Here is a 114,659-nt window from a genome sequence, read left to right as displayed (position 1 = left end):
CCTCGTCGTTGTCTTCTCCACTCACCGAGCTCCAGAGCCGCCTGCCCGAGCTCATGCCACGCGACCAGCGGCGGCTTCGGCGCAGGCTCGACGGCGTGCGCCGGGTACGCTCGCGCGAGGCGCGGGACAAGATCACCGCGGAGATCCTCGCGGACGTGGAACGCGCCGAGCAGCGCCTGGCCCGCCGCCGCGAAGCCGTACCCGTGGTGCGCTATCCGCAAGAGCTGCCCGTCTCCCAGCGCAAGGACGACATCCTCGCGGCCATCCGCGACCACCAGGTCGTGATCATCGCGGGTGAGACCGGATCGGGAAAGACCACGCAGATCCCCAAGATCTGCCTCGAACTCGGGCGGGGCGTGCGCGGCCTCATCGGGCACACCCAGCCCCGCCGCATCGCCGCCCGCACCGTCGCCGAGCGCATCGCCGAGGAGCTCGGCACCGAACTCGGCCAGGCCGTCGGCTACAAGGTCCGCTTCACCGACCAGGGCGGCGACCGCACCCTGGTCAAGCTCATGACCGACGGCATCCTGCTGGCCGAGCTGCAGAACGACCGGCTGCTGGAGCAGTACGACACGCTGATCATCGACGAGGCCCACGAGCGCAGCCTCAACATCGACTTCATCCTCGGCTACCTCAAACAGCTGCTGCCCCAGCGACCCGACCTCAAGGTCATCATCACCAGCGCCACCATCGACCCCGAGCGCTTCTCCCGGCATTTCGGCGACGCCCCGATCGTCGAGGTCTCCGGCCGCACCTACCCCGTCGAGGTCCGCTACCGGCCGCTCAACGAGGACGACGACCAGACGCAGGGCATCGTGGACGCCTGCAAGGAACTGGTCCTGGAAGGGCCGGGCGACATCCTGGTCTTCCTCAGCGGCGAGAGGGAGATCCGCGACGCCGCCGACGCGCTGTCCAAGGCCGAGTTCCGCAACACCGAGATCCTCCCCCTGTACGCCCGGCTGAGCGCCGCCGAGCAGCACCGCGTCTTCCAGCGCCACACCGGGCGGCGCGTCGTGCTGGCCACCAACGTGGCCGAGACCTCGCTGACCGTGCCGGGCATCAAGTACGTCGTGGACCCGGGCTTCGCCCGCATCTCCCGCTACAGCCACCGCACCAAGGTGCAGCGCCTGCCCATCGAGGCCATCTCGCAGGCCAGCGCCAACCAGCGCAAGGGGCGGTCCGGGCGTACCTCCGACGGCATCTGCGTCCGGCTGTACGAGGAGGAGGACTTCCTCAACCGGCCCGAGTTCACCGACCCGGAGATCCTGCGCACCAACCTCGCCAGCGTCATCCTGCAGATGACCTCGATCGGGCTGGGCGACATCGAGGCGTTCCCGTTCGTCGAGCCGCCGGACAAGCGGCAGGTACGCGACGGCGTCAACCTGCTGGTCGAACTCGGCGCCTTCGACGCCCAGGGCAAGCTCACCGGCGTCGGCCGCAAGCTCGCCGGGCTGCCGGTCGACCCGCGCCTGGCGCGCATGGTGCTGGAGGCCGACAAGAACGGCTGCCTGCGCGAGGTCATGGTCATCGCCGCCGCGCTGTCGATCCAGGACCCGCGCGAGCGCCCCGCCGACAAGCAGCAGCAGGCCGACGAGAAGCACCGGCGCTTCGCCGACCCCGAGTCCGACTTCCTCACCTATCTCAACCTCTGGAACTACCTCAAGGACAAGCAGAAGGAGCTGTCCTCCAGCGCCTTCCGCCGCCTGTGCAAGTCCGAGTTCCTCAACTACCTGCGGGTACGCGAGTGGCAGGACATCTACAGCCAGATCCGGCAGACGCTCGGGGTCCAGCCGAACAGCGCGCCGGCCGCGCCGTACCAGATCCACTCCTCGCTCCTCGTCGGGCTGCTGTCGCACATCGGCGTCAAGGACGTCGTGGACAAGCAGCGCGGGCAGGACGGGCGGCGGCCGATCCAGGAGTACGTCGGCGCGCGCAACGCGCGCTTCGCGATCTTCCCCGGCTCGGCGCTGGCCAGGAAGCAGCCGCAGTGGCTGATGTCGGCCGAGCTCGTCGAGACCTCGCGCCTGTGGGCCCGGGTCAACGCCAAGATCGAACCCGACTGGGTGGAGCCGCTCGCGCAGCACCTCGTCAAGCGCAACTACTCCGAGCCGCACTGGGAGAAGAACCAGGGCGCGGTCATCGCGCTGGAGAAGGTCACGCTGTACGGCGTGCCGCTCGTCGTCGGCCGCAAGGTCAACTACGGGCGCATCGACCCGGAGCTGTCGCGGGAGCTGTTCATCCGGCACGCCCTGGTCGAGGGCGACTGGGACAGCCACCACGCGTTCCTGCGCGAGAACCGCAAGCTGCTCGGCGAGGTCGAGGAGCTGGAGGCGCGGGCCAGGCGGCGCGACATCATGGTCGACGACGAGGCGCTGTTCGACTTCTACGACCAGCGCGTGCCGGCGGACGTCGTCTCCGCGCGCCACTTCGACTCCTGGTGGAAGACGGTCTCCGACAAGAGCGTGCTGACGTTCACGCCGGAGATGCTGGTCAACGAGAACGCCGACGTCAGCGCCCAGGACTACCCCGACACCTGGCGGCAGCTGGGCCAGCGGATGAAGCTGACCTACCAGTTCGAGCCCGGCGCCGACGCCGACGGCGTCACCGTGCACGTGCCGCTGCAGGTGCTCAACCAGGTCAACGGCGACGGCTTCGACTGGCAGATCCCCGGGCTGCGCGAGGAGCTGATCACCGCGCTGATCCGCGTGCTGCCCAAGCACCTGCGCCGCAACTTCGTGCCCGCGCCCAACTACGCCAAGCAGGTGCTCGCGGGCGTCAAGCCGACCGGCGAGCCGCTGCTGGACGCGGTCGAGCGCGAACTGCTCCGGCTGACCGGGGTACGCGTCCCGCGCGACGCCTGGCAGCTCGACCAGGTGCCCGACCATCTGCGCGTCACCTACCGGGTGATCGACGAGCGCAAGCGCACGATCGCCGAGGGCAAGGACCTGGACGGGCTGAAGAAGCAGCTCGCCCCGCGCCTGCGCAAGACGCTCTCGGCCGCGGGCGACGACGTCGAGCGCACCGGGCTCCACACGTGGAGTTTCGGCACGCTGCCCAAGGTGTTCGAGCAGGGCCGGATGAAGGGCTATCCGGCGCTGGTGGACGAGGGCTCCAGCGTGGGCGTCAAGATCTACGAGACGCAGGCCGAGCAGCGCCGTTCCATGTGGACCGGCACCCGCCGCCTGCTGCTGCTCAACGTCACCAACCCGGCCAGGTCGCTGCTCGGCGGCCTGTCCAACCAGGCCAAGCTGGCGCTGTCACGCAGTCCGCACGGCGGCGCGGTGGCGTTGTTCGACGACGTGGTCAACGCGGCGGTGGACCAGCTGATGGCCGACGTGGGCGGGCCCGCCTGGGACCCGGTCTCCTTCGACCGCCTCTACCAGCACGTACGGGCCGACCTGTACGACACCGCCCGGGACGTGCTGGGCAAGGTGGAGCAGATCCTGAGCACCTGGCACACGATCGGCACCCAGCTGTCCGGCCTGCGCCGGAGCGCCTCTGCGGACGACGCCCGCGACCAGCTCGGCAAGCTCGTCTACGCGGGCTTCGTGACCGGGACCGGAGTGAAACGCCTCCCCGACATCTCCCGCTATCTCCGGGCCCTTGAGCGCCGCCTGACCAAGCTGCCCGAGGAACCGTGGCGGGATGAGGAGTGGATGGACCGGGTCCACAAGGTCGAGGACGACTACCAGGACCTGCTCGACCGGCTCGCCCCGGCCCGCCGTACCGACCCGGACGTGCGGGAGATCCGCTGGATGATCGAGGAACTCCGCGTCAGCTTCTTCGCCCAGACCCTGGGCACCCCCACCCCGGTCTCGGAGAAGCGCATCGCGAAGGCGATGGAGAAGCTCACTCCGTGAGTTCGGTGGTCTCCAGCTCGAAATTGATGGGCTCGGGCAGGTGCAGGGTCTCGCCGAGAGTCTGCGTGATCTTGGTCTTGTAAACCTCGTCGACGATGTCGCTGTACACGGTCGCGGTATTCGCGACCGGGTCGATCACGAGGCAGACGGGGATGCCGCCGATCGCGTAGAGCTTCGGCTTGACGACGCGGTCCTCGTGGACACTGCCAGGGGAGACCACCTCGGCGACCATGATCACGCCACGTGAGCGCAGCTCGTTCCCCCAGAGTGGGCAGTCCTTCGGGGCGAGCGCGTAGTCGGGCACGAGGGTATCGCGGGGGCCCTCGATGGAAATGTCCACTCCGGGATAGGCTTCCCAATCCTGTTTGTCCTGCACTGGCATGAGCAGGCGGAAGATCCGGCCAGCGAGGACTTGATGCTTGGGTGTGCCCAAGGGGCTCATTCGAATGTTTCCTTCGATGATCTCGACCCGGAGGCCGGGGAGGGGGGGTAGAGCATCGAACAGCTCCCGCACCCTGGTGGACGGAGCCTCGTCGGTCGTCTCATGCGGCATACGCGAAATGGTGACCATGAAACCTGTCCCTTCGTGTCTGGGCGGGTACGCTCAGTATCACATCATGCCCCGACATCCCGCCGGTAAAAGACCGCCAGCCCGGCGCCCACGGTCAGGGCGACGAAGGCGGTGTAGAGGGCGAAGCCGCCGAGGTGGCCGTCCGGCGACAGGACGGACAGGCCCGCGACCGTCGGCCAGATCTGGGCCACCCATTCCGGCAGCAGCCGGAGGATCGCGATCACCAGGACCGTGGCCGAGACGACGATGATGACGCCGCCCGCCGTCGAACGGACCAGGAACCCCATCGCCAGCCCGAACAACCCCAGCATGCCCAGGTACAGGCCCGCGCCGAGGACGGCGCGCAGCGCCCCCGGGTCGCCCAGGGCGGCGTGCGGCAGGCCCGAGACGGCGAAGACGCGCTGGCCGATCAGGAAGGAGGCCACGGCGGTCAGGAGTCCGGCGGCCGTGCCCAGCGACGCCACCACGGCGCACTTGGCGGCGAAGAGGCGGCTTCGGCCCGGGACGGCCATCACGCTGGTCCTGATGGTGCCGCCGGCGTACTCGGAGGTGACGGCCAGCACGCCCAGCACGCCGATCGCGACCTGGCCGAACAGCAGGCCGCCCTGGAGGCTGGCGGCCACCGGCTCCAGGCGCTCGCCCTCGTGCGCCGCCTCCGCCGCCGCACCGGCCATGATCACGCCGAGCCCCGCCGTGAGTACGGCGAGGGCGGCCAGGCACCACCAGGTCGAGTGGAGCGTCCGCAGCTTGATCCATTCCGCTCTCATGATCCGAACTCCACACTGTCGGCGGTCAGGGCGAGGTAGGCGTCCTCCAGGGAACCGGTCACACTGGTCATCGGCGTGTCGGCCAGCAGGCGGCCCCGGCCGATGACGATCAGGTGGTCGGCGGTCTGCTCCATCTCGGCGAGCAGGTGGCTGGAGACCAGAACCGTACGGCCCTCGGCGGCCAGCCCGCGCATCAGGCCGCGGATCCAGCGGATGCCGCCCGGATCCAGCCCGTTCACCGGCTCGTCGAAGATCAGCACGCCCGGGTCGCCCAGGAGCGCCGCCGCGATGCCGAGCCGCTGGGACATGCCCAGCGAGAACGTCCCGGCCCGCCGGTCGGCGACGCCGTCCAGGCCCACCTGCTCCAGGACGGCGGTGACGCGCGTGTCGCGGATGCGGTTGCTCGCGGCGAGCATGCGCAGGTGGTCGCGGGCGCTCCTGCGCGGGTGCGCGGCCCGCCCATCCAGCAGGGCACCGACCTCGCGCAGCGGCGCGGGCAGCTCGTGGTAGGGCCGCCCGCCGACGGCCGCCCGCCCCGAGCTGGGACGGTCGAGGCCGACGATCATGCGGATCGTCGTGCTCTTGCCCGCGCCGTTCGGGCCGAGGAAGCCGGTGACGACTCCGGGGCGGACGGCGCAGGTCAGGTCGTCCACGGCGGTGGCGCGGCCGTACCTCTTGGTGAGTCCTTCCAGGGTGATGGTCTGGTTCATGGGAGAGATTCCAGCGTCGCGGGGCCGTCGGGCAGAAGCTCGGAAAGTGGTGACACCTGCGACTTTCGTAGGGTCCGGTGCGGGCGGTGGCGGCCTAGGGTGAGGGCGTGCTGATGCGCGTCGTGATGGCCCTCGCCGCCCTGATGCTCTCGCTCCACGTCGTGGGCACGCTCGGCCCGCCGTGGCCGGTGGCCGTCGCGCTGGTCGCGTCCGGGCCGGTCCTGCTGATCCGCTCGCCTCTCGTGGTCGCCTGGGCGACGGTGGGGGCGGCCCTCGTCCACCTGTTCGCGCCGCCGGTGCACCTGGAGATGATCCTCTGGGCGCCGCCGGCCGCGCCGTTCGCCGCCTATCTGGCGCTGCGGCACGCGCCCCGCAGCCCGGCCGCGGTGGTGCCCGTCGCGCTGTTCACCGCGCTGGCGGCGTGGTGGGGGCCGACATCGGAGTTCGGGATCCGCACCGTGCTGCTGACCGCGGCCGCGGCCGTGCTCGGCCTGTACCTGTCCACGCGCGCCAACCTGCTCCGGGCGCTCACCGACCGCGCCGAGCGGGCCGAGCGCGAGCAGCACCTGCTCGCCGAGCAGGCCAGGGGAGAGGAGCGGGTACGGCTCGCCGCCGAGATCCACGACCTCGTCACCCACCGGGTCAGCCTCATGGTGCTCCAGGCGGGCGCCCTGGGCCTGACCGCCGCCGATCGCCCGGCCAGGGAGGCGGCCGAGACGCTGCGCGCCACCGGCTGCCAGGCGCTGGAGGAACTGCGCGAACTGGTCGGCGTGCTGCGCGCGCCGTCGGCGCCGGTGCGTGGCCAGCCCGAGGTGCCGCTCCTGCCCGCGCTGGCGGAACTGGTCGAGGGCTCGGGTCTGCGCGTCGGGTTCGAGGCCGACGACGCGCTGGTCTCGCCGGTCGTCCTGCGTACGGCGGAGCGGGCCCTGCAGGAGGCGCTGACGAACGTGCGCAAACACGCGCCCGGCGCCGAGACCACGGTACGGCTGCGCCGCAGCGGCGACCGGGTGCGCATCACGGTGGCCAACTCCGCCCCCGCCGGTCCCGGCGACCCTGAGCTCGCGGCGGCCGGCTCCGGAACCGGCCTGCTCGGCCTGCGCGAGCGCGTGGAACTGGTGGACGGGACGCTGGCGGCGGGCCCGTCGGAGGCGGGAGGCTTCGTGGTGGACCTCACCTTGCCGGTGGCGTCGTGATCAGCGTCGTGGTGGTGGACGACGAGCCGATGGTCTGCGCCCACCTGCGCGCGATCCTCGGATCGTCGGGCGAGATCACCGTGGTGGACGAGGCGCACGACGGCGCCGCCGGGGTCGAGGCGGTGGTGCGCCACCGGCCGGACCTGGTGCTCATGGACCTGCGGATGCCCGGTGTGGACGGGCTGGCGGCGATCGCGCGCATCGCCCGGCTGCCCGCGCCGCCGGTCGTGCTGGTGCTGACCACGTTCGACGCCGACCACTACGTGCTGCGCGCGCTCACCTCCGGGGCGGGCGGGTACCTGCTGAAGTCGACGCCGCCCGCCGACCTGATCAACCTGGTGAAGGCGGCGGCGGGCGGCCACACGGTGCTGTCGGGTCCCGCGGCGTCCCGGCTGCTGGACGGCGCGGTCCGCCGCCAGGCGGCCCGGCGCAGGCTGGAGGCGCTGACCGGGCGCGAACGGGACGTCCTGGCCGGTCTGGGCGCGGGGCGCAGCAACGCGGAGATCGCCGGAGAGCTGTTCCTGACCGAGGCCACGGTCAAGGGGCACGTCTCACGCATTCTGATCAAGCTCCGCTGCTCGAACCGGACCCAGGCGGGGCTGCTGGCGTTCGAGGCCGGCTTGCCCGATTGAAACTGTACCGGCTGACCGGTACAGTTTTGAGGCGTGCCCAGACCCAGTTCCAAAGAACGGCTGCTCGACGCCGCCGCCGACGTCCTGCTCACCGACGGGGCCGAGTCGCTCACGCTCGAAGCCGTCGCCAAGCGGGCCGGAGTCTCCAAAGGGGGGCTCTTCTACCACTTCCCGACCAAGCAGGCGCTGGTCGGCGGCATGGTCGAACGCCTGACCGCCGCCTTCGACGACGCCCTGGCCGAGGCCGGCGGGCGGCCCGGCGACTACCTGCGCGCCTACATCGAGGCCACCATCCCGGAACGGCCGGCCGCCGCGGCGCCCGCCGACCGGGTCACCGTCGCCCTGCTGGCCGGAGTGCTGGTCGATCCCGCCGGGCTGGAGCCGCTCAGGCAGCGCTACGCCGCCTGGCAGGAACGGCTGGCCGACGACGGAATCGACCCGGCGGCCGCGACGGCCGTACGCCTGGCCGTGGACGGATGGTGGGCGGCGCGGCTGCTCGGACTCGGCGAGCCAGGACCCGACCTGCACGAGAGCACCCGCCGCCACCTCCTGGAGATGATCGACCGTGCTGCGCGCGACTAAGGCCCTGATGCTCGGCACCGACGTCGGCTTCGTCGTCTACTTCAGCGTGACGGGCCTCGGGCTGATCCCGCCCGAGTGGGCCTTCGCCGACTACGCCAACCCGCTCATGGCCGACTGGAACTGGTCGTTCCTCTGGATCGACATGCTGGCCAGCGCGACCGGGCTGACGAGCCTGTGGCTGCTGCGCGGGAGCGTGCCCCGGCCGGGCGGCCCGCCGCTCATGCTGGTCTCGCTGGTGCTGACCATGGCCTCGGGGCTGATGGCGATCGCGTTCTGGACGCTGCGCGGCGACTTCTCCCCGGCCTGGTGGATTCCCAACCTCTACCTGATGCTCTTCCCGATCCCCGCCATCGCCTGCCTGATCACGGCACGTAGGATCGAGGCATGACGGAGCGCAAACCTGTTGGCATGCCCTTCGAGTCATGGATCGACCGGCAGATCCGCGAGGCCGCCGAGCGTGGCGAGTTCGACGACCTGCCGGGCACGGGCAAGCCGATCCCCGGCGCCGGCCGGCCCCAGGACGACAACTGGTGGATCAAGAACAAGCTCGCCGAAGAAGGCCTGTCGATGCCGCTGCCGCCCAGCCTCGCGCTGCGCAAGGAGGCCGACGAGGTGCTCGAACTGGCGTTGGACTCGGGCTCCGAGGGCGAGGTGCGCGACCTCGTCCAGGGGATCAACGAGAAGATCAACAAGGCGATCAAGCGGGGCGCGGGAGGGCCGCCGGTCGACCTGTTCCCGTTCAACGTCGAGCGCGTGGTGCAGCGCTGGCGCGAGGCCCGGCGGTAGGTCTCGTACCCTGGTGTGCGTGAAGAGGCAGATGATCAAGGCGCTGGTGTTCGACGTCGGTGAGACGCTCATCGACGAGACCCGCATCTGGAGCCGCTGGGCCGACCGGCTCGGGGTGACGCGGCTGACGTTCATGGGCGTGCTCGGGGGCGTGGCCGCCCTCGGCCGCTCGCACCGCGACGCCTTCCAGATCGTACGGCCCGGCCTCGACGTGGACGCCGAGATAGCCGCCTGGCGGCGCGACGACCCGGACGGACTGCGCAACAACTTCGACGCCGACGACCTCTACCCGGACGTACGGCCCGCGCTCCGCGCCCTGCGCGCGGCCGGCTACCAGGTGGTGATCGCCGGCAACCAGCCCGTCGAGGCCTACGACGCCCTCGTGGCCATGGACCTGCCCGCCGACTCCATCCACACCTCCGACGGGTGGGGCGTGGCCAAGCCGGCGCCCGAGTTCTTCGCGAAGGTCGCCTCCGTGGCCGGGCGCGAACCCGCCGAGATCCTGTACGTCGGCGACCGCCTCGACAACGACGTGCGCCCGGCGGGCGCGGCGGGCATGCGCACCGCCCTGCTGCGCCGCGGCCCATGGGGACACCTGCACGCCGACCGGCCCGAGGCGGCCGACGTGGCCGACCTCGTCGTGAACGATCTCCAGGCGCTGCTGCCCGCCCTCGCTCAGCGGTCGGGCTCGATGTGAACGGCACGCTCCTCGGCTGACAGATCCTCGCCGGCGTCGCCGCCCCAGTCCTCGCCCACCTCCTCGCCGTCGACGTCGGGCCCGAGCCCTTCGTCGGGCGCGGTGAGGCGGTGGTCGGCGCGCGGCTCGCGGCCGGGGCCGTCGGGCAACTCTCGCCGGAGCCGCTCGTCGAGCGTGTCACCACGCCCCGGGTCGTCCTCCCGGATCTCGTGGTTGCGGCCGAGGTCGTCGTTCCACTCCTCGACCTCTATGCCCTGCTCGTCGCTGTATCCGTAGCGGTCCGGTGTTTCGGTCATACGCGCTCCCTACCCACGCAACCCCCGAAAACCAGCGACTTGGCCCCCCAAAGCCCCTGGGACAACCCATCCTTGCCCATCCAGCACACCTTGGGCCGGACCGACCTGGGAGCTCGTGCGCGGCGCGCCTATCCAGGGCCGGCGTGGGAACCCGCCGTCGGGTCCCCACGGGGTGGCCGATGGGTGCGGCCGTGGACGGGCGGGGGTCAGCGGCCGATGGCGGCGCCGATGATCGAGCGGGGGTCGGCGGCGCCGGCGAGTACCCCGTCGGGCCGCACGTCGATCAGGTGCGCGTGGCCGAACCCGGTCCCGTACGGCCGTTCCACCACCGGGTGACCCAGGGCGGCCAGCCCGTCGCCCCACGCGGTGCCCGCCTCCACCTCCACCGCCATCTCGTCGGGCGCGTCCCACGTGTCGAACCCGGTGGTCCCGCCGAGCTTCCAGCGCGGTGCCGAGATGGCCGTGCCCGGCGCCTCGCCGTACCGGAGCAGGCGGGTGATGACCTGCAACAGGATCTGCGGCTGCGCGTCGCCGCCCATGGTGCCCACGACCGTGCGCAGCGACCCGTCGGGGCGGGTGATGAGGGCGGGCGTGAGGGTGTGGGGCGGGCGGCGGCCGGGCGCGTACTCGGCCGGATGCCCCGGCGTCAGCGAGAACCCGATGCCCCGGTTGTGGAGGTTGATCCGGGTACGCGGCTCGAAGACCATGCTGCCGAACCCCGAGGCGTTCGACTGGATGAGCGAGACGCCCATGCCGTCGCCGTCCACCGCGCACAGGTAGGTGGTGTCGCCGTCCGCGGCGGGGACGCGCACCTTGCGGCGCGCCGCCGGGTCCACCAGCGCCCGCCGGCGCGCGATCTCGTGCTCGCCGAGCAGGTCCTTGGCGTCCTCGTGCAGTACGGCGAGGCGGTCGTGACCGGCCGCCCGCGCCGCCTCCGCCAGCAGGTGCGCCCATGCCGAGCGGGCAGGTGCGGACGGCAGGTCCAGGCCGTCGGCGATGCCGAGGGCGAGCAGCAGCAGGTAGCCCTGGGAGTTGGGCGGGGCGGACCAGACGTCGTGCCCGAAGGCCCGCACGCGCAGGGGGTCCACCCAGTCGGCGTTGACCCGTTCGAAGTCGGCCGCGGTATATTCGCCCGCGCCCAGCTCCAGCAGGCCCTGGCCGAACTCGCCGAGGTAGAAGCCGTCCCTGCCCGAGCCGGCGATCGCCTCCAGCGCGCGGCCCACGCCGGGCCTGCGTACCAGGTCGCCCTCGGCGGTGACACCGGCGAAGTCGTCGCCGCCGAGACGCGTGGCCGCGGCCTTCGCCCCCTGCAGCATCAGCGGCGAGGCGGGGAAGCCGTCCTTGGCCAGCCGGATCGCCGGGGCGAGCACGTCGGCCGGCGGCAGCCTGCCGTACCTGCCGTGCAGGGCGATCCACCCGTCCACACAGCCCGGCACGGGCACGGACCTGATGTCGTGCAGGTGCGGCATCCTGGTGCGCCCCTCGGCGCGCAGCCGCCCGGCGTCGGCGCCGGATCCGGCGCGGCCGGAGGCGTTCAGCGCGCTCACCCGCCCGTCGTGGACGAGCGCGAACAGGTCGCCGCCCATGCCGCACATATGGGGCGCGGTGACGGTCAGGACGGCGTTGGTGGCGATGGCGGCGTCGGCCGCGGAGCCGCCCCGGTCGAGCATGGCGATCCCGGCCGCGGAGGCGAGGTGGTCCACGCTGCACACCATGCCGGTGCGGGCATATCTGGTGTTCTGCACGCCTAGAGGGTACGCCCGCGCGGGGTGCCGCCGGGGAAGGAGCTCCAGCTCATGGGCGGTCAGATGAGGGTGAGCGGGAGATCCCGGGCGACCAGGGCCGCGTAGTGGCCGTCGGCGGCGAGCAGTTCGTCGTGGGTGCCGAGTTCGGCGACGCGGCCGTGGTCGAGGACGGCGATCTGGTCGGCGTGGCGGACCGTGGAGAGGCGATGGGCGATGGTGATCGTGGTACGGCCCTCGGCCAGCGTGTCCAGGGCCTCCTGGACGGCGCGCTCGGTCTGGGTGTCGAGGGCGCTCGTGGCCTCGTCGAGGATGAGGACGGGCGGGTTGCGCAGCAGCGTGCGGGCGATGGCCAGGCGCTGCTTCTCGCCGCCGGAGAAGCGGTAGCCGCGCTCGCCGACGACCGTGTCGTACCCCTCGGGCAGGCCGGAGATGTGGTCGTGGATGCGGGCCGCGCGGGCGGCGGCGACCAGTTCCTCGTCCGTCGCGTCCGGCTTGGCGAAGCGCAGGTTGTCGGCGATGGAGGAGTGGAACAGGTAGGTCTCCTGGGACACCACGCCGACGGTGGCGGCCAGCGACTCGAAGGAGAGTTCGCGCACGTCCACGCCGTCGATGGTGACGCGGCCCGAGCTCACGTCGTACAGGCGCGGCAGCAGGTAGCTCAGCGTCGTCTTGCCCGAGCCGGTCTCGCCGACGACGGCCAGGCTGCCGCCCGCGGGGATGGTCAGGTCGATGCCGGTCAGGGTGGGGGCGTCGCCGTACGAGAAGGAGACGTGCTCGAGACGCACGTCGCCGCGCGGACGCTCCAGCGCGCGGGTGCCGGGGGTGATGTCGACAGGCAGGTCCAGGTACTCGAAGATGCGGCCGAACAGCGCGAGGGAGCTCTGCACCTCCACGCCCGTGCGCATCAGCGAGAGGGCGGGGCGGAACAGTCCCGCCTGAAGCGTGGTGAACGCCACGACGGTGCCGATGGAGACGGCTGACGTCATTCCGGACACCCAGTAGATGACCGCGGGCATCGCGGCCATGACGATCTGGATCGTGGACTGCCGCCAGCGCCCGGCCATGCTCGACTGCACGCCGAGGTCGGCCAGCTCGTCGGAGGCGCGGGTGAAGCGGCCGGTGAGCTCGGGCGACTGGCCCATGGTGCGGCCGAGCAGGATGCCGCTCACCGACAGCGACTCCTGCACCATCGACGACATCGTGGCGAGCTTGCGCTGGCGCTGGGCGGTGATGCGCTTGCGCTCCTCGCCGACCTTGCGGCTGATCCACACGAACAGCGGCAGCAGGACGAGCGAGGCGGCCGTCAGCCGCCAGTCGAGCACGAGCATCGCGACGAAGCTGGCCACGACGGTGGTGAGGTTGGAGACGATCGAGGTCGCGGTGCTGGTGACGACCGCCTGCATGCCGCCGATGTCGTTGGCCAGCCGCGACTGCACCTCGCCGGTGCGGGTGCGGGTGAAGAAGGCCAGCGACATGCGCTGCAGGTGGGAGTAGACGGTGGTGCGCAGATCGTGCATGACGCGCTGGCCGACGCGGGTGGAGATGAGCGTCTGCACCACGTCGAACATGCTCGTCGCGACCGCCACGGCCAGCATGCCCAGGACGAGCAGGGACAGCAGCCCGACCGCGCGCGAGGGGATCGCCACGTCGAGAACCTCGCGCAGCAGGAACGGCGAGGCCAGCGACACCAGCGAGGAAAGGAAGATGAGGCCGAGCACGACACCCAGCTGGCCCCGGTAGGGGCGGAAGAGTCGGATGATGCGCCGCAGGGGCGCGCGGGGTTCCTCTGTCATAGGGCTCCTTTTCAGATGTTCACTCAAACGGAGGTTACCTCATATTCATTCCAGCGAACAGTGAGATAAGCTCAGCGGGGTGAAGGACGCCACCGAACTGCTGGAACTCGTGCACCGGATCAGCCACCGCTTCCGCCGCGGCTACCGGACCGGCCTGGAGCCGCTCGGCCTGAGTCCCAGTCAGGCGCGCGCCCTGAAGGTCCTCATGGAGGCCGGGCAGCCGCTGAGGATGGTGCAACTCGCCGAGGCGCTGCGCATCGCGCCCCGCTCGGTCACGCCGGTCGTCGACGCGCTGGAGGAGGCCGGGCTGCTACGCCGCGAGGTCGACCCGGCCAACCGCCGCTCGACCCTGGTCGTCCTCACCGAGGAGGGCCGCGGGGCCTTCGTACGTGTGCAACTGGTGCGCTCCGAGGTCGCCGCCGACCTCTTCGCCCCCCTGTCAGCCGACCAACGAGAAACCCTCCGCGACCTGCTCACCCTCGTAGACGAACCCTAGCCACCCAACCCCACACCGCCACCCGCAACACCACCACCGGCAACACCACCGCCTGTAGTGCCACCGCCTGTAGTGCCGCGGACGTCAGTGCTGCCCGCAACACCATGGACGGCAGTGGCGCCGTTGGCAACGCCGCAGTCCGTGACGCCGTGGACGTCAGTGCTGCCGCCGACAAAGCGGGAGCCCGCAAGGTCGCCGCCGCTGTGGGTGCCTCGACGGCGTTGCCGTCGCGGTGCTTCTGAGCGGGTCACGTGCGCTGCGCATGGTGGGGACGCCGGGCATCTGGGTGGGTGGGGTCCATGCCGCCGTCCACGTCAGCCCGCGTGACGGCGGTGGGGTTAGCCCGGGTCGTGGTGGTGCCGGTAGCCCAGGTGGTGGTGTGGGGGAGGTGCGGGTTGCCCGGGTGGTGGTGTGGGTTGGCTTGGGTGGTGTGGGTTAGTTGGCTTTGCGGTGGTCCAGGAGGATTAGCGGGACCGTGGCTACGGCTAGGGCGGCGCCGATCCATACGACCGAGGTGAGTCCCGCTCCCGCGTTGAGTGCGACTCCGGCCAGTGCGGGGACCAGGCTGATGCCTAGCTGGAAGGCGGAGACCGTGGTGGCTCCGGCCAGTGTGGGGGCCTTGGCGGCCAGGGTGAACACGCGGCCGTAGATGGCGGGGTTCAGGATGAATCCGGCGATCCCGAGTACGAGGACGAGCGCCACCACGGCCACCACGTTGCGGGACAGGAGCGCGAGCAGGGCGGAGGCGGCGGCGATCCCCACCGCTCCGGCCAGCAAGGCCCGCGTGGGCTTGCGGTCGGCGATTCTGCCGCCCATCGACAGTCCGGCGAACGCGCCCACGCCGAACAGGGTGAGGATCGCCGGGACCCACACGGCCGGTACGCCGGTGATGCCGGTCAGGAACGCCGCCAGGTAGTTGAACGAGATCATGTAGGCGGCGGTGCTCAGCAGTGTGATGGCGAAGATCACCCACAGCTGGGGGCGGCGCATCGTGCGTAGTTCCGCCCGCACACTGGGTACGCCGCTCGCGCTCGTCGCCGGCAACGCCACCATGGTCAGGACCGCGGCCGCGATGGTCAGGGCGGCTACGGCCCAGAAGCCGCCCCGCCAACCGGTGAAGTAGCTGAGCAGCGCGCCCGCCGGGCCGCCGGCGATCATCGCGATGCTGAGCCCGCTGACCACGACGCCGGACGCGCGGGCGGTGCGGTCGGGCGTGACCAGGCTGATCGCCGTCACCGCCGCGACCGCCCAGTACCCGGCGTAGGCCAGCCCGCAGATGAAACGCGTCACCACGATCACCGCGTAGTCGTCGGTGACCAGCCCGATCGCCAGGCAGACGGCGAAGACCGCTTGGGTGGCCACCAGCGTGGTCCGGCGCGGCCAGCGCAGGGTCAGGATGGCCAGCGGCGGCCCGCCCACCACGACCCCGGCGGCGAACGCCGAGATCAGCCCGCCTGCCGCCGACAGCGAGATGCCGAGGTCGGCGGCGATCGCCGGCAGAACTCCCGCGAGCAGGAACTCCGCGCTGCCCATCGCGAACAGGCTGAGCGCCAGCAGGTACACCCCGAGCGGCAACCGTCCCCGGACGGGCGGCGCCTGGGTCTCGACGCTCATCGCGCGGGCCGTTCAACGGAAGCAGCGAGCGAGACAGGCGTGGTGAACGCGGATCGTTCGACGCAGGAAGTGAACGCGCGAGGGGGAGTGAACGCGCGAGGGGGAGTGAACGCGGGGTGCTCGACGGAGGGGGGGAACGCGGCAGACGCAGCGGGCTCGGGGCGTTCGGGAGGGGTGGTGGATGCGGGTCGTCCGGGAGGGGACGTGAATGTGGGCATGCGAAAGTTCTCCTTCGGGGTGGGAGGCGCCGGCCCGCGAAGAAGGCGGGCCGGGGATCGGCGTGGGATGGCCCGGTGGCGATCACCTCTGGCCCGATGGTGCGGCTCTCACCAGCCGCATGGCAACTTTCGTTGCTGTTTCCGGGACAGCCCCGCTCAGGCCGCGATGACGGTGGCCAGGCAGGGCGGGCCGGAAAGGAGGGCGGAGTACGGGTAGCGGCCGCGGGCGTCGAAGACGGCGAAGTCGGCGCGGGCGCCCGGGGCGAGGATGCCCAGGCGGCCGGGGCCCGTGTGCATGCCCATCGCCCGCGCGCCGCCCAGCGTGGCGGCCTCGACCAGGCGCTGGTCCAGGCCGGGCGGGCGCTGGCCGCGGCCGCGGACGTAGTCGCGGATGGCGCGGGCCTGGTCGAGCGGGGAGCCTTCGCCGCGGGTGCCCAGGGCGAGCAGGTTGCCCTCGTCGAGCAGGGCGAGTGCGTCCTCGGGGCGTTCGCGCAGCAGCGACGGGCAGACGGCGGCCACGCTTCTGCGCAGGCGCAGCAGTTTGCGTTCGCCGGGGTCGAGCGGTCCGGCGCAGGCGACGTGGCAGTGCGGGCCCAGGATGCCGGACTCGTCCAGCACGGCGGCGCTGTGGCGGTCGAGGTCGACGAGGACCCGCAGGCCGAAGGTCCTGGCGAGCACCGCGAGGTCCTCCAGGACCAGCGGGTCGCCGGTGTGCGCGGCCATCCCGACCGTGAAGGCCACCTCGCGGATCGCGGTGATGAGCGCGTCGCGGCCGGTGTCCTCCCAGGTCTCCTCCGACTCCGTCTTCACCGCGAGGTAGGTGACGCCGCGCAGCGCGGGTACGGCGGCCGGGTCGGCCAGGCCGGTGACGACGGTGGCGCGGGCGGTGACGCCGGGAGGCGGGGGGACGGCGGGGGAGCAGGCGTCCACGAGGCCGGGTGTGATCATGCCCTTCCAGCGGACCTCTTCGACGGCGGGGTGGGCGGCGAGCACCGACGTCCTCGGCCCCACCTGGAGCACCCGGTCGCGACGGACCGCGACGGCGCCGTCGCGGATCGGTTCCGCGCAGATGGGCAGCACCAGAGGTGCGGAATGCACGACCACAGGCGCGGGCGCGCGGCTGCGAAGGACTCTTGCGGCACGCGCTCCTGCCGGCATCAACTCTCCCGTCGGATCTTCTCCTTTTGGCATTAAACGGCAGCTTGGGCTGCGTATGCAATTAGACACGGGGGCGATATCTGCCAGATAGTCGGGCCAGTTTTAGGCCAAGATGCAGGGCGAGTCGTTCGCCGCCGTCCTTGAGGTCGGTTTGGGCGAGTTCCTCGACGCGCTGGAGCCGGTAGTACAGGGAGGTCCGGTGCAGCCGCAGGACGCGCGAGGTGGCCACGGCGCTGCCGGCCAGGTCCAGATAGGTCTCCAGCGTCTCCAGCAGCGGCAGGTGCTGGGGGTCGGCCAGCAGGTGTTCGAGGCCGGGGTGGAGCTCGTGGTCGGGTAAGCCGGTCAGCAGCCGGTAGACGCCCAGCCGCGCCCACTCGGCCGAGGGGCCCAGGCCGGGGACGCGGGCGGCGGTCTCGGCCGCGTGCAGGGCCTCGGTGTAGGAGCCCGCCGCGTCGGCGAGCGCGGGCCGCGTACGCCCGACCCCCACCACCACGGGTACGGCCAGCGCCGCGTGCACGTCCTCGGCCGGGACCGCGGGCCCGGCCACGAGCAGCACGCCGTGGTCGTAGCGGACCAGGTGCAGCGGATGGTGCCCGGACAGCCGGCGGCGCAGGGTCAGCAGCCCCTGCTCCAGCGCCATCCGCAGCGGTTCGTCGGGTTCGGCGGCCATGGGCCTGGCCACCAGCGCGGTCACCGGCTGTCCCTGCGGGAAGGCGCCCGCCTCGATGAGCTGGCGGGCCGCGTCGCGCTCGCCGAGCAGGACGCCGGTGACCGCCTCCAGCTCGCGGTGCGAGGCGAGCCCGGAGGCCAGGCTCTCGTGGAACAACGCCAGGGCCAGCAGGGGAGCCGAGGAGGCGGCCAGGGCGATGTCCGCCTCGGTCATCTCGGGCTCGGCGTCGATGAACCAGAGGAAGCCGAGCAGGGCGCTGCCGTGCCGTACCGGGACGCAGACGCGCGGCAGCAGGCCGAGCGGGGGCGCGCCCGGGGTGCGCAGCGGGGCGGCCGCGTCGTGGATGCCGGCGGCGCGCAGCCAGGAGCGGACCTCGGGGGTGGTGTGCCGGCGCAGGATGGAATCGCGGCGGATGTCGTCCATCGCGCCGCTCTGCTCGCTGTAGGCGACCACCCGCTGCAGGCGGTCCTCCAGGAGGAGGGGCCGGTCGAGGCGGGCGGCGAGGTCGTCCACGATGCGTTGAAGATCAGCCACCGGTCACCAGGCGATTTCGACATTTGTCGGATAGGAAGTGATGGCTCTTCCCTACAACTGATCGGTGATCTCCGTCAATAACGTATATACCGTCCAATCCGTGAATCTCCCGAAGAAGCTGCTTAAAGGCCTTTTAGCGGGCATCGTGCTCGTCCCGCTGGTCTGGACGGCCACCCCCGCTTCCGCAGCACCTCCCACCGACCCCGAGCACCCCTGGCGCCAGGACCACTGGCCGCAGACCCAGCCCTGGCAGCGCGACGAGCCGGAAGGGGCGCAGGCGCTCCGCTCGCGTCCCGGCGACGGCCCGCTCAAGCCGATCGACCCGCAGAACTGGGAGAACCCGGACCACATGACGTGGGCCGACTACAAGAAGCCTCCCGGCACCAAGTGGAACGACCCGAACGTCAAGGGCTCCAAGCGCACGTTCAAGGGCGCGCTGGTGCTGCTGGACTACCCCAACCAGCCGTTCGTGGTGACCCAGCCCAAGGGCTCGACGGTCTACAAGAACCCCAGCGCCGAGGCGCACGACGTGCCGCGCGGCCAGGTCGCCAAGTTCTACCAGGACTTCCTCAACACCCCGAACGCCCTCAACAAGGGGCACACCATCCACGAGTACTGGATGGAGGACTCCGGTGGCCGCATCGGGGTCGAGCTGACCGGTTTCGGCCCGTACACGCTGACCGGCAAGGACCACGAGTACGCCATGGAGTTCCAGGGCGGCACCGGCTGCCCGGCGGGCGACAGCTGCAACAAGAACCTGCGCACCGAGGGCAACGCGCTCTGGATCGGCGACATCGGGCCGGAGGAGGCCGCGAAGTTCGACTTCATCTTCTACCTGAGCGCCGGCCAGGACGAATCGGCCACCTGGCAAGAGTTCGGAATGATGAAATTTCCGACCAAGGAGGATGTGACCGAGGAGTTCGGGCCTGACGACCCCAGCCTCCCCAACTGGGTCAGGACCCGCTACGTCGAGTGGACCTCCTGGCAGGCCGGCTCCAACTTCTGGCCCAACGCCCGCTTCGGCGTCGACTCCGTCCAGGCCGAAAGCTCCGGCATGGCCGTCTACGCCCACGAGCTGAGCCACATCTTCGGCATCGCCGACAACTACAACAACCCGTACGGCGTGCCGCCCAGAAGGGCGTACACCGGCATCTGGGAGATGCTCAGCCGGGGCAGCTTCAACGGACCCGGCGGCCCGCACAGCCGCTGGCTGATCCCGCCGACCTCCGGCGCGTCCATGGGCGCCCAGCACATGCTCCGCAACAAGATCAAGCTGGAGATGGTCGACGAGGCCAACGTGCTGCGCCTGTCGCGCGAGGCGCTCGACGACTCCGGCCTGGTCACCGCGAAGATCACCGCCCGTACGGTCCAGCCGGGCCCGGCCGGCCTGTCGGGCGTCAACCTGCAGTTCGACACCGGCGACAAGTCGCCCGCCTGCGACCCCGCCCAGAACCCGCTGTGCGACGGCGGCGGCTACGAGAACTACACCGTCGAGGTCGTCGACAGGATGGGCACCGACTCCTTCACCCCCGACTCCGGCGTGCTCCTGGCCAAGACCAAGAACGAGGACCGCGCGCCGTTCGAGTGGGTGGTGGACGCCAACCCGCAGGACATCGGCATGACCGACTACGTCCTGCCCGACGGCACCAAGGTCCCGATCACGATCGGCGACTACCGGCAGCTGTCCGACGCCCTCTTCCACGCCGGAACCGACTCCGGCAGCGAGTACGAGTTCGTCGACCAGGCCAACCGCCTGCACTTCTACGTCACCGACGTCAAGCGCGACCGCAAGGGCGTGCTGTCCTACACGGTCGCCATCCGCTCCCTCGACGGCGCCGGCCCGCAGAAGCGCGGCGTCAAGGTCCTGCCCGCCATCGGCCTGCCCGCCGCCAAGGGCGTGTCCACCTGCAAGTTCCCGCTGTTCAACACCGGCAGGGCCGCCCCGGCCGCCGGGCAGCACCCCGAGGACGTCAGCGCCTACCTCAACGGTGACGTCTACCGCCTGAAGGCCGAGGTCCAGGGCCGCGGCTGGAGCACCCAGCTGCCCAACGCCCTGGCCGCCGTCGACTTCGGCAAGAACGAGCTCGTCACCGTCAACGCCGTGCGCGGCGACGGCGGCAGCCGCCTGGCCAAGGTCAAGCTCACCGCCACCTCGGAGAGCGACCCGGCCAAGACCGTGACCGCCACCTGCCAGGTGATCGGTCTCTGACCCTGTGATGGGGTACGGCCGGCTCCGGCCGTACCCCATCTGCCGGGCCGGGCCTCTGGCGCCAGCCGTACAGAATCAGCTTGAATCAGCCCCGAAGGGGGTGCTTCTTGACTGGCCCGCTGCGGCTGCCCGACGAGCCGATGCCCGAGCCCAAGCCGAGAAGGCGCAGGGTCCCGCTGGCCGCGCCCGTCGCGGCGGGAGTCGCGGCGGCGGCGGCGAGCATCCTGGCGGCCTCTCTTGAATGGGAGATCCCGCCGATAGCCAAGATCGGTGTCACCGCGACCGCCGCGCTTCTGGTGGGCCTGACCACGTGGGCCACCACCGAGGGCGGCGTGCGCCCGCGCCGGCAGCGGCTGATCGCCCCGGACGCCCCCGGACGCGCGCCCGACCAGTGGCCGCCGGTGCCCGAGCACTTCACCGGGCGCGCCGAGTCGCTCAACGAGCTGCGCTCGGTCTTCGCCGGGCGCAGGAAGCCGAGCGAGCTCGCGCCGCCGCTGGTCGCCTCCGTGTACGGCAGGGGCGGCGTCGGCAAGTCGGCGCTGATGGCCAGGTTCGGGCACGAGGTCGCCGGCGGCTTCCCCGACGGCAGGCTCTACGCCGACTTACGCGGCGTGGGCCCCGACGAGGTGCTGATCGGCTTCCTGCGCGCGCTCGGCGTCCGTCTCACCACCGACCCGGGCGGCATGGAGGAGCTGCGCAAGCTCTGGCTCACCTGGACCAAGGGCCGGCGCATCCTCATCGGCCTGGACAACGCCGACGACGGCGAGCAGGTCAAGCCGCTGCTGCCGGCCGACCCGGGCTGCGCCGTCATCGTCACCTCGCGCCACCCGCTGTTCCTGATGAACGCGATCGACTTCCAGTTACCGGTCTTCAGCGAGGCCCAGAGCGTCGAGCTGCTGGCCCGCCTGGCCGGCGGCGCCCGGGTCGTGGACGACCTGGAGTCGGCCAAGAAGATCGTCGGCATCTGCGACCACCTGCCGCTGGCGATCGGCATCTGCGGCGCCCGGCTGGCCACCCGCTCCACCTGGTCCTTACGCGAGCTGGCCGGCCGCCTGGCCGACGAGCGCCGCCGCCTGGACCAGCTGGAGCTCGCGCCGAGGGTGGACAAGAGCGTGCGCGCCTCCGTGCAGCTGAGCTACGAGGACTGCACCGGCATCCAGCGCCGCCTGCTGCGCATGCTCTCCGGCCTGACGGCCCCCGACGTACCCGGCTGGGTGGCCGGCGCGCTGCTGGACACCTCGGAGCTCGACGGCGGCGACCAGCTGGAGGCGCTGATCGACGCCCAGCTCGCCGAGTGCTCCGGCACCGACGCGACCGGTGTGATGCGCTACCGCCTGCACGACCTGGTCCGCCTGTTCGCCGCCGAACTGCCGGAGGAGCGCCGCGGGCCGGCGACGGAGCGGGTGCTGAGCGGCTACCGCCACCGCGCCGAGGCCGCCGCCCAGGACCGCTGGCCGCAGGACTGGAGCAGGGGCGGGCGGCGCTCCAGCGCCGAGGGGCAGTCGCAGGCGGCCGACTGGCTCAACGCCGAGCGGCTCAGCATGATCGCGATGATCCACCACGCCCGCGAGCTGGAGTTGTGGGAGCAGACCTGGGCGCTGGCCAGGGCGTTCTGCTCGCTGTGCCACTCCCTGCGCGCCTACTGGGCCGACTGGCGGGCGGTCGCCGACATCGGCCACGAGGCGGCGCTGCGTACCGGCGACCGGCGGGTGCTCGGCATCGCGCTGCTCGACCGCGCCGCGGTGGCCGGCGGCGGCAGCACCGCCGACGCCGAGACGGCCCTGGAGATCTTCACCGAGCTCGGCGAGGCCTGGTGGTCGGCCCGGTGCCGCCGGACCATCGGCATGATCCTGTACACCGGCGGCAACCTCGACCGCGCCCAGGACTACCTGCTCGAAGCGATCGCCGGCTTCCGCGACGTGGACGACCTCTGGTGGATGGCCCGCACCCAGCGCAACCTGGCCGAGCTCCGCCTCGCCGAGCGCCGCACCGCGGAGGCGCGCGAGCTGCTGGAGGACGCGCTGGAGGTCTTCGAGCGCGAGGGCAACCGCTACTCCGAGGCACAGACACTCCGCGTGTACGGCGAGGCCCTGGCCGCCCAGGCCCGCGGCCTGCGCAGGGAGGGCGAGGCCAAGGCGGCGGCCGAGCACTTCACCAGGGCGGGACTCAGCCTGGACCGGGCCACCGAGATGTTCAAGCAGCGGGGCGAGCTGTGGGAGGTGGCCCGCTGCCTGCGCTCGGCCGGAGAGGTGGGCGACCCGGCCAACGGCCTGGTCGAACTGGACCACGTCCGCGAGTCCGGCGACATCCTGGCCGCGCTCGGCGACTCCTGGGGCGTGGCCCGCAGCGCCCAGTCGGCCGGACGCGTCCTCGGCCGCATGGGCCGGGTCCGCGAGGCCCAGGACGAGCTGCGCCGCGCCTACGCCGCCTTCGAGGAGCTGGGCGAGCGCTGGCGGATGGCCCAATGCCTGCGCTATCTGGGCGAGGCGCACCTGGACGCCGCCGAGCGCGAGGCCGCGGTCGAGCCGCTGGAGCGGGCCAGGGAGATCTACCGCAGCCTCGGCAACGAGGCGGGCACGCGCAGGACGCTCGAACTGCTCAGGCGAGCGGCGTCCTGAGCAGTTCTCCCGCGGTCTGCCTGGCCTCGTCGATGCTCTGCTCGAAGAGCTTGCGCACCTGCGCGGCCTGGGCGGCCAGCTCCCTGATGTGCGCGCGGGCCAGGTCGTCGCGGACCGTGTCGGCGATCAGGGCCTGGTAGTCGGGCGTCCTGGCGGCCAGCGCCTCCAGGCGCAGATGCGCGTGGTAGACCTCGTCGGCCTTGCGTACCTGCAGGGCGTACTCCTCCAGGCGGCGTACCCGCTTCGACAGCGACGTCCAGGCGGCGTCCAGGGCGCTGCTGTAGGGCTTGAACGCGTCCTCCAGCGCCGAGGGCATCAGCTGGGGCACGATCTGGCCGTGCTCGGCGTGCATGGACGAGAGCTTCGCCAGCCGGGTGCCGATCTGCCAGACCTCCTCCGGCAGGGAGACCCGGTTGTTGACCGAGTCGAGCAGCCCGGCCCGTTGCACGTCGGCGGCGAGAATCGTGTCCACGGCGTCCTGCGCCCGGCGCAGCAGCCGCGAGCACGGATAGTCCAGGTCCTGGGGGAGCACGTAGTGGGCGGAGTACTCGTGGGCCAGCCGCAGGCGCCGCCGGGCCGTGTTGTTGGAGATGCCCGTGGCCGCCCAGCGCAGCAGGGCGATCAACCCCATGCCGACGCCGGCCACGATCATCCCCACGGTGCTGGTCAGCACCCAGATCAGCAGCAGGAACCCGGGCAGCACGACGAGCAGGGCCGGGTTGAACGTCCGCTCCATCCGCCGCCCGCGGCGAGCCATGTGGAGCAGGTGCGGGCTGGCCCGGAGCTCGACCGAGATCTCGGCCGGCAGGGAGGGGTCGATGACCAGCCGCGGGGGATGAGCGCGCGGATCCATACGTTCATGTTGCGTTATGAACCGGGAATTCGCTCACATGTAGGTTAATCAGATGAACAGCTGGATTGAGCTACAAGGGGCAGTCAACGCTCGTGACCTGGGCGGGTTGCCGACGCAGGACGGCCGGACCACCCGTTCCGGAAGGATCTACCGCTCCGACAACCTGCAGGGTCTCACGGAGCGTGACGTCTCCTATCTGGTGGGTGAGCTCAAGATCCGGCACGTGGTGGATCTGCGCTCGCACGCCGAGGTCGCGCTTGAGGGTCCCGGCCCGCTGATCCGTGTGGCCGAGGTCACCCACCACAATCTGAGCTTCTTCGCCGAGGGCGGCAAGCACACCGACGTCGAGGCGGACTCCATCGACGCCGACAAGGTGCTGCCCTGGCAGGAGCGCCAGATGGACGAGGAACTGCGTGTCACCGGCTTCTACTTCGGCTACCTGCGCGACCGGCCGGACTCGGTGCTCGGGGCGCTGCGCGCGCTGTCGCTCGACGACGGCGCGGCCGTCGTGCACTGCGCGGCCGGCAAGGACCGCACCGGCGTGGTCGCCGCGCTGGCCCTGGCCGTGGCCGGGGTGACCAGGGAGGCGATCGTGGCCGACTACACCGCCACGGGCGAACGGATGGACCGGGTCCTGGCGCGGCTGCGCGCCAGCTCCACCTACCGCGACGACCTGGACTCGCGCCCGGCCGACGACCACATGCCGCGAGCGCCCTACATCGAGCAGTTCCTCGGGGTGCTCGACGACCGCTTCGGCGGGCCGCTGGAGTGGCTGAGCTCGCACGGCTGGACGCAGGACGACACCGCGGCCCTGCGGGCCCGCCTACTCTAGGTTCAGCCGAGGTGGGTGAGGATGCCCTGGAGGGAGGACAGGCGCGCGGCCTCGATCACCTTCAGGGCCTCGACCGCGCCCGCCGGGTCCACCGGGGCCGGGCCGCCGTCCCTGAGCGCGGACTCCACGCCCCGGTAGAAGGCGAGATAGGCGCCGGGCGCCGTGGGCAGCGGACGGGCCGCGTCGTCGGTGCCGAGCAGGCCCCAGCGATCCTGCGGCTCGTCGCCGAAGCCGGGCTGGTCCGGGGTGGCCCCGGCGCGCAGCCGGTCCTCCTGGACGTCCAGGCCGTACTTGACGTAGGCGCCGGTCGAGCCCAGTACGCGAAAACGCGGGCCCAGCCGTCCGGTCACGGCGCTCATCCACAGGTGCGAGCGCACGCCGCTGTCATGGGTGAGCGCGACGAAGGTGTCGTCGTCGGAGCCCACACCCTCCCGCCTGGCGTCGCTCTCGGCGTAGACCGTGCGGACCGGGCCGAACAGCTGGAGCGCCTGGTCGACCAGGTGACTGCCGAGGTCGTAGAGCAGGCCGCCGATCTCCTGGGCGCCGCCGGACTCGCGCCAGCCGCCCTTGGGACGGGGGCGCCAGCGCTCGAAGCGCGACTCGAACCTGGCCACCCTGCCGAGCCCGCCCTCCTCCAGCAGGGCGCGCAGGGTGAGGAAGTCGCCGTCCCAGCGCCGGTTCTGGAAGACGGTCAGCAGCAGATTCCGCTCCTTGGCCAGCGCGACCAGCCTGGCGGCCTCCTCGGCGGTCGCGGCCAGGGGCTTGTCCACGACGACCGGCAGGCCCGAGGCCAGGGCCTCGGTGGCCAGCGGGACGTGCGTGCGGTTGGGCGAGGCGACCACGACGAGGTCACAGCGGGGGAAGAGCGACTCGGCGTCGGGTACGGCCGCCGCGCCGTACTTACGCTCCACCTCGGCCGCGCGCTCCGGGTCGCGCGTGACCACGGCGGTCAGGCGCAGGCCCGGGGTGGCGTGGACCAGCGGCCCGTGGAAGAACTGCCCGGCGGGGCCGTAGCCGATCAGGCCAACCTGGATGTCGTCCATGGCCCCAGGCTACTTAGAGATCTTCGTCCCGCTCGGCCAGGAAACGCTCGAACTGCGCCGCCAGTTCGTCGCCGGTCGGCATCGACGACGGCTCGGCCAGCAGGCTCTCCTTGTCGGACCCGGCGGCGAAGGCGTCGTACTGCTGCTCCAGGCCCTCGATGGCGGTGGACAGCTCCGCGGAGCCGCGGATCTGCTCCTCGATCTCCACGTTGGTCCGCTCGGCGGCGTCGCGCAGCCCTTCCATCGGGAAGACCAGCCCGGTGCCGCGGGTGACGGCCTCCAAAGCGGTGACGGCCGCGTGGGGGTACTCGGCCTGCGAGAGGTAGTGGGGCACGTGGACCGCGTAGCCCACCGCGTCGTGGCCCTGCCCGCCCAGGCGGAACTCCAGGAGCGCCGCCATGCTGCCGGGCACCTGCACCCGGCCGAAGTTGCTGCTCTGGGGCCCGATGAGCTCGGGACGGCTGGCGTGCATGGTGATGCCGAGCGGCCGGGTGTGGGGCACGGCCATGGGGATGCCGTGCAAGGTCACGATCTTGCTCACCTTGAGCTCGTCGAGCAGCGCGCCCACGGCCTTGGCGAACAGCTCCCACTCGCGGTCCGGCTCGGGGCCGCTGAGCATGAGGAACTGCGTGCCGGTGGCGTCTGCGGTGGAATACACGGCCAGTTCGGGGCTCTCGCAGTCGACCCACTTGTCGGTGTCGAAGGTCATGATGGGCCGGCGGGAGCGGTAGTCGAGGAGGCGGTCCACGTCGAACGTGGCCACGACCCGGTGCTCCAGCTCGGCCAGGAGATGGCCCAGCGCCAGTCGTCCGGCGCCGCCCGCATCGACAAAACCATCGAAGTGGTACAACAGCACCGGATCGGTCAGCTCGGGCGCATCTTCGGCGAGCTCGTAGAGATCCGTCGGGTCGAACACGGTTGGACAGCCTTTCCCTAGGTACTCTCCACAGCAACCTACGGCGAGCCGGAACGATTCCGTGCAGGGCACCCTATCGAGGCAGAATGGGCTTCATGGACGGGGAGCGGGAGCTCGAGGAGTTCGCCACGAGGATGTTCGATCTGGCCAGGGCAGGGGACACCGAGACGCTGCGCGCGTACGTGGAGGCAGGGGTGCCGGCCAATCTGACCAACGGCAAGGGCGACACCCTGCTGATGCTCGCGGCCTATCACGGGCACGCGCCGACCGTGCGGATGCTCGCGGAGCTGGGCGCCGACCCGGGGCGGCCGAACGACCGCGGGCAGACGCCGCTGGCGGGGGCGGTGTTCAAGAAGGAGCCCGAAGTGGTCAAAGTGCTGCTGGAAGCGGGTGCGGATCCCAAAACGGGCAACCCATCGGCTATCGACACAGCCCGCATGTTCGGGGTCGAGGATTGGTTGACATAGCCCCCAAGGGCAGAAAATTCGCTATTAATGCGATATGGCCACCCTCCAAGATCATTGCGATCATGTGGTCATGGCTAGAACCTCTGCGCAAGCCACAACCAACCCATCCCTCCGCATCCCCATCCTGCAGTGCCCGTTCGAAAGCGAGGTGAATCCCTACGTCGTGGAGGCCAGCGAAGACAGCTTCGCCTGGCTCCTCGAGTCAGGCATGCTGAACGAGCCTGACATGCTGGAACGTTACAAGAGCGCCAGGTTCGGATGGCTCACCGCCCGAGCCTACCCCCTGGTCGACCGCGACATGCTCAAGCTCCTCATGGACTGGTGCATCTGGCTGTTCGCCTTCGACGACGGCTTCTGCGAGTCGGAGAACCTCAGCCGCCACACCGCGCTCATCGCCAGGGCCCTCCCGGAGATGTTCCGGGTCCTGCACGACATCGAATCCGACGAACCCGTCACCAACGTGTTCGCCAAGTCGCTGCAGGGGCTCAAGGAACGCATCGCCGAGCACGCCGAGCGCGACCAGCTCGACCGCTGGTCCACGGCCACCAAGGAGTACATCTTCGCCCAGGTCTGGGAGGCCGCCAACCGCGAGTCCAACGTCGTCCCCAGCCCGGAGGACTACGTGTTCATGCGCCGCCGCACCGGTGCCATGTACCCGGTCTACGCCCTGATCGACATCGCGGGCGGCCGGCGGCTCACCCCCGACGAATGGCACCATCCCGACATCAGGGCCCTCACCGAGCACGCCAACGACCTCGTGGTCTGGGACAACGACCTCTTCTCCTACGCCAAGGAGAAGAAGCACGACAAGGCCCGGCACAACCTCGTCAACGTGCTCATCACCCACCGCGGCTACTCCCTGCAGGAGGCGCTCGACGAGGTCGCGACCATGCATGATCGCGCCGTCGCCGAGATGGTGCGCCTGCGCGGGTCGGTCGACACCTGGGGCACCCGCGCCGTCCGCGCGTACGTGCAGGGGCTCGAGCACTGGGTACGCGGCCACATCGAGTACTCGCTGGGCAGCGCGAGGTACGTGCACGCCTGGCCGACGGGCACCGAATGGGCCCAGGCCGTCTGAGTCAGGACGGGGCGTCCAGTTCGCCCAGCGCGAGCGCGGACGCCTCGTCCAGGTCAAGCTTGGCCCCGAACTCCGACGCCTGCTTGTACGCCACCTCGCCCAGCGATTTCTGGCACTCCTTGACCAGCTTGTCGTGGTCGTCGGTGAGCCACGGAGCGCCCAGCATCGGCAGGCCCGCGGTCTTCCAGTTCTGCTGCAGCGCGCCGAGCAGGCGAGCCGACAGCAACGGCTGCTCCAGCGCCGTGTAGATGCGCGCGGTCGTCTCCAGCGCGATCAGCGTGCCCAGCGTGTCGTGGAAGTGCCGCTTGATCCGCAGCCCCTCCTGGGCGTCCTGCAGCGCGTCGTCGGCCCTGCCGGTGGCCAGCCGGGTGAGCGCCAGCGCCCAGTAGGCGTAGGAGCTGACGAACAGCTCGCCGCGCTCCTTGCACACCTGCAGGCAGTCGACCAGCAGCGACTCGGCCTCATACAGTTCGCCCTGCGAGGTGAGCACGATCGACAGCTCGACGATGGCGGGCAGCAGGCCGGGGTTGAGCTCCTTGTTGTCGGTGTTGAACTCGATCGCCACGCCCAGCAGCGCGCTGGCCTTCTGCAGGTCGCCCTGGAGCAGCGCCGCGGTGCCCTGCATCTTGGAGGCCAGGATGACCGCCTTGGAGTCGCCGACCCTGACCGCCTCGGTGCTGCACTGCTCGGCCGCCGACAGGGCGCCGGCGCTGTCGCCCTGGGCGCTGCGCACGTACGACAGCACCCACAGCGCCTTGCAGCGTTCCTTGCTGGGGGTGGGGTTGGCCTGCAGCGCCCGCTCCAGGTAGAGGCGGCCCTCGCGGGTGAAGCCGCAGCAGATCCACATGAACCACAGCGACGACAGCAGCTTCAGCGCCTGTACGGCCTCGCCCGCCGTCTGCAGCGCGTGCTCCAGCGCCACCCGGACGTTGTCATGCTCCTGTCGCATGCGCACGAACCAGTAGATCTGCCGCGGGCCGGACCAGGCGTCCTCGCTGCGCTGGGCCAGGCTCAGGTAGTACTGCAGGTGCTTGTGGCGCATCTGCTGGCTCTCGCCGAGCTTGTCCAGCCACTCCTCGCCGTACTCGGCCAGGGTGTCGATCAGCTTGTAGCGTACGCCCGCGTGGTTGCTGCGAATGAGCAGGATCGACTTCTCCACCAGGCCGGTGACCAGATCGGTGATGGCCTCGGAGGGCAGCCGGTCGTCGGCGCACACGAAGCGGGCGGCATCGAGCTCGAAGTCTCCGGCGAAGACCGACAGGCGCGCCCACAGCAGCCGTTCGGCCGGTTCGCACAGCTCGTGGCTCCAGCCGATGGCCGCGCGCAGCGTCTGGTGGCGGGGCAGCGCGGTACGGCTGGCCCCGGCCAGCAGGCTGAACCGGTCGGCCAGCAGCGCCAGGATCTGGTCCACCGACAGCGCCCGCAGCCGCACTGCGGCCAGCTCGATCGCCAGCGGGATGCCGTCCAGGCGGCGGCACAGCTCGGCCACCGAGCCGATGTTGTGCTCGTCGAGCACGAACTCCGGCATCACGGAACCGGCGCGGTCGGCGAACAACTGCACCGACTCGTTGGTGAACAGGCTCTCGGTCAGGTCCTCGCCCGGCACCTGCAGCGGCGGAACGGGCACCACCCGCTCGTACGGCAGGTGCAGCGACTGCCGGCTGGTGGCCAGGATGCGCAGGCTCGGGTTGGCCGCCAGCAGCTCCTCGACCAGCTCGGCGCAGCCCTGGACCAGATGCTCGCAGGTGTCGATGATGAGCAGCATGTGCCGCCCGCCGACCCACTCCGTCAGCGACTCCGACGCCTCGCGCGAGGACTGGTCGGCGATGCCGAGCGCCGAGGCGATCGTGTGCTTGACCATGCCCGTGTCCTGCAGCCGGGCCAGGTCGGCGAACCAGACGCCGTCCTCGAACTGGGAGCGGACCTGATGGGCCAGGCGCAGCACCGTGCGCGACTTGCCCACGCCGCCGATGCCGGTGACCGTGACCAGGCGTGACTCACCCAGGTGGCGTTTGAGATTGGCGAGCAGGCGGTTCCGGCCCACGAAGCTCGTCAGCTCCGCCGGCAGATTGCCTTCTCGCCGCCAACCTGTAGGGGTGGCCATGGGCAGCCTCACGGGGGGTTAGGCGACACCTGCAATGGCATCGTACCCCCGGTCAAACCTGATGTCCTTGGGGCGGCGGACGGCGCGGGGTCGGGTTTGTTCGTCTCGGTAGCATGTATTCCGTGAGCGAATTTCTCCCGGAGCAGACCGCCGACGACACCGACGTGGCGTGGGGCGACTGGCGCGAGGCCGACGACGACACTTTCTACCTGGAGAACAAGCCCCCCCACTGGGCCTAGGACACCACGTCCTTGCGCCGGAAGCGGCGGAAGGTGAAGGCCAGCAGCAGCGCCGCGTACGTCACCGAGATCGAGGCGCCCTTGGCCATGCCGCCCCAGTCGATGGTGGGCGCGAGGGCGTCCAGCCAGGCGGTGTTCCAGAACGTCGGCAGAAACTCCCGCAGCGTCCCCAGGGCCTCGACCGCCTGCAGGATCGTGCAGACGATCCACAGTCCGACCGCGCCGCCGACCGCGCCGAGCGGCGAGTCGGTGACCGTGGAGATCAGGAACGCCAGCGCCGCCACCACGAGCTGGCTGACCAGCGCGTAGCCGATCACGATGCCGAAACGCGGCAGCACGTCCAGGGCCGGGATGACCTCGCCGGTGCCCGGCACCTGGATGTCGTCCCAGCCGAAGGCGACCGTCCCGGCCAGCAGCGCCATGAGCGGCAGCGCGACGACCGCGGCGGCGGAGAAGCCCAGGGCCACGATCAGCTTCTGGCGCAGCAGGCGGTCGCGCGGCACCGGTGCGGCCAGCAGGTAGCGCAGCGACGACCAGTTCGCCTCGCTGGCCACCGTGTCGCCGCAGAACAGCGCCACCGCCACCACCAGCAGGAAGCTGGCCGAGACCGACAGCGCGAAGGCGGCGAAGTTCAGGCCGCTGGCCGTGGCCAGGTCGGAGATGCGCAGCCCGGCCTGCTGCCCGCTGGGCTGCTGGGGGCCGAACTGGAAGGCGATGACCAGGATCCACGGCAGCGCGAGCAGCAGCCCGAACATGACCATGGTCCGGCGCCGCTTGAACTGGCGGACGATCTCCACCCGCAACGGGAGCGTCCTGCCCGGCGCGTAGCCCTCCGCCGTGTTGGGCCGCCCGCCCTCCTCCACCGCCGTGAGGAGTGCCTCCTTCGTCCGCTCCTCGCTCACGAGTTCTCTCCGATCAGGTCAAGGAAGACGTCCTCCAGGCGTGGCCCGTGGCCGTTGGAGCTGGCCAGCAGGGCGGCCACCGGGCCGGTGGTGATCAGGCGGCCGCGGTGCATGACGACCACGTGGGTGCAGGTCTGCTCCACCTCGGCCAGCAGGTGACTGGAGACGATCACCGTGCGGCCGTCGCGGGCGTAGCGCTTCAGCACCTCGCGCATCTCCCTGATCTGGGGCGGGTCGAGACCGTTGGTGGGCTCGTCGAGCACCAGCAGGTCGGGCAGGCCCAGCATCGCCTGGGCGATCGCGAGGCGCTGCCGCATGCCCTGCGAGTACGTGCGCACGGCACGCTCCAGCGCCGCGCCGAGCCCGGCGATCTCCAGCGCCTCCTCCATGTGCGCCTCGGCCGCCGGCCTGCCGGTCGCCGCCCAGTACAGCTCGATGTTCTCCCGGCCCGACAGGTGCGGCAGGAAGCCCGGCCCCTCCACGAACGAGCCCAGCCGCGACAGCACGGGCGCGCCCGGCGTGACCCGCTCGCCGAAGATGCGGATCTCGCCGGCGTCCGGGTGGATGAGGCCCATCATCATCCGCATCGTGGTGGTCTTGCCCGCTCCGTTCGGGCCGAGCAGGCCGAGCACCTGGCCCTGCTCGACGCGGAACGACAGCTCGTCCACGGCCTTCTCGCCGTTGCGGTAGGCCTTGGTCAGCCCGCTGATCTCCAGCGGCGCCGAGCCCTCCCCGTCGGTACGGCCCGCCGTACCCCCGCGTGCCCTGCCCGTGACCAGCAGGACGGCGGCCAGCACGATCGCGGCCAGCGGCATCGCCCACACCCACCACGCGACGCCGCTCGGCGGGGCGCTCAGCGTCGCCACCGTCGGCACGCTCAGGACGGGCGCGGCGAGCGCGACCCGGTAGGAGGCGGGCTCGGCCGGGGTGGCGAAGCCCATGTCGGTGGTGGTGACGGTCAGCCGGAGCCGGTGACCCACGGCGAACCGGTGGTCGAGCGCGGGCAGCGCGACCGTCACGTCGGCGCTCTGCGCCCCGTCGGGGATCTTCACGCGCAGCGGCGAGACCAGCCCGGCGGGCAGGGTGGGCGGCTGGATGGCGTCGGGGACGTCGTACAGCTTGGCGAACAGCGTCACCTCGCCCTTGCCGTGAACGCGCAGCTTCACCGACGGCGAGCCGGTCAGCTGGAGCGGGGCGGTCAGCGGTGCCGACTCGAAGCTCGCGGCCTGGCCCGGCATGTCGAGGGAGACGCTCAGGTTGTTCTGGGCGCCTCCGCCGCCGAACAGGCCGCTGACGCCGGGCACCGTGGAGATGGAGGCGGGGTTGCCGCCGGGCGGGTTGACGATGTTCTGCTCGGGGCCCGCCAGCGTGACGTCCGTGGTGGTGGTGCCGGACAGGCCCGGGTACGCGCCGGTCTCGGGGTGCAGGCGGATGCGCTGGCGGGTGCCGGGGTCGCGGCCGCCGTCCCTGGTCACGGTGAACGCCTTGACCGGGGCCGCCGCGGTGTCGCCCTTGAGGTAGCGGGCCAGCCAGGACGAGGTCTGGTCGTAGAGCCAGTCGGCCTCGCCGTTTCCGCCGTCATGGCCGCCGTCGAACCACATGACGCTCACCGGCGTGCCCGGCGCGATCGCCTTCGCGTTGGCGTCGGCGTGGCCCAGCGGGAACAGCGAGTCGCGCTGGCCCTGGATGAGCAGCGTGGGGGCCTTGACGCGGCCCTGGACGGAGCTGGGGCTGGCCTTGCGCAGGAGTTCGACCGCCTGGGGCGTGGCCCGGCCGGTCGTGGCGACCTGCTGGTAGATCGCGCAGATCTCCGGCAGGAAGCGGCCGCAGCGCGCCTCGTCGGCGGTCATCGGCGCCGGCCGGCGGGTGAGCGCCTGCAGGCCCTGGGCCGAGGGGGCGCCCCTGCCGAAGAAGAAACCCGCCCACAGGCTCTTGAACACGCCGCTCTGCGGGCCCTGGCCGGTGGCGTCGGGGAAGAGGGCGTCGGCCAGGTCGTACCAGGTGATCTGGGGGACGATCGCGTCCACCCTCGCGTCGTGGGCGGCGGTCATCAGCGCGATGGCGCCGCCGTAGGAGCCGCCGGCGATGCCCACCCGCGGGTCGCCCGCCTTGTCCAGGACGACCTCGGGGCGCTTGGCCAGCCAGTCGATCAGCTGCTTGACGTCCTTGACCTCGTAGTCGGGGGAGTTCAGCGCGATCTGGCCGGTCGAGCGGCCGAACCCGCGGGCCGACCAGGTGAGGACGGCGTAGCCGTCGCGCGCCAGCCGTAGCGCGTCGTCGCGGACGCTCTGCTTGCTGCCGCCGAAGCCGTGCGCGAGCAGGACCGCGGGCGCCTTCCCGCCGCCCGCGGGCGGGAAGAACGTCGTGTCGAGCTCCACCCGCTGGTCGTCGGCGGGCCCGTCGGTGACGGCGAGGCGGCTCTCCTGGCCGCGCACCTCCGGACCCGACGGCCACACCAGCCACGCCACCGCCCCGATCAGGGCAAGTACCGCGACCAGCGCGGACACTCTTCTCATGGAGTCGGAGCATACTTACCGATTCTGAGAGATCACTGAGATCCGCAGGTGGAGGGCGGCGGTGGCCAGAACCACGACGGCCGTGGCGGTGTGGATGGCGAGCGCGGCCATGACCGAGCCGCCGTTGGCCAGGATGACCGCGGCGTCGCCGAACGGGATCAGCGAGATCACCGCCAGGCTCCAGCCGAGCGCCCTGCGCTGGCCCGACAGCAGCAGCGCCAGCGGGATCAGGCCGGACACCACGTCGCGCACGCCCTTCACGTTGAGGAATCCGGCAGCCTCCGCGCCGGGCCAGGCGGGCAGGCCGAAGCTCGGGGCGGTGGCCATCGGCGTGAACAGGTAGCTGAAGCCGACGTAGCCGATCATGAGGGCGGCGATCCAGGTCAGTGCGGCGGCGGTGACGCGCAGGGCGCGGGCGTTGTTCTTCATGGCCACAGCTTCGGCATTGATGCTTGGAAGGGACTTGGAGTCCGGCTTGGAGCTCCTCGTACCATGTGGGGCGATGGTGAGGATCAGGGTGCTCGGGTCGTTCGCGGCCGAGGTCGGCGGGGTGGCGGTGCCGCTGGGCGGGCCGCTTCAGCGTGCCGTTCTCGCGGTGCTGGTGGCGGCGCGCGGGCACGTGGTCTCCGCCGACCGGCTGATCGACGACCTCTGGCACGACCGCGCCCCGGCACAGGCGCTCGCGTCCCTGCAGGCGTACGTCTCCAATCTCCGCAGGCTTCTCGAACCCGGCCGGACGCCGCGCACGCCCGCGCGGCTGCTGGTGAGCGCTCCTCCGGGGTACGCGCTGCGGCTGGCCGGGGACGCCGTGGACGCGTGGGAGTTCGAGCGGCTGCTGGACGAGGCGCGCTCCCTCGACGGCGCCCCGGCGCGGGCCCGGCTGGAACGGGCACTCGGGCTGTGGCGGGGACCCGCCTACGCCGAGGCGGCCGAGGCCGGATGGGCCCTCGCCGAGGTGGCGCGGCTGGAGGAGCTGCGGCAGGCGGCGCGGGAACTGCGGGTGGCGGCCGGGCTGCGGGCGGGCGACGCGGCGGGGACGGTGCCCGAGGCCGAGGTGCTCATCAGGGAGGCCCCGCTGCGCGAGGAGGGCTGGCGGCTGCACGCCCTGGCCCTGTGGCACGCGGGGCGGCAGGGAGACGCCCTGGCCACCCTGCGGCGGGCCCGCGAGGTGATGGCCGGGGAACTGGGGCTGGATCCCGGGCCGGTGCTGGCCGGGCTGGAGTCGGCGATCCTGAACGGGCGGGTGGAGGCGGTCGCGGCGCCGGTCGCCGCCGCTCCGGAGGACGGGGGAGCGCGGGCCGTACCGGATGGCGGGGAGTTCGTGGGGCGCGCGGCCGAGCTGGAGGCGCTGCTGCGCGCGGCCGCTTCCGCGCGCTCCGGCGGACCCGGAGTCGCGCTCGTGAGCGGGGAGGCCGGGCTCGGCAAGACCTCGCTCCTGCGGCGGCTGCACGAGCGGCTGACCCTCGACGGGTGGCTGGTGGCCGCGGGAAGCTGCCCTCGCGCCGAAGGGGTCCCGCCCGCGTGGGCGTGGGGTGAGATCCTGCGGGCCGTGGCCGCGCACGCGCCGCCGCCGGCCGAGCTCGCGCCCACCCTCGCGACGCTGCTCGGCGAGAGCGCCACCGTGGACGGCGACGCCGCCACCGGCCGCTTCCTCCTGCACAGGGCGGTCTGGTCGTGGCTGGCCGGAGTGTCCGGGGAACGTCCGCTGGCCGTCATGCTCGACGACCTCCACTGGGCCGACGCCGAGACGCTCGCGCTGATGTCCGGGCTGGAGGGCAGGGTGCTGCTCGTGGCCGCCTACCGCGACGACGAGCTCGACGGCGGCTTCACCGAGACGTTCGCCGCGCTGGCCAGGCGCGAACCGCTGCGTCTGCCCCTTCCCGGGCTGACGCCGGAGGCGGTGGCCGCGCTGCTGTCGGGGCTGAGCGAGGTGCCGGTCGACGCCCCCACCGTGGCGGCGCTGACCGAGCGCACCGGCGGCAACCCGTTCTTCGTCCGCGAGACCGCCCGCCTGCTCGACAGCGAAGGCGTCTTCCGGCCCGCCGCCGGCGCGCGGGCGCTGCTCGACGGGGTGCCGCAGGGGGTGCGGGAGGTACTGCTGCGGCGGCTGGCCAGGCTGCCCGACGGCGCCGTCAGCGTGCTCAGGCTGGCGGCGGTCGCCGGGCGGGAGTCAAGCGTCGACGTGCTCGTCGCCGCCTCCGGCCTGGGTGAGGAAGCGGTGCTCGACGGCGTGGAGTCGGCGCTGATCGCCGGGCTGCTCACGGAGCCCGGGACGGGGCGGGTGCGGTTCGTGCACGCGCTGGTGCGCGAGACGGTGGCGGGTGAGCTGTCGATGGCCCGCGCCGAACGGCTGCACCTGCGCATCGGCGACGCCCTGGAAGCACATGCGCCGGACGACGCGTCCGCGCTGGCCTACCACTACGCGCGGGCGCGTTCCCCCAAGTGCGTCGAGTACGGCGTGCGCGCCGCCGAGCTGGCCGAGGCGCGCTTCGCCCACGCGGCCGCCGTGGACCTGCTCACCGACGTGCTGGCCCACCTGGACGGCCAGGGCGTGCCGCACGGCCAGGCCGAGCGCATCGGCCTGCTCGGCAGGCTCCTGCGCGCCCAGGTGCGGGCCGGAGACCTCGGCGGCGCCAGGGCCACGAGACAGCGCGCCATCGACGCCGCCGACGGCGACCCCGGCCTGCAGATCGCCGCCTTCACCGCCTGGACGGGCCCGGTCCCCTGGCAGAACCACGCCTACGGCAGCGTCGACCGCCCGCTCGTGGCGCTGCTGGAGCGGCTCATGGAACGACCCGGCCTGGATGAGGCGGTGCGCTGCCGCCTGCTGGACGCCTACGCCGCCGAACTGGCCGCCCAGGGCGCCCCCGAGGCACGGGCCGCCGCCCGGCGCGCCGTCGCGATCGCCACGGGCCTGGACGACCCGTCGTTGCTCGCCCGCGCCCTGTCCACCCTCGCCCACGACCTCGACCCGGTGCTCGACGCGCGGGAACGCGCCGGGATCGCCGACCGGCTCGCGCGGGTGGAGGCGCCCGAGTACCGGTGGTACACGCTGTTCCTGCGCGCCACGGTCGCCGTCGCCGAGAGCGAGCCCGATCGGGCGCTGGAGCTGGTCGAGGAGAGCCTGGAGCTGGCCAGGCGCTACCGGATGACCGAGCCGGTGAACGTGGGGGAGTGCGCGCTGGCCACCCTCGCCCGCATCCGGGGGGACGACGTCGCGGCCCGCCGTACCTATGCCGAGGCCACGGCGCGGATGGCCGGGCACGGCTCGCTGCACGCGCACGGGTACCTGCTGCTCGTGCGGGCCGCCTTCATGGACGAGGACCTGCCGGAGGTGGCGTGGCGGCTGCTGGAGGAGTACGGCGGGCTCGCCGCCGACCTGGTCGCCGTGGTGCTGGCGGCGGAGGGACGGCTGGATGAGGCCCGCGAGATGCGGCGGCGGGCGGTGCCGATCAGGGCCGACTACTTCTTCCCCGTCTTCGCCGCCTTCCGTGCGACGGCGATGGCCGCGCTGGAGGAGCGTGAGGGCGCGCGTGAGCTGTACGACGCGCTGCTCCCGCACGCCGGTGGGCCGCCCGCGGGGGCGGGCAGCATGTCGGTCGCCCTGCCGCCGCCCGCGCACACGCTCGGGCAGCTGGCCCGCCTGCTGGGCGAGGAGGGTACGGCCCGCGCCCACTTCACCAGGGCCGCCGGCATCGCCGACCGCTGGGGCGCCCACCGCTGGGCCGCGGCCTCCCGTGAAGCGGCCGCCGCTGCCGTGATGCGGGCCGCCGGCTCCCATGACGCGGGCCGCCCGCCGCGGTGACGCGGGCCGCCCGCCGCCGTGAGGCGGGTCAGGCCAGGATGGCGTAGACGGTGCTGGCGTGGGCGGCCGGGTCGGCGGCGCCGTCGGGGGTGAGGGTGACGTCGGAGAATGCCAGCGTCCTGCCCAGCTTGGTGATCCGCACGTGCACCAGCACGTCCTTGCCCGCCACCGGCCGCTGGAACGTCGTGGACTGCTGCACCGTCGTCATCGGCACGAAGCCGCCTCTGGCCGAGGAGATCGCGATCACCGTGGCCGTGTCGGCGGCGGCCATCATGGCCTGCCCGCACAGGCCGCCGCCCTGCCTGGCCAGCGCGTCGGACCACGGCAGCCGGACCACCGCGTGGCGCTCACCGACCTCTTCCACGCGCAGTCCGAGGTCCTGGATCCAGGGGGCGAAGTAGTCCCGGAGAATCGCGTCGCCTTCTTCAGGTGTCACGGGGTCATCATGCACGCTGGGGACCATGGGTGTGGAGACCGTCTTTCTGCCGTCGACGTACGGGAGTGGTGTGCCCTACGCGTTGTTCGCCCGGTTGCGGGATGAGGCGCCGGTGCACCGGATTCCGGAGCCCGCGGTGGGGCCGTGGCAGGCAGGGCCTGGATATTTCGGGGTATTTCGGCATAAAGAGGTCAAGCATGTGCTGCGTACACCCGAAGATTTCTCCTCCCATCGGGGCGCCACCCAGATCCGCGATCCCGCGACGCCGGCCGATCTCGCGTTCGTGCGCGCGATGATGCTCAACACCGACCCGCCTGACCACTCCAGGCTGCGCGGAATCGTGGCGGCGGCGTTCTCGCCCCGGGCCGTGCGGCTGCTGGAGCGCACGATCGCCGGGCGGGCCGCGGCGCTTTTCGCGGCCGGTGAGTGCGACTTCGTGGAGGTGGTGGCCGACCTGCCGGTCTGGACACTCGCGCACGTGATGGGCGTGCCGGACGGCGACCGGCGGCTGCTGCACGACTGGGCCTCGCGGGTGATCGGCTACCAGGACGCCGACTACGCGGGGCTGTCCACGGCCGACGCGCGGCGGCTGAGCCCCATGGGACGGCTGGCGCTGGCGGCCCGCCCCGAGCTCGAACCCGGCGTGAACCCCCGCTCGAAGGCCGCCCTGGCCGACATGTTCGCCTACGCCGAGGCACTGGCCGCCACCCCGACCGACGAGACGTCCGTGATGTCGGCCATGCTCAGGGGCGGCCTGAGCGAGGCCGAGTTCCAGAACATGTTCTTCCTGTTCGCCGTCGCCGGCAACGAGACCCTGCGCAACGGCATCCCCGGCGGCCTGCTCACCCTCCTGCGCCATCCCGCCGAGCACGCCCGCCTGCGCGCCCGCCCCGCGCTCCTGCCGTCGGCGATCGAGGAGATGCTGCGCTTCTGGCCGCCCGTCATGAACTTCCGCCGTACGGCCACGCGCGACCTCACCCTCGCCGGCCAGGAGATCAAGGAGGGCGACAAGGTCGTCGTCTACCACGCCTCCGCCAACCGCGACCCGGCGGTCTTCGCCGACCCCGACCGCTTCGACGCCGGCCGTACCCCCAACGACCACGTCAGCTTCGGCTTCGGGCCGCACTTCTGCCTGGGGGCGCATCTGGCCAGGGTGCAGATGCGCGCCGTCTTCACCGAACTGCTGCGCTGGGAGGTCACGCTCACCGGGGAGCCGGTCCGCCTCACCTCCAACTTCCAGAACGGGCTCAAGCACCTTCCCGTAAGGCTGCGCCCGGCTTGATCTGCGGTTTGTGTCAAGTCCGCCCCCGATTGCGATGTGGGTAAAGGCCGGGCAAGATTTCGTGCCGTGAAACGAGCAGTAATGATCAAGGACTGGGCTCTGCCGTACTGGACCAGAGGCCAGGCGGGGCGCGAGACGCCACCGGACCTCTTCCGGGTCCTCTACTACGGCTGGCTGGCGGCGTTCTCACTCAAGCTGCTCGGCTCGGCCTGGGACGTCTCCTGGCACTTCAAGTGGCTGCGTGACGACCTGGCCCCACCGCACCTGCTGAACTCGGCCGGAACGGTCCTCGCCCTGGCCCTCACCATCGTCCACGGCTACACCGGCTACGGCGTCGACAGGACGGCGCTGCGACTCATCCAGTGGGGGACCGGGATCTTCCTGGTGGCCGTCCCGCTCGACCTGATCAACCACCGCGTCAACGGCCTCGACATCACCTCGTGGAGCCCGTCGCACATCCTGCTGTACGTGGGCACGTTCTTCATGATCGCCGGGGTGATCCGGGGCTGGTTCACCGGGGCGCCGCCCGGCCGGGAGCGGACCGTGGTGCTGGGCGCGTTCTTCGCGTTCTTCCTGGAGAACGTGCACTTCCCCGAGCAGCACCAGGAGTACGGCGTGCTGTCCATCGGCGCCTGGGACAACAACTCCGCCTACGCCGAGCCGATCCTGCTGCAGTTCGCCGCCGACCAGATGGGGCGGGAGGTCGACCGGACCACCATGGTCGGCTTCTCGCTGCCGGTGCCGGACGCGCTCTATCCCGTCTACGCCGTCGTCGTCGGCATGACCGTGCTGGCCGTCGCCCGGCTGATGATCGGCCGCTTCGGCAGCGCCACGCTGGTCGCGCTCGCGTACGTGGGGTTCAGGACGATCGTGTGGCCGATGCTGACCGCCACCGGGTTCCCGCCGTCGGCGGTGCCGTTCTTCCTGGTCGCCGGGGCGATCGCGGTGGACCTGGCGTTCGCGATCAGGATGCCGGTGGTGCGCGCCGTCGCCGGGACCGTCCTCGCGACCGCGGCCGTCTACGGGGGGCTGATCGCGCAGAGCGCGCTCATGGGCGGCGTGTACGGCACGCTCAACGGCATGCAAGGACTCCTGGGCGCCCCGCCCCTGGCCACGACGTCGGCCCTCTGGGCGGGAGCGGGGCTGCTGGCCGCGTGGCTGGCCTGCGAATGGTTCGTCAACCGCTTCGAACTCCACCCCCTCGAACCCCGCGACATCGTCCCCGCCTGAGCGCCGCGGCGAGCCGCGCGGCCGTGCCCGCCCATGTGCTCGGCCGGGCCGCGCGGGGTTGCGCCGGCCTGGGCGGTCAGCCGATCGAGGCGCGGGTGATGGCCACGGCGACGCCGTAGGCCAGGCCCATCACGGCCACCTCCGCGCTCGCCCAGCCGACCACGGAGGTGGCCTTTCCCGCGGCGATGCCGGGCAGCAGGCGCCACCTGATGTGCGCGGCCGGCGGCACCAGCAGCGCGGTCAGGGCGACCTTGGTGACGACGAGCAGGCCGTACTCGGTGGTCAGGATCGCGCCCGGCAGCTCCACACCCGGCGTCAGCGCCAGCGTGCCGAGCCCGCTGACCAGCCCGGACGCGGCCACCAGCACCAGCGCGAGCGTCGCCAGCCGGGAGAACCTGGGCAGCGCCGTCGCCAGCAGGTCGCGGCGCGGCGCGAGGAACACCACGGTGGCCAGCAGCCCGCCGGTCCAGGCGGCGGCGCCGATCACGTGCAGCTCCATCGAGATCATGATCGGGTCGTGCCAGACGGAGTCGACCGCGTGCCCGGTCACCGGGATCGGCAGCAGCCCGAACGCCGCCACCACGATCCGCAGCTCGGCCGGCACCTTCTCGCCGAACCGCACCGCCATCAGCCCGATCCCCGCCGCCGCCAGCGCGCACGCGGCGCTGAACAGCAGCCCCTGGCCGGTGCCCACGCCGTTCACGTAGGCGGCGATCATGCCGAGGGTGGGGACGCCGCCCGGGTTGAGCTCGGCGGCCTGGAAGACGATGGTGACGAGCGCGCAGATCGCCCACGCCCAGGCGGCGGTGACCGCCAGCGGGCGCACGCGCCGGAGAACCGGCTCGGTGCGCTCCGGCTCGTCGAACCCGAGCAGCTTGGGCAGCAGGCTCAGCCCCACGGTCGCCACCGCGGCCACGTCGAGCAGCACCCGCACGACCGGCAGCCCGAAGGCCACCACCGGCCCCGGCAGCACGATGCCCGGCACCGCCTCCTGCGCGGTCACCGTGCTCGCCACCACAGCCGACGCAACGGCGGCCAGCACGAACACCCCGGCCATCCCACGCACCCCGGCCAGTCCGCGGTCGGCGGGGTCGCGGTCGGTATCCGGACCGGGCGCCACGCTCTCGTGGTCCTCGCTCTTGCGCACCGGCGTGGTGCCGCTCATGCCCGTGTGCCCTTGCCGCCCGGCGACGGGGCCTCGGGTGAAGCGGGCTGGGCGCCTCTGCGCAGGGCGATCACGGTACCGGCCGCGAGCAGCAGCAAAGCGCCGGCGATCCAGACGACCGCCATCCCGGCCCCGCCGTTGGCCGCCGCCTCCGCCGCCCGCGCGCTGAGGTCGGCCGACCCCGTCGCCGGCTGTGCCACCGCGGTGGCGCCGGGCCGCCCGTCGGGCGGCGCCTCGCCGGCCGGGGCGGACAGCTTGAGGGTGAAGCGCACCTGGCCGGTCACCGGGTGCCCGTCCGAGGACAGGATCCGGTAGCCGACCACATACGCGCCGTTCGCGGTCAGCGCCTTCAGCGGTACGCTCACCCGCTCCTTGGCCACCACCGTCGCGCCCGCGGTCAGCGCCTCGCCCCCCGGCCCGGTCAGGCCGATCTGCGCGTAGCCCTGCCGTACCGGCTGGTCGAAGACGAGCGTGACCCGCTGCGGCGCCGCGGTGAGCACCGCGTCCGCGCGGGGATCGCTGGAGACCAGCACGTTGTGCGCCTGCGCTGGAGCGATCCAGCCGCCGACCGCCGCACAGGCGAGCAGCAGGACCGTGAGAAGCCGCCTCACCGATCTTGACCTTCCCTCGAACACCTCGAAACCCGTCTATGGTCCCACCTATGGATGACCTGTTCGGCGGTGCCGCCCCCTATTACGCCAGACACCGCGCCGACCACGGCGAGGCGGCGATCGACCGGCTGGCCGCGGCGTTCGGCGCGCGGGCCACCGTGCTCGATCTGGGCTGCGGACCCGGCACGGTGGCGATCCCGCTGTCGGAGCAGGTGGAAGGGGTGCTGGCGGTCGATCCGGCTGAGGAGATGCTGGCCGAGGGGCGCGAGCTCGGCGCCGGGCGGTCGAACATCCGGTGGCTGGCCGGCGATTCGACGACGTTGCGGGAACTGCCGGGCTTCGGCCACGTGGTGATGGGCCGTTCCTTCCATTGGATGGACCGGCGGACGGTCCTCGCCGATCTGGACGGCCTGCTGCCGCCGGACGGGATCGTCGCCTTGGTGGGCCCCACGCGCGACCACGAGAACCTGCCGTGGGAGCCGGTGACGCGGCGGGTGCGGGAGGAGTTCGGGGTGAACGGGCTGACCGCCCGCGACTCCTTCCAGGCCAGCGGCAAGCATCATGACGAGGTGCTGGCCGACTCGCCGTTCGGGGACCTGGAGTCGGAGGTGTTCACCTGGCGGCGCGATCGGGACCAGGACGACGTGATCGGCCTGCAGCTGTCCTACTCCTACTCGGCGCCGGCCCGCCTCGGCGAGCGCAAGGACGCCTTCGTCGGCGCGCTGCGCGCCGCCCTGACGGCGGCGAACCCGTCGGGCCGCTGGGTGGAGGAGGTCCGCACGCAGGTCCTGCTCGCCCGCCGCCCCTGAGCACACATGCTCTAAAGTACGGCGAAGCAAACCATTATCGGCAAGAAGGAACCGGCGATGAAGGTGCTCAGCGGAGCCATGCACTACTTCCGGACGCTGCCCAGGCAGTGGCCGGACCGGCTGGGCAAGCTGCGGGCGATGGGAGTGGACACGGTCGAGACGTACGTGCCGTGGAACCTGCACGAGCCACGCCCCGGCCGCTTCGACTTCACCGGCCTGGCCGACATGGAGGGCTTCTTCCTGGCGGCGGGGGAGGCCGGGCTGAAGGTCATCGTGCGGCCCGGGCCGTACATCTGCGCCGAGTGGGAGAACGGCGGGCTGCCGTCATGGCTGCCCGGCCCCTACCGCTGCCACGACCCGCGCTTCCTGGAGCCGGTGGACCGTTTCTTCGACGAGCTGATCCCGCGCATCGCCGCCCACCAGGCGACCAGGGGCGGCAACGTCGTCATGGTCCAGGTGGAGAACGAGTACGGCTCCTACGGCACCGACCCCGTCTACCTGCGCCACCTGGCCGACGGACTGGTACGGCGCGGCATCGACGTCCCGTTGTTCACCTCCGACGGCGCCACGGACCTGATGCTGACCGGCGGCACGCTGCCCGGCGTTCTGGCCACGGCCAACTTCGGCAGCGGGGCCGAGCGGCAGTTCGAGGCGCTGGCGCGGCACCGGCCGGACGACGACCCGTTCTGCATGGAGTTCTGGAACGGCTGGTTCGACCACTACGGCGAGCAGCACCACACGCGCGACCCGCGGGACGCCGCCCAGGCCCTGGAGGAGATCCTGGAGCGCGGTTCCGTCAACTTCTACATGGCCGTCGGCGGCACCAACTTCGGCTTCTGGGCCGGGGCCAACGCCGACGGCGACACCTACCAGCCGACCGTCACCTCCTACGACTACGACGCGCCGATCTCGGAGAGCGGGGCGCTGACGCCGAAGTTCTGGGCCTACCGGGAGGCGCTGGGCCGGCACGCCGACCTGCCGCCTGTGCCGGAGAGCGTCCAGGAGTCGCTGCCGCCGGGGCGGGTGGAGCTGGGCGAACGGCTGGCGCTGCTCGACTGCCTGGACGTGCTCTCGACCGGGACCGTGCGCAGCGCGGCCACGCGTACGTTCGAGGAGCTCGGCCAGGACTACGGCCTGGCCGTCTACCGCACCCGGATCCCCGGTCCGCGCGGCGACGCGCTGCGGGTGCGCGTCAGAGGGCTGCGCGACCGGGCGAACGTGCTCGTCGACGGCGCCGTCGCCGGGGTGCTGGAGCGCAACGGGAGCTCCGACGTGGAGGTCAAGACGCCCGCGGAGGGCGCCGAGCTGACGCTGGTGGTCGAGGCGATGGGCCGGGTCAACTACGGCCCGCTGGTGGGCGAGCGCAAGGGCGTCCTGGACGGCGTCCAGCACGACCAGCAGTACCTGTTCGGCTGGGAGATCGACCCCGTGCCGCTGTCGGACGTCTCGGCGCTGCCGTGGGGGCGCGCGTCCGCCGCAGAGGGCCCGGCCTTCCACCGCGGCACCCTCCACGTCGAACGGCCCGCGGACGGCTTCCTCGCGCTGCCCGGCTGGGTCAAGGGGCACGTGTGGGTCAACGGCTTCCACCTCGGCCGCTACTGGGACAAGGGCCCGCAGGTCACCCTGTACGTGCCGTGGCCGCTCCTGCATGAGGGCGCCAACGAGATCGTCGTGCTGGAGATGGACGGCGCGCCCCGGGACGCCCGCGTCGACCTGCGGCCGGAGCCCCAGCTCTAGCGTGCGTACCGGTCCCGGGCTGGAGGGCCCGGGACCGGCCTCTCGGTTCCACCCCCACGTGACGCGCGGCCGCTCGGGGTGTCGGCCGCGCCGTTCGCCGGAACCGGAGGCGCCCCCAGGTGGGCGGTGGGGGCGCCCCGGCGTTCCCTAGGTGGCGGCCTAGGGCGTCCAGGTCAGCTCTTGGTGGTGCCGCCGCGCTGACCGCGGCGCAGGGGGAGGGACTGCTTGGCCAGCCGCCGCGAGAGCGCGCCGCCCGACGCGGTGCGTTCCGTGGTTCCCCGCGAGGCCGCCCTGACCTTCGCGAAGGGTTTCGGCGTCTCCACCTCCGACCGCCGGCCGGTACTGTCCTCGTGCTGCTCGCGCGACTGGCGCGACTTGGAACTCACACGGAACACCTCCCCGATTTATGGCTTTATGTCCGTTTTGTCGGGAGGTGAAACGTTGCCGGAAGGTGAAACACGCAGACGCCGCACGGCCAGCGCCGCCGCCCGCACGGCGCCCGCCGGGAACATCCTGGCCCCGCGCCACGCCATCCGCCCCGAGGCCGGAGCCACGATGAGCGCCTGGTCGCGCGCCACCCCGCGCAGGATGTCGCGCGCCAGCGCGTCCACCGCGTACAGCCGCCCCTGGGCCCGCACCGCCGCGCTCCTGGCCTGCCGGCCCATCTCGGTCTCCGGCAGTCCCGGGTTGGCGTGGTCGAGCAGCGGCGTGTCGGTGAACCCCGGGCACACCACGCTCACCCGCACGCCCCGCGCCGCCGCCTCCGCCCGCAACGCCAGCGACAGCCCGACCACCGCGTGCTTGGTCGTGGTGTAGGGCAGCATGAACGGCGCCGGCACCAGCCCCGCCATCGACGCGGTGTTGACCAGATGCCCGAACCCCTGCTCCAGCATGATCGGGTACGCCGCGTGCACCCCGTGGACCACGCCGCGCAGGTTCACGTCGACGGCCTTGTCCCAGTGCGCCAGGGACAGTTCCTCGGTGGCGCCCCCGATGGCGATGCCCGCGTTGTTGAACACGAAGTCGAGCCGCCCGCGCTCCTGCCGTACCCGGTGGAAGAGGGCGGCCACGGCCTCGGCGTCGGTGACGTCGAGCGGGGCGAAGTCCAGCCCGAACTCCGCGGCCACCCGCTTGCCCGCCGCCTCGTCGAGGTCGGCGATCGTCACGGCCACGCCCTTCAGGGACAGGTCACGGGCGAGCGCCCGGCCGATTCCCGACGCGCCTCCGGTGACGATCGCGCACTTCACCCGCCCGGCGGGCGAGGGGCTCACGCGCTCTTCCCGCTCGGCGCCCAGATGCCCATGACCCGCCAGATCCGCCGGGTGAGCGGGTTGACCAGGCCGACGTCCACACACAGCTCGCGGGTCTTGCCGACCGAGTCGCGGATCTCCGCCGCGGCGGCCTGGCTGTCGGTGTAGACCTCCCTGACCACGTGCGGCGGGACGTTGAAGCGCTTGATCATCGGGCCGGGCGGGGCGAGCATGATCCGGGCCATGACGCCCAGGATGATCGGCGAGATGATCCCCAGCAGCAGTCTGCGGTGGCGGGGCATGCGCGGCACCCGGTTGCGCAGGTAGTGCCGGGCGAAGGAGATGTGCCTGGCCTCCTCCGCGATGTGGATGCGCATGATCGTCTCTTCCAGCGGGTGGTGCTTTCTGCCGTCCTTGAGCATCTTGCGCTGCACGTGGTCGATGGGGTCCTCGCCGCCGAGCACGAAGATGAAGAACAGCTCGGTGGAGATCAGCGGGATCCACGGCGCCACCTGGGCGATGAGGCTCAGCGGCCCCGGCATGCCGCGCACAGGCATCTTCGTGCGGTTCACGAACTCCTGGAACATCATCCCGTGATGTCCCTCTTCGATGGTCTCGTGGTAGACGTAGCGGAACTCCGGCGCACCGTTGGGCAGGCGGTAGGCGTAGTTGAGCAGGCCCCGCTTGAGCAGGTTCTCGAACTGCAGCCCGATCTTCATCGCGGTGGCCACCCTGAACAGCCCGATCCGCGCCCTGACCTCGGGGGAGCGGGACCGGTACCACGCGTGCGCGCCCAGCTTGTCGACCTCGGGCAGCTCCCAGCGCGGGTCGTCCTGGTCGATCAGGAACTCGGGGTCGTCCCAGGGGATGTCCTTGTACGGCTCCCAGTGCTTGTCGACCGAGGCCTTCGAGAGGCGATGGATGACCGTCTCGTAGGCACTGCGGTCGGCGACCGTCTCGTCGGATTCCCGTGCGGCGGTAGAGCTCGGTGCTGCTGTCATCGCAGGCACTCCTCTCCTCGCCACGTAATTGTACGGAGCATCCAATAGCGAGGGAAGAGTGACCCGGCTCACACGTCGTCGACCGTCAGGCCCACCTCCATCGCGGCAGCCGTACGGACGAGCAGGAGGACCTTGCGGCGGGAGATGAGCTTGTCGTGCACGTGCAGCTGTACGGCGAGGCCGTCGATCATCGCGAAGATCCGCCAGCTGGAGGCCTCGGGATCGGCGCAGGTGAATTCGCCGCACTCGACCCCGGCCGCGATGATCTCCTTGAGCACGGTCCTGCCGTGCACGTCCATGCGGCGGGTGGTGGCCTCGAGCTCGGGGTTGCGCATCGACTCCGACCAGGCGTCGATCCAGATGCGCCAGCCCGCGGCCGAGGTGCCCGGCGAGCTCAGTCTGATCAGCGCGCGCAGGCGTTCCTTCGGCGGATGCGGCGAGCGCTCGATCTTGCCGATCGCGTTCAGGTGCTGCCTGGCCGCGTAGGCGAAGGCCTCGGCGATCAGCTGTTCCTTCGTCTCGAAGTGGTAGAACAGCAACGCCTGGCTCACGCCCGCCGCCCGGGCGATGTCGAGGGTCCGGGTATGCCCGAACCCACGGGCCGCAATCACCTCGCAGGCCGTCTTGAGGAGATCCTCACGTCGTAATCGGCTGAAACCCCGTGTCACAGCCGAGAACTCTATTACCCTCGGTAACCATCAGCGAGTGGGATCCGCAGGACAAACCGGGCACCGTGGGTCGAATCCTCGATCGTGAGCGTCCCGTCGTGGCTCGTGGCGATCTCCCGGGCGATCGGCAGACCCAGTCCCGTACCGCCCGCGTCGCGGTTGCGGGAGGCGTCCAACCGGGTGAAACGCCGGAAAACCACCTCGCGCTGATCGGGCGCGATGCCGTCCCCGTCGTCCATCACCTCCAGGACGGCCTGCCCGCCTTCTGCCCGAACCGTGATCGTTATCGACTCGTCGGCATGCCGCTCGGCGTTGTCGACGAGATTCGTCAGCAGGCGGGCCAGCCGTACCCGGTCGCCCAGGACCGTCGCGCCCGGCTCCAGCGAGGTCGCCACCTGCTTCGACCTGGGCCGCCCCGACTCGGCCGCCACCAGCTCGCCCAGGTCCACCCGCTCCGTACGGCCCGGCGCCCCCGCCTCCAGCCTGGCCAGCGTGAGCAGGTCGCCGACGATGGCCTGCAGCCGGTCCAGGCTGGCCAGCACCTCCCTGGCCGTCTGCGGCCAGTCGGTCTCGTCCGGGTAGAGCAGCGCCTGCTCGACCTGGGCGCGCATGGCGGTGATCGGGCTGCGCAGGTCGTGGGAGGCGTCGGAGGCGAACCTGCGCTGCTGCTCCACCGCCGCCTCCAGCCGGTCGAGGGTGTCGTTGACGGTCCTGGCCAGGTCGTCCAGCTCGTCGCGGCGCGGCGAGCGCGGCACCCGGCGCCCCAGGTCGGTCGCGGTGATCTCGGCCAGCTCGGTCTTGATGTCCTTGACCGGCCGCAGGGCGTTGCCGACCGCCGCCCACGCCACCACCGAGCTGGGCACGGTGAGCACGAGCGCGCCGGCCAGCAGGCCGAGCGCGTAGAGCGGGCTGATGTACCACGGGATGTCGGGGCCGAAGGCGTAGGACATCCAGTAGTTGCCGTCCACGCTGACGCGGAAGCCCACGGTGGTCAGGCAGGGGTTGCCGGGCAACAGCCTGGTGCAGGTGGTGGCCGACACCCGGCCGTCGTCCTCGGTGGGCTTCAGGTTGGTCAGCGGCGGCAGGCCGAGGAGCCGCTCGCTGGCCTGCCGTACCTTCGACTCGTTGTCGACGACCTGCAGGGCGTCGATCTCCTCGGTGGACGTGACGGACTTGAGGTCGCCGACGGGCGCGAAGCGCTCGACGTTGAAGGCGACGCGGCGGGCCGCCTTGGCCACGCGCTCGGTGACGTAGTCGCTGATCACCACGTGGACCAGCGGCGTGACGAGAACGGCCACGACGAGGTTGAGGACGAGCGCGTTGCCCGCCGCGATCGCTGTCATCCGGCTTCTCACCGACCATCGGGTGAACACCTGGGTCACGGCTCCCTGAGCGGCAGTGAGAGCACGAACCGGGCGCCGCGCGCGGAGTCGCCGATGGTGAGCGTGCCATGGTGGCTGGTGGCGATCTCCCGGGCGATCGGCAGGCCGAGTCCGGTGCCTCCGGCGTCGCGGTTGCGGGAGGCGTCCAGCCGGGTGAAGCGCCGGAAGACGATGTCGCGCTGGTCGTGCGAGATGCCCGCGCCGTCGTCCAGGATCTCCAGTACGGCCCGGCGGTCCTGCTCGCGCACGGTGATGGTGATGGTGTGGTCGGCGTGCCGCTCGGCGTTGTCGATGAGGTTGGTCAGCAGGCGGGCGAGCCGCAGCCGGTCGCCGGTGACCACCACGCCCGGGTCGAGGGAGGTGACGACCTTCTTGACCCTCGGCCGGATGGTCTCGGAAATGACGAGGTCGGCCAGGTCCACCGGCTCCTTGGCCCCGGAGGCGCCGGCGTCGAGCTTGGCCAGCGTCAGCAGGTCGGTGACGATGGCCTGCAGCCGGTCCAGGCTGCCGACGATCGCCTCGGCGGTGCGCGGCCAGTCGGCGCTGTCGGGGTAGAGCAGCGCCTCCTCGACCTGGGCGCGCATGGCGGTGATCGGGCTGCGCAGGTCGTGGGAGGCGTCGGAGGCGAACCTGCGCTGCTGCTCGACGGCGGTCTGCAGCCGGTCCAGCGTCTCGTTGGCGGTGAGGGCGAGGGCGCGGATCTCGTCGTGCGTGATCGGCACCGGTACCCGCTGGCCGAGGTCGGTGGCGGTGATGTCGGACAGCTTGGAGCGGATGGCGTCCACCGGGGCCAGCGTGTTGGCCACGACCTTCCACGTGCCGAACGCCACCAGCACGGTCAGCGCGATCGAGATGCCGATGAGGAAGGCGAGCACGCTCAGGTGCACGTACCAGGGCACGACGGGGCCGACCGTGTAGACGTACCAGTCGCCGTCCGGCTCGTACACCCGGAAGGTCGACACCACCATGCACTGGCCGGGGTAGGCGTACAGGTCGCACTCCACGCTGATGTTGGCGGAGTTGTCCGCCGTGGGCGTGGTATCGGAGACGCGCGGCCTGCCCTTGAGGTTGGGCGAGGAGGCGACCACCTTCCCGTCGCTGTTGAGCACCTGCAGGGCGCCGCCGGGCTCGGGCGCCATGGTGGACGGCAGCGTGCCGCGCTTGATCAGGTGGACCACGCGCAGCGCGGCCCCGACGACCTCGTTGGCCCGGTACTCCTCGGCCGTCTCCCTGATGGCGACCAGCACGAACGTGTTGACCACGAGGCACAGCAAAGCGATGGTGAAGCTCGCGAAGAGCGTCAACCTTCCCCGTACCGAACCCCGAAAGCGCGCTATCACGTCCTCCCCCGTGATCAGGTGATCACACTAGGTGCCCTCATCTCTAATCAACGGAGATTCATCGATAAATCCGGACAAAACGACGCCAGAGCAATGCTCTATGAATGCGACTTCGGGCTAGTTAGAGTAAGTGAGCACTGATGCCAAGGAGACGATGTGAACCTTGATGAGTATCGGCGCGAGGCCCGTGCCTGGCTGGCGGAGAACGCCCGGGAGGACGATCCGAAGGCCTTCATGGCCAGGCTCCACGACGCCGGATACTCCGGCATCACCTGGCCGGAGCAGTGGGGCGGCCAGGGCCTGACCCAGGCGGAGGAACGCGCCTTCGCCGCCGAGGCCCGCCACCACAACCTGCCCACCTACATCTTCTCGATCGGCTTGGGCATGTGCGGCCCGACCATCCTCGACCGGGGCAGCGACGAGCAGCGCGCCCGCTTCCTGCGCCCGCTGCTGCGCGGCGAGCACGTATGGTGCCAGCTCTTCTCCGAGCCCGGCGCCGGCAGCGACGTGGCCAGCCTCCAGACCAAGGCCGAGCGCGACGGCGACGGCTGGGTCGTCAACGGCCAGAAGGTCTGGACCTCGGTGGCCCAGCACGCCGACTGGGGCCTGCTGCTGGCCAGGACCGACGTGGACGTGCCCAAGCACAAGGGCCTGACCATGTTCGCCGTCGACATGCACCACCCCGGCGTCACCGTCAAGCCGCTCAAGGACATGACCGGCCACGCCAGGTTCAACGAGATCTTCTTCGACGACGTGACGATCCCGGACGCCGACCGCATCGGCGAGGTCAACGACGGCTGGGGCGTCGCCGTCACCACCCTCCTGCACGAGCGTCTGTCGATCTCCGCCGGCGTCGGCATGAGCGGCCAGCGCGACAACCCCGTCTCCTTCGAGGCCCTGCGCGACAAGCTCGACACCGGCGACCCCTACGTCCGTGACCAGCTCGTCGAGCTGCACATCCGCTCCCGCGCGCTGTCGCTGTTCAACCAGCGCCTGTCGCAGGAGACCAGGGCCGGCGTCTTCCCCGGCGCCCGCGGCAGCGCCGCCAAACTGCTGCTGGCCGAGCTGACCATGTTCCAGGCCGACCTCGCCACCTCCCTCGCCGGGCCCGACGCGGTCACCGACGACGGCCTGTCCCAGGCGATCGCGCTGGCGCCCGCGCTCGCCCTCGGCGGCGGCACCAACGAGATCATGCGCAACATCGTCGGCGACCGGGTGCTCGGGCTGCCGCCGGAGCCGCGCGTGGACAAGACCGTGCCGTTCAAGGACCTGAAGGTGGGGACCCAGTCGTGAAGCTCGTGCTCAGCCAGGAGCAGCAGGACCTGCGCGCCGCCGTACGGTCCTTCCTCGCCGCCGCCTCCCCGCTCGCCCAGGTTCGCCGCGACATGGAGTCGACCGACGGGTACTCTCGCGAGGTCTACGCGCGCCTTTCCGGCGAGCTCGGGCTCACCGGCCTCATCGTCCCCGAGGAGTACGGCGGAGCCGGCGCCGGCCACGCCGAGCTCGCGGTCGTCCTGGAGGAGACCGGCGCCGCCCTGCTGCCCGGTCCCTTCCTGGCCACCACGTTCGCCGCCATCGCGCTGACCAGGGTGGGCGACAAGGAACTGCTGCCCGGCATCGCCGACGGCAGCCTCGTCGCCACCTACGCGGCCGACCCCGGCCACGTGCCCAACGGCATGGAGGCCGGCCTCATCCTGCTGGACGTCGGGGGTGAGCTGCGGGCCGTACCGGCTGAGGAGGCGACCAGGCAGCCGCTGGAGACGCTCGACCTCACGCGGCGCCAGGCGCGGGTCACCGCGCCGCCCGGCAGGCTCGTCACCGACGACCCCGAGACGCTGGCCACCATCCGCGACCTGCAGGCCGTCGCCCTCGCCGCTGAGCAGCTCGGCGTGATCAGGGCCGCGCTCGAAGCCATCGTCGCCTACGCCAAGGTCCGGGTCGCCTTCGGCCGCTACATCGGTTCCTACCAGGGCGTGAAGCACAAGCTGGCCGACATGCACGGCAAGCTCGAACAGGCCGAGTCGATCGTCCGCTACGCCGCCTGGGCCGGCGACGAGTCGCCCGCCGACCTGCCCGAGGCCGCCGCGCTCGCCCAGGCCTACGTCGGCCGGGCCTGCTTCGAGGTGGCCCGCGACCATCTGCTGCTGCACGGCGGCATCGGCTTCACCTGGGAGCACGACGCCCACCTGTACTACAAGCGCGCCAAGGCCGACGAGGTCCTGCTCGGCCCGCCCCGCCGCCACCGCACCCGTCTCGCCGAGCTGCTGGAGCTGTGATGGACCTCAGCCAGACCCCGGGCTTCTACGCCTTCGCGGCGGCCGACCCCGGCCGCACCGCCGTGATCGACGTGGACGGCGCCACCACCAGTTACGGCGACCTGCTCACCCGCGTCAACCAGGTCTCCCACGGCCTGCGCGCCCGCGGCCTGGGCAACGGGGACGTGGTCGCCGGCATCCTGCGCAACGGCGTCGACGCGGTCGTCATGCTCATGGCCACCGGCCAGATCGGGCTCTACTACGTGCCGATCAACTGGCACCTGACCGAGCCCGAGGTCGACTACATCATCCAGGACTGCGACGCCAAGGTCGTGGTGACCGGCCCCGCGGACGTGGCGAGCCTGGCCGAGGGCCGCCCCGGCACCGCCCCGGAGGACCGCACCTCGGGCGCCGTCATGTGGTACACCTCCGGTACCACCGGCTTCCCCAAAGGCGTGCAGCGCCCGCTGCCCGGCGCGGAGCCGGAGGCGATCGTCCCGCTGTACGTCTGGTTCCTGGGCGAGGTGTGCGACCTGCGGCCGGGCGACGGGGTGCACCTGGTGACCTCGCCCATGTACCACTCCGCGCCGTGCGCCCACAGCCAGTTCGCCCTCCACCTCGGCCACACCGTCGTCATCGCCCCGCGCTTCGAGCCGGAGCCGATCCTGGCCCTCGTCGAGCAGTACCGGGTCACCAACGCGATGATGGTGCCGACCATGTTCCACCGGATGCTCCAGCTCCCGGCCGAGGTCAGGAAGCGCTACGACCTCAGCTCGCTGGGCCAGGTCATCCACACCGCCGCCGCCTGCCCGGTCGCCGTCAAGCAGGGCATACTCGACTGGTGGGGGCCGGTCCTCTACGAGTACTACGGCTCGACCGAGTCCACGATCGCCTTCTCCGTCAAGCCGCACGACTGGCTGGCCCGCCCCGGCACGGTCGGCCGCCCCGCCCCCACGTTCGAGGCCAAGATCCTCGACGAGGAGGGCGAGGAGCTCCCGCCGGGCGAGCCCGGCATGATCTACGTCAAGTCGAGCCTCGGCTCGTTCGAGTACCGCAAGGACCCGGCCAAGACCGCCGCCAGCATGCGCGGCGAGTGGTACGCCCCCGGCGACATCGGCTACGTCGACGAGGACGGCTTCCTGTTCCTGTGCGACCGCCGCACCGACCTCATCGTCTCCGGCGGCGTCAACATCTACCCCGCCGAGATCGAGGCGGCGATCCTGGAGCACCCGGCCGTGGCCGACGTCGTGGTCATCGGCGTGCCGGACGAGGAATGGGGACACAACGTCGTCGCCCTCGTCCAGCCGCACGCCCCCATCACCGCCGACGCCCTCCTGACCCACCTGGAGCCGCGCCTGGCCCGCTTCAAGCACCCGAAGGTGATCGAGTTCCGCGAGCGGCTGCCGCGCACGCCGACCGGCAAGCTGTCCAGGAGCAAGGTCAGGGAGGAGTACCTGGCCGCCCGCTGATCAGCTCGCCGCCGCCGGGCTGAAGCTCCGCTCGGCGTGCCGTACCGCCGTCACGGCGCCGAAGGCGAGCAGCCGGACCAGGCTCTCGTCGGTGTGCGGCCACGCCGCCACGTCCCCCTCGGTGATCCGGTACGGCGCCAGCGCCGCCAGCAGGGCCAGCCGCGTGGGCGCCACCTCGGCGGCGGGCAGCCCGGACAGGGCGCCGGCCGGCCAGGAGCCGCCCATGGGCGGGTGGCCGCCGTCCCAGCGGGCCACGGCCTCGGCCACGCGCTCCGGGTACGTCAGGAGGGCGCCTCCCTGCCCGGCGACCTCGGTCAGCGCGGCGTAGGCCGTACCGGCGGGGGAGCCGTGCGCCCAGGCGGGCGCGGCGGTGCGCGGCGCGTCCAGGAGCCGCAGGCTTTCGCCCGGCGGCAGCGGCCGCCGCGCGCGCCCGGCCAGAGTACGGCCGGCCGCCCGGCGCACCAGCCGGGTCTTCTGCAGTCCTCCCGGCAGCACGTCGGGCGTGTGCAGGGCGGTGACCATGCGGTTGATGAAGTGGAAGGCCAGCGCCGTCCCCAGCAGCTCAGGCGCGTCCGGGGCGTCGCGGGTCTCGCCCATCGCCCAGGCGTACAGGGCCGCCTGGCGCGGATCGGCCGGTCTGCCACCCGCCAGCAGGGTCTCGGCCAGCGCGTGGTCGCCGGTCGCGTGCAGGAACAGGGTGTGCGCGCCCACGCAGTACGGGCACCGGTTGGCCGTCGACACGCCCAGCGCGACGACCTCCCGCTCCGTCCTGGACAGCGGCCCCGCCATCAGCGACTCCCTGAGCGTCGACCAGGTGGCGGCCAGCAGGGCGGGCACGGACGACAGGGCCATCAGGGCGGGCATGCGGGCCAGTCCCACGTCGGCGGCCTGCCGGCGGTAGACCTCGGCGACCAGGCCCGTGGCGGCTTTCGGCTCGACCGGGCTGATGTGCAGGAATCCCATGCTCACTCCGCCTCGATCAGGTGGCTCGGACGCAGCACGCCCTCCGGGTCCCAGGCCTTCTTCAGCTCGCGCAGGCGGGCGTAGCCGGCCGGGGTGAAGGCGTCGGCGGTCCTGGAGGTGTCGGTCAGGAAGTTGAGGAACGCGCCGCCGGTCGCGTGCGGGACCTCGATCGGCTCACCGGCCATCACCGAGAACGGCACGTCGCGATGCCCCGCCGGGCCGCCCGGCGCCGCCATGGCGCCGCCCCACCTGCGGATCTCGATACCGCCCACCGGCGACTCCAGGAGCGCGGCGATCAGGTCGTCGGGCAGGTCACGGACGTACTCGAAGCCGTTGCCCAGCGGCATCGGCCCGTGGGCGGGGGCCAGCACCCCCACGGCCTGCTCGTAGGGCAGCTCGGCGTACTCGCCGCTCAGCGGCTCGCTAGCCGCCGACAGCAGCGGGGCCAGCACCGACTCCGGCTCGCCCACCGCCACGACGCGCACGCCCAGCATCCGCGTGCCGTCGGGCATCCTGATGACGAAGACGGCGGCGTTGACCGTGTCCGGCTGCTCCCAGTCGCGGAAGGCGGCCAGTGTCTCGCCGGCCCGCTCGAAGGCGTGCATGGTCATGCCGGCCACCATCCGCGCCACCGGGAACAGGCGGAACTCCAGCCGGGTGACGACGCCGAAGTTGCCGCTGCCGCCGCGCAGCGCCCAGAACAGGTCGGGGTGGTGTTCCTCGTCGGCCTCCAGGATCCGGCCGTCGGCGGTGACGACCTCGGCGCCGACCACGTTGTCGGCGGCGAGGCCGTACAGGCGTGACAGCCAGCCCGCGCCGCCGCCGAGCGTGTAGCCGGTGACGCCGACCGACGGCACGCCCGCCAGCGGGGCCAGGCCGTGGGCGGCCGCCGCCGACAGCACGTCCTCCCACACCGCGCCCGGCTCCACGACCGCCACGCGGCGCACCGGGTCGACCTCCACGCCGGCCATCCGGGTGGTCTTCAGCAGCAGGCCGCCGTCGGCCGGCACCAGCGTGCCGTGGCCGGTCGCCTGCACGGTCAGGGGAAGGCCGCGTTCGCGGGCGGCCAGCAGCGCGGCCCGCACGTCCTCGGCGCCCAGCGCCTCGGCGACGACCGCGGGCCGCTGGTCGACCGCCTGGTTCCAGATCCATCGGCCGCCGTCGTAGCCGGGGTCGCCGGGCAGGTGGATCGGGCCGGAGAAGGTGTCGATTCGCATGCCATCGACGATCGCCGCCGGATCGCCGCAGGTCGTCGTACCAGCGAACGCACTTGCCTACTCTCCGGGGAGTAGCACCCCCGGACGACGCGCTGGGGCGACATATGGCGTAGTTTGCCGCCATGAGCAGGCCCGATCTCCTGATGGCGCCCGTCGTGGCGGCCGTAATGGTGGCCAACGCCGCCCTCACCGGCAAAGCAGGCCCGATCGGCTACGCGCTGCTGCTGGCCGCCGCGGCCGCCATGCACTTCCACCGGCGCGCGCCCATACCGGTGCTGGCCACGACCACCGGGCTCGCGCTCGTCTACTTCCTGACCGTCGAACCCGAGATCGCGGCGAGCGTGCCCGCCCTCATCGCCCTGACCAGCGTGGTCAGGATCCAGGCCCGGCCGTACGCGCTCGCCTCGGCGCTGACGCTCATCCTCGGCATGATCGCGGCGAACCTGCTGGCCGGTCAGCCTCCGGTGCTCGCGATCAAGGGCGGATTCCTCGTCATGGGCTGGTACGTGGCGGCCATGGCGATGGGCGTGGCGCTCCTGCAGGCCGACGAGCGGGCCGCCGAGGCCGAGCGCACCCGGGAGGAGGCCCTGCTGCGCCGGGCCGAGCAGGAGCGGCTCTACATCGCCAGGGAACTGCACGACACCCTCACCCATGCGATCTCGGTCATCAAGGTACAGGCGGGCGTGGCCGTACACCTGGCGAAGAAGCGCGGTGAGGAGGTGCCCGCGTCGCTGCTGACGATCCAGGAGGCCAGCGGCGACGCGATGCGCGAGCTGCGCGCGACGCTGGAGGCGCTGCGCGACGAGACGGTGGCGCTGGCGCGGCTGCCCGGACTGGTCGAGCGGACCAGGGCGGGCGGCCAGGACGTGCGGCTGACCGTCGGCGGCTCGCCCCGCCCGCTGCCCGAGGAGGTCGAGCAGGCCGCCTACCGGATCGTGCAGGAGGCGCTGACCAACGTCACCAAGCACGCGGGCGGCGCGGCCGCCGCCGACGTGGTCGTCAACTACGGCAGCGCCGAGCTGGTCCTGCAGGTGGACGACGACGGGCACGGCCCGTCGGCGGGCACGCCGGGGGTCGGGCTGACCGGCATGCGCGAGCGGGTCGCCGCGCTCGGCGGCACGCTGGCGGCGGGGCCGCGGCCCGAGGGCGGGTTCAGCGTGCGGGCGGAGCTGCCCGCATGATCCGCGTCCTGCTCGCCGACGACCAGAAGCTCATCAGGGCGGGCTTTCGCGCGCTGCTGGACGCCGAGGAGAACGTCGACGTCGTCGGCGAGGCGGCCAACGGGCAGGAGGCGATCGAGCTCGCGCGGGAACTCCTGCCCGACGTGGTCCTGCTCGACATCCAGATGCCGGTCATGGACGGCATCGAGGCCACCGCCGCCATCGCCGCCGACCCGAAGCTGGCCGCCGTCCACGTGGTGATCCTCACCAACTTCGGCCTCGACGAGTACGTCTTCTCCGCGCTGCGCGCGGGCGCGGCCGGGTTCCTGCTGAAGGACACCGACCCCGGCGACCTCGTGCACGCGGTCGGCGTGGTCATGCGCGGCGACGCGCTGCTGTCGCCCGGCATCACCCGCAGGCTGATCAGCGAGTTCGTGACCCGGCCGCCGCTGACGCTGCCGCCGGGGGAGGCCAACCTGCTGACCGCGCGCGAGCGCGAGGCCGTCGCGCTGGTGGCGCGCGGGCTGACCAACGCCGAGATCGCCCAGAGCATGGTGGTCAGCCCGTTCACCGCCAAGACCCACGTGAGCAGGGCCATGACGAAGCTGGGCGCGCGCGACCGCGCCCAGCTCGTGGTGTTCGCCTACGAGTCCGGCCTGGTCAGAGCGAAGGGCTGAAGACCAGCTCGGGGGAGTGGCCGCGGCCCTCGCCCAGGTAGAAGCGGACCGTCATCGTGCGTTCGGCGGTGTCGAGGAACGAGTTGTATAGCGTCCGCATCGACGGGTCCCCGGTCTGCGCCACCTCCAGCAGGCTCGCGCGCAGGTCCGCCGGGCCCATGACCGCGTCCTGGCTGCGCTCGTGCAGGGTACGCAGGCGGGCGTAGGAGGCGAAGGACCCCGGAGTGTCCTCCGGCAGCGCCTTGGGGTCGGGGTGGCGGTGCAGCAGATGGTTGGTCACGCACAGCGCGCCGTCACCGGCCTCGGTCACATGGCCGGGCGCCTCCCACACGAACGCCTGCCCCCGCGCGTCGGCGATCAGGTAGTGCAGCGGCATCCCGAAGTCGTACACGGTGGCCTCCCGCAGCGCCGCCCTGGCCTCCTCGGCCGTCTCACAAGTGTCCAGCAGGAAGCGGGGCAACTGCACCGAGTTCACGCCGGCCTGCGGGGAGAAGTCCGTGGGCGGTTCGGCGCTCTCGAAGTCGGCGATCAGCAGCACCACGGCGAGACCGGCCTCGTTGACGCCGTCCATGCAGCCGTCGAACTCCGTCATCGTCAGCACCGTGGTCGCCAGGCCGTCGGCGGGCCGGGTGGTGATCACGTGCGGGCGCGAGGCCATCGGCAGCTCGTCCGGCACCGGAGGGGTGCCCATGAGCTCGCTCGTGGTCATGGTGAAGAAGTCATAGTTGCGGCCGATCCTGCCGTGCCCGTCGGTGGCCGCCGAGGGCGGCACCCACAGCGCCGAGCAGGCCTGCGGCAGCGCGGTCAGTCCGTCGAGCGTGACCTCGTCCTGGCCGGGGTCGAGGCCGAGCGCGGCGGCGGCGCCGTTCATGCGGGCCAGATGCTGCGGCCAGTGGCGGGCGAACCACTCCCTGCGCGCCCGGTTGACCTCGGGATCGGCGGGGGCGGGCTGCCAGCCGATCCGGCGCGCCTCCTGCGCGAGTTGCCCGCCGATCTCCTCCTGGGAGCCGGAGACGGTGATGTGGCGGACGAGCTGGAAGTCGTCCCTGCTGCCTGCGACCTGCGTGATATCCATGTCCCCGACGATGCCGCCGGCCTCTGACCGCCGGCTTACCGGTCGCTGACCGCCCTGCCGTACCGGTCGGCCAGCGCCTTCACCGCGGCGGCGAGCTCCGGCGGGTCCAGCACCTCGAAGTCCACGTCGAGGAAGCCGATCCAGGCGGCGATGCCGGCGAGGTTGTCGCCGCCCACCCGCATCAGGCAACGGTCCTCGCCGTCCGGCTCGATCTCCAGGCCGAGCCCCAGCTTCCGCATCCGCTCGGCCGGCGCGTGCAGCAGCACCGTTCCGGTGTGCTCCCACATCGCGGTGCTGATCCCCTTCTCCACGTACGCCGCCACGTCGCCGGGCAGCTCCCGCGGCACGAACCTCGGCCCGGTGGCGGGCACCTTGAGCGTGATCCGGTCCACCCGGAACGTGCGCCAGTCGGCCCGCTCGACGTCCCACGCCATCAGATACCAGCGCCCCCTGCGATGCACCAGCCGGTACGGCTCCGCGTCCCGCCTGCTGACCGCCCCGCCGTGCCCCACGTAGTCGAAGCGCAGGCGCTCGTGGTCGCGGGCGGCGTTGGCGATCGTGGTCAGCACCTCGGGCGGCACCGACGGCGCCTCGCCGGGGATGTGCACCGTGTGGGTGTTGAGCGCGCTAACCCGGCGGCGCAACCGCGAGGGCAGCACCTGCTCCAGCTTGGCGAGCGCGCGTACCGAGGTCTCCTCGATCCCGGCCACGCCGCCGCCGGCCGCCCGCCCCAGACCGACCGCGACCGCCACGGCCTCCTCGTCGTCGAGCAGCAGCGGCGGCAGCGCCGCCCCGGCGCCGAGCCGGTAGCCGCCGGCCACGCCCGGGGTGGCGTGGACCGGGTAGCCGAGTGTGCGCAGGCGTTCGACGTCGTTCCTGACCGTCCGGGTGGAGACCTGAAGCCGGTCGGCCAGCTCGGGTCCCGACCATTCCTTGTGGGCCTGGAGCAGGGACAGGAGCTTGAGCAGGCGGGCCGAGGTTTCCAGCATGTGGCCCAGTGTGCCCGCTAACGAGGAACGTTCGCTTCCGCATTGACCACGATCTTGCCGAGGAAGTGGCCGTGTTCGCTGAGCCGGTGGGCGTCGGCGGCCTGTTCGAGGGGGAACTCGGCGGCGATGGGGAGGCGGGTGGCGGCGATTTCTCCCGAAATATCGCGAAGTTTGATGGGGCTGGATGACCCGCTGGAGAAGCGAACCCCGTGGCTGCCCGCACCGGGATCGGCGATGCTGACCACCTTGTCCGGATCGCCGGTGAGCCGGACCGACAGCGCCACCACATCCCTGCCCGAGGCGTCCAGCACCAGGTCCACCGGCTCCCCGATCCGCTCCTCCAGCCCGTCGCCGTAGGTCACCGGGTGCACGCCCAGGCCCTTCAGGTAGGGGTGGTGGGGTTCGCTGGCCGTACCGACCACCCGAAGCCCCGCCCGGATGGCCAGTTGGGCGGCGGCCAGCCCGACACCGCCCGCGACGGCGTGGATGAGCAACGTCCGCCCCTCCTCAAGCCCGAGCAGCGCCAGCGCCCGCGCCGCCGTCTCCACCGCCACCGGCAAGGCCGCCGCCTCGACATGGGTGTGCCCGTCAGGCTTGGCAACCAGATCATCCGGTACGGCCAGCACATAGTCGGCCAGCGCCCCGGAATGCCGCCCCACCACCCCCTGCCCGACCCGCAACCATCCCGCGTCCGGGCCCGCGTCCGGGCCGTCCACGCCGGGTCCGATCGCGTCGATGACGCCCGAGAACTCCAGCCCCGTGCCCGTGGGGCCGTCCAGCGGGATGCCGAAGGCGCCGCCGCGGATCTTCCAGTCCACGGCGTTGACCCCGGCCGCCCTGACCGCCACCCGCACCTGACCGGGGCCGGGCACGGGGATCGGCACCTCGTCCACTCGCAGCACCTCGGCGCCGCCGTGCTCGGAGTAGCGCACCGCCCGCCCGTGGGTCACCAGCACCGCCTTGCCGACCACGTCGCGCGCCTCCAGCGCCGCGTGGGCCCGATGCGCCTGGTCCAGCGGCACCGCCAGCCCGATCGTGGGCGTGATCCCGGCGGTCAGCGTCCGCTCCGCCAGCCGGTGCAGCGCCTCCGGCGTGAACTGCACCTGCTCGATCCCCACCAGCCGCACCCCGCGCCGCTCCGCCTCGTCGGGACCGACGGCCGCGAACTCGCCACTGAGCACCCCGTACCCGAAGAACACCCCACCCGGGACGGTCAGCGCGAAGGCGTCGGCCCCCACCCGCCCGCCCACCCCGTCGAAGACGACGTCGAACTCCAGGTCACCGGAGGCCAGGGCCGGGTAGTCCACCACGGACGAGGCGCCCAGCGAGAGGGCACGGGCCCGCTTGGCCGGGCCCCGGGCGGCGCCGACCACGTGGGCGCCCGCCCTGGCCGCCAGTTCCACGAGCACCAGCCCGAGCGCCCCGCCCGCCCCGGTCACCAGCACCCGCGCACCCGGCTTGAGCTCGGCGGCGTCGAGAAGGCTGAGCGCCGCCGGTCCCACCTGGAGCAGGGCGGCGGCCGAGATCAGCGAGACGTGATCGGGCACCTCCACGAGCGCGGACAGAGGCGCGGCCACCTGTTCGGCGTACCCGCCGCCGGGCAGAAGCGCGGCGACCCGCCGCCCTTCCCAGGAGCCGGCCTCCGGCGCCGGCCGGACCACCCCTGCCACGGCCGTCCCGGGCACGTAGGGCGGCTGGGTGCCGAACCACTCCCGCCCCCAGCCGGTGCGCAACTGCACCTCGATCGACAGCACGTCGGCCGCGCGCACCTCGATCACGACCTCTCCCGGCCCGGCGGTCACCGGGGAGGACTGACGAACCCGCAGGACTTCCGGACCACCGAACCGGGTCACTTCGACAATGTTCATGCCGGGCAGTCTGGTACCTCAACCAAAGTAGAGGTCAAGCGGGCGCCGTGACGGCGGGGACCACGTCCGGCGTGAGAAGCGATCCCCCCGATCGGCGCCCGCCCGGGTCGGCGGGTGGCGTGGGGGTGGCGGGAGCCGTAACGGAAGGACGGCCCGCCAGAAGCGTCAGAAGAGTTTGCCGGCCTGCTGGACCAGGGTGAGGATCGTGAGAGAGCCGAAGAAGGCGACGGACCAGAACAGGGCCGCCAGCCGGTACGAGCGGACCTTGATCGCGTCGGGCAGCGACCGCCGGTTGAGGATGATCAGCAGGATCGAGTACACGAACATCATCACCGCCGCGAAACTCGCCGAGAACACCAGCAGGATCAGCGGCTGGTCGAAGCCCAGCAGCAGGATCGCGATCCCCAGCACGGTCATCGTCCACACCGTGAGGAAGTAGACGCGGTTGACCGTGATGCCGCGGTTGCGGAGGTAGACGGTCTTGATGACGTCCGAGGCCAGGCGCGAGGTGTAGTCCACGATGCCCATCGCCGAGGCGAACAGCGACAACGCGCCGATCACCCAGAACAGCACGCCGAACCACGGCCCCACCACGCTCTGCAGCGTCTCGCCCTCGACCTTGAGGAAGGTGATGCTGTTGGCCAGCCCCTCCTTCCCGAACACCGTCGAGTACGCCAGCATCGACATCAGCGCGATCGTCAGGAACGAGACCACCGCGAAGGTGGACCCCTGCTCGATGTTGGCGAAACGCCACCACTGCCGCCAGCGGGCCAGGTTCTCCTTGGTCGGGGCGAACTGGAACCCCGTGGACGCCGCCGCCTCCTCGTGTCCGGTGACCGGGCTGACCAGGCGCGGGACGTACGCGCCCATGCCGAAGCCCTTGTCGCGGATCCAGTTGCTCTGGCACAGGTTCTGCCCGCCGCCCGCCCCGGCGTAGGCGATGGCGCCCATGAGCACCGCGAACTCCAGCGGCGGCACCGGGAAGCTCGCCCCGACGGTCAGGCCCTTGCCCAGTTCCACCCAGGCGTCGGCGTTGATCGCGAACAGGATCGCGACCACCGCGAGCGTCAGCACGAGGGCGATCTTCACGAAGATCACCCGCTCCAGGACGGTGTAGATGACCGGGGCGAGCGTCAGCCCCAGCGCGATGACCAGCAGCATGCCGATCGCGATGTAGCGGACGCTCGGCTGGCCGCCGCCGGTCAGGTACGTGACCATCGTGGCCGAGGTCGTCACCCAGCCCGGCCACAGGTTCGAGCAGAGCGTCATCAGCACGAAGACCAGGCCCCAGTGCTTCCACATGCGGCTGAACCCGGTCAGCGCGGTCTCGCCGGTGGCCAGCGTGTACCGCTCGATCTCCATGTTGAGGAACCACTGCGTGACGATGCCGATCAGCGCGCCCCAGATGAAGACCAGGCCGACCTGGGAGGCGATGTAGGGCCAGAGGATGAACTCGCCGGAGGCCAGTCCCACACCCGCGCCCACCAGGCCGGGCCCGATGACGCGCCAGGTGGTGCGCGGTGGTTCTGGCAGGTCCCTCACGGTTACCGGGGGGAGAACGCGGTGCGGGACGGTGGGGGTGAATTCCGTCATGCACCGACGTTAACCAGGCTGTTCGCCCTCTGACAGCTTTAGTACATATTCTCCACGGTCCGTGAAATCCACGACCCGCGCGCCCCCGCCCATCAGCCCGCCCAGGACCTCGCGCAGCGCCATCCGCCACGCCATGCCCGCCGCGGGCTTCTCCCGCCGCAGCGTCTCGATGTCGCGCGGCGTCGCCACCAGCACGACCGGCCCGTCGGCCCGCCCCACGACGGGCATCCCGTCCCGCTCCGCCACCCCCGCCGTGGCGTTCCCGATCGGGTACGGCACCGCCGTCTCGTCCAGCCGCCACACCGCCAGCAGCCGGTCGGACCGGTCGCCCTCGTTGATGGCGTCGGCCATGATCCCGTAGAAGTCCTCCAGGTACTCCTCCGGCCGCGCGCCCAGCTTCACCAGGTTGAAGCGGGCGTTACGCCGTACCAGCGGGTCGAACGTCCAGCTGATCTTCGTGATCCCCCTGGCCAGCGCCCAGTCGCGCTGGTGCCGTTTGAGCGGCAGCCCGATGCCCTGACCGGGCAGCGCGCCGGTCACGTGGGAGTGCAGGGTGCCGCCGGCGGCCAGGATCCCCACCGATCCGCCGACCAGTTCCCCGTCACGGTAGGCCCCGGCCACGTAGCCGCCCGTGTGCGAGAACACCTTCATCAGCTCCACGGTCACCGGCGGGTTGCCCGGTTCGGGCTGCCAGATGTCGTCGAACAGGCGGTGCAGTTCGACGAACTCCCGCCGGTCGTGGAGCTCGCGGATCTCGAGGTCGCTCATGTCTCCCTCACTCACCCGCCAGGACCGCCGACACCAGAGCCCGCAGGAGCTCCGTGCGGCGCGGCATCTCGGCGACGATCACGTGTTCGTGGTCGGCGTGCGCGCCGCCGCCCACGCCGCCCAGCCCGTCGAGGGTGCGGCAGCCGACCCCGGCGGTGAAGTTGCCGTCGGAGGCGCCGCCCACGTGCGCGCTGGTCAGGGGCTCCGGGCTGAGCCGCTGGGCCAGCGCGAACAGCTCCGCCGACATGGCCTCCTCCAGCGGCGGCCGGTTCGGTCCGCCGCTGACCTCGATCCGGGTGCCGGGGGTCGTGGGGGACAGGGCGCGCATGAGCTCGTCCACGCGGGTCTGCGCGGCCACCGACGACACCCGCACGTCCACGCCGACCCGGGCGTGCGCGGGCACGGTGTTGACGGTCGAGCCGCCGGACAGCACGGTCGGCGTGACCGTGGTGGCCGTGGCCCTGGGCAGCTCGCCGCCGTCGACGAGCTGGGCCAGTTCGTCGATGGCGAGGATCTGGCGGGCCAGCTCGACGCCCGCGTTGGCGCCGTTCCACGGTTCGAGTCCGGCGTGGGCGGCCTTGCCGTACACCTCGACCCGATAGTCGGAGGTGCCCTTGCGCGCGGTCTTCAGCGCGCCGCCGTCGGCGCTGGCCTCCAGCACGAACGCGGCGGCCAGCCCGCGCGCGGTCTCCTCGATCAGCCCGCTGGACGTCGTCGAGCCGACCTCCTCGTCGCCGGTGATCAGCACGGTGACTCCGTCGAGGCTCGGCAGCCCCGCCAGCGCGTGGAAGGTCTGCACCAGCCCGGCCTTCATGTCGAACACGCCCGGCCCGCGCGCCACGCCGTCCACCACCGACCACGGGTGGGTGCGCAGCGTGCCCATCGGCCAGACGGTGTCGTGGTGGCCGAGCAGGAGCACGCGGGGCTCGCCGAACGTCCAGCGCAGGTGGGTGACGCCGTCCACGACGATGAACTCGGGTTCTGCGCCGAGATGCCGCGCGCCCATCGCGCCCACGACCTTGGCGCTGCGCGCGACCGCCTCCAGATCGCTGGAGAACGACTCACACGTGACCAGCTCTTCGAGTTCCGCGATCATACGAGCAGCTCCCCCAGGAAACGGTGGACATTCCCACCGATGATCTTCACAACGTCGCTTTCCGGCACCCCGCGCCGCAACAGCCCCTCGGTGACCATCGGCAACCCCGCCGGTCCCTCCAGCCCGGGGATCGCCTGCAGCGGGTCCACGCCGCGCAGGTTGACGTCCTCGCAGCAGGGCGGCGTGAGCTCCTTCAGCACCTCGTACACGAAGTCCGGGCCCAGCCCCACGTGGTCGATCCCGGCCACGGCGGCGATGTGCTCGATGTGGTCGAGCAGGTTGTCGAGCTGAGCCTTCGAGCCGTCCTCCAGCAGGAACGGGGCGAAGAAGTTCACGCACACGACGCCGCCGCCCGCCGCCACGGCGCGCAGCTGGTCGTCGGTGAGGTTGCGGTGGTGGTCGCGCAGCGCGCGGGCGCTCGAATGCGTCGCCAGGACCGGCCTGGTCGACAACTCCAGCACGTGCGCCACTCCCGAGGCGCCCAGGTGCGAGATGTCGAACACCATCCCCAGCCGCTCCATCTCCCGCAGCGCCGCCACGCCATGGGAGGTCAGGCCGCTGCCGGTGGCGTCCTCGCCGCTGCCGTCGGCCAGCGGGGTGCGCCCCCAGTGCGCGATCGAGGCGACCCGCACGCCCAGCCGGTGAACGGTGGAGATCAGCTCCACGCTGGCGTCGAGGCCCGGCATGCTCTCCAGCGCCAGGACGAGCGCGATCTTCCCGTCCGCGAGCGCCGCGTCGATCTCCGCTCCGATACGGCACAGCGCCACGGCCCCGGCGTTGCCCTCGGCGATCACGTGGGCACACTCGATCATGCGCAACGTCTGCCGGAGCGCGCCCTCCGGGCGGTACTGGTCGTCGATGAACACCGGCAGCACCTGCAGGTTCACCCCGCCGGCCTGAAGCTGGGGCAGCCAGCGCTCGCGGAAGAACGAAGCCCAGATCTCCGCCGGTCGCGCCGAGACCGCCATCAGCAGGTCGTTGTGCGTGTCGGCCACGACCGCACGCTGGTGGAGGGGTGTTGTCATGTCACCGACGTTATCGCGCCAGACGGCCGCGACCGCTCGTACCGCAGGCCAAATCCACCCATGGTGGATGGGGCCGTGCGACAAACGATGGCGTGCCCCGCTAGCCGAACCGGTAGGCGGGTAGCGGGGGTAGTGCGGTCAGTTTCCGGTAGAGGGGAGTGGGGCCCGGCCAGTTGTTGGTGACGCGGCCCTCGGTGGTCTTGTACCAGCTCCGGCAGCCGTTCCCCCACACCATGCGGGCCATGGCCACGTCCAGTTGCCTGCTCCACGCCGCCATCGCCTCCGCTCTGACCTCCATCGGTCCCCGGTCCGCGAGGTACGGCAGGCAGTTCATGATGTGGTTCACCTGGCATTCGATCATGAAGATGATCGAGTTGTGGCCCAGGTTGGTGTTGGGGCCGTACAGCAGGAACAGGTTCGGGAAGTCCGGCACCGAGATGCCCAGGTACGCCTCCGCCCCCTGCTTCCACCGCTCGTCCAGCCGTTGCCCGCCGCGGCCCGTGAACGCGATCGGCGCCAGGAACTCGGTGCTCCTGAACCCCGTCCCGTAGATGATGGTGTCCGCCTCGCGCAGTCCCCGTGTGGTCTCGACCCCCTCGGCGGTGATGCGGACGATCCGGTCGGTCACCACGTCCACGTTGGGCCGGGTGAGCGCGGGATAGAACTTGCTGTCGATGACCACCCGCTTGCAGCCCGGCGGGTAGTCGGGCGTGAGCTTGGCGCGCAGCCCGGGGTCGGCCACCTGCGCGCGCAGGTGGCCGAGGGCCCGGTTCCTGAGCAGCCCCTCGCTCCACCCGCGGGCCAGCGCCGGGTAGAGCGTCCCCTCGGCGTAGCGGTAGATCCATTCGCGGTACGCGCGCTGTAACCCGGGCACGAAGTGCAGCGCCAGCCGGGTCAGCGGTCCGAAGGCGGCGTCGGGTTTGGGGATGACCCAGTTCGGCGTGCGCTGGAACACGTCCAGGTGCCCGGCCCGTCCCGCCACCGGCGGGATGAACTGCGCGGCCGACGACCCGGTGCCGATGACGGCCACCCGGCGGCCGCTGAGGTCGTGGTCGTGGTTCCAGCGGGCGGAGTGGAAGGAGACGCCCTCGAAGTCCGCCATGCCGGGGATGTCGGGCACCAAGGGCCGATTCAGCTGCCCGACCCCGGCCACCACGACCTCGAACTCCTCGATCCGCACACCTCCCACCCCGAGCACCGGCCGGTCATCCCGAGGTCCGTCGTTCCCGGGTGTGTCAGCCCGTGGACCGTCGTTCCCGGGGATGCCGGCCTCCGGGTCGTCGGGCGGGCTGGTTCTGGTGGGGGCGGCGGCCGTATCGCAGGGGCGGGTGGTGAGGTGCCAGTGGTCGCCGTCGAAGACCGCCGCCGAGACCTCGGTGTGAAAGCGGATTTTCCCCCTGACGCCGTATTTGTCGGCGCAATGGGCGAGATAGCCAAGAATCTCGGGCTGGCCGGGGTAGCGGCGGGTCCACGAGGCGTACTTCTCGAAGGAGAAGGAGTACAGATGGGAGGGGATGTCGCAGCCCGCGCCCGGATAGCTGTTGTCGCGCCACGTGCCGCCGACCTCGCCGGCCTTCTCGAACACGGTGTAAGAAGTGATGCCCGCGCGTTCGAGCTGGATCGCCATGCAGAGACCACCGAATCCCGCACCGATGATCGCGATCCTAGGTGACATAACGCCCTCCGCGTCAGGATCCACTTACATTACGCCGAACCCTGTTCGGACGACACCCCCGACACAACACGCCTGACGCATCGGTCCGGGCCGGTAGTCTGCGCAGCGTGACGCTGGCAGAAGTGATCGGAACGCTCGAAACGGCCTACCCGCCCGCCACCGCCGAATCCTGGGACGCGGTCGGCCTGGTCTGCGGCGACCCTGCGCTTGAGGTGCGGAAAGTCCTGTTCGCGGTGGATCCGGTGGCGGTGGTCGCGGAGGAGGCCATCGCGTGGGGAGCCGACCTGATCGTCACCCACCACCCTCTCTACCTGCGCGGCACCACGAGCGTCGCCGTCACCACCCCCAAGGGTCGCCTGCTCCATACCCTCATCAAGCGCGACATAGCCCTCTACACCGCTCACACCAATGCCGACGTCGCCAACCCCGGCGTATCCGACGCGCTGGCCCGAGCCGTGGGCCTGACCGGCGACCTCGTGCCGCTGCGTCCCTTCCCCGACGATCCCTGGCGCGGCCTGGGCCGGATCGGCACGCTGCCGTCCCCCGTCACGCTGGGCGACTTCGCCGAGCGGGCGGCCGAGGGCCTGCCCAAGACGTCCTGGGGAATCCGGGTGGCGGGGGATCTGTCCCGTCCGGTCGCGCGCGTCGCCGTCAGCGGGGGCGCGGGCGACTCCCTCCTCGGCACGGCCCGCGCCGCCGGGGCCGACGTCTTCCTGACCGCCGATCTTCGGCACCACCCGGCCAGCGAGTTCATGGAGGCCGACGGCCCGGCGCTCATCGACGCCGCCCACTGGGCCACCGAATGGCCGTGGCTGGACAGCGCCGCGTCCATCCTGGCCTCGAGTGGCGTTAACGTTGAGACGCGCGTCTCCGCCACGGTCACCGATGCTTGGACAAGAGGATATTGATCATGAAAGCAGCCCCTGAAGCACAGAAGCGACTGCTCGACCTGGCAGAGCTCGACTCCGCGGCCGACCGGCTGGCCCACCGCCGCCGTACCCTGCCCGAGCTGGCCGAGATCGAAGAGCAGACCAAGCGGTTCGCCAAGCTCTCGACCGAGGTGATCGAGGCCGAGACCGAGGCGGGCGACCTCGCGCGCGAGCAGACCAAGGCCGAGGCGGACGTCGACACCGTGCGCACCCGGTCGGAACGCGACCAGAAGCGCCTCGACTCCGGCGCCGTGACCTCCCCCAAGGACCTGGCCAGCCTGCAGTCCGAGATCACCTCGTTGCACCGCCGCCAGGGTGACCTGGAAGAGGTCGTCCTGGAGATCATGGAACGCCGTGAGGCCGCCGACGCCAAGGCCGTCGACCTGGTCGCCCAGCGCGACGCCCTCGCCTCCACCAGGGCCGTCGCCGAGGACCGCCGCGACGCCGCGCTCGGCGAGATCGACAAGGACGCCGCCGACGTGCAGCAGCGCCGCGGTGACGTCGTCGCGGACATCCCCGCCGACCTGATGACCCTCTACACCAAGCTCAAGGGTCAGTACGGCGTCGCCGCCGCCATGCTCTACCGGGGCCAGTGCCAGGGCTGCAAGGTGTCGCTGTCCATCGCCGAGATGAACCGCATCAAGGCCGCGCCCCACGACGAGGTCCTGCGCTGCGACGAGTGCCGCAGGATCCTGGTCCGCACGCCAGAGTCGGGCCTGTGACCTCGTACATCATCGAGGCCGACGGCGGCTCACGGGGCAACCCGGGCCCCGCGGGCTACGGCGCCGTCGTCCTCGACGCCGCCGACCGGCAGGTGCTGGCCGAGACCGCCGAGGCGATCGGCGTCGCCACCAACAACGTGGCCGAGTACCGCGGCCTGATCGCCGGCCTCACCGAGGTGCTGCGGCTGGGCGGCGAGGGCGCCGCGGTGGCGGTGCGCATGGACTCCAAGCTGGTCGTCGAGCAGATGGCCGGAAACTGGAAGATCAAGAACGAGGGGTTGCGCCCGCTCGCCCTGGAGGCCAACCGGCTGGCCGGGCGGCTGCGGGTGACCGAGTGGACCTGGATCCCCCGGGAACGCAACAAACACGCCGACCGCCTGGCCAACGAGGCCATGGACGCCGCCGCCAAGGGCCTCCCGTGGCAGCCGGGCGACCAGCCCGGCCCCGATTCCCCAGCCCACGCAGACCACGGCGAAACCGGCAACTCAGGCGACCTACCCGCAGCCCCCGCCGACCGGCGTGAATCCGGCAAGCCGGGCACCGGTAGCGGATCCGGTGGGCCGGGTATCGGGGGCGGGGCCCGTGAACCGGGCGCGTCCGATGCCGGGCGAGGGGTTGCCGGGCAGGCGTCGGGCGAGGCCGGGCAGACGGAGCTTTTCGTGGACGGCGGTGCGCCGGCCCGAGCGGCGGCGCGCAAGACGCCGGCTCCCGGCGCGGACCTGTCGGCGCCCTCCGCCTCCACCGCCGCGCGGCAGACCAGGGCCAAGGGGGCGGGCTGGGGTGATGCCACCCGCGTCGCCACCTCCCTGCTGTTGCTGCGGCACGGCGAGACCCCGCTGTCGGTGGAGCGGCGCTTCTCCGGGCTGGGGGACGCCGAGCTCACCGCCAACGGCCTGGCCCAGGCGGCGGCGGCCGCGGAGAGGTTGTCGCGGGAGCCGTACCGGCTGGATGTGATTGTGAGCTCGCCACTCAAGCGCGCCCGGCAGACCGCGGAGGCGGTCGCGGCCCGCGCGGGGCTCGGCGTGGAGCTGGACGAAGACCTCAGGGAGACCGATTTCGGGGCGTGGGAGGGGCACACGTTCACCGAGATTCAACGGCGCTGGCCGGAGGAACTGGCCGCGTGGCTGGCCGAGCCCTCGGTGGCGCCCCCGGACGGCGAGAGCTTCGCCGAGGCCGCCCGCCGGGTGCAGCGCGTCAGGGATCGCCTGGTCGAGCAGCATCTGGGCAAGACGGTCCTGGTCGTGTCGCACGTGACGCCGATCAAGATGCTGCTGCGGTTCGCGCTGATGGCGCCGCCGGCGGCGTTGTACCGGATGCATCTCGACCTGGCCTGCCTGAGCCTGGTCGACTATTACGCGGACGGCAACGCCGTGGTGAAGGCGTTCAACGACACCGCGCACCTGCGCTGAATCCCCGGTGGCCCAGGAGTGATAACCTCGCTGCCAGACGAGCCGGCCGGGCGGCCGCGTCGGGCCCGCGAGGGTCCGCCGAGGAAGGTCCGGGCTCCACAGGGCAGGGTGGTCGGTAACGCCGACCCGGGGTGACCCGCGGGACAGTGCCACAGAGAACAGACCGCCTCCCCTTTTCGGGGAGGTAAGGGTGAAACGGTGGTGTAAGAGACCACCAGCGCCCACGGTGACGTGGGCGGCTCGGTAAACCCCACCTGGAGCAAGGTCAAGAAGGGCGTCTCGCGAGAGGCGCCCGCGCACGGCGTTCGAGGGCTGCCCGCCCGAGCCGCGCGGGTAGACCGCTTGAGGCCGCCGGCAACGGCGGCCCTAGATGGATGGTCGCCCCCTCACCAGAGGGACAGAACCCGGCCTACAGGCCGGCTCGTCACCATAGTCTGGCTGGAACGTTCCCCTTTTCGTGGCTACGGTCCGCATATGGCCGACCGGCGGCAGCACGTGAAGGGGCACTACCGGCGACGCCCTGGAGGCGGCCGGACCTGGGTACGACCGCACCTTCGCATGGGGCGGGTCGCCGGGACCTCGGTGGGGGTCCTCGTCCTGCTGCTGGGCCTCTGGCTGGCGGCCGGTGCGATGGGAAGCGGTCCGGAACCGGCGCCGCGCCCGCCTCTGCCCGCGAGCGGACCGCCCCCACCCGCCCCGCCGGCCGAACCTCCGCCGCCGGAGCCGCCCCCGGACCCGCCCACTGAGGCGCCCCCTCCGGATCCGCCCACGGGTGGATAAGGCCTGGCCGGGACTCGGTTAACCTGAGGCACATGATTCGACCCGCGACCCCCGACGACGTCTCCGAGATCCTGGCCATGGTCGCCGAGCTGGCCGACTACGAGAAGGTGCCCCACGAGGCCAGGGCGACCGAGGCGCAGTTGCGTACGGCCCTGTTCGGGGGACAGCCCGCCGCCTTCGCGCACGTGGCCGAGCACGATGGGCGGCTCGCCGGGTTCGCGTTGTGGTTTCTGAGCTTCTCGACGTGGCGTGGCGTACACGGGATCTATCTCGAAGATCTCTACGTGCGGCCGCAGCACCGAGGCGGCGGGTACGGCAGGGCGTTGCTGGCCGAACTGGCCAAGATCTGCGTGGACCGGGGCTACCAGCGCCTGGAATGGTCGGTGCTCGACTGGAACGCCCCCGCCATCGGCTTCTACAAGAAGCTCGGCGCGATCCCCATGGACGAGTGGACCGTCTACCGCCTCACCGACGAGCCGTTGCGGGCCTTGGCGGAGTGAGAGGCGGAGGCATCGGCAACCCCGCCCCTCACTCACGTCCCTGGGAGTCGGGACGCTCTCCACGCTAGAACCGGCGAATGGCCCCGTCTGCGGAAGATTACGCAGAACGGGCGGCCCAGGCGGCCAGGATGGCCTGCTCCTTCTCGGGCGCCATGCCGTGCTTGTGCTTCTTGCCGTAGACCCGCTCGTCCTCGGGGATCTGCCGCAGCCACTCCCAGGTGTCGCGTACGGTGTCGGCCACGGGACGGCAGCGCAGCCCCGCCGCCTCGGCCTTGCCGGTGGAGACGGTCCAGAAGTTGGCCATGTCGGGCTGGGCGGGAGCCCACAGCGGAAGCTCCATCCACACGCCGGCCTCGTGCTCGATCAGGAAGTCATCGGCGACCCACACGAACTCCGCGTCCGACCCGGTCTCCCGCCTGCACATCTCCAGCCACCCGCCGTAGGTGGCGTTGCCCTCCGGCCCGGTGACGATGAACCGGTCGGCCACGCCCTTCTCGGCCTGGTCCAGCGTGAAGACGGCGATGTCGCGGGCGTCGATGAGCTGCATGGGCTGCGCCGGGTCGCCGGGGGCCAGCACCTTCCCGCCCTTCGAGATCCTGGTCAGCCACCACGGCAGCCGGGCGACGTTCTCGTAGGGGCCGAGGATGAGGCCGGGCTGGATGATCAGGGCGTTGCCCGCGAAGCCCTGCTCGACGGCGCGCTCGCAGCCCGCCTTGAGCACGCCGTAGTCACCGGCGTCGGGACCGGCGTCCGGCGCGCAGTCCCAGAGCGGGCTGTCCTCCGAGGTCTGCTCGGCGGGAAAGTTCTTGAAGGCCGAGATGGTGGAGATGAAGGCGTACGTCGCCGCCCGCCCGGACAGCACCCGCACCGCCTCGCCCACCACCTTCGGCACATAGCCGGAGGAGTCGACCACCAGATCCCAGGTGCGCCCGTCGACCAGCCGCTCCAGGTCCGCGGTGACCTCGCGGTCCCCGTGCACCGCCTCGACACCGGGCAGGTCGGGCCCGCTCTGACCTCTGTTGAACGTCGTGACCTCATGTCCTCGGTCGAGCGCTTCCTGCACGATCGCGCGGCCGAGGAACGCGGAACCTCCGATGACCAGAACTCTCATAACTGCATTCTTCGCGTACGGCCCGCCAAATCCGTCACGTCTTCACCGAGAGCGTAGAAGGCAGCTGCGGCAGCATGTGCACCCGGGCCGACCCGATGTCGAAGTAGAGCCCGACCAGCTCCAGCTCCCCGGCCCTCACCTGCTCGTCCACCCGCCGGTACGTGCGCAGGTTGAGCAACTGCTGCTGCACGTTGACCCGGCACAGCCGATCCAGCGGCCCGCTGTCGCTCCCGTCGCCGTCGGTTTCGATGAACCGGGCCAGACTGTGGTTGCCGTGCCGCAGCCAGCGCCGCAGCCCCGGCAGGCTGCCCGCCTGAACACCGCCGCTGAGCAGCCCGGTCATCGCCCCGCAGCCCGAGTGCCCGCACACCGTGATCGTGCGCACCCCCAGCACCTGGGTGGCGAACTCGATCGCGGCCACGACCGAGTCGTCGTGCGGCTCACTGCCGCGCCGGGGCACGAGATTGCCGATGTTGCGCACGGTGAACAGGTCGCCGGGCCCGCTCGCGGTGATCAGGCTCGGCATCACCCGCGAGTCGGCGCAGGTGATGAACAGGTGCGAGGGCGTCTGCCGGCGGGCCAGCTCGGTGAAGATGGGACGGACCAGCGGAGCCGTACGGCGATGGAACTCACGGGCGCCCGCGGTCAGCTGGCACTCGACCTCGACCGGTCCGACCTGCTGCGGCACCAGCGACGGCCGGACGGTGCGCCGTCTGCGGTGCGCCCACGGCAGCCACCAGCGGTCCGGCGCCCGCGGCGGGGTCTTGGCGGGGAACATGCGCGAGCCCGAGGCCGCCATCGCGTACCACTCGTCGTGGATGTCGTCGATGTCCACGTGGCCGCCCAGCCGCTCGTGGTCCACCCGCCACGAGTGGATCGCCTCGAACGCGGCATTGTCCATGAAGTCGATGTTGAGGTCGAGGTCGACGGTGGCGCCCTCGGGAATCGAGCGCAGCTCCTGGGTCAGCCGGGGCACGCCGAGGAAGGTGAGCGAGCCGGAGATCGTCGCGTGGTAGTGGCCGTCCTCCTCCGGGCGTACGTTCACCGTCACCCAGGTCAGCCGGCGCAGGGCCAGCAGCGCGGCCAGGCCCAGCCCGGCCACCACGCCCTCGGCCAGCCCGAGCACGACGACGCCGACCAGGGTCACGATGTAGACGGGCACCTCGCCGTGGCCGTGCACCTTCCTGACGTGGCCCAGGTTGACCATCTGCACGCCGATGAAGACCAGCAGCGCGGCCAGCGCCTCCATCGGGATCAGCTGGATCGACCAGCCGAAGCCCAGCGCGAACAGCAGCATCCAGACGCCGTGCAGCACCGCCGACCAGCGGCTGCGCGCGCCCGCCTTGACGTTGGCGGTGCTGCGCACGATCGCCCCCGCCACCGGCACCCCGCCGAGCGCCCCGGTCACCATGTTGGCCACGCCCTGGCCGGTCAGCTCGGTGTCGAGGTCGGCGCGCGGGCCCTTGTGCGTGCCGTCGACCGCGACCGAGCACAGCAGCGACTCCACGCTGGCCAGCAGCGCGACGAGAAGCACCGCGACGACGATACGGTGCCCGTCGCCCTGCGGCAGCACAGGGAAGGCCCAGTCGGTGAAGCTGCCGGACAGGTCGACCCGGGTCACGTTCCAGCCGAACGCCCACGCCGTCACCGCGGCGGCCAGCAGCGCGGCCAGCGGTGCCGGCACGGCCCTGACCGGTTTCGGGAGCTTCGACCAGATCGCCAGCACCGCGATCGTCAGCACGCCGACCGCGAAGCCGTGGTCGTGATGGGCGGCGATCTGCGCGGGCAACTCGATGAGGTTGGCGACGGCCGAGGTCTGCGGGCTGCCGCCGAGCACGACGTGCAGCTGCGACAGGGCGATGACCACGCCCACCCCGGCCAGCGTGCCGTGGATGACCGCGGGGGAGACCGCCAGGGTGGCCCGTGCCGCGCGGAAGAGGCCGAGGACGATCTGCACGGCGCCGGCCAGCAGGGTGATCATGCAGGTGGCGCGCCAGCCGTACGTGTGGACCAGGTCCACCACGACGAGCGACAGACCGGCGGCGGGCCCGCTCACCTGTACGGCGGAGCCGCCCAGCGCGCCCGCCACGATGCCGCCCACCACGCCCGAGATCAGGCCCGCGGCGAGCGGCGCCCCGGAGGCCATGGCGATGCCCAAGGACAGGGGCACCGCGACGAGGAACACCACCAGCGAGGCGGGCAGGTCGTATCGGAGCGTGCGGATCACGCTACTCTGTGTGTCCCTGATCATGCGAGCAACTCTAGTGCCCTACTGACCAGGGATTACGCCTTACTCGGGCTTTTGATGATCACCGGTAGTAGTCGGGATAGTCCTGCTGCTCGGGTGCCCGGCGGCGGCCGCCCTGGCGGGCCGGCTGCTGCTCCTGGCCGTTGCTGGGGTACATCTCGCCGTAGCTCGGCCAGCCGGGGCCGCCCGCGGGCGGCTCGGGCCAGGCGGCGCCGGGAGCGGCGGCGTTGGCCGGGGCGTAGTCGCCCGTCTCGTAGGCGGGGTAGGGGGCGGGCTGCGGCGCGGGGTGGGCGGTGGGCGCGGCCAGCACGTCGTCGTAGGCGGAGACCGCGCGGGCGGGCGCCGTGGGGGTGCCGGAAGCGGGTGTGGGGCCGGTGACCTCGCTGTCATCGGCGACGGCCCAGCCGGCGCGGACCTCGTAGGAGTTCGGGAAGTCGTTGGCGGGCGGAGCGGCGTACGCGCCCTCGAAGGCCGGCCAGGAGTCCGCCGGGCCTGGCGTCACGGGCGTCGGGTCGTCGAGCACGTCGCGCACCGGCGTCGCCGGCCACGAGCCGGAGGCGGTGGGGGCCGGCGAGACCGGGCTCTGCCACGTCTCGGCGTTGTTGACGTAGGCGGGGAAGGGGTCGCTGGTGGGCGCGCCGTGCAGGGAGCCGTTGGGGATCGCGGTGAATGAGCCGCTGTTGGTGGGGGTGAACGACGGCGAGGGCGGCGGGGTGGCCGGGGCCGCGGGGAAGGCGCCGCTGTTGCGCGCGGGTTCCTGGCGGGCGGGCTCCTGGCGGGGCGGCGGCGGCACCGGCTGGGCGCCGGCGCCCAGGATGCTCATCACGTCCGAGGTCGGGGCGGCGAAGGTCACGGTGCGCTGGTCGGACAGGTCGGCGGCGGAAGGGGCGGGAGTGGGCGCGGGCGCCTTCTTGGCTCGCCGCGACGGGCGCGTGGGCGGGGCGGGGGCCTCGCTCGGGACCGCTTCCATGTGCTGCGTGGGCTCGACCAGGTCGGCCAGGTTCGCCTTGGCCGCCGCGGGGGCGGGTGTGGGAGTGCGCTGCGGCAGCGGCTGCTGGACGGTGGCGGCGTTGGGGTCGGGTTCCGCTGCGGCGCTCACCGGCTGCTCCGGCTTCACCGGGCGCGGGGCGCCCATCGGACGGTCGACGTTCACCGGGCGGGAGGCGCCCTTGCGGGCCGCGACCGTGCCGCCGGCGCCGAAGCCGCCCTCTTCCGCATCGCTGCGGATGTTCGCCCAGAACTCCTCGTCCTCGTCATCGGAGCTCGGGTTGCCCCACTCGTCGACGCCGCGTTTGCCGCGCTGGCCGGTGCGTACCGGCCGGGGCTGCCGCACCTCGTCGATCGGGCTGAAGTCCGGGCTGAAGTTGTTCATCCGGGGCTCGTGCGCCGCGAACTCGTCGGTCGAACGCGCTGTCCTCATCTCTTCCCGGTCGGCCATCTCCTTCAGCCGCTCCGGAGGCAGGGAACTCTCCCTCTTGTTCATCGAACGCATGCCCAGTGCCACGACGACGAGCACGAGGAGCACGACAGCGACCAAGCTGACTACGACCGCGATCATTGCACCACCCTCAAAGCCATGGCCTCCCAGTGGCGCCGGTGAGATCGCGCGGCCATCGACGCGACCTGCCCCCATTGATCACCGACGTCTAACAATTGGATCTGATTCTGTCGGACCACTATGAGCGTTGTCACACCCTAAGTGAAGAATTGGTAACCATTACTACCTGCGGTGTTCGACCTCTCACTCGATGTGGACCACCGTCAGTCGCCCCCGGGCGATGGTCCGGTCCGCGATGTTCTTCAGGACCTTGGGGAGAGAGGCGCCCCCCTCGACCGTCACCGGCTCGTCCAGCGCGTAGACGCTGAACCGATAGGTGGCCTTGTCGTCGCAGGGCGGCTCGTAGCCTTCCTTGCCGCTGGTCACCTTGGCCTGGCCGGTGTCGTCGTCCGGCAGTGCCTCGGTGGCGTTGGGGCCGAGCTCGGTCCAGTCTGGCGGAATGTTGTAAACCACCCAGTTGACCGCGGGATTCGTGCCGGTGTGGGTGTCGAGCACGATCGCGATCGACTTGGCCCCAGGCAGCGGCTCACCCGACCAGCGCAGCGGCGGACTGCCCTGGTTGCCCTTGCAGGAATATTCACGGGGCAACGGTTTGCCCTCGCGCAGTTCTGGACTGGTGACGTTGAGCTGGCCGATGTCCTTGGCCATCGACCGGCCCGGAAGGAGCGCGCAGCCCGACGACGCGAGCGCCAGCGCGACCGCCGCCGAGAGGACGACGGCCCGTCGCACGCGTGTCGCCGTGTAACGCAGCCCCATGCCGGATGATGCTACGCGGCTCACGGCGGTGCGCCGACCGTTTCGCGAGGGTCGGTGGCGGGGGAAGGGCCGGAAATCATCCAGAATCATGGGATGGAGAAGGTGAGCTTGAACACAAGCATGACCTTCGCCATTCTCGGCCCGCTCGAGGTTCGCCGGGACGGCGAGGTCGTGGAGATCGCAGGTCAGAGGCTACGCACCCTCCTTGGCCTGCTGGTTGTCGAGGCGGGCAGGACCGTTCCCCTGGCGACGCTGATCGCCGGTGTGTGGGCGGACCGGCCGCCTGACGGGGTCGCCAATGCCCTTCAGGCGCTGGTTTCCCGGCTTCGGGCGGCACTCGGCAAAAACCCGGTGCGCCAGCTCATCGTCGCGGAACCGGCCGGGTACCGGCTGGTCGCCGGTCCTGACCAGGTGGACGCGCACCGCTTCGCCGTACTGGCTCGGGAAGGGCAGGCGCGGCTGGCCGAGGGGGACGCCGCGACGGCGGCAGGGGTGCTGCGGGAGGCGCTGGCGCTGTGGCGCGGGCCCGCGCTCGCCGACCTCGCCGACCTGGAGGTGGTCGCCGCCTACGTCGCCCGTCTCGACCATCTCCGGCTCGCCGCGGCGGAGGACCGCATCGAGGCCGACCTGCGGCTCGGGCGGCCCGCCGACGCGCTCGACGGGCTGGCCGGGCTGCTGGCCGCCCATCCGCTGCGTGAGCGGCTGCACGGCCTGCGCATGCGCGCACTCCATGGGGCGGGCCGCCGCGTGGAGGCGCTGGCCGCCTACGAGAGCGCCCGCCGTGCCTTCCGCGACACCCTGGGCGCCGACCCCTCTCCCGAACTGGCCCGGATCCACCTGAACCTGCTCCGCGACGAGCCCGCGGCCCGCACGGAAGAGCCCCGTGAGCGGCGGACGGGCAATCTGCGGGCCAGGCTGACGAGCTTCGTCGGCCGTGATCGTGATGTTGCTCACATCGGTGATCTTCTGGGCCGTCACCGCCTCGTCACCGTGCTCGGACCCGGCGGCGCCGGCAAGACCCGGCTCGCCGTCGAGGCCGCCGCCGCGCTCGCGCCGCCCGGCGGGGCCTGGCTGGTGGACCTGGCCGGAGCCGCGGATGTCGCGCAGGCGGTGTCCGCCGCCCTCGACCTGCGTGACGGCACCCGCTTCCCGGGTCCCGAACTCCCGATCGAGCGGCTCGTGCGGCTCATCGGCGACCACGAGCCGCTGATCGTCCTGGACAACTGCGAGCACGTGATCGCCGCCGCCGCCGAGGTGGCCGAGCGCGTGCTCGCCGACTGCCCCGGGGTACGCGTCCTGGCCACCAGCCGCGAACCGCTCGCGGTCACCGGGGAGACGAGCTGGGCGGTGCCGCCGCTGGAACTGCCCCCGCCCGGCGCCGAGGACCCGGGCGCGTACGCGGCCGTGCGGCTGTTCGCCGACCGGGCGGCCGCGGTCCGCCCCGGCTACGCGCCGGACGCCGCCGAGGCCGCCGCGGTCGTCCGGATCTGCCGGGCGCTGGACGGGCTGCCGCTGGCCATCGAGCTGGCCGCCGCGCGGATGCGCTCGCTCGGCGCGGGCGAGGTGGCCGCGCGCCTGGGCGACCGGTTCTCGTTGCTGACGAGCGGCAGTCGTACGGCCCAGCCGCGCCACCAGACGCTCCGGGCGGTCGTGTCGTGGAGCTGGGACCTGCTGCCGGAACCCGAGCGCGAGCTGGCCGCCCGGATGTCCGTCTTCGCGGGCGGGGCCACGCTGGAGGCCGTGGAGCGGGTGTGCGCCGCCGACCTGGAGCCCCTGACCCGCCTGGTGGACAAATCCCTCGTCGTCTTCGAGTCCGGGCGCTACCGCATGCTGGAGACCATCCGCGCCTTCGCCGCCGAACACCTTCCCGAGGCGGACAGGATCCGGCGAGCGCACGCCGCGTACTATCTCCGCTTCGCCGAGGACGCCGAGCCCGGCCTGCGCGCGGCCGGTCAGCTTCGGCACCTCGCCGCGCTCACCGCCGAGCATGACAACCTCGACGCCGCGCTCCGCTGGTGCGTGGCGGCCGCGGCGGCCGATCCCGAGGCGGGGGAGACGGCGTTGCGGCTGGTGGGGGCGCTCGGGTGGTACTGGTGGCTGCGGGGCAGCAGACTCGAAGGCGCTCAGCGCTCGGCCGAGGCGCTGGCCGCGGCGTCGCGGGCTCCGGCGCGGCTGCGTGCTGTGGGGCTGGCCGTACACGGGATCAACGCCGTCGGCGCGGCGCTGCCGTGGGAGGAGACACGCGCCGCGCTCGTGCGGGCCCGCCGTCTCGGCGGGCCCGGCCACCCGCTGGTCGCGCTGGCCATGCCCATGTTCATCCTGTACGGCGGCGCCCAGCAGGCCTCCCAGGAAACCGGCGACCTGCTGAACCACGCCGACCCGTGGGTCGTCGCCTCCGGCCACCTCATGGCCGGCCTGCTCAGCTACTACAGCGGCCACATCGGCAGCTGTGAGGCCGATCTCCGGGCGGCGCTCACCGGCTACCGCGCCGTGGGCGACAGGTGGGGCATCAGCTCCGCCCTCGCCGCCGTGGGCGACCTCCACGTGCTGCGCGGCGAGGTCCACCAGGGCATCGAGGTCATGGGCGAGGCCCTGGAGGTCATGCGGACGCTCGGCTCCGTCGAGGACACCCCCTACCTGCGCGCCCGCCTCGCGATCGCACTCGACCTGGCCGGCGACCGCACACGGGCGGAGCGCCACCTGGCCGAGGTCGCCGATCTGGTCGTCCGCTTCGGCGACCGGGTGGGCGAGGCCGGGGTCACCGCCGCCCAGGGCGACCTGGCCCGCCGCGACGGCGACCTGGCCACGGCGCTGGCCTGTTACGGGCGGGCGATGGCCATCATGGAGTCCTCCGACGGAGTGCCCAAGCCGATGATCGCCGCGGTCAACACGGCGCTGGCCCTGGTCGCCCTGGACAAGGGCCGGCCGCCGGATGCCCGCCGCCATCTCACGCTGGCCCTGGAGCAGGCCGCGGCCTCGGGCGACGCGCAGCTGACCGGCCTGGCCGTGGTGGGCTGCGCCGCGCACGCGCTGGCCGCCGGCGATCCCGCCCGCGCGGCCGTCCTGCTCGGCGCGGCCGCCGCGGTCAAGGGCCTCACCACGGTCGTCGACCCCGACCATGTCCGGATCACCCACGACACCCGCTCCGCTCTGCCACCCGGCTCCTTCGACATCCACTTCGCGCAGGGTCACGCCCTCGACCGGCCAGCCACCCTGGCCCTGGCGGGCGCACTCACGCGCGGGTTCTGAAGACCCTGATGGCCGGCGGCGCGAACACCGCGACGAACCCCGCCGCCCACAGCAGCGAGACCAGCGCCGGAGTCGCCACCTCGCCCCCGATGAGCAGCCCCCGGATCGCGTCGGCCAGGTAGGAGACCGGGTTGACCTCCGACCAGGCCCGCAACCAGGCCGGGAACGTCGCCGGATCGACCAGCGCGCTGCTCGTGAAGGTCAGCGGCATCATGGCGGAGAACGCGATCATCTGCACCTTCTCCGGACTCGACGCCCTGAGCCCGATCAGCACCGACATCCACGACATGGCCAGCGCGATCACCACCAGCAACGCCAGCGCCCCGGCCACCCCGGCCGCGCTCGTCTGGACCCGGAACCCCAGCACCATCCCGAGCCCCATCAGCAGCGCGAACGCCCACACCTGCTTGAACGTGTCCGCGACGATCCTCCCCGCCAGCGGCGCGGTGCGCGCGATGGGCAGGCTCCGCAGCCGGTCGAACACCCCCTTGCTGATGTCGGTGTTGAGCCCGATCGCCGTGGACAGCGTGTAGAACAGCGCGTTCTGCACCACCAGGCCGGGCAGCGCGAACTGCAGGTAGTCCCCGGTGGAGCCGGAGATCGCGCCGCCGAACACATACGTGAACAGCAGCAGGAACATGATCGGCTGGATGCTGAGGTCGAGCAGGTCCCAGGGGTTGTGCTTGACCTGCACCAGACTCCGCCAGGCCAGCGTGGCCGTCTGCCGGACGGTCGCCCGCACCCCGGCCCGCCGCTCCTCACGCACGGCCATCGCGGCCTCCACCTAGACCACCGCCTTTTCATCGGCACGGTGGCCGGTCAGCGCGAGGAACACCTCGTCCAGGCTGGACTTGCGCAGGGCGAGCTCGGCGGCCACCACCCCCAGCTCGTCCAGCCGCCGCACCACCGCGGGCACCACCTGCGGATCGTGCACCGCCGCCGTCACCTTCCCGTTGGCGACCTCGGGCGGCGTCTCCACCACGGACCCCACCACCTCGGCCACCAGGTCGAGCTGGCCGGACCGCAGCGGGCTCACCTCCAGCACCTGCGCGCCCGTCATCGACTTGAGCTGGTCGGAGGTCCCTGAGGCGATCACCCTGCCGTGGTCGAACACCACGATGTCGTCGGCCAGTTGGTCGGCCTCCTCCAGATACTGGGTGGTCAGCAGCACGGTCACGCCGTCGGCCATCAACCCCCGCACCACACCCCACAGGTCGGTACGGCTGCGCGGATCCAGCCCCGTCGTCGGCTCGTCGAGGAACAGCACCTGAGGCCGCCCCACCAGACTCGCCGCCAGGTCGAGGCGCCTGCGCATGCCGCCGGAGAAGGTCTTGGCGGCCCGGCCGCCGGCGTCGGCCAGGTCGAAGCGATCGAGCAGTTCCCCCGCCCGCGCCCGCGACTCCGGCCTGGACAGGCCGAGCAGGCGGCCGATCATGAGCAGGTTCTCGACTCCGGTCAGCATCTCGTCGACCGCCGCGTACTGCCCGGTCAGGCCGATCAGCGAGCGCACCTGATGGGACTGGCGCACCACGTCGAAACCGCCCACCGAGGCCCGGCCCGCGTCGGGGGCGAGCAGGGTGGCGAGGATCCTGACAGCGGTCGTCTTGCCCGCCCCGTTGGGGCCGAGCACGCCGAGCAGCCTTCCCGGCGGCACCACCAGGTCGACACCGGCCAGTGCGGTGGTCTCGCCGTAGCGCTTGGCGAGGCCCTCGGCCTCGATCGCGTATCGCATGGACCCCACTGTGGTCCACGTCACTGACAGTTCCCTGACCCCGGGTGAGGGCCGCTGAGATAACGCTGACGCGAGCCGCGCCTAAGCTGGGAGGTGTGAGTGAATCCGAGCCCCGAGCGGGGACGCTGCGTGACCCGGCGCACCGCGTCTCGCCCAAGGCCAGGCAGCTGTGGATGCTGGAGTCGTTGATCGGCTTCGTCCTCCTGGTGGGCGGGGCGGTCGTGGTGGCGCGTGTGGTGGGCGGCAGCGGGTGGGGCTGGGTGCCCGGGTGGCTGTCGGCCGACTCGTGGCTGCTGCCGGTGGGGGTGGGCGTGGTGGCCACGCCGTTCCTGGTGGCCGAGCCGTTCGTGCGTTTCGCCGTCCATCGGTGGGAGCTGTCGGGAGACGTCGTGTACGCCCGCTCCGGCTTCCTCACCCGGGAATGGGTGTTCGTTCCGGTGAGCCGGATCCAGACGGTGGACAAGGCGCAGGGATGGCTGGAGCGGCTGTTCGGGCTGGCCACGCTGGAGATCCGCACCGCGTCGCACGCCGGTTCCTCCACGATCAAGGGTCTGGAGTACGGCGTGGCCGCCGGGCTGGCCGACCAGCTCGCCCATCGGGCCGAGCACCTCAGGGACGACGCCACATGACCTTCGACCCCCACCACCTCGACCAGCAACCCGGTACAGAAGGCCCACCCGCGGCGGGAAACGCCCACTCCGGAGCCGGGGAGCCCGCGCCGCCGGTCGCGCAGCCTGATCCTCCCGGGGAACCGGGTGGCCAGGGGCCGCCGGAGGGATGGGCGGTGCCGGTGCGGCTCAGCCCCAAGGTGTTGCTCATCGACCCCGTCCGCATGCTGCCCTCACTGCTGCTGCCGCTGGTCGGTGTGCTGTTCGTGGGCGGGTTCTCGCCGCGCTCGTTCCTGTGGGCGGCGCTGGGCGTCGCCGGGACGGTGGTGTTCGCGGTGGTGCGCTGGGCGACGTTCAGCTATCAGATCGCGGGCGACCGGCTGGAGATCAAGCGGTCGCTGATCAGCCGTTCCGTCCGGACCATCCCGCTTGAGCGCATCCGCGGGGTGGACGTCTCCATGCCGCCCATGCACCGGTTGCTCGGCCTCGCCGTACTCAAACTCGACACCGGAGCCAGCGGCGGCAGCGAGCAGGAGGGTGAGCTCGACGGCGTCACCCTCGCCGAGGCGGAACGCCTCAAGGCAGTGCTCCTGCACGCCCGCGCCCAGGAGCGGCGGCAACCGGCTCCCGACGCCCCTCCGCGGCCGCGGGAGAACGAGCGGATCATCATGCGCGTGCCCCGCGCCTGGCTGCTCTACGGGCCGTTGTCGGGGGCGTACCTGCTCACGCCGTTCGCGCTGGCCGGTGGCGCCATCGGCCTCGCCTTCCAGTGGGGCGACCAGCTCGGCTTCGGCCGCGACGCCGCCTGGGACGCCGGTCAGTGGCTCTGGGACCGTCCCTACCTGCTGCTGGTCGCCGTCGTCCTGCTGGTGGTCGCGATGCCGGTGGTGGGCGGGGTCATGTACGCGGTGTTCAACTGGAACTTCACGCTCAAGGAACGCGACGGCTACCTCGTCGCCGAACGCGGGCTGATCAACCGCAGGAGCGTGTCCCTGGAATCCCGGCGCGTACGCGGCTACGAGATCGCCGACGCCCTCGCCGAACGCTGGGCCGGAGTCGTACGCGTCTGGGCCATCGTCACCGGCCTCGGCGACTCCCAGGCCCGCGGACAGCTCCTGCCCGACGTGCCCCGCGCCGTCGCCCATCAGGTCACCGGCTCCGCGATCGGCCCCTTCACCGCCGAACTGCGCCCGCACCCGCCGGTGGCGCGCAACCGCCGCCTGTTCCGCGCGATCGCCCCCTGGGCCGCGCTGGCCGCCCTCGCGCTGGCCGCCGCCCTCCTGACCGCCGCCATGGCCTGGTGGGTACTCGCCGTAGCCGCCCTCGTCCTGGCCGGGGCCGGCGTCCCGCTGGGCCTCGACCGCTACAGGTCGCTGGGCCACGGGTACGACGGGATCCGGCTGTCGGTGCGTTCGGGGTCGCTGCGCCGTTCGCAGGCGGTGTTCGAACGCCGGGCGGTGGTGGGGTGGCGGATCCGCCAGACGTGGTTCCAGCGCCGCGCGGGCGTCATGACGCTGGTGGCGGGGGTGGGCGCGGGCGAGGGCGGCTACTCGGCCGTCGACGTCTCGGAAACCCAGGCGGTCGCCTTCCCGGCCGAGGTCACCCCCGACTGGCTGGCGCCCTTCATCAGGTCCTGACCGCGCTCTCGGGCTGAGGTCTGTTCATGCCCTTTCTCTTACGGCAAGCCAAGCAGGCGCCCCCCGCCGCCGTACGCCGGGCCCGGTCGTCAGGCGCCCGGCAGTCGCACGAACGACCCGCCGTAACGACGCACGGCCGGCCACTTACCGCGGCCGGCCGTACCCGGAGCCTCAGTCCTGCTTGCGGGCGCCGAACATGATCTCGTCCCAGGTCGGGACGGAGGCGCGCCGGCCCTTGGAACCCTTGCGCGGCTGCCGGGCCGCAGGTGCGGGCGGCGGCGAAGGAACGGGCACCGTCGACGGGTCCTTCGGCTTGGGCTTCGGCTTGGCGATCGGCTCGTCCTTGCCGTCCCTGGCCGCCGGCACAGCCGCCTCCTCGCCCTTGCCCGCCTCGTCCTCCTGAACCGTCGCGGCCTTGACCTCCTCGACCGGAGGCTTCTCGGCAACCGCCTCTTCCGCCTTGGCAGGTTCTGCCTCGGCCACCTCAACCGGCGCCGCCACCACAGGCTTGGGTGCCACAGGCTTGGGCGCTTCAGGCTTCGGTGCTTCAGGCTTGGGCGCTTCGGCCTTGGGGGCCTCGGGCTTGGGGGCTTCGGGCTTGGGCTCTTCGGGCTTGGGAGTCTCGGCCTTCGGCGTTTCGGCCTCGGGCGTTTCGATCGGCTGGGCGTCGGCCTCCGGCTCGGGGGCGGGCTCAGGCGCAGGAGGCTGTACCACGACAGCCTCAACCGGAGCGGCCTCCACGACAGCCTGGGGGGCCACGACCTCCACAGGCGCCACCTCGACCGGCTCGGCCACCGGCTCCTCGACAACCGGCTCGGCCGTAACCTCCTCCACTCCGGCGGGCTCCACGGCGGCGGCAGGTTCTGCGACCGGCTCCACAACCGCGGCCTCCTGCACGACAGGGGCCTCCTGCACAACCGCGGCCTCCTGCACGACAGGGGGCGCTTCCTGCACAACCGGGGCGGAAACGACCTCGTCGACGACCGGCTCAGCGGTCACGGGCTCCTCGACGGCTGGCTCAGGGGCCGCGGGCTCCTGGACGACAGGGGCCGAGGGCACCTCAACGACAGGAACCACCGGCACCTCGACGACAGGAGCCGAGGGCACCTGGACGACGGGGGCCACGGGCTCCGGGATGGCGGGGGCCGCGGGCTCCTGGGTGGTCGGCTCCGGGGCTGTGGGCTCCTGGAGGCGGGGCGCGGGGGTCGGGTCGGTGCGGGGGGCCGGGGCGTAGATGGGGTCGGTGTCGCGGGACTGGGGGCGTTCCGGGCGGTTGGTGGCGAAGTCCGGGTGCCAGGCCGCCGGTGCCCGGCGCACACCCTCTCCACCCTGCCCGTCGAAGTCGGACGTCTCGTCCTCGAACGGGTATCCGCGCTCGGCCTCCCTGGAGGGGGTCTCGGGCGGGCGGGCGTAGGCGCCTTCGCTCCGGTTCGGCGGGTACGCGTCCCGGTTCGGCGGGAACCCGTCGCGGCCGGTGCCCTCCTTGCCCTGCGCGTACCCCTCACGTCCAGGCGCGAAGCCTTCCCGGGCGGGCGGGAAGGACTCGCGTCCGGGCGGGAAGGCGTCGCGTCCGGGCGGGTAAGCGTCACGGCCCGGCGGGTAGGCGTCGCGTCCGGGCGGGTAGGCGACGGCCGGGCCGTCGCCGGGTCTGACCACGGCGGGCGGCTCGTGCCGGATCACCGACGGCAGCGGCGGCACCGGCTGCAGCTTGGCGGCGCGCGGCGCGAACGGCGTGACGGTGGTGTCCTCGGCGGGCGGGTTCGGGTCGAAGTCGGCCGCCGACAGTCGCATGGACTCGTCGTCATGCGGCGTGACGTGCCGCTTGCGCGGGTCGAACAGCCACTCCGCGTGCCGGGTGTGACCGTTCCAGACGTAGCCGAGCTTGACCCGCCACAGGCCGTCGTCGCGTTTGGCGGAGTCCCAGTCGATCTCGTCGGTGGGCACGCCGCGGCGGGTGAGGCGCTCGGCGACGAGTTCGCCGAGCGTGGGTCCCGGCGCGGACTCTCCAGGCATGCGAACGGCGACGCGCTGCGCCTGCTGGGCGACGTACTCCCGCTCTTGGAGCACGGGACCCTCGAACCAGCGGACACGCTCGACCGGGATTCCCGCGGTCGCGGCGATCTCTTCCGCGGTCTCTCCAGCGCGAATGCGTGCCTGGATCTCCTTGGGGCGCAACGGACTCTCCACTTCGATCTCGTACTGGCCGAGACGGGAGAAGTTTCCGCGGACGGCAGCGCGGAGCCGGTCGTCCACGGGGAGCGTGAACCGCGTACCCCGCCCGGCTGTCGCCAGGACGAGATACGTGCCGTCCTCACTCACCGCGACGAGTCGGAGCTCCTGCATGCGAGTCCCTTCGTCAGCGCGCTCATTCTTCCCCCGGACCCTTGAGTCTCTCGCGTGTGCCGGTTGCCTGCCAGCACCGTACCCGGCATGTCCGAACATCGCCTGCCTGGGATACTCCCCAAGCGTTGTGACGCCGGTCACATTTGTCGATTCCATCCTTTATAGCCCGCCGGAGTGCAGCAGGAGGTTAGGGGTCCTCGACGGATTCTGGCGAATCACGCCACGGGTCGCCGTGGACTTGAGCCAAGACGCGAGAGTTGACGGGCTGGAGCCGCGATGGGACTCCAGGTAGAGGGCGGCGACTCCGGACACGTGCGGGGCGGCCATCGACGTGCCGCTCTCCTCGCGCGTGGTCCCCTCCAGCCAGGCGGAACGCACGTCGACGCCCGGTGCGTAAAGATCGACACAAGGGCCGTGGCCCGAGAACGGCGCCCGCCGGTCCGCGGAGTCGCTGGCCGCCACCGCGAACGCCCGGCGGGCCGGCGACACCGAGCAGGCGCTCTCGCCGGAGTTGCCCGCGGCGGCCACGACCAGGACGCCGGCCCGGGTGAGGTTGCGCACGGCGGCGTCCAGCGCGGGGGAGGGCTCGGCGCCGATCGACATGTTGGCCACGGCGGGGCCGCGCGCGTGCCCGCGCACCCAGTCGGCTCCGGCCAGCACGTCCGACATCGAACCGAAGCCGCAGCCCAGCACCTTCACCGAGGCGATCCTGGCCTGCGGGGCCACGCCGTACGTGCGGCCGGCGGCGACGCCCGCCACCTGCGTGCCGTGACCGCTGCAGTCGGCGCCGCGCCCGCCGGTGGCGTCGAAGGCGTGCCAGGCGCGGTCGCCGAACTCGCGGTGGCCGACGTCCACGCCGCTGTCGAGCACATAGACGGTGACGCCCCGGCCGGTCGCCGTGGGCCGGTGGCGGCCGTCGAGGGGCAGTTCGCGCTCGTCGAGCCGGTCCAGTGCCCAGCCGCCCATAGGGTGGACCTGCCGGTCGGGTTCGAGCGAGCGTACCCGCGCGTCCGCCCGCAGTTCGGCCACCTCCCTGTCGCTCAGCCACGTCGCGAATCCGGGCAGGACGGCCGTGTAGTAGCGGCGTACCCGCCAGCGCGCCTCGCTGACGAGGTCCCGCGCGTCGCCGCGCGTGTGCGCGGTCACGATGTACGGCCGGGTGGGCTCCGTCACCACCGGCCGCGCGGACAGTCCTGAGGCGGGCTCGGTCACGGCGAGCGGGGCGACGGTCGTGACGGCCGTGGCCACGGCCGCGGCGGCATAGACGGAGGGCAGTCCGAATCGGCGGGGCACGGCCCTTGAGCCTTCCTGTCACGCAGGTCACAGGAACAACAGGACACGCACTCGCGTCTATTCACGAGGAAGCTCTTTACCTGTCGAATGACAAGAGGGGACTGATCTGGAGGATGAGCGGCGAGCAGCGGAGGTTCGAGCTGAGCGTGCCGCAGGTCCTCGGTGGAGCCCTGGCCGCGGTGACCGCCGCGGTGGCGGCGTCGTATCTCGGCGTGGCGGGGACGGTGATCGGCGCGGCCGTGGCCAGTGTGGCCAGCACGGTCGGCAGCGCGATCTACACGCACTACCTGAAGCGGACCGGCGAGAAGGTCAAGGAACACACGGTGCTCGCGTGGCGCGAGCACGAGGACGGCGAGGAGGTGCCGCCGCACCGCGACGGCGAGGGGGAACTGGCCACCGCGGCACAGGCGACCCTCCGCGACGAGCCGCCGCCGGAGCCGGGCGAGGCGGAGGCGACCCTGGTCATGGCGGCGGTGGAGAAGCCGGAACGGCGCCGCCCGCTGCCGTGGCTCAAGCTGGGGTTCGCCGCCGCGCTGGTCTTCGCGATCAGCATGGGCGCGATCCTCATCTACCAGGCGGCCAGCGGCTCGGCGATCCCCGACCAGCTGCCCGGCAAGCGCCCGGCCTCGGTCAGGGAGGAGCCCAAGGGGCCGGTCAAGGAGGACGAGCACACCACGCCGCCCACCGAGACCCCGGCCACCCAGGAGGAACCGGAGTCCACGCCGACCCCGACACCCACCCCGACACCCAAGCCGAGCAAGACGCCGACGCCGACGCCCACGCCGACGCCGACCAGGACCGGCGAGGTGGAGCCGTCGGGCGAGCCGACCACGGACCCGCCCGAGGAGACCGGCCGGCCCGAGGACGAGGCCACCCCACCCCCGGACGACGCACCCGCCGACCAGGAGCGCGCCACCCTCCCCTGACAACCCCTCCGATCCGGTACGGCCGCACGCCCCCACAAGACCGGCAGCCGGTACGGCCACGCCCGCGCAAGGTCTTCACCCGGTGGTGCCGCCCCCCGAGAAGGTCTGCACCCGATGGGGCGGTCGCCTCACAACACCGGCAGCCGGTCCGGCCGACGTCTCAGGAGGCCGGGGGGAGGACGACCTCCAGCCTGGTGGGGCCGCCCTCCGGGCTGGACAGGGTGAGGACGCCGTCGTGCGACTCCACGCGCCGCCTGATCCCGGCCAGCCCCGACCCCCCGCCGGTGTCCTCGCCGGCGCCGCCCCTGCCGTCGTCCTCCACGGTGATCCGCAGCGCCTCGCCGTACAGGATGACCTCGACGTCGACCCGGGTGGCGCCGCTGTGGCGGGCGACGTTGGTGAGGGCCTCGGCGACGGTGAAGTACGCGGTGGCCTCGACCGACAGCGGGAGCGGCCCGAGTTCGCCCACGCTCAGCCCGCACGGGACGGCCGACCCGGCGGCCAGCGCCGACAGCGCGCCGGACAGGCCCTTGTCCTCCAGCACGGGCGGCAGGATGCCGCGCACGACGCCGCGCAGTTCGGCGAGGGCCTGCTCGGCGGCGGTCTGGGCGCGTTCGAGCGCGGGGTCGGCGGCCTCGGGGTCGCGGGAGAGCGCGCGTCTGGCGGCGGCGACGGTGACGACGACGGCGACCAGCCTGTTCTGGGCGCCGTCGTGCAGGGAGCGCTCGATCCTGCGCAGTTCTGCGGCGTGAGCGCGCAGGGCGGCGGCCCGGGTGGCGGTCAGCCGCGCGACCCGCGCGGACAGGTCCACCGAGGAGTGCGGCGACAGCAGCCTGCGGCCGGGCAGGTTCTGCAGAACGGCCAGCCGCGGCCCCAGCACGAGGGCCAGCCCCAGCCAGAGCAGCCCCGACAGGCCCACGGCCAGGACCGCGGGCCACGTCTCCGCGCGTACGCCGAGCGAGGAGCCCACCTCGCCCGCGGGCAGGAGCCGCCACCACAGCGGGAACGTCACGTCGCGCAGTCCCATGATCGGCAGCGCGAGCCCGACCATACCGAGGACCAGCCCCATCGTGGCGTGGATGGCCACCCACGCCAGGTCGCGCCGGACGGAGGGATCGTGCCAGGCCGCCTTCATCTGCTCGGCCCAGTTGCCCTCAGCCGGTTCGCCGTAGGGGGAGATGACCGGCTCGCCGCGGCGGCCCAGGCGGGCGCGTTCCCGCTCGGCCACGGACCTGGTCAGCCCGATCATGCCGGGCAGCGCCAGCAGGCCGACGCCGGTGAGGCAGCTCACCAGCGTCACCGACCACGCCATCGCGAGGAACAGGGCGAGTACGGCGGTGCCGAGCCCGCCCGCGAGGCGGTCCAGAGCCTCGAGGGCGTCACGCGTCATGCGTCAAGGGTATGGACGCCCGGGACCCCTGGCACTCCAGCCAGCTGTACGACTCAGCCGAGGACGGTGTCCAGGTAGGGGTTGGTGAAGAGGCGGCCGGGGTCGAGGCGGTCGCGCAGGGCCACGAAGTCGGGCAGGCGCGGGTAGACGGTCGCGAGGTAGGCGGCGTCGCGGGTGTGCATCTTGCCCCAGTGGGGGCGTCCCCGGAGCCTGGTCATGATCTCCTCGACGCCTTCGAAGTAGGCGGGGTTGGGGGTGGGGCGGTAGATGTGGCAGGCGATGTAGGCGGAGTGCCGGCCGTACGCGGTGGACAGCCAGGCGTCGCTCGGCGGCGTCACCCGGACCTCGATCGGGAAGGTGATCTTCCAGTCCATGCGCTCGACCAGGTCGCGGGTCTCGCGCAGCGCCTGGCCCAGGTGTTCGCGCGGCACGGCGTACTCCATCTCCAGGAAGCGCACGTCGCGCCGCGCGGTGAAGATCTTGTAGGAGGTGTCCACGGACTCGGAGTCGCCGAGCGCGGCGGCGCTGACGCCGTTGATGCGAGGGATCAGCCCGGGGAAGCGGGCGCCGAGCGCGCAGGCCGCGCCGAAGAGCGTGTTCTCCAGGAAGACCGCGTCCAGCCAGTGCTTGAACGCGCTCGGCGGCCGGGCCGGCCCCGGGTTCCTGTTGTTGGTCTTGACCAGGCAGGCGTCGGTGTGCGGCACCCAGAAGAAGTCGAGGTGCTCGTTGGCCGTGGTCATGGTGTCGAGCGAGGACAGGATCTCGGTGAGGGGGAGACGGCGGCGCCGGTTGTGCAGCAGGAACGCGGGCTCGACCTTGAAGGTCACCGCGGTCAGGACGCCGAGCGCGCCGAGCCCGACCCGGGCGGCGTCGAAGAGGTCCTCGCCCGGCTTGACCGTGGCCACGGAGCCGTCGGCGAGCACGAGCTCCAGCTCGACGACCTGGTCGGCCAGGCCGCCCGTGTCGCGGCCGGTGCCGTGGGTGCCGGTCTGGATGGCGCCGGAGACGGTCTGCTCGGTGATGTCGCCCATGTTGGCGAGCGCGAGGCCGCGCCGGTCGAGCAGTTCGTTGAGGTGGCTGAGCGGGGTGCCGGCGAGGACGGTCACCCGGTCCTCCGCCCACGTCCTGACGCCGGTGAGGCCGGTGGGGCGGAGCATGATGCCGTCGGTGAGGGCCACTCCGGTGAAGGAGTGGCCCGTGCCGACCATGCGCAGGCGCCGTCCGGTGCGCGCGGCGTCCCGCACGGCGCCCGCCACGTCTTCGACCGAGGTGGGCGTACGCACCTCGGCGGGGGTGCCCGACTGGTTGCCGGCCCAGTTGGTGAAGACCATGACGCGCCCCCTGGAAAAGGATCGTTCCGTTAAATGTGAACGATACTCATCTCTCCCAGCCTTCGGGAACGGGGTAGATGTCGCCGGGCTGAAGGTTCTGGCTCTTGAGCAGTGTGGAAACGGTCACCAGCGTGTAGCCGCGGCTTTGGAGCAGCTTGACCAGGCTCGGCATCACGTCGACCGTCTGCTTGACCCAGTCGTGCATCAGGATGATGCCGTCGCGCTGGGCGACCGCCAAGGTCTGCTTCTTGATCTCGTCGGCGTTCTTGGTGGCCCAGTCACGCGAGCCTGCCGTCCACAACACGATCGGCATGTCGAACTCCGCCGCCACGTCCGACACCTGGATGTCGGCCATGCCGTACGGCGGGCGCAGCAGCTTGGGCGTGACCCCGGTCGTCTTGTAGATGATGTCCTGGGTCTTCTTGACCTCGTTCCGGATGGCCCCCGGCTCGAGATCGGTGAAGTTGGGGTGTTTGTAGCTGTGGTTGCCGAGCTCGTGGCCCTCCTTGGCCATGCGCTTGGCGAAGGCGGGCCGCGTCTTGACGTACTGGCCTTCGAGGAAGAACGTCGCCTTCGCGTTGGCCTTCTTCAGCGTGTCGAGGAGCTTGTCAGCGTACTTGCCCGGCCCGTCGTCGAAGGTCAGCGCGAGGCATTTGACCTGCGTGCAGTCGATTTCGGGTGCGGCCGACGCGGGCGCTGGGGCCAGAGTGACGGTGACAGCGGCGATGGCTAGAAGTGAAGCAATTTGTCGGGACATTACGGAGCTTTCGTGAGTTGAGGGTGTTGCTTGAGGGATCTCCCGACCGTAGCGGATCAGCTCTTCGCCGGTGAAGGCGCTTCCGGAATCCTCAGCAAACCCGAACCTGACACCCCGACGATGGCCGCGAACAGCGCGCACGCCAGCGAGAAGGCGTAGGCGTTGGAGGCGCCGAACGCCTCGGTGAGCCGCCCGCCCGCCCACGCGCCGAGCGCGACGCCGAACCCGATCGAGGTCGAGATCCAGGCCATGCCCTCGGTCAGCAGCGAGGGCGGCACCAGGCGCTCGGTCAGCGAGAAGCCCGTGATGAGCGTCGGCGAGATGGCCAGGCCCGCGACGAACAGCGCGAGCGCCATGAGCCGCGCGTCATCCACGAACATGATCGGCAGCAGCCCGACGACGAACACCCCGAGCGCCCGCACGAAGCGCCCGCGCATCGGGATCCGCCAGTGCCGCGAGCCGAACCACAGGCCCGAGACCATCGAGCCGCCGGCGAAGCTGGCCAGCAGGAACCCCGCGGCTCCCTTGGCTCCGTGCTCCTCGGCGAAGGCCACGGTGATCAGGTCGACCGAGCCGAACACCGCGCCCAGCCCCACGTACACGCCCGACAGCAGGGCGACGCCCGGGATCAGGATCGGCGTGCCGCCGGCGGAGCGCACCGCCACGATCGGCGGCTGCGTACGCCGCTGCGCCGCCAGCGCCAGCGACCCGCCCAGCATCGCCACCACGGCGACCACCAGCCCCGCGTACGGGTTGACATAGGTGGCCAGCAGCGTCACCGCCGCCGGCCCGGTCACGAAGATGACCTCGTCGGCCACCGACTCGAACGCGAAGGCGGTGTGCAGCTTCCCCGAGCCGCCGTGCAGCGTCGACCACCGCGCGCGCACCATCGAGCCCAGCGAGAGCGAGGTCGCGCCGACGAGCAGGCCGGAGGCGTAGAGCGTCCATTCGGGCAGCCGGAACCCGGCGCTCAGGATGAGCGAGACCAGGGCCACCGCGTTGATGACGGAGAAGGGGACGATCACCCGGTTCTGGCCGAAACGGTCGGCCAGCCGTCCCGAGAGCGGCGCCGCGAGCGCATAGGAGACGTTGACCACGGCCGCGACGGCTCCCGCGGTGGCGTAGGACTCGGTCAGCGCGGAGATCAGAAGGACGATCCCGATCCCCAGCATCGACATGGGGAAGCGCCCCACGAATCCGGCCAGCACGAAACCCTTGACCCCGGGCGCGTTGAACAGTCCCCGATACGGCCCGACCACAAAATCCCCCTATCGCCGCGTGACACCCTTCTGTAGAGCTTCGCGGAAGCGCAACTGATTTTGGGTAACGTGTCCCGCGTGTCCGCTCTTCCCTCGATCCGTTCCGCGGTGCTGCTCGTGGCCGCGGTCGCCGTGGTCACCGTGACGAGCGGCGGCGTGGTCTTCCTCGTCCGCGACGACCTGTTCACCGGTACGGCCCAGCCCCAGCAGACCCGGCGCGCCCCCGGCCCGCAGGCCAGGCCGGAGCCCCTGGAGCGCATGGTCCCCGAACAGGTCAAGGACTTCGGAAGAGGCGGCCCCGGCATCACCCCCACCCCGCCCAGGGTGCTGGCGATCGCCCGCGCCACCGTGCCCAGGCAGGCCCGCTACGCGCTCGGCCGGCTCAAGCACGTGCAGAAGGTCGCGGTCGTGGACGCGGGCGCCATCAAGATCGCCGGTACCGGCCTGAACGTGCTGGCCGTCACCCCCGCCGACTTCCGCGCCTGGACCCCGAAACCGGTCGCCGACGAGCCGGCCGTCTGGAGCGCGCTGAGCCGCGGCGAACTGGTCGCCGACACCGCCGCCACGCGCCGGCTCGGCATGGTGCTGGGCGCGGACTACCAGGTGGACGGCGGCCCCAGGCTCCGGCTGGCCGCCTCGGCCGGGCTCGGGCTCAAGGGCATCGACGGCATCGTCAGCGCCGAGACCGGCAAGGCGCTCGGCGTCGCCCCCGGCGTGGCCGTGCTGCTGCACGGCAAGGAGGGCAAGGTGGGCACCGCCGGGGTCGCCAAGCTCCTCGGCAAGGGGGCCCAGGTGATCGGGCTGGGCGGCAGCCGTACCCCGGAGCCGCGGGAACAGCGGGTGGCGTCGGTGGGACGGCCGGGCAGCTACCTCGACCTCTACAAGCAGGCGGCCACCCGCTGCCCCGGGCTGTCATGGACGGTGCTGGCCGCCATCGGGCAGGTCGAGAGCGGGCACGGGCGCAACAACGGGCCGTCGAGCGCGGGCGCGCTGGGGCCGATGCAGTTCATGCCCGCCACGTGGCGGGCCTACGGCGTGGACGGCGACGCCGACGGCAAGAAGGACATCTGGAGCCCGTACGACGCGGTGCCGGGCGCCGCCAACTACCTGTGCGCCAACGGCGCCGGCAAGGGCGGCGAGAAGCTGCGCAAGGCGATCTGGTTCTACAACCACTCGTGGGACTACGTGAACAAGGTCATGGGCTACGCCGAGGCCTACGCCCGCGCCTACACCTGAGGACACGTCTCCGTCGAGCACGGCACCGGCTCAGGCCCGGCCATCAGCTCGCCCACCACGCGCACGAACGCCGGGTGGGTGCCGACCGTGGCCGCCCGCGCCATCGGCAGCCCCAGTTCCCCGGCCACCTCCACGGCCTCGGTGTCGAGGTCGTAGACGACCTCCATGTGGTCGGAGACGAACCCGATCGGCGCCAGCACCACCGGGCCGTCCAGCGTGCGCAGGTGGTCGCAGACGTCCGGCTCCAGCCACGGCACCTGCGGCGGGCCGCTGCGCGACTGCCACACGAGATCCCAGTCTTGGGTACGGCCCAGCGCCTCGCCGACCAGCTCGGCGCTGCGCCGCAGCTCGCTCTCGTAGGCGCTCTTCGCGTGGGCCAGCGGGATGCTGTGGGCGGTGAAGACGAGCCTGGCGTCGGGCCGGCCGAGCTCGGCCAGCGCGTCGCGGACCCGGTCGGCCATGGCCGTCACGAACCCCGGGTGGTCGCCGTAGTGGGGCAGCTTGACCAGCTCGGGCCCGTCGGGCAGCGAGATGCGCGCGATGTCCTCGTAGTACTGGCGGCAGGAGGAGTAGCCGGCGAAGGCCGAGGTGGCGAAGACCGCCGCCCTGCGCACGCCGTCGGCGCGCATCTGGCGCACGGTGTCCTCGCCGTAGGGCGCCCAGTTGCGGTTGCCCCAGTAGACGGGCACGTCGAGCGTGGGCCGCACGGCCTCGATCAGCTCGCGGTTCTGCTGGTTGATCGGGCTGATCCCGCCGAAGTGGTAGTAGTGCTCGGCGACCTCCTTGAGCCGCTCGCGCGGCACGTCGCGGCCGCGCACGACGTTCTCCAGGAAGGGCATGACGTCGCCGGGACCTTCAGGTCCGCCGAAGGACAGGATCAGCAGTGCGTCGTAGTTTCCCACGTAGGCAAGCCTAGGGGGCGCTGAGGTAGGTTCGATCGGGTGAGCGCATTCAACGACATTCGCGACTATGTGGCTATCCCTCGGGTTCTCTCGCTCAAGCTGTCCCCGGACGGCTCGCGGCTGGTGTCGGTGGTCCAGTCGCTCAATCCGGACGGCAAATCCTTCGGCACCGCGCTCTGGGCGATCCCCGTCGACGGCGCCCCCTACCGGCTGACCCGCTCGGCCAAGGGAGAGAGCTCCGCCGACTTCACCGCCGCCGGCGACGTGCTGTTCACCTCCGCCCGCCCCGACCCGACGGTCAAGGACGGCGAGGAGGAGGTCCCGGCGCTGTGGCTGCTGCCGCGCGAGGGCGGCGAGGCCCGCCAGATCGCCGCCAGGCCCGGCGGTGTCGGCGCCTTCAAGACCGCGGGCGACGTGGTCGTCTTCTCCGCCGACGTGCTCACCGGCGAGGAGTCCACCGAGGAGGAGCGGCGCAAGGCCCGCAAGGACGCCGGCATCAGCGCGATCCTGCACGAGGGCTACCCGGTCCGCTACTGGGACCACGACCTCGGCCCCGGCGGCCCCCGGCTGTTCGCCGGCCGGCTGAGCGGCGACCGCCTGGCGGAGGTGCGCGACCTGACGCCGGACGCCGGACGCGCGCTGGTCAACGCCTCCTTCGACCTCACCCCCGACGGCGCCGCCGTGGTCAGCACCTGGACCACGTACCTGCCCGGCGGACAGCAGCGCACCGACCTGGTCGCCATCGACGTGGCCACGGGGGAGCGGCGCACCGTCGTGACCGAGGAGGGCCAGGACTTCACCGGCCCGCTGGCCGTCTCGCCCGACGGCGGCAAGATCGCCGCCGCCCGCGACCGGCACACCGCGCTCGACGTGTCGGCCCGCACCGAGCTGTGGATCGGCGACCTGGCCACCGGCGAGGGCCAGACCCACGCCCCCGACCTGTTCCCGATGGACGTGGCCTGGGCGCCCGACTCCGCGTCCGTGTACATCGTGGCCGACCACCAGGGCCGCCGCCCGGCGTTCCTGGTGCCGATCGGCGGCGCGGCCTCCCGGCTCACCCGCGACGACGACGCCTACCTCGCGCTCAACCCAGCCGCCGACGGCCGCTCCGTCTACGCGCTGCGCAGCTCCGTGTCCTTCCCCGCCGGGCCCGCCCGCATCGACCTGCCCGGCGGCCAGGTCACCGACCTGCCCTCGCCGGCCGAGCGGCCCGAGGTCAAGGGCACGCTCACCGAGATCTCCGCCACCGCCGACGACGGCGCGACCATCCGCGGCTGGCTGGTGCTGCCCGAGGGCGCCTCGGCCGACGACCCCGCGCCGTTCATGCTCTGGATCCACGGCGGCCCGGTCGCCTCCTGGAACGACTGGCAGTGGCGCTGGAACCCGTGGATCATGGCCGAGCACGGCTACGCCGTACTGCTGCCCGATCCGTGCCTTTCCACCGGTTACGGCCAGCGGATGATCGACCGCGGCTGGGGCGACTGGGGCCCGCGCACGCTCGCCGACCTCGACGCCATCGTGGACGTCGCCCTAGCCCGCCCCGACGTCGACGGCGAGCGCGCCGGCGCGATGGGCGGCTCCTACGGCGGCTACATGGCCAACTGGGTCGCCGGTCACAGCGACCGCTACAAGGCCGTCGTCACCCACGCCTCGCTGTGGAACCTCGACCAGTTCGCCGGCACCACCGACGCCGCCATGTACTGGCAGCGCGAGTTCGGCGAGCCCGGCTCCGAGCGCTACGCCAAGCTCTCCCCGCACCACGGGCTCAAGGACATCCGCACCCCGATGCTCGTCATCCACGGCGACAAGGACTACCGGGTGCCGATCGGCGAGGCCCTGCGCCTGTGGTGGGACCTGCAGCGCAGCGACGTCGAGTCGAAGTTCCTGTACTTCCCCGACGAGAACCACTGGATCCTCAAGCCCGGCAACGCCGTCGCCTGGTACGAGACCGTCCTGGCCTTCCTCGCCCAGCACGTCCTCGGCCAGGAGTGGAAGCGCCCGGACTCGCTCGCATGACGGTGACATCCAGCCCGCGCCCGGACTCGCTCTCATGACCGATTTCCTGAAGCTGGCCGAGGACATCGCCAGGGAGGCGGGCGCCATGCTGCTCGCCGAGCGGCCCACGATGTCCGCGGCGGTCGAGACCAAGTCCAGCCCCACCGACGTCGTCACGGCGCTGGACAAGGCCTCGGAGGAGCTCATCAGGGCCCGCATCCTGGCCGCCCGCCCCTACGACATGATCCTCGGCGAGGAGGGCGGCGCCACCCCCGGCTCCAGCGGCGTCCGCTGGGTCGTCGACCCCGTCGACGGCACCGTGAACTTCCTGTACGGCCTGGCCGACTGGGCCGTGTCCATCGCGGTCGAGGTGGACGGCGAGATCGTCGCCGGGGTCGTCAACGTGGTGCCGAGGGGCGAGGTGTTCACCGCCGCGCTGGGCGAGGGCGCCTGGCTGGGCGGCTCGCGGCTCGCCTGCAACCGGGACGTGCCGCTGTCCAGGGCGCTGGTCGCCACCGGGTTCGGATACTCGCCCGAGCGGCGCGCCGTCCAGGGGGAGGTGCTCGCGGCGGTGCTGCCCAGGGTGCGCGACATCCGGCGGGGCGGCTCCTGCGCCACGGACCTGTGCTCGGTGGCCGCCGGCCGCGTGGACGCCTACTACGAGCGCGGCGTCAACTACTGGGACTGGGCGGCGGCCGGGCTCGTCGCCGCCGAGTCCGGCGCCAGGATCGGCGGCCTGCGCGGCAAGGCCCCGAACACCGAGCTGACACTGTGCGCGGGCCCCGGCCTGTTCGAGGACCTGCACGGCCTGCTCGCGCCCCTTGACCCGGAGCGCGACGCCTGACGCGCACGTGAAACGGCCGGAGCCCCGCTGATGGGCTCCGGCCGTTTCGTGCTTTCGGTGGTCAGCGAGGCAACGGCACCCCGTGGTCGTCCGCCAGGCGGCGCAGGTCCTCGATCTCGGCGTTGAGGGTGTCGGCGAGGTAGTCGTCGCCGGAGCACTTGGCCTCCTTCAGGCCACGGTATGCCTGGTCGAGGCGGCGTTCGATCGTAGTGGTGAACTCGCCCATCTCACCTTCTCTCTCAGGGGGGTCGCAAAGAGCGCGCGAAAACCCGCGAGCACACGTCAGCGGGTGGTCCCGACGGCATACCCCGGACCCTCCGTTCCCGAAACATGGATTTGGCCGCGGCTTGCGGCTCGCGTGCTCACACATGCCTTACCGTGCGCTTATCGTCGTGTGCGGAGAATGTGAGCCGGGACCGGAGAGAGGTGTGCACACCGTGCGAGTGCTGGTGGTCGAAGATGAGCGGGTGCTCGCCGACGCGATCGCGACCGGGCTGCGCCGCGAGGCCATGGCCGTGGACGTGGCCTACGACGGGGGCGGAGCGCTGGAGCGTACCTCCTACATCGACTATGACGTGATCGTGCTCGACCGTGACCTTCCGGTCGTCCACGGGGACGAGGTGTGCCGCCGTCTGGTGGCGCAGCGCACCGCGTCGCGCATCCTGATGCTGACCGCCTCGGGCGACGTGGACGACAAGGTCGAAGGGCTCGGGCTGGGCGCCGACGACTATCTCGCCAAGCCGTTCGTGTTCGTGGAGCTCGTGGCGAGGGTACGGGCCCTGGGCCGGCGCTCCGCGCCGGCGCTGCCGCCGGTCCTTGAGCGGGGCGGCATCCGGCTGGACCCGGGCAAGCGGCTGGTGGAGCGCGACGGCAAGGAGGTCGTGCTCACCAAGAAGGAGTTCGCGGTGCTCGAAGAGCTGATGCGGGCCGAGGGCGCCGTCGTCTCGCAGGAAGATCTACTGGACAAGGCATGGGACGAGAACATCGACCCGTTCACCAACGTCGTGCGGGTCACCATGATGACGTTGCGCAAGAAGCTGGGAGAGCCGCAGGTGATCGAGACCGTACCCGGGGTGGGATACAAGCTGTGAGCGAACCGGCGCCGACCCACCCGATGATCAGCCCGCACTCGGAGCGGGCCGAGGGCAGGCAGATGTCCCCTCCCGGCGGGGCACCCTCGTGGGACGGTCCGCCTCCTCCCGAGTACCTCGGTTCGGCACCGCAGGGGTCCATCTGGGACCTGCCCGGCAAGGTCAGCGTCCGCTGGCGCCTCACGATCGCCTACAGCGCGATGTTCTTCGTGGCCGCCGCCGTCGTGGTGATGTCGCTGTACACGATCGCCGGCTCCACGGTCGACACGGAGTGGCCCAACCTGAACCTGCGGAACGTGGCACCCATCGAGGCGACCATCGCCGAGGCGCAGTGGCGGGCGGTGCAGGCCCAGACCAGGCAGAACATCCAGGAGGCGATGCTGCGCAGCAGCATCATGGCCCTGGTCGGCGTCGGCATCTTCGCCGTGATCATCGGCTACTTCGTGGCCGACCGGGCGCTGCGGCCGGTCAGCAAGATGACCGCCACCGCCCGCAAGCTCTCCGACGGCAACCTCAGCCACCAGCGCATCGCCCTGCAGGGCCCCGACGACGAGCTGAAGGAGATGGCCGACACCTTCGACGACATGCTCACCCGCCTCAACATCGCCTTCGACACCCAGCGGCGCTTCGTGGCCAACGCCTCCCACGAGCTGCGCACGCCGCTCACCATCAACAGGACGGTCCTGGAGATCGCCCTGGGCGACCCGGGGGCCTCGGAGGATCTGAAGGCGCTGGGCCGTACCCTCCTGGAGGTCAACGCGCGCAACGAGAAGCTCATCGAGGGGCTGCTGCTGCTCGCCAGGAGCGAACGCGAGCTGGCGGTGCGCAAGCCCCTCGACATCAAGGACGTGGCGCGGACCGCGGTGGAGCAGGTGACGCCCTTCGCCGAGGAGCACGGTGTGACAGTCACCACAGAACTGAGCCCGGCGGGCACCGTGGGGGATCCGGTGTTGCTGGAGCGGTGCGTGAGCAATCTGCTCGAGAACGCGGTCAAGTACAACCTTCCCGATAACGGAAAAGTCTGGATCCGAACGGGAATGGCGGACGGGGCCTTGGTTGTTCAGGTGGCCAACACCGGGCAGCACGTCCCGGCGTACGAGGTGAACAGCCTGTTCGAGCCGTTCAGGAGGCTCCATGCGGACCGTGTGGATTCGGCGAAGGGATCGGGACTCGGGCTTTCGATCGTCCGTGCTGTGGTGCAGGCGCACGGCGGAAACGTCGCCGCTGTTCCACGTGATGGTGGGGGACTTGTCGTGACCATTCGGCTTCCTGGTCGTTGATCCCGGCGTGTTGATCCACCGCGGGCGTCTCGTTCGCGCCGTACATGTGGTTGGATGTGCCGTCGAACACGGTGGCGCAAGACGCCAAGGCTGTGGGTTTAGCCATATTTGGCTAACCATTGCCTTCGGCGGCGCGTCATGACGTGTTGGGAGGTTCGTCGACCTCTTCTCGCGGGTATCCGATGCAAAATCTCCCGCGAGGAACGGGCACAAGACGAACGTCCCGGACGTTAGACCACGCGCGACGAGCGCGAAGACATATAGATGAGGGGGATGGAGTAAGCACAATGGCTACCGACTACGACAGCCCGCGCAAGACCGATGACGACCTGGGGGAGGACAGCCTCCAGGAACTCCAGGCGCGGCGCACGGACAAGTCGTCCGGCAGCATCGACATCGACGAGACCGATCTCGCCGAATCGCTCGAGCTGCCCGGTGCCGACCTGTCCAATGAGGAGCTCTCCCTGCGCGTGATACCGCGCCAGGCCGACGAGTTCACGTGTTCGCGTTGCTTCCTGGTGCACCACCGTAGCCAGCTGGCCTCCGAGCGGAACGGCCAGCAGGTCTGCCGGGAGTGCGCCGCCTAGTTGGGAGGCACCGTGGCAGCACCTGACAAGGAGAACGCCGAGCCCGACAGGGAAATCGGCGAGATCGTGGGCAAGCTCTCCCAACCCGGTGAGCTGGAGCCGGCCGAGCGGCGCAAGCTGCTCGGCCGACTAGCCCAATCTCTCGCGGCAGGCGCGAGGAAGGCACGCAAGAGCGGCGAGAGCCGAGGCCGATGGCTCGCCGACGTGTTCCTCAGCATCGCGCCCCGTATCCCCATCAGGGACCTGCAGACACTGTCCGAGCACCACCACGGCCTCACAGGTGAGCAACTCGCCGACGACCTGGTGCGCACCGCCCAGAAGGCCACCATGACCGTCGGCGCCATCGGCGGGGCACTGGCCGCCGCCGAGTTCGCCGCTCCACCCCTCCTTCTCTCCGCGCCGGCCCAGCTGGTCGCCGAGACGATCGTCGTGGCCGCCATCGAAGTCAAACTTCTGGCCGAGCTTCACGAGGTCTACGGCGTCCGCGTCGAGGGCACCGGCACCCAGCGTGCCGTCGCCTTCACCGCGGCCTGGGCCAGGCAGCGCGGAATCGACCCCTTCGCACCGGCCACGGTGACGCTCGCGATCGGCGCCGCCACCAAGACCGCGCTGCGCAACCGGCTGCTCAAGGTCCTGGGACGCCACCTGACCACGCTCGGGCCGTTCCTCACCGGCGCCGTCGCCGGAGGCGCGCTCAACCGGGCCGCCACCAAGCGGCTGGGCGAGGCGATCCGCAACGACCTGCGGGGCAAGCAGGCGCTGCCGACGCCCGGCAAGCGGGCCGTCGAGGCCGACTCCGCCCCCAGGCAGCTCGACCCCTGAGCCGCGATCGGACGAGCGGGGCCGCCTTCGGACGAGCGGGGCCGCCGTCAGACGAGCGGGGCCGCCGTCAGACGCGCAGGGCCGCCTTCAGACGCGCAGGCCGTCGAACGTCATCTTCAGCACCGCGTCGGCCAGTTCGTCGGCCGTGCCGCCCCTGCCGGGCTGGTACCACTCGGTGATGGAGTTCACCGTCCCGAACAACAGCCGCGTCACCAGCGCCGGGTCCAGGTCGGGCCGGATCTGGCCGTCGGCCGCCGCCTCCTTCACCAGGTGCGCGATGAACCGGTCGAACTCGCGCCGCCGGTCGAGCGCCTGCTGCTCGGTCGTGCTGTTGCCGCGCACCCGCAGCAGCAGTGTCACGTACGGCAGGCGGTCCACCAGGATGCGGACGCTCTGCCGTACCACCCATTGCAGCCGCTCGATCGCGGGGCCGTCACTGGCCCGCTCGTCGGCCACCACCTCGAACAGCCCGTCCAGCGCCCGGCCCAGCGCCCGCGCGAGGAGCTGCTCCTTGCCGGGCACGTGGTAGTAGATGGCCGACTTGGTGACGCCGAGCGCGCGGGCCAGGTCCTCCATGCTGGTCCCGTCGAAGCCGCGCTCGTTGAAGACGCCCACGGCGATGGACAGCACGGACTCGGGGTCGTGTCCGCGCTTCCGCTGACGGGATGTGGTGGCCATATGGCTAATTATCCCGTCTGTCGATGACCCGTTTGAGCTTGCCGACGGATCGCTCCAGCGTCTCCGGCTCCACGATCTCCACCTCGACGCTCACCCCGACCGTGTCCTTGACCGCCCCGCGCAGCGCGGCGGCGGCCTCCCCGCGGCCCTCGAAGCCCGGCCTGGCCTCGACCTTGACGGTCATCACGTCCAGCCGCTCCGGCCGGGTCAGGTGCACCTGGAAGTGCGGCGACAGGCCGGGCGTGCGCAGCACGATCTCCTCGATCTGGGTGGGGAAGACGTTCACGCCGCGCAGGATGATCATGTCGTCGGTGCGCCCGGTCACCTTCTCCATGCGCCGGAACGCCGGCCGCGCGGTACCGGGCAGCAGCCTGGTCAGGTCACGGGTGCGGTAGCGGATGATCGGCAGCGCCTGCTTGGTCAGCGAGGTGAAGACCAGCTCGCCCGCCTCGGCGACCTCGCCGGTGAACGGGTCGACCGTCTCCGGGTAGAAGTGGTCCTCCCAGACGTGCAGGCCGTCCTTGGTCTCCACGCACTCCTGCGCGACGCCGGGACCCATCACCTCCGACAGGCCGTAGATGTCGACCGCGTGCAGGTCGAAGCGCTCCTCGATCTCCTTGCGCATCTCCTCGGTCCAGGGCTCGGCGCCGAAGATCCCGACCTTGAGCGAACTGGCGCGCGGGTCGAGGCCCTGCGACTCGAACTCGTCGAGAAGCGCCAGCATGTACGACGGGGTCACCATGATGACCTCGGGCCGGAAGTCGTTGATGAGCTGGACCTGCCGGGGCGTCATGCCGCCGGAGACCGGCACGACCGTGCAGCCGAGCCGCTCGGCGCCGTAGTGGGCCCCGAGGCCGCCGGTGAACAGGCCGTAGCCGTAGGCGACGTGGACGATGTGGCCGGGTCGGCCGCCGGCGGCGCGGATGGAGCGGGCCATGACGCCGGACCAGGTGTCGACGTCCTGCCGTGTGTAGCCGACGACGGTGGGCTTGCCGGTGGTGCCGCTGGAGGCGTGGATCCGGACGACCTGCTCGCGGGGGACGGCGAACATGCCGAACGGGTAGGTGTCGCGCAGGTCCTGCTTGGTGGTGAAGGGGAAGTGCGCGAGGTCGGTGAGTTCTTCGCAGTCGCGGGGGTGGACGCCTTGTTCGTCGAATTTATGACGATAAAACGGGACGTTTTGGTAGGCGTGGTTGAGCGTCCACTGCAGGCGCTCCAGTTGCAACGCGGCCAGCTCGTCCCGCGAAAGCCGTTCCGCGGGATCGAGGTCCTCCGGCGCGGGCGCTCCGGCCGTGTTCATGGGACGGTCCATGGGTCGCTTCACCGCATCTCCCTGCTTCTGCCGCGGAACTCCGCGACCACCCGGCCGCCGGAACCCGTCACCGTGATGTCGTAGATTCCGCTGCGTCCGTAACGCGTGCGCTCGGCCGCGGCGGCGGTCAGCACGTCGCCCTCCCGGGCGGGGGAGACGAAGGTGATCTCCGCCCCGGCCGCGACCGTCACCGGGCCGTAGGTGTTGCACGCGCACGCGAAGGCGGTGTCGGCCAGGAGGAAGACGTATCCGCCGTGGCACAGGCCGTGCCCGTTGACCATCTCCCCGGTCACCGCCATCCGGCAGGTCGCCCGGCCCTCCGCCAGATCGAGCAGTTCGATGCCCAGCGCCTTGGAGGCCGTGTCGGCGGCGAGCATACGACGCGCGCTTTCCAACGGAAGTCTCCCTTGTCAACTGACCGAATGTTCGGTAAACACTTCACGTCCGGCGGATCCCTGTCAAGAGAGGGACAACATGTTCGAGCAGAACCGCGAGACCCTGGACCAGGCGCTCTCCGCGATCTCGGAACGGGGCTACTGGAGCGCCTATCCCGAGTCGCCGAGCCCCCGCGTCTACGGAGAGGGCGCCGCCGAGCGGGGCAAGGAAGCGTTCGAGTCGTATCTGGGCAGACCCTTCCCCACCGACCAGCCGTCCTCCGGTGACCCGGTCGGGGCGGAACGCTCGCCGTACGGGATCGAACTCGGCGTCACCTACCCGCGGCCGGACGTCGCCGCCCTGATCGCCGCCGCCAAGGCGGCGCTGCCCGCCTGGCGCGACGCCGGGCCCGAGGCGCGCGCGCTCGCCTGCGTCGAGATCGTCAACCGCGTCAACAAGCGCTCCTTCGAGATCGCCAACGCCGTGCAGCACACCAGCGGCCAGGCGTTCGTCATGGCCTTCCAGGCCGGCGGCCCGCACGCCCAGGACCGCGCGCTCGAAGCCATCGCGTACGGCTACGCCGCCATGACCGCCTCCGGCACCGCGGCGCGCTGGGAGAAGCCGGCCAAGGGCGATCCGCTGGTGATGGAGAAGAAGTTCACCGTCGTGCCGCGGGGCATCGGCCTCGTCATCGGCTGCAACACCTTCCCGACCTGGAACTCCTACCCGGGCCTGTTCGCCTCGCTCGTCACCGGCAACCCCGTCATCGTCAAGCCCCACCCGCGCGCCGTCCTGCCGCTGGCCGTCTCCGTCCAGATCGCCCGCGAGGTGCTGGCCGAGGCGGGCTTCGACCCCGCCCTCGTGCAACTGGCCGTGGAGGAGGGCGTGGGCCTGGCCACCGACCTGGCCGTCCATCCGGACGTACGCATCGTCGACTTCACCGGCTCCACCACCTACGGCGACTGGCTGGAGGCGAACGCCCGCCAGGCGCTCGTCCACACCGAGAAGGCCGGGCTCAACACCGTCGTCCTCGACTCCACCGACGCCTACAAGGGCATGCTCGGCAACCTCGCCTTCTCCCTGTCGCTGTACAGCGGCCAGATGTGCACCGCGCCGCAGAACATCCTCATCCCGGCCGCCGGCATCGACACCGACGAGGGACACAAGAGCTTCGACGAGGTCGCCGCCGGGATCGCCGCCGCAGTCGGCAAACTCCTCGGCGACGACGCCCGCGCGGTCGAGCTGACCGGGGCGCTGGCCAACCCCGACGTGCTGGCCCGCGTCGACAACGCGCCCGCGCTGGGCCAGGTGGTCCTGGAATCACGGGCGCTCAAGCACCCGACCTTCCCCGAGGCGACCGTCAGGACGCCCGTCATCGTGCGCGTGGACCCCGCCCGATCCGACGTCTACGCCAGCGAGCACTTCGGGCCCATCTCCTTCGTCATCCCGGTGGAGTCGACCGAGGCGGCGCTGAACCTGCTCGGCGAGACCGTCTCGGCGCACGGGGCGCTGACGGCGGCCGTGTACTCGACCTCGCCCGATGTGCTGGACCGGGCGGAGAAGGCGGCGTTGGAGGCCGGGGTCAACCTCTCCTGCAACCTGACCGGCGGCATCTTCGTCAACCAGTCGGCGGCCTTCAGCGACTTCCACGGCTCCGGCGCCAACCCCGCGGCGACGGCCTCCCTCACCGATCCGGGGTATGTGGCGGGCCGCTTCCACATCGTCCAATCCCGCCGCCCGGCCTGACACCCCCGTCCCTGTGCCGTGCGGTACCGAGGGGCCGGGCCGGGAGAACGGGCCACCCGGTCCGGCCCTGGGGATCGTCGCCGCGCGACCACCACCGGGCCCGTTCGCGCACCCGACCCGACCGACGCCTCTGACCGTGCCGCGAACCGTGAGGAACCCGCATGACTGACATCCACCCGGCCGCCGGGGGACGACGGTGAACACCCTGCTCGTGGAGGAAAAGCCGGACCGGCTCGTGGTACGCCTCCACCGGCCCGAGGCCCGCAACGCGATCAACGCCGAGATGGTCGGCGACCTCCACGCGGTCTGCGGCCTCCTGGAAAGCGACCCCAAACCGCTGCTGCTGACCGGCGGTGACGGGTTCTTCGCCGCCGGGGCCGACATCGCCGAACTGCTCGAACGCGGCCGTGACCAGGCGCTGCAGGGCATCAACAGCACGCTGTTCGAGCGAATCCGCCGCCTGCCGACGCCGACGGTGGCCGCGGTCGACGGTTACGCGCTGGGCGGCGGCGCCGAGCTGGCGTACGCCTGCGACATCAGGGTGGCCGGCACCCGGGCGAAGTTCGGCAACCCCGAGCCCCATCTGGGCATCATCGCCGGCGCCGGAGCGTGCTGGCGGCTGAAGGAACTGGTCGGCGAGCCGCTGGCCAAGCTGGTACTGCTGGCCGGGCACACCATCGACGCCCAGGAAGCGCTGTCGTCCCGCCTCGTCGCCTCCGTGCACGAGCAGGCGTCCCTGGAGGCCGCGGCCCACGCCCTGATCGACCGCATGGCGCAGATGTCACCCGCTGCGCTCCGTCTGACCAAGCTCGTCCTGGACGCCCCGCCTGCCGCCCACCCGGTCACCGACCACCTGGCCCAGGCCGTGCTGTTCGAGGACCCCGACAAGCACGCCCGTATGCGGAAATTTCTTGACCGGAACCGGAAGGACGGCAGATGACCGACGCACCCCACCGCCTGCGGGTGGCCGTCATCGGCGGCGGCCGGATGGGCGCCGGCATAGCCCAGGTCTTCCTAACGGCCGGAGCCGAGGTAACCGTCCAGGAACCCGAAGCCGCGGCCGCCCACGCCCGCATAGCCAAGGGCCTGGCCATAGCCGAATCCAGATCCACCCCCACCGGCCAACCTCCCAGCCCCGAGCCCGCCACCCCCGGCTCGGCCCACCCGAGGCCCGTCCCCCCTGGCTCCGTCGGCCCGGGGTCGGTCGGCCCGGGGTCGGTCGGCCCGGGGTCGGTCAGCCCTGGGGTTGTCGGCTCTGGTGGTGGCGGGGTCGTCAGGGCGGTGGAGGCGTTGGCTCGGTTGGTGATGGGGCCGGTGCCGCGTGGTGTGGATCTGGTGGTCGAGGCGGTGCCGGAGGATCCCAAGCTCAAGGTCGAGGTTCTGGCCGAGGCGGAGGCGCGGGCGGGGGAGCGGGCCGTACTGGCGAGCAATACGAGTTCGCTGTCGATCGGAGAGCTGGCGGCGGGGCTTGATCGGCCCGAGCGGCTGATCGGGCTGCACTTCTTCAATCCCGTGCCGGTGCAGAAACTGGTCGAGATCGTGGTGACGCCCGGCACTCCGGATGACGTGCTCGGGCGGGCCCAAGGGTGGGTGGAGCTGATCGGGAAGACGGGGGTGGTGGTCAACGACTCGCCGGGGTTCGCTTCCAGCCGGCTGGGGGTGCTGCTGGGGCTGGAGGCCATGCGGATGGTCGAGGAGGGCGTCGCCTCGCCCGAGGACATCGACATCGCCATGGAACTCGGTTACCGGCACCCGATGGGGCCGATCCGGCTCGGTGACCTCGTGGGGCTGGATGTGCGGCTGGCCATCGCCGAGTACCTGCACAGGAAACTCGGCGATCGGTTCGAGCCGCCCCGGATCCTGCGGGAGAAGGTCGCCGCGGGGGAGCTGGGGCGTAAGTCGGGGAAAGGGTTCTATACGTGGGAGGAGGATCGATGAGCGGGATATTTCAGGAAGTCATCGACGCGGACGAGCGCATCGAACCACGCGACGACATGCCCGACGCCTACCGCAAGACGCTGATCCGGCAGATCGCCCAGCACGCGCACTCCGAGATCATCGGCATGCAGCCGGAAGGCAGCTGGATCACCCGGGCGCCCTCGCTCAAGCGCAAGGCGATCCTGCTGGCCAAGGTTCAGGACGAGGCGGGGCACGGGCTCTACCTCTACAGCGCCGCCGAGACGCTCGGCGTCCACCGCGACGAACTGCTCGACGCCCTCCACGAGGGCCGCCAGCGCTACTCCTCGATCTTCAACTATCCGACCCCCACCTGGGCGGACATGGGCGCGATCGGGTGGCTGGTGGACGGTGCCGCCATCGTCAACCAGGTGCCGTTGTGCCGGTGCTCGTACGGGCCGTACGCGCGGGCGATGGTGCGGATCTGCAAGGAGGAGAGCTTCCACCAGCGGCAGGGCTACGAGCTCCTCCACACGCTCGCCCACGGCACGCCCGCCCAGAAGCGCATGGCCCAGGACGCGGTGGACCGCTGGTACTGGCCGTCCCTCATGATGTTCGGCCCGCCGGACACCGAGTCGACCCATTCCGCGCAGTCGATGGCCTGGAAGATCAAGCGCCACTCCAACGACGAGCTGCGGCAGCGGTTCATCGACATGCTGGTGCCGCAGGCCGAGATCCTGGGCCTCACCCTCCCCGACCCCGACCTGAGCTGGAACCCCGCGCGCGGCCACTACGACCACGGCGAGATCGACTGGGCGGAGTTCAAGCGCGTGCTGGCGGGCGACGGGCCCCTGAACGCCGAACGCATGTCCCACCGCCGCCGTGCCCACGAGGAGGGCGCCTGGGTCCGCGAAGCCGCCACCGCCTACGCGACCCGTCCCCGCTCCCACCCATCCACCCCTGGGGCGGCGGATTCCAGCCCGCCGGCCCGCGAGGCACCGGGCTCCGAGGGGCCGGCCCCCGGGATGTCAGCCCCCGGGTCGTCGGACCACGGAGTGTCAGGCCTGGGGGTGTCAGACCGTGGATCGGCGCGACGCGGGGCGCCGGGGGATGGGACGGCGGGGCCCGGGGCGGTGCCGGGGGAGAGCGGTTCCGGGGTTGGGGAGGTGGGCTGATGTTGTGGGAGGTGTTCGTGCGGCCCAAGCGTGGGTTGTCGCATGTGCACGCCGGGAGCCTGCATGCCGAGGACGCCGAGCTGGCGTTGCGGCATGCCCGGGATCTGTACACCCGCCGCCAGGAGGGCGTGAGCATCTGGGTCGTCCCGGCCGCCGAGATCACCGCCTCGTCGCCGGATGAGAAGGACGCGTTCTTCGACCCGGCGGGGGACAAGCCGTACCGGCATCCGACCTTCTACGACCTGCCCGAGGGGGTGAAGCACCTGTGAACTCCCTGGAGATCGGTGACGACTGCCTCGTGCTGTCGCAGCGGCTGGCCGAGTGGGTGACGCGGGCGCCCACCCTTGAGGAGGACGTCGCTCTGGCCAACCTCTCGCTCGACCTTCTCGGGCAGGCCCGCTCCTTGTTGTCGCGGGTCGGGGACGAGGACGAGCTGGCGTATCTGCGCGGGCCCGGGGAGTTCCGCAACTGTCTGCTCGTGGAGCAGCCCAACGGGGACTTCGCGCACACGGTGGTGCGGCACCTGCTGTACGCGAGCTTCCTGTTCGAGGTGTACGGCGCGCATCCCGAGGACGGGGTGGCCGCCAAGGGCGTCAAGGAGATCGCCTACCACCGCGACTACGCCGCCCTCTGGACCAGGCGCCTCGGCCTGGGCACCGACGAGAGCCACCGCCGCATGACGGCCGCTCTGGACGCGCTCTGGCCGTACACGGGGGAGCTGTTCGCCCAAGAAGACGCCCAAGACTCCCGTGACGCCGGAGCGGACACTGTGCTCAGGGAGCCCTGGGCGGAGTATGTGGGGGCGGTGCTGGGGGAGGCGGGGCTGGCCGTGCCGGAGGGCGCCGGGCAGCGGTACGGCGGGCGCAGAGGCGAGCACAGCGAGCATCTGAGCGCCCTCCTCGCCGAGATGCAGGCCCTGCACCGCGAGCACCAGGGCGCCACATGGTGACGCTCGCGCAGGCCAGAGCGGTGGTCGCGGCGGTGCCGGATCCTGAGCTGCCCGTGCTCACCCTCGGCGATCTGGGCATCGTCAGGGAGGTCAGGCAGGGGGCGGACGGAGGGTTCGAGGTGGTGGTGACGCCCACGTACTCCGGGTGCCCGGCCATGGACGCCATCCGCGAGGACATCGGGCGGGCGTTGCCCGGCGCGGTGGTCACGACGGTGCTGTCGCCGCCCTGGAGCACGGACTGGATCACCGACGAGGGCAGGGAGAAGCTGCGCGAGCACGGGATCTCGCCGCCGGGCCGCCCGGGCGCCCGGGGGGCGGTCGCGCTGGAGCTGAGCGCGCGGTGCCCCCGGTGCGGGTCGCCGGAGACCCGCCTGGTCAGCCGGTACGGCTCGACCGCGTGCAAGGCGCTCTACACGTGCCGCGTGTGTCTGGAGCCGTTCGACCATTTCAAGGAGATCTGACGTGAGCCGCTTCCGGCCACTCACGGTCGCGGCCGTGGAACGCCTGACCGACGACGCGGTGGCGGTGACGTTCGAGGAGCGACTGCCGTTCGTGCAGGGGCAGCATCTCACCGTGCGCGTCTTCCTCGACGGCCTTGAGGTACGGCGCAGCTACTCCATCTGCTCCCCGGCGGGCGGCCCTCTCAGGATCGGGGTCAAGCGGCTCCCGGGTGGTGCGTTCTCCGAGTGGGCCAACTCCATGCTCAAGCCGGGAGACGTGGTGGAGGCAATGCCGCCACTCGGCCGGTTCACCACCCCGCTGTATCCGGAAAAATCGCGGCATCATCTGGCCATCGCCGCCGGATCCGGCATCACCCCCGTCATCTCCCTGCTGACGACCACGCTGGAGGTCGAGCCGCTCAGCCGCTTCACCCTCGTCTACGGCAACAGAACCGCCAGAGAGGTCATGTTCGCCGAGGAACTGGCCGACCTGAAGGACGTCTACGGCAGCCGCCTCAACCTCCTCCACGTCCTCAGCCAGGAGCCCCAGGAGGCGCCGATCGCCAGCGGCCGCATCGACGCGGACAAGATGCGCACCCTGCTGCCCCTGCTCGGCGAGGCCGACGAGTACTACCTGTGCGGCCCGATCGGCCTGGTCGAGACGGTCAGGGGGATGCTGGGGGGCGGACGGGTCCATTACGAGCTGTTCTACGCGGGGGAGCCGGTCGCGAGGGCGCATGCCGTACCGGATGGGGCGGTTTTCGACTTCACGCTCGACGGCCGCACCACGCGCGTGAACCTGCGCGACGACGAGAGCCTGCTCGGCGCCGCGCTGAGGGTGCGCGCGGACGCGCCCTACGCCTGCAGGGGCGGCGTCTGCGGCACCTGCCGCGTCCGGGTGAGCAGGGGTGAGGTCGCGATGGACCAGAACTACGCGCTGGAGCCCGGAGAACTGGCGGCCGGCTACAGGCTGGCCTGCCAGAGCCACCCCGTCACCGAGCACGTCACAGCGGACTTCGACGCCTGAGAACGCCTGAAAACGCCTGAGAGCGCCTGTTGTGAAGGAGCGGAAGAAGATGGCCAAGCCGTTCGCCTCATCCGAGGATCTGGGCGAGAAGCGGCAGACGCTGCACGTCCTGGCCGAGGGCGTCTACGCGCTCACCGCCGAGGGCGACCCCAACGTGGGCGCGGTCGAGGGCGAGGACTTCGTGGTGTGCTTCGAGGCGCTGGCCACCCCGGTCGCCGCCCGCGAGTGGCTGGCGAAGCTGCGTGAGCACACGGACAAACCGGTGCGCTACCTGGTCCTGTCCCACTACCACGCCGTGCGGGTCCTGGGGGCCTCGGCGTTCGGCGCGGACGTGATCGTGGCGCACGAGAAGACCCGCGAGCTCATCGCCGAGCGCGGCGAGCAGGACTGGGCCAGCGAGTACGGCAGGATGCCCCGCCTGTTCAAGGAACCCGCCTCGATCCCCGGCCTGACCTGGCCCACCGCCACGTTCAGCGACCGCTTCACCATCGAGCTCGGCGGTGACAGGGGCGAGCTGGTCCTGGCGTACTGCGGGCGCGGCCACACCGAGGGCGACCTGGTGATGTGGCTGCCGAAGCACCGGATCATGTTCGCCGGAGACCTCGTGGAGTCGCAGGCCGCCCTGTACACCGGCGACGCCTTCCACCGCGACTGGGCGTCGGGCACGCTCGACCGGGTGGCGGAGTTCGGCGCCGGGACGCTGGTCGGCGGCAGGGGCGCGGTGGCGACGGGCAAGGACGGGGTCGAGGCGGCCATCGCCCAGACGCGCGAGTTCCTGGACGTGATGATCAGGGAGGTGGGCGGCAGCCGTACGCTCAAGGAGGCGTTCGAACGCACCCACGCGGCGCTCGCGCCCCGCTACGGACGCTGGCCGATCTTCGAGCACTGCCTGCCGTTCGACGTCTCGCGGCTGTGGGACGAGCTGCACGGGATCGAGCGCCCGGTCATCTGGACCGCCGAGAGGGACAGGGACGTATGGGCGGCCCTGCAGTCATAGTGGTCGGCGCGGGCCCGGTCGGCCAGACGGCGGCGCTGCTGCTGGCCCGCTGGGGGCTGCCGGTGCTGGTCCTGGACCGCAGGCCGGCGCGTGACCTGGAGGGCTCGCGTTCGATCTGCCAGCA

98 protein-coding genes, 1 other RNA gene and 2 pseudogenes (2 of these 101 running past the window's edge) are annotated in these 114,659 nt (G+C 71.7%); 49 read left to right on the top strand and 52 right to left on the bottom strand.

All coding sequences use genetic code 11. From position 1 onward, the window contains the following. On the top strand, positions 1-3,860 hold the 3' portion of the coding sequence (gene hrpA / locus ACIBHY_RS17840; RefSeq protein ID WP_397242178.1) for an ATP-dependent RNA helicase HrpA. The gene continues 7 nt to the left of window position 1, outside the view; only the last 3,860 of its 3,867 coding nucleotides appear in the window; its start codon lies off the left edge, out of view; the stop codon is at positions 3,858-3,860. On the opposite strand, the gene ACIBHY_RS17835 is transcribed toward hrpA, so the two are convergent. The 3 genes and pseudogenes from ACIBHY_RS17835 to ACIBHY_RS17825 form a co-directional block, all read right to left on the bottom strand. Beyond that, entirely contained in the window at positions 3,850-4,413 is a 564-nt protein-coding gene (locus ACIBHY_RS17835) for a Uma2 family endonuclease (RefSeq protein WP_397307218.1), read from the bottom strand. The genes hrpA and ACIBHY_RS17835 overlap by 11 nt on opposite strands. A 62-nt stretch (positions 4,414-4,475) precedes the next feature. Next, positions 4,476-5,198 (bottom strand): ABC transporter permease, encoded by a 723-nt coding sequence (locus ACIBHY_RS17830; RefSeq protein WP_397242182.1) that lies wholly within the window; start codon positions 5,196-5,198, stop codon positions 4,476-4,478. A gap of 50 nt (positions 5,199-5,248) precedes the next feature. Further along, positions 5,249-5,908 (bottom strand): annotated as a pseudogene (locus tag ACIBHY_RS17825) (ABC transporter ATP-binding protein); the annotation flags it as partial. 113 nt (positions 5,909-6,021) lie between these two features. Between ACIBHY_RS17825 and ACIBHY_RS17820 the strand changes: the two are divergent. The 6 genes from ACIBHY_RS17820 to ACIBHY_RS17795 are packed head-to-tail and all read left to right on the top strand — an operon-like array spanning position 6,022 to position 9,798. Further along, positions 6,022-7,101, top strand: coding sequence for a sensor histidine kinase (locus tag ACIBHY_RS17820; RefSeq protein WP_397243763.1), 1,080 nt, complete (start codon positions 6,022-6,024; stop codon positions 7,099-7,101). Continuing rightward, positions 7,098-7,733 carry a response regulator gene (locus ACIBHY_RS17815; protein ID WP_397100784.1) on the top strand — a complete coding sequence of 212 codons (636 nt, stop codon included), beginning with the start codon at positions 7,098-7,100 and terminating at the stop codon, positions 7,731-7,733. Before ACIBHY_RS17820 ends, ACIBHY_RS17815 begins: the two co-directional genes overlap by 4 nt. A gap of 33 nt (positions 7,734-7,766) precedes the next feature. Further along, positions 7,767-8,315 (top strand): TetR/AcrR family transcriptional regulator, encoded by a 549-nt coding sequence (locus tag ACIBHY_RS17810; protein ID WP_397307217.1) that lies wholly within the window; start codon positions 7,767-7,769, stop codon positions 8,313-8,315. After that, positions 8,299-8,703, top strand: coding sequence for a DUF5360 family protein (locus ACIBHY_RS17805; RefSeq protein ID WP_397307216.1), 405 nt, complete (start codon positions 8,299-8,301; stop codon positions 8,701-8,703). Before ACIBHY_RS17810 ends, ACIBHY_RS17805 begins: the two co-directional genes overlap by 17 nt. A gap of 20 nt (positions 8,704-8,723) precedes the next feature. After that, positions 8,724-9,101, top strand: a complete 378-nt coding sequence (locus ACIBHY_RS17800; protein ID WP_397307215.1) for a DUF1992 domain-containing protein — start codon at positions 8,724-8,726, stop codon at positions 9,099-9,101. 31 nt (positions 9,102-9,132) lie between these two features. After that, positions 9,133-9,798, top strand: a complete 666-nt coding sequence (locus tag ACIBHY_RS17795; protein ID WP_397243765.1) for an HAD family hydrolase — start codon at positions 9,133-9,135, stop codon at positions 9,796-9,798. Here ACIBHY_RS17795 and ACIBHY_RS17790 read toward each other — a convergent pair. The 3 genes from ACIBHY_RS17790 to ACIBHY_RS17780 form a co-directional block, all read right to left on the bottom strand. Continuing rightward, the gene (locus ACIBHY_RS17790) at positions 9,777-10,094 is read right to left on the bottom strand and encodes a DUF5709 domain-containing protein (RefSeq protein ID WP_397307214.1); all 318 of its coding nucleotides are present in this window, start codon (positions 10,092-10,094) and stop codon (positions 9,777-9,779) included. The two genes, ACIBHY_RS17795 and ACIBHY_RS17790, sit on opposite strands and share 22 nt — an antisense overlap. Positions 10,095-10,300: 206 nt before the next feature. Then, complete coding sequence (locus tag ACIBHY_RS17785) at positions 10,301-11,839, bottom strand: gamma-glutamyltransferase family protein (RefSeq protein WP_397307213.1); 1,539 nt, start codon at positions 11,837-11,839, stop codon at positions 10,301-10,303. Positions 11,840-11,898: 59 nt separating this feature from the next. Then, complete coding sequence (locus ACIBHY_RS17780) at positions 11,899-13,632, bottom strand: ABC transporter ATP-binding protein (RefSeq protein WP_397242193.1); 1,734 nt, start codon at positions 13,630-13,632, stop codon at positions 11,899-11,901. Between the two features lie 79 nt (positions 13,633-13,711). Here ACIBHY_RS17780 and ACIBHY_RS17775 point away from each other — a divergent pair, with 79 nt between their 5' ends. Next, the gene (locus tag ACIBHY_RS17775) at positions 13,712-14,128 is read left to right on the top strand and encodes a MarR family winged helix-turn-helix transcriptional regulator (protein WP_397242195.1); all 417 of its coding nucleotides are present in this window, start codon (positions 13,712-13,714) and stop codon (positions 14,126-14,128) included. A 435-nt stretch (positions 14,129-14,563) separates the two neighbouring features. Here ACIBHY_RS17775 and ACIBHY_RS17770 read toward each other — a convergent pair whose 3' ends face one another. From ACIBHY_RS17770 to ACIBHY_RS17760, 3 genes are all read right to left on the bottom strand, one after another. After that, the gene (locus tag ACIBHY_RS17770; protein ID WP_397307212.1) at positions 14,564-15,742 is read right to left on the bottom strand and encodes a Cmx/CmrA family chloramphenicol efflux MFS transporter; all 1,179 of its coding nucleotides are present in this window, start codon (positions 15,740-15,742) and stop codon (positions 14,564-14,566) included. 374 nt (positions 15,743-16,116) lie between these two features. Next, a complete protein-coding gene (locus tag ACIBHY_RS17765) occupies positions 16,117-17,058 on the bottom strand; it encodes a hypothetical protein (protein WP_397307211.1) in 942 nt (313 codons plus the stop codon). 121 nt (positions 17,059-17,179) lie between these two features. Further along, positions 17,180-18,322 (bottom strand): PucR family transcriptional regulator, encoded by a 1,143-nt coding sequence (locus ACIBHY_RS17760; RefSeq protein WP_397242201.1) that lies wholly within the window; start codon positions 18,320-18,322, stop codon positions 17,180-17,182. 100 nt (positions 18,323-18,422) lie between these two features. Between ACIBHY_RS17760 and ACIBHY_RS17755 the strand changes: the two genes are divergently transcribed. Next, positions 18,423-20,531, top strand: a complete 2,109-nt coding sequence (locus ACIBHY_RS17755; protein WP_397242203.1) for a M6 family metalloprotease domain-containing protein — start codon at positions 18,423-18,425, stop codon at positions 20,529-20,531. Between the two features lie 107 nt (positions 20,532-20,638). Further along, positions 20,639-23,149 (top strand): ATP-binding protein, encoded by a 2,511-nt coding sequence (locus ACIBHY_RS17750; protein ID WP_397307210.1) that lies wholly within the window; start codon positions 20,639-20,641, stop codon positions 23,147-23,149. Here ACIBHY_RS17750 and ACIBHY_RS17745 read toward each other — a convergent pair. Further along, complete coding sequence (locus ACIBHY_RS17745) at positions 23,130-24,002, bottom strand: hypothetical protein (protein WP_397242207.1); 873 nt, start codon at positions 24,000-24,002, stop codon at positions 23,130-23,132. The two genes, ACIBHY_RS17750 and ACIBHY_RS17745, sit on opposite strands and share 20 nt — an antisense overlap. A 52-nt stretch (positions 24,003-24,054) precedes the next feature. On the opposite strand from ACIBHY_RS17745, the gene ACIBHY_RS17740 reads away from it, so the two are divergent. Next, the gene (locus ACIBHY_RS17740; protein WP_397307209.1) at positions 24,055-24,834 is read left to right on the top strand and encodes a tyrosine-protein phosphatase; all 780 of its coding nucleotides are present in this window, start codon (positions 24,055-24,057) and stop codon (positions 24,832-24,834) included. Between the two features lie 2 nt (positions 24,835-24,836). On the opposite strand, the gene ACIBHY_RS17735 is transcribed toward ACIBHY_RS17740, so the two are convergent. Then, complete coding sequence (locus ACIBHY_RS17735) at positions 24,837-25,877, bottom strand: Gfo/Idh/MocA family oxidoreductase (RefSeq protein WP_397307208.1); 1,041 nt, start codon at positions 25,875-25,877, stop codon at positions 24,837-24,839. A 13-nt stretch (positions 25,878-25,890) separates the two neighbouring features. Beyond that, the gene (locus ACIBHY_RS17730) at positions 25,891-26,793 is read right to left on the bottom strand and encodes a proteasome assembly chaperone family protein (protein ID WP_397307207.1); all 903 of its coding nucleotides are present in this window, start codon (positions 26,791-26,793) and stop codon (positions 25,891-25,893) included. Between the two features lie 95 nt (positions 26,794-26,888). On the opposite strand from ACIBHY_RS17730, the gene ACIBHY_RS17725 reads away from it, so the two are divergent. Further along, entirely contained in the window at positions 26,889-27,260 is a 372-nt protein-coding gene (locus ACIBHY_RS17725) for an ankyrin repeat domain-containing protein (protein ID WP_397307206.1), read from the top strand. A gap of 226 nt (positions 27,261-27,486) precedes the next feature. After that, positions 27,487-28,338 (top strand): hypothetical protein, encoded by an 852-nt coding sequence (locus ACIBHY_RS17720; RefSeq protein ID WP_397307205.1) that lies wholly within the window; start codon positions 27,487-27,489, stop codon positions 28,336-28,338. Position 28,339: 1 nt separating this feature from the next. Here the strand turns inward: ACIBHY_RS17720 and ACIBHY_RS17715 are convergent, their stop codons facing one another. The 4 genes from ACIBHY_RS17715 to ACIBHY_RS17700 all read right to left on the bottom strand — a co-directional run bounded on the left by ACIBHY_RS17715 (position 28,340) and on the right by ACIBHY_RS17700 (position 34,528). Beyond that, complete coding sequence (locus ACIBHY_RS17715) at positions 28,340-30,382, bottom strand: ATP-binding protein (protein WP_397242219.1); 2,043 nt, start codon at positions 30,380-30,382, stop codon at positions 28,340-28,342. A gap of 295 nt (positions 30,383-30,677) precedes the next feature. Then, positions 30,678-31,583, bottom strand: a complete 906-nt coding sequence (locus ACIBHY_RS17710) for an ABC transporter permease (RefSeq protein ID WP_397242221.1) — start codon at positions 31,581-31,583, stop codon at positions 30,678-30,680. Further along, positions 31,580-34,099, bottom strand: coding sequence for a CocE/NonD family hydrolase (locus ACIBHY_RS17705; protein ID WP_397307204.1), 2,520 nt, complete (start codon positions 34,097-34,099; stop codon positions 31,580-31,582). Before ACIBHY_RS17705 ends, ACIBHY_RS17710 begins: the two co-directional genes overlap by 4 nt. A 15-nt stretch (positions 34,100-34,114) precedes the next feature. Further along, entirely contained in the window at positions 34,115-34,528 is a 414-nt protein-coding gene (locus ACIBHY_RS17700) for a DUF4267 domain-containing protein (RefSeq protein WP_397242225.1), read from the bottom strand. Positions 34,529-34,601: 73 nt separating this feature from the next. On the opposite strand from ACIBHY_RS17700, the gene ACIBHY_RS17695 reads away from it, so the two are divergent. Next, positions 34,602-37,904, top strand: a complete 3,303-nt coding sequence (locus ACIBHY_RS17695) for a BTAD domain-containing putative transcriptional regulator (protein WP_397307203.1) — start codon at positions 34,602-34,604, stop codon at positions 37,902-37,904. A 28-nt stretch (positions 37,905-37,932) separates the two neighbouring features. Here ACIBHY_RS17695 and ACIBHY_RS17690 read toward each other — a convergent pair whose 3' ends face one another. After that, a complete protein-coding gene (locus ACIBHY_RS17690; protein ID WP_379609655.1) occupies positions 37,933-38,340 on the bottom strand; it encodes a PaaI family thioesterase in 408 nt (135 codons plus the stop codon). A gap of 25 nt (positions 38,341-38,365) precedes the next feature. On the opposite strand from ACIBHY_RS17690, the gene ACIBHY_RS17685 reads away from it, so the two are divergent. Both ACIBHY_RS17685 and ACIBHY_RS17680 read left to right on the top strand, forming a co-directional pair. After that, complete coding sequence (locus tag ACIBHY_RS17685) at positions 38,366-39,622, top strand: cytochrome P450 (RefSeq protein ID WP_397307202.1); 1,257 nt, start codon at positions 38,366-38,368, stop codon at positions 39,620-39,622. A gap of 66 nt (positions 39,623-39,688) precedes the next feature. Continuing rightward, positions 39,689-40,852: a hypothetical protein gene (locus tag ACIBHY_RS17680; RefSeq protein ID WP_397242231.1), complete on the top strand. Its 1,164-nt coding sequence runs from the start codon at positions 39,689-39,691 to the stop codon at positions 40,850-40,852. Between the two features lie 76 nt (positions 40,853-40,928). On the opposite strand, the gene ACIBHY_RS17675 is transcribed toward ACIBHY_RS17680, so the two are convergent. Beyond that, on the bottom strand, positions 40,929-42,017 hold the full coding sequence (locus ACIBHY_RS17675) for a copper resistance D family protein (protein WP_397307201.1): 1,089 nt from the start codon (positions 42,015-42,017) through the stop codon (positions 40,929-40,931). Continuing rightward, positions 42,014-42,628 (bottom strand): copper resistance protein CopC, encoded by a 615-nt coding sequence (locus ACIBHY_RS17670; RefSeq protein WP_397242235.1) that lies wholly within the window; start codon positions 42,626-42,628, stop codon positions 42,014-42,016. Before ACIBHY_RS17670 ends, ACIBHY_RS17675 begins: the two co-directional genes overlap by 4 nt. 50 nt (positions 42,629-42,678) lie before the next feature. Between ACIBHY_RS17670 and ACIBHY_RS17665 the strand changes: the two genes are divergently transcribed. Beyond that, entirely contained in the window at positions 42,679-43,437 is a 759-nt protein-coding gene (locus ACIBHY_RS17665; protein WP_397242237.1) for a class I SAM-dependent methyltransferase, read from the top strand. Positions 43,438-43,494: 57 nt separating this feature from the next. Then, entirely contained in the window at positions 43,495-45,174 is a 1,680-nt protein-coding gene (locus ACIBHY_RS17660) for a beta-galactosidase family protein (RefSeq protein WP_397307200.1), read from the top strand. A gap of 173 nt (positions 45,175-45,347) precedes the next feature. Here ACIBHY_RS17660 and ACIBHY_RS17655 read toward each other — a convergent pair whose 3' ends face one another. The 6 genes from ACIBHY_RS17655 to ACIBHY_RS17630 form a co-directional block, all read right to left on the bottom strand. After that, complete coding sequence (locus tag ACIBHY_RS17655) at positions 45,348-45,560, bottom strand: hypothetical protein (protein WP_379609662.1); 213 nt, start codon at positions 45,558-45,560, stop codon at positions 45,348-45,350. An 18-nt stretch (positions 45,561-45,578) separates the two neighbouring features. After that, positions 45,579-46,445, bottom strand: coding sequence for an SDR family NAD(P)-dependent oxidoreductase (locus ACIBHY_RS17650; RefSeq protein WP_397242241.1), 867 nt, complete (start codon positions 46,443-46,445; stop codon positions 45,579-45,581). After that, positions 46,442-47,425 (bottom strand): diiron oxygenase, encoded by a 984-nt coding sequence (locus tag ACIBHY_RS17645; protein WP_397307199.1) that lies wholly within the window; start codon positions 47,423-47,425, stop codon positions 46,442-46,444. The genes ACIBHY_RS17650 and ACIBHY_RS17645 overlap by 4 nt, the downstream gene beginning before the upstream one ends. Positions 47,426-47,493: 68 nt before the next feature. Then, positions 47,494-48,093 (bottom strand): TetR/AcrR family transcriptional regulator, encoded by a 600-nt coding sequence (locus ACIBHY_RS17640; protein WP_397242245.1) that lies wholly within the window; start codon positions 48,091-48,093, stop codon positions 47,494-47,496. A 14-nt stretch (positions 48,094-48,107) separates the two neighbouring features. Beyond that, on the bottom strand, positions 48,108-49,436 hold the full coding sequence (locus tag ACIBHY_RS17635) for a sensor histidine kinase (protein WP_397307198.1): 1,329 nt from the start codon (positions 49,434-49,436) through the stop codon (positions 48,108-48,110). 35 nt (positions 49,437-49,471) lie between these two features. After that, the gene (locus tag ACIBHY_RS17630) at positions 49,472-50,779 is read right to left on the bottom strand and encodes a sensor histidine kinase (RefSeq protein WP_397242249.1); all 1,308 of its coding nucleotides are present in this window, start codon (positions 50,777-50,779) and stop codon (positions 49,472-49,474) included. Positions 50,780-50,971: 192 nt separating this feature from the next. Here ACIBHY_RS17630 and ACIBHY_RS17625 point away from each other — a divergent pair, with 192 nt between their 5' ends. The 3 genes from ACIBHY_RS17625 to ACIBHY_RS17615 are packed head-to-tail and all read left to right on the top strand — an operon-like array spanning position 50,972 to position 54,539. Continuing rightward, positions 50,972-52,108, top strand: coding sequence for an acyl-CoA dehydrogenase family protein (locus ACIBHY_RS17625; protein WP_397307197.1), 1,137 nt, complete (start codon positions 50,972-50,974; stop codon positions 52,106-52,108). Then, on the top strand, positions 52,105-53,091 hold the full coding sequence (locus ACIBHY_RS17620; RefSeq protein WP_397307196.1) for an acyl-CoA dehydrogenase family protein: 987 nt from the start codon (positions 52,105-52,107) through the stop codon (positions 53,089-53,091). Before ACIBHY_RS17625 ends, ACIBHY_RS17620 begins: the two co-directional genes overlap by 4 nt. After that, positions 53,091-54,539 (top strand): AMP-binding protein, encoded by a 1,449-nt coding sequence (locus ACIBHY_RS17615; protein WP_397242255.1) that lies wholly within the window; start codon positions 53,091-53,093, stop codon positions 54,537-54,539. The genes ACIBHY_RS17620 and ACIBHY_RS17615 overlap by 1 nt, the downstream gene beginning before the upstream one ends. Here the strand turns inward: ACIBHY_RS17615 and ACIBHY_RS17610 are convergent, their stop codons facing one another. Together ACIBHY_RS17610 and ACIBHY_RS17605 are read right to left on the bottom strand one after the other, a co-directional pair. Continuing rightward, positions 54,540-55,502, bottom strand: coding sequence for a carboxymuconolactone decarboxylase family protein (locus ACIBHY_RS17610; protein WP_397307195.1), 963 nt, complete (start codon positions 55,500-55,502; stop codon positions 54,540-54,542). It lies immediately after the preceding gene. A 2-nt stretch (positions 55,503-55,504) separates the two neighbouring features. Continuing rightward, positions 55,505-56,719 carry an FAD-binding oxidoreductase gene (locus ACIBHY_RS17605; protein WP_397307194.1) on the bottom strand — a complete coding sequence of 405 codons (1,215 nt, stop codon included), beginning with the start codon at positions 56,717-56,719 and terminating at the stop codon, positions 55,505-55,507. A gap of 122 nt (positions 56,720-56,841) precedes the next feature. Between ACIBHY_RS17605 and ACIBHY_RS17600 the strand changes: the two genes are divergently transcribed. Together ACIBHY_RS17600 and ACIBHY_RS17595 are read left to right on the top strand one after the other, a co-directional pair. Further along, positions 56,842-57,900: a sensor histidine kinase gene (locus ACIBHY_RS17600; RefSeq protein ID WP_397242261.1), complete on the top strand. Its 1,059-nt coding sequence runs from the start codon at positions 56,842-56,844 to the stop codon at positions 57,898-57,900. Continuing rightward, the gene (locus ACIBHY_RS17595; protein ID WP_397242263.1) at positions 57,897-58,556 is read left to right on the top strand and encodes a response regulator; all 660 of its coding nucleotides are present in this window, start codon (positions 57,897-57,899) and stop codon (positions 58,554-58,556) included. The genes ACIBHY_RS17600 and ACIBHY_RS17595 overlap by 4 nt, the downstream gene beginning before the upstream one ends. Here ACIBHY_RS17595 and ACIBHY_RS17590 read toward each other — a convergent pair. From ACIBHY_RS17590 to ACIBHY_RS17555, 8 genes are all read right to left on the bottom strand, one after another. Continuing rightward, a complete protein-coding gene (locus ACIBHY_RS17590) occupies positions 58,540-59,631 on the bottom strand; it encodes a C45 family autoproteolytic acyltransferase/hydolase (protein ID WP_397307193.1) in 1,092 nt (363 codons plus the stop codon). The two genes, ACIBHY_RS17595 and ACIBHY_RS17590, sit on opposite strands and share 17 nt — an antisense overlap. Positions 59,632-59,666: 35 nt before the next feature. Next, on the bottom strand, positions 59,667-60,620 hold the full coding sequence (locus ACIBHY_RS17585) for a helix-turn-helix transcriptional regulator (protein ID WP_397242267.1): 954 nt from the start codon (positions 60,618-60,620) through the stop codon (positions 59,667-59,669). A 17-nt stretch (positions 60,621-60,637) separates the two neighbouring features. Next, complete coding sequence (locus ACIBHY_RS17580; RefSeq protein ID WP_397307192.1) at positions 60,638-62,488, bottom strand: zinc-binding dehydrogenase; 1,851 nt, start codon at positions 62,486-62,488, stop codon at positions 60,638-60,640. Positions 62,489-62,653: 165 nt separating this feature from the next. After that, on the bottom strand, positions 62,654-64,081 hold the full coding sequence (locus ACIBHY_RS17575) for an Nramp family divalent metal transporter (RefSeq protein ID WP_397307191.1): 1,428 nt from the start codon (positions 64,079-64,081) through the stop codon (positions 62,654-62,656). A gap of 9 nt (positions 64,082-64,090) precedes the next feature. Beyond that, positions 64,091-64,849, bottom strand: a complete 759-nt coding sequence (locus ACIBHY_RS17570; RefSeq protein WP_397242273.1) for a GNAT family N-acetyltransferase — start codon at positions 64,847-64,849, stop codon at positions 64,091-64,093. A gap of 7 nt (positions 64,850-64,856) precedes the next feature. After that, entirely contained in the window at positions 64,857-65,945 is a 1,089-nt protein-coding gene (locus ACIBHY_RS17565) for a M20/M25/M40 family metallo-hydrolase (protein WP_397307190.1), read from the bottom strand. Next, positions 65,942-66,970, bottom strand: coding sequence for a dipeptidase (locus ACIBHY_RS17560; RefSeq protein ID WP_397307189.1), 1,029 nt, complete (start codon positions 66,968-66,970; stop codon positions 65,942-65,944). Before ACIBHY_RS17560 ends, ACIBHY_RS17565 begins: the two co-directional genes overlap by 4 nt. A 100-nt stretch (positions 66,971-67,070) precedes the next feature. Continuing rightward, complete coding sequence (locus ACIBHY_RS17555; protein WP_397307188.1) at positions 67,071-68,645, bottom strand: flavin-containing monooxygenase; 1,575 nt, start codon at positions 68,643-68,645, stop codon at positions 67,071-67,073. Positions 68,646-68,752: 107 nt separating this feature from the next. Between ACIBHY_RS17555 and ACIBHY_RS17550 the strand changes: the two genes are divergently transcribed. From ACIBHY_RS17550 to ACIBHY_RS17530, 5 genes are all read left to right on the top strand, one after another. Continuing rightward, positions 68,753-69,553: a Nif3-like dinuclear metal center hexameric protein gene (locus ACIBHY_RS17550; RefSeq protein WP_397307187.1), complete on the top strand. Its 801-nt coding sequence runs from the start codon at positions 68,753-68,755 to the stop codon at positions 69,551-69,553. Positions 69,554-69,555: 2 nt separating this feature from the next. Then, positions 69,556-70,296 (top strand): zinc ribbon domain-containing protein, encoded by a 741-nt coding sequence (locus ACIBHY_RS17545; RefSeq protein WP_397307186.1) that lies wholly within the window; start codon positions 69,556-69,558, stop codon positions 70,294-70,296. Beyond that, positions 70,293-71,705 (top strand): histidine phosphatase family protein, encoded by a 1,413-nt coding sequence (locus ACIBHY_RS17540; protein WP_397307185.1) that lies wholly within the window; start codon positions 70,293-70,295, stop codon positions 71,703-71,705. The genes ACIBHY_RS17545 and ACIBHY_RS17540 overlap by 4 nt, the downstream gene beginning before the upstream one ends. Positions 71,706-71,743: 38 nt before the next feature. After that, positions 71,744-72,133: RNase P RNA component class A (gene rnpB / locus ACIBHY_RS17535), an RNA gene on the top strand. 384 nt (positions 72,134-72,517) lie between these two features. Then, positions 72,518-72,985: a GNAT family N-acetyltransferase gene (locus tag ACIBHY_RS17530; protein WP_397242301.1), complete on the top strand. Its 468-nt coding sequence runs from the start codon at positions 72,518-72,520 to the stop codon at positions 72,983-72,985. 97 nt (positions 72,986-73,082) lie between these two features. Here ACIBHY_RS17530 and ACIBHY_RS17525 read toward each other — a convergent pair whose 3' ends face one another. The 4 genes from ACIBHY_RS17525 to ACIBHY_RS17510 form a co-directional block, all read right to left on the bottom strand. Next, positions 73,083-74,096, bottom strand: a complete 1,014-nt coding sequence (locus ACIBHY_RS17525; protein ID WP_397307184.1) for an NAD-dependent epimerase/dehydratase family protein — start codon at positions 74,094-74,096, stop codon at positions 73,083-73,085. Between the two features lie 34 nt (positions 74,097-74,130). Further along, on the bottom strand, positions 74,131-76,347 hold the full coding sequence (locus tag ACIBHY_RS17520) for a SulP family inorganic anion transporter (protein WP_397242305.1): 2,217 nt from the start codon (positions 76,345-76,347) through the stop codon (positions 74,131-74,133). Positions 76,348-76,405: 58 nt separating this feature from the next. Then, a complete protein-coding gene (locus tag ACIBHY_RS17515) occupies positions 76,406-77,902 on the bottom strand; it encodes a hypothetical protein (protein WP_397307183.1) in 1,497 nt (498 codons plus the stop codon). A gap of 183 nt (positions 77,903-78,085) precedes the next feature. Beyond that, on the bottom strand, positions 78,086-78,658 hold the full coding sequence (locus ACIBHY_RS17510) for a YbhB/YbcL family Raf kinase inhibitor-like protein (RefSeq protein ID WP_397242309.1): 573 nt from the start codon (positions 78,656-78,658) through the stop codon (positions 78,086-78,088). Positions 78,659-78,766: 108 nt separating this feature from the next. Here ACIBHY_RS17510 and ACIBHY_RS17505 point away from each other — a divergent pair, with 108 nt between their 5' ends. After that, the gene (locus tag ACIBHY_RS17505) at positions 78,767-81,907 is read left to right on the top strand and encodes a BTAD domain-containing putative transcriptional regulator (RefSeq protein WP_397307182.1); all 3,141 of its coding nucleotides are present in this window, start codon (positions 78,767-78,769) and stop codon (positions 81,905-81,907) included. On the opposite strand, the gene ACIBHY_RS17500 is transcribed toward ACIBHY_RS17505, so the two are convergent. Beyond that, the gene (locus ACIBHY_RS17500; protein WP_397307181.1) at positions 81,891-82,679 is read right to left on the bottom strand and encodes an ABC transporter permease; all 789 of its coding nucleotides are present in this window, start codon (positions 82,677-82,679) and stop codon (positions 81,891-81,893) included. The genes ACIBHY_RS17505 and ACIBHY_RS17500 overlap by 17 nt on opposite strands. A 12-nt stretch (positions 82,680-82,691) precedes the next feature. Then, the gene (locus tag ACIBHY_RS17495) at positions 82,692-83,639 is read right to left on the bottom strand and encodes an ATP-binding cassette domain-containing protein (RefSeq protein WP_397242315.1); all 948 of its coding nucleotides are present in this window, start codon (positions 83,637-83,639) and stop codon (positions 82,692-82,694) included. A 95-nt stretch (positions 83,640-83,734) separates the two neighbouring features. Here ACIBHY_RS17495 and ACIBHY_RS17490 point away from each other — a divergent pair, with 95 nt between their 5' ends. Together ACIBHY_RS17490 and ACIBHY_RS17485 are read left to right on the top strand one after the other, a co-directional pair. Further along, on the top strand, positions 83,735-84,268 hold the full coding sequence (locus tag ACIBHY_RS17490; RefSeq protein ID WP_397242317.1) for a PH domain-containing protein: 534 nt from the start codon (positions 83,735-83,737) through the stop codon (positions 84,266-84,268). Next, a complete protein-coding gene (locus tag ACIBHY_RS17485; RefSeq protein ID WP_397307180.1) occupies positions 84,265-85,884 on the top strand; it encodes a PH domain-containing protein in 1,620 nt (539 codons plus the stop codon). The genes ACIBHY_RS17490 and ACIBHY_RS17485 overlap by 4 nt, the downstream gene beginning before the upstream one ends. Before the next feature lie 171 nt (positions 85,885-86,055). On the opposite strand, the gene sepH is transcribed toward ACIBHY_RS17485, so the two are convergent. After that, a complete protein-coding gene (gene sepH, locus ACIBHY_RS17480; RefSeq protein WP_397307179.1) occupies positions 86,056-88,227 on the bottom strand; it encodes a septation protein SepH in 2,172 nt (723 codons plus the stop codon). A 159-nt stretch (positions 88,228-88,386) separates the two neighbouring features. Then, a complete protein-coding gene (locus ACIBHY_RS17475) occupies positions 88,387-89,520 on the bottom strand; it encodes a S8 family serine peptidase (RefSeq protein WP_397242323.1) in 1,134 nt (377 codons plus the stop codon). Positions 89,521-89,633: 113 nt separating this feature from the next. On the opposite strand from ACIBHY_RS17475, the gene ACIBHY_RS17470 reads away from it, so the two are divergent. Then, entirely contained in the window at positions 89,634-90,446 is an 813-nt protein-coding gene (locus tag ACIBHY_RS17470; RefSeq protein WP_397242325.1) for a hypothetical protein, read from the top strand. A gap of 160 nt (positions 90,447-90,606) precedes the next feature. Here ACIBHY_RS17470 and ACIBHY_RS17465 read toward each other — a convergent pair whose 3' ends face one another. Genes ACIBHY_RS17465 through ACIBHY_RS17450 form a run of 4 tightly spaced genes read right to left on the bottom strand, consistent with a single transcriptional unit; the run spans position 90,607 to position 95,183 of the window. Continuing rightward, a complete protein-coding gene (locus ACIBHY_RS17465; protein ID WP_397307178.1) occupies positions 90,607-91,836 on the bottom strand; it encodes a sensor histidine kinase in 1,230 nt (409 codons plus the stop codon). A 53-nt stretch (positions 91,837-91,889) separates the two neighbouring features. After that, positions 91,890-93,167: a D-arabinono-1,4-lactone oxidase gene (locus tag ACIBHY_RS17460; protein ID WP_397242329.1), complete on the bottom strand. Its 1,278-nt coding sequence runs from the start codon at positions 93,165-93,167 to the stop codon at positions 91,890-91,892. A gap of 46 nt (positions 93,168-93,213) precedes the next feature. Continuing rightward, positions 93,214-93,924, bottom strand: coding sequence for a polysaccharide deacetylase family protein (locus ACIBHY_RS17455; RefSeq protein ID WP_397242331.1), 711 nt, complete (start codon positions 93,922-93,924; stop codon positions 93,214-93,216). A 56-nt stretch (positions 93,925-93,980) separates the two neighbouring features. Continuing rightward, entirely contained in the window at positions 93,981-95,183 is a 1,203-nt protein-coding gene (locus ACIBHY_RS17450) for an MFS transporter (RefSeq protein WP_397242333.1), read from the bottom strand. A gap of 78 nt (positions 95,184-95,261) precedes the next feature. Here ACIBHY_RS17450 and ACIBHY_RS17445 point away from each other — a divergent pair, with 78 nt between their 5' ends. Continuing rightward, entirely contained in the window at positions 95,262-96,419 is a 1,158-nt protein-coding gene (locus ACIBHY_RS17445; protein WP_397307177.1) for a lytic transglycosylase domain-containing protein, read from the top strand. On the opposite strand, the gene ACIBHY_RS17440 is transcribed toward ACIBHY_RS17445, so the two are convergent. Then, positions 96,410-97,321: a ferrochelatase gene (locus tag ACIBHY_RS17440; protein ID WP_397242337.1), complete on the bottom strand. Its 912-nt coding sequence runs from the start codon at positions 97,319-97,321 to the stop codon at positions 96,410-96,412. The genes ACIBHY_RS17445 and ACIBHY_RS17440 overlap by 10 nt on opposite strands. A 39-nt stretch (positions 97,322-97,360) precedes the next feature. Between ACIBHY_RS17440 and ACIBHY_RS17435 the strand changes: the two genes are divergently transcribed. Together ACIBHY_RS17435 and ACIBHY_RS17430 are read left to right on the top strand one after the other, a co-directional pair. Beyond that, the gene (locus tag ACIBHY_RS17435) at positions 97,361-99,337 is read left to right on the top strand and encodes a prolyl oligopeptidase family serine peptidase (protein ID WP_397307176.1); all 1,977 of its coding nucleotides are present in this window, start codon (positions 97,361-97,363) and stop codon (positions 99,335-99,337) included. Between the two features lie 34 nt (positions 99,338-99,371). After that, positions 99,372-100,160, top strand: a complete 789-nt coding sequence (locus tag ACIBHY_RS17430; protein WP_397307175.1) for an inositol monophosphatase family protein — start codon at positions 99,372-99,374, stop codon at positions 100,158-100,160. A 61-nt stretch (positions 100,161-100,221) separates the two neighbouring features. Here ACIBHY_RS17430 and ACIBHY_RS17425 read toward each other — a convergent pair whose 3' ends face one another. Further along, on the bottom strand, positions 100,222-100,386 hold the full coding sequence (locus ACIBHY_RS17425; RefSeq protein ID WP_184971869.1) for a hypothetical protein: 165 nt from the start codon (positions 100,384-100,386) through the stop codon (positions 100,222-100,224). A 211-nt stretch (positions 100,387-100,597) separates the two neighbouring features. Here ACIBHY_RS17425 and ACIBHY_RS17420 point away from each other — a divergent pair, with 211 nt between their 5' ends. The 4 genes from ACIBHY_RS17420 to ACIBHY_RS17405 all read left to right on the top strand — a co-directional run bounded on the left by ACIBHY_RS17420 (position 100,598) and on the right by ACIBHY_RS17405 (position 103,940). Continuing rightward, positions 100,598-101,251 (top strand): response regulator transcription factor, encoded by a 654-nt coding sequence (locus tag ACIBHY_RS17420; RefSeq protein ID WP_184971867.1) that lies wholly within the window; start codon positions 100,598-100,600, stop codon positions 101,249-101,251. After that, on the top strand, positions 101,248-102,531 hold the full coding sequence (locus ACIBHY_RS17415) for a sensor histidine kinase (protein WP_397307173.1): 1,284 nt from the start codon (positions 101,248-101,250) through the stop codon (positions 102,529-102,531). Before ACIBHY_RS17420 ends, ACIBHY_RS17415 begins: the two co-directional genes overlap by 4 nt. Before the next feature lie 287 nt (positions 102,532-102,818). Next, positions 102,819-103,118, top strand: a complete 300-nt coding sequence (locus ACIBHY_RS17410; RefSeq protein WP_090929286.1) for a DUF4193 domain-containing protein — start codon at positions 102,819-102,821, stop codon at positions 103,116-103,118. 12 nt (positions 103,119-103,130) lie between these two features. After that, positions 103,131-103,940: a hypothetical protein gene (locus ACIBHY_RS17405; protein WP_397307172.1), complete on the top strand. Its 810-nt coding sequence runs from the start codon at positions 103,131-103,133 to the stop codon at positions 103,938-103,940. A gap of 87 nt (positions 103,941-104,027) precedes the next feature. On the opposite strand, the gene ACIBHY_RS17400 is transcribed toward ACIBHY_RS17405, so the two are convergent. From ACIBHY_RS17400 to paaI, 3 genes are read right to left on the bottom strand one after another with little or no spacing between them, the layout of a single operon-like run. Next, positions 104,028-104,618 (bottom strand): TetR/AcrR family transcriptional regulator, encoded by a 591-nt coding sequence (locus tag ACIBHY_RS17400; protein ID WP_397307171.1) that lies wholly within the window; start codon positions 104,616-104,618, stop codon positions 104,028-104,030. A 4-nt stretch (positions 104,619-104,622) separates the two neighbouring features. Further along, entirely contained in the window at positions 104,623-105,930 is a 1,308-nt protein-coding gene (paaK, locus tag ACIBHY_RS17395) for a phenylacetate--CoA ligase PaaK (RefSeq protein ID WP_397307277.1), read from the bottom strand. Positions 105,931-105,938: 8 nt separating this feature from the next. After that, complete coding sequence (gene paaI, locus ACIBHY_RS17390) at positions 105,939-106,307, bottom strand: hydroxyphenylacetyl-CoA thioesterase PaaI (protein ID WP_397243771.1); 369 nt, start codon at positions 106,305-106,307, stop codon at positions 105,939-105,941. A gap of 97 nt (positions 106,308-106,404) precedes the next feature. On the opposite strand from paaI, the gene paaN reads away from it, so the two are divergent. The 10 genes and pseudogenes from paaN to ACIBHY_RS17340 form a co-directional block, all read left to right on the top strand. Further along, complete coding sequence (gene paaN, locus ACIBHY_RS17385; protein ID WP_397242348.1) at positions 106,405-108,051, top strand: phenylacetic acid degradation protein PaaN; 1,647 nt, start codon at positions 106,405-106,407, stop codon at positions 108,049-108,051. 196 nt (positions 108,052-108,247) lie between these two features. Further along, a complete protein-coding gene (locus tag ACIBHY_RS17380; RefSeq protein ID WP_397307170.1) occupies positions 108,248-108,991 on the top strand; it encodes an enoyl-CoA hydratase/isomerase family protein in 744 nt (247 codons plus the stop codon). Beyond that, a complete protein-coding gene (locus tag ACIBHY_RS17375) occupies positions 108,988-109,989 on the top strand; it encodes a 3-hydroxyacyl-CoA dehydrogenase family protein (RefSeq protein WP_397307169.1) in 1,002 nt (333 codons plus the stop codon). The genes ACIBHY_RS17380 and ACIBHY_RS17375 overlap by 4 nt, the downstream gene beginning before the upstream one ends. Next, positions 109,986-110,894 (top strand): annotated as a pseudogene (gene paaA / locus ACIBHY_RS17370) (1,2-phenylacetyl-CoA epoxidase subunit PaaA); the annotation flags it as partial. The gene ACIBHY_RS17375 and the pseudogene paaA, both read left to right, overlap by 4 nt. A gap of 227 nt (positions 110,895-111,121) precedes the next feature. Continuing rightward, positions 111,122-111,391 (top strand): 1,2-phenylacetyl-CoA epoxidase subunit PaaB, encoded by a 270-nt coding sequence (gene paaB / locus ACIBHY_RS17365; RefSeq protein WP_379609714.1) that lies wholly within the window; start codon positions 111,122-111,124, stop codon positions 111,389-111,391. Beyond that, a complete protein-coding gene (gene paaC / locus ACIBHY_RS17360; RefSeq protein WP_397307168.1) occupies positions 111,388-112,071 on the top strand; it encodes a 1,2-phenylacetyl-CoA epoxidase subunit PaaC in 684 nt (227 codons plus the stop codon). Before paaB ends, paaC begins: the two co-directional genes overlap by 4 nt. Then, positions 112,065-112,532: a 1,2-phenylacetyl-CoA epoxidase subunit PaaD gene (paaD, locus tag ACIBHY_RS17355; RefSeq protein WP_397307167.1), complete on the top strand. Its 468-nt coding sequence runs from the start codon at positions 112,065-112,067 to the stop codon at positions 112,530-112,532. The genes paaC and paaD overlap by 7 nt, the downstream gene beginning before the upstream one ends. 1 nt (position 112,533) lies before the next feature. Then, complete coding sequence (locus tag ACIBHY_RS17350) at positions 112,534-113,538, top strand: 2Fe-2S iron-sulfur cluster-binding protein (RefSeq protein WP_397242358.1); 1,005 nt, start codon at positions 112,534-112,536, stop codon at positions 113,536-113,538. Between the two features lie 49 nt (positions 113,539-113,587). Further along, positions 113,588-114,535 (top strand): MBL fold metallo-hydrolase, encoded by a 948-nt coding sequence (locus ACIBHY_RS17345; RefSeq protein ID WP_397307166.1) that lies wholly within the window; start codon positions 113,588-113,590, stop codon positions 114,533-114,535. Then, positions 114,514-114,659, top strand: partial view of an FAD-dependent monooxygenase gene (locus ACIBHY_RS17340; protein ID WP_397307165.1) — the beginning only. The gene runs 1,387 nt beyond the window's last position; 146 of the gene's 1,533 nt are visible here — the first part of the coding sequence; the start codon lies at positions 114,514-114,516; the stop codon falls past the right edge of the window. The genes ACIBHY_RS17345 and ACIBHY_RS17340 overlap by 22 nt, the downstream gene beginning before the upstream one ends.

It is taken from the genome of Nonomuraea sp. NPDC050547, assembly GCF_044457345.1.
GTDB lineage: Bacteria > Actinomycetota > Actinomycetes > Streptosporangiales > Streptosporangiaceae > Nonomuraea.
This window is presented reverse-complemented; position numbering and strand designations above follow the sequence as displayed.

Coding starts and splice junctions, on each gene's coding strand:
- ACIBHY_RS17835 (WP_397307218.1), bottom strand. CDS start 4,413: ATGCCGCATGAGACGACCGACGAGGCTCCGTCCACCAGGGTGCGGGAG.
- ACIBHY_RS17830 (WP_397242182.1), bottom strand. CDS start 5,198: ATGAGAGCGGAATGGATCAAGCTGCGGACGCTCCACTCGACCTGGTGG.
- ACIBHY_RS17820 (WP_397243763.1), top strand. CDS start 6,022: ATGCGCGTCGTGATGGCCCTCGCCGCCCTGATGCTCTCGCTCCACGTC.
- ACIBHY_RS17800 (WP_397307215.1), top strand. CDS start 8,724: ATGCCCTTCGAGTCATGGATCGACCGGCAGATCCGCGAGGCCGCCGAG.
- ACIBHY_RS17795 (WP_397243765.1), top strand. CDS start 9,133: ATGATCAAGGCGCTGGTGTTCGACGTCGGTGAGACGCTCATCGACGAG.
- ACIBHY_RS17790 (WP_397307214.1), bottom strand. CDS start 10,094: ATGACCGAAACACCGGACCGCTACGGATACAGCGACGAGCAGGGCATA.
- ACIBHY_RS17780 (WP_397242193.1), bottom strand. CDS start 13,632: ATGACAGAGGAACCCCGCGCGCCCCTGCGGCGCATCATCCGACTCTTC.
- ACIBHY_RS17770 (WP_397307212.1), bottom strand. CDS start 15,742: ATGAGCGTCGAGACCCAGGCGCCGCCCGTCCGGGGACGGTTGCCGCTC.
- ACIBHY_RS17745 (WP_397242207.1), bottom strand. CDS start 24,002: ATGGATCCGCGCGCTCATCCCCCGCGGCTGGTCATCGACCCCTCCCTG.
- ACIBHY_RS17740 (WP_397307209.1), top strand. CDS start 24,055: ATGAACAGCTGGATTGAGCTACAAGGGGCAGTCAACGCTCGTGACCTG.
- ACIBHY_RS17735 (WP_397307208.1), bottom strand. CDS start 25,877: ATGGACGACATCCAGGTTGGCCTGATCGGCTACGGCCCCGCCGGGCAG.
- ACIBHY_RS17725 (WP_397307206.1), top strand. CDS start 26,889: ATGGACGGGGAGCGGGAGCTCGAGGAGTTCGCCACGAGGATGTTCGAT.
- ACIBHY_RS17720 (WP_397307205.1), top strand. CDS start 27,487: ATGCTGGAACGTTACAAGAGCGCCAGGTTCGGATGGCTCACCGCCCGA.
- ACIBHY_RS17705 (WP_397307204.1), bottom strand. CDS start 34,099: ATGAGAAGAGTGTCCGCGCTGGTCGCGGTACTTGCCCTGATCGGGGCG.
- ACIBHY_RS17700 (WP_397242225.1), bottom strand. CDS start 34,528: ATGAAGAACAACGCCCGCGCCCTGCGCGTCACCGCCGCCGCACTGACC.
- ACIBHY_RS17695 (WP_397307203.1), top strand. CDS start 34,602: ATGGTGAGGATCAGGGTGCTCGGGTCGTTCGCGGCCGAGGTCGGCGGG.
- ACIBHY_RS17685 (WP_397307202.1), top strand. CDS start 38,366: ATGGGTGTGGAGACCGTCTTTCTGCCGTCGACGTACGGGAGTGGTGTG.
- ACIBHY_RS17675 (WP_397307201.1), bottom strand. CDS start 42,017: ATGAGCGGCACCACGCCGGTGCGCAAGAGCGAGGACCACGAGAGCGTG.
- ACIBHY_RS17665 (WP_397242237.1), top strand. CDS start 42,679: ATGGATGACCTGTTCGGCGGTGCCGCCCCCTATTACGCCAGACACCGC.
- ACIBHY_RS17660 (WP_397307200.1), top strand. CDS start 43,495: ATGAAGGTGCTCAGCGGAGCCATGCACTACTTCCGGACGCTGCCCAGG.
- ACIBHY_RS17645 (WP_397307199.1), bottom strand. CDS start 47,425: ATGACAGCAGCACCGAGCTCTACCGCCGCACGGGAATCCGACGAGACG.
- ACIBHY_RS17635 (WP_397307198.1), bottom strand. CDS start 49,436: ATGACAGCGATCGCGGCGGGCAACGCGCTCGTCCTCAACCTCGTCGTG.
- ACIBHY_RS17615 (WP_397242255.1), top strand. CDS start 53,091: ATGGACCTCAGCCAGACCCCGGGCTTCTACGCCTTCGCGGCGGCCGAC.
- ACIBHY_RS17610 (WP_397307195.1), bottom strand. CDS start 55,502: ATGGGATTCCTGCACATCAGCCCGGTCGAGCCGAAAGCCGCCACGGGC.
- ACIBHY_RS17605 (WP_397307194.1), bottom strand. CDS start 56,719: ATGCGAATCGACACCTTCTCCGGCCCGATCCACCTGCCCGGCGACCCC.
- ACIBHY_RS17600 (WP_397242261.1), top strand. CDS start 56,842: ATGAGCAGGCCCGATCTCCTGATGGCGCCCGTCGTGGCGGCCGTAATG.
- ACIBHY_RS17595 (WP_397242263.1), top strand. CDS start 57,897: ATGATCCGCGTCCTGCTCGCCGACGACCAGAAGCTCATCAGGGCGGGC.
- ACIBHY_RS17590 (WP_397307193.1), bottom strand. CDS start 59,631: ATGGATATCACGCAGGTCGCAGGCAGCAGGGACGACTTCCAGCTCGTC.
- ACIBHY_RS17585 (WP_397242267.1), bottom strand. CDS start 60,620: ATGCTGGAAACCTCGGCCCGCCTGCTCAAGCTCCTGTCCCTGCTCCAG.
- ACIBHY_RS17580 (WP_397307192.1), bottom strand. CDS start 62,488: ATGAACATTGTCGAAGTGACCCGGTTCGGTGGTCCGGAAGTCCTGCGG.
- ACIBHY_RS17575 (WP_397307191.1), bottom strand. CDS start 64,081: ATGACGGAATTCACCCCCACCGTCCCGCACCGCGTTCTCCCCCCGGTA.
- ACIBHY_RS17570 (WP_397242273.1), bottom strand. CDS start 64,849: ATGAGCGACCTCGAGATCCGCGAGCTCCACGACCGGCGGGAGTTCGTC.
- ACIBHY_RS17565 (WP_397307190.1), bottom strand. CDS start 65,945: ATGATCGCGGAACTCGAAGAGCTGGTCACGTGTGAGTCGTTCTCCAGC.
- ACIBHY_RS17560 (WP_397307189.1), bottom strand. CDS start 66,970: ATGACAACACCCCTCCACCAGCGTGCGGTCGTGGCCGACACGCACAAC.
- ACIBHY_RS17555 (WP_397307188.1), bottom strand. CDS start 68,645: ATGTCACCTAGGATCGCGATCATCGGTGCGGGATTCGGTGGTCTCTGC.
- ACIBHY_RS17545 (WP_397307186.1), top strand. CDS start 69,556: ATGAAAGCAGCCCCTGAAGCACAGAAGCGACTGCTCGACCTGGCAGAG.
- ACIBHY_RS17530 (WP_397242301.1), top strand. CDS start 72,518: ATGATTCGACCCGCGACCCCCGACGACGTCTCCGAGATCCTGGCCATG.
- ACIBHY_RS17525 (WP_397307184.1), bottom strand. CDS start 74,096: ATGAGAGTTCTGGTCATCGGAGGTTCCGCGTTCCTCGGCCGCGCGATC.
- ACIBHY_RS17520 (WP_397242305.1), bottom strand. CDS start 76,347: ATGATCAGGGACACACAGAGTAGCGTGATCCGCACGCTCCGATACGAC.
- ACIBHY_RS17515 (WP_397307183.1), bottom strand. CDS start 77,902: ATGATCGCGGTCGTAGTCAGCTTGGTCGCTGTCGTGCTCCTCGTGCTC.
- ACIBHY_RS17510 (WP_397242309.1), bottom strand. CDS start 78,658: ATGGGGCTGCGTTACACGGCGACACGCGTGCGACGGGCCGTCGTCCTC.
- ACIBHY_RS17500 (WP_397307181.1), bottom strand. CDS start 82,679: ATGGCCGTGCGTGAGGAGCGGCGGGCCGGGGTGCGGGCGACCGTCCGG.
- ACIBHY_RS17495 (WP_397242315.1), bottom strand. CDS start 83,639: ATGCGATACGCGATCGAGGCCGAGGGCCTCGCCAAGCGCTACGGCGAG.
- ACIBHY_RS17485 (WP_397307180.1), top strand. CDS start 84,265: ATGACCTTCGACCCCCACCACCTCGACCAGCAACCCGGTACAGAAGGC.
- sepH (WP_397307179.1), bottom strand. CDS start 88,227: ATGCAGGAGCTCCGACTCGTCGCGGTGAGTGAGGACGGCACGTATCTC.
- ACIBHY_RS17470 (WP_397242325.1), top strand. CDS start 89,634: ATGAGCGGCGAGCAGCGGAGGTTCGAGCTGAGCGTGCCGCAGGTCCTC.
- ACIBHY_RS17465 (WP_397307178.1), bottom strand. CDS start 91,836: ATGACGCGTGACGCCCTCGAGGCTCTGGACCGCCTCGCGGGCGGGCTC.
- ACIBHY_RS17460 (WP_397242329.1), bottom strand. CDS start 93,167: ATGGTCTTCACCAACTGGGCCGGCAACCAGTCGGGCACCCCCGCCGAG.
- ACIBHY_RS17455 (WP_397242331.1), bottom strand. CDS start 93,924: ATGTCCCGACAAATTGCTTCACTTCTAGCCATCGCCGCTGTCACCGTC.
- ACIBHY_RS17430 (WP_397307175.1), top strand. CDS start 99,372: ATGACCGATTTCCTGAAGCTGGCCGAGGACATCGCCAGGGAGGCGGGC.
- ACIBHY_RS17425 (WP_184971869.1), bottom strand. CDS start 100,386: ATGGGCGAGTTCACCACTACGATCGAACGCCGCCTCGACCAGGCATAC.
- ACIBHY_RS17410 (WP_090929286.1), top strand. CDS start 102,819: ATGGCTACCGACTACGACAGCCCGCGCAAGACCGATGACGACCTGGGG.
- ACIBHY_RS17400 (WP_397307171.1), bottom strand. CDS start 104,618: ATGGCCACCACATCCCGTCAGCGGAAGCGCGGACACGACCCCGAGTCC.
- paaK (WP_397307277.1), bottom strand. CDS start 105,930: ATGGACCGTCCCATGAACACGGCCGGAGCGCCCGCGCCGGAGGACCTC.
- paaI (WP_397243771.1), bottom strand. CDS start 106,307: ATGCTCGCCGCCGACACGGCCTCCAAGGCGCTGGGCATCGAACTGCTC.
- paaN (WP_397242348.1), top strand. CDS start 106,405: ATGTTCGAGCAGAACCGCGAGACCCTGGACCAGGCGCTCTCCGCGATC.
- ACIBHY_RS17375 (WP_397307169.1), top strand. CDS start 108,988: ATGACCGACGCACCCCACCGCCTGCGGGTGGCCGTCATCGGCGGCGGC.
- paaB (WP_379609714.1), top strand. CDS start 111,122: ATGTTGTGGGAGGTGTTCGTGCGGCCCAAGCGTGGGTTGTCGCATGTG.
- paaD (WP_397307167.1), top strand. CDS start 112,065: ATGGTGACGCTCGCGCAGGCCAGAGCGGTGGTCGCGGCGGTGCCGGAT.
- ACIBHY_RS17345 (WP_397307166.1), top strand. CDS start 113,588: ATGGCCAAGCCGTTCGCCTCATCCGAGGATCTGGGCGAGAAGCGGCAG.